Source organism: Streptomyces sp. NPDC026538 (genome assembly GCF_055567535.1).
In genome coordinates this window covers 1,309,013-1,398,465 of the sequence record NZ_JBVHQG010000002.1, presented here as the reverse complement: position 1 = coordinate 1,398,465, position 89,453 = coordinate 1,309,013, and the positions used below count along the sequence as shown (strand labels likewise).

Annotated in this window: 71 protein-coding genes, 1 tRNA gene, 1 rRNA gene and 2 pseudogenes (1 of these 75 cut by a window edge); 44 read left to right on the top strand and 31 right to left on the bottom strand. The window is 71.4% G+C overall.

The genetic code is table 11. The annotated features are described in order from the left end of the window. From rrf to ACZ4N4_RS13105, 3 genes are all read left to right on the top strand, one after another. Positions 1-95 (top strand): 5S ribosomal RNA (gene rrf / locus ACZ4N4_RS13115); the annotation flags it as partial. Positions 96-209: 114 nt separating this feature from the next. Continuing rightward, complete coding sequence (locus tag ACZ4N4_RS13110; RefSeq protein ID WP_360495831.1) at positions 210-872, top strand: DegT/DnrJ/EryC1/StrS family aminotransferase; 663 nt, start codon at positions 210-212, stop codon at positions 870-872. A gap of 75 nt (positions 873-947) precedes the next feature. After that, positions 948-1,020, top strand: a tRNA-Thr gene (locus tag ACZ4N4_RS13105). Positions 1,021-1,082: 62 nt separating this feature from the next. Here the strand turns inward: ACZ4N4_RS13105 and ACZ4N4_RS13100 are convergent. Then, positions 1,083-3,839: a SpoIIE family protein phosphatase gene (locus ACZ4N4_RS13100; RefSeq protein ID WP_467587620.1), complete on the bottom strand. Its 2,757-nt coding sequence runs from the start codon at positions 3,837-3,839 to the stop codon at positions 1,083-1,085. 428 nt (positions 3,840-4,267) lie between these two features. Between ACZ4N4_RS13100 and ACZ4N4_RS13095 the strand changes: the two genes are divergently transcribed. From ACZ4N4_RS13095 to ACZ4N4_RS13055, 9 genes are all read left to right on the top strand, one after another. After that, a complete protein-coding gene (locus ACZ4N4_RS13095) occupies positions 4,268-9,727 on the top strand; it encodes a HAMP domain-containing protein (RefSeq protein ID WP_467587617.1) in 5,460 nt (1,819 codons plus the stop codon). Positions 9,728-10,001: 274 nt separating this feature from the next. Beyond that, a complete protein-coding gene (locus ACZ4N4_RS13090; protein WP_453565617.1) occupies positions 10,002-10,682 on the top strand; it encodes a response regulator in 681 nt (226 codons plus the stop codon). A 124-nt stretch (positions 10,683-10,806) separates the two neighbouring features. Further along, the gene (locus ACZ4N4_RS13085) at positions 10,807-13,575 is read left to right on the top strand and encodes a DNA translocase FtsK (RefSeq protein ID WP_467587614.1); all 2,769 of its coding nucleotides are present in this window, start codon (positions 10,807-10,809) and stop codon (positions 13,573-13,575) included. Positions 13,576-13,851: 276 nt separating this feature from the next. Continuing rightward, complete coding sequence (locus tag ACZ4N4_RS13080; protein WP_453565621.1) at positions 13,852-14,694, top strand: helix-turn-helix domain-containing protein; 843 nt, start codon at positions 13,852-13,854, stop codon at positions 14,692-14,694. Between the two features lie 92 nt (positions 14,695-14,786). After that, positions 14,787-16,259 (top strand): 30S ribosomal protein S12 methylthiotransferase RimO, encoded by a 1,473-nt coding sequence (gene rimO, locus ACZ4N4_RS13075; protein WP_453565623.1) that lies wholly within the window; start codon positions 14,787-14,789, stop codon positions 16,257-16,259. Further along, positions 16,256-17,161, top strand: coding sequence for a CDP-diacylglycerol--glycerol-3-phosphate 3-phosphatidyltransferase (gene pgsA / locus ACZ4N4_RS13070; protein WP_467587611.1), 906 nt, complete (start codon positions 16,256-16,258; stop codon positions 17,159-17,161). The genes rimO and pgsA overlap by 4 nt, the downstream gene beginning before the upstream one ends. Continuing rightward, positions 17,158-17,703, top strand: coding sequence for a CinA family protein (locus ACZ4N4_RS13065; RefSeq protein ID WP_450767159.1), 546 nt, complete (start codon positions 17,158-17,160; stop codon positions 17,701-17,703). The genes pgsA and ACZ4N4_RS13065 overlap by 4 nt, the downstream gene beginning before the upstream one ends. Positions 17,704-17,812: 109 nt before the next feature. Continuing rightward, positions 17,813-18,187 carry a helix-turn-helix domain-containing protein gene (locus ACZ4N4_RS13060; protein WP_132894382.1) on the top strand — a complete coding sequence of 125 codons (375 nt, stop codon included), beginning with the start codon at positions 17,813-17,815 and terminating at the stop codon, positions 18,185-18,187. Positions 18,188-18,392: 205 nt separating this feature from the next. Then, positions 18,393-18,863: a Dps family protein gene (locus tag ACZ4N4_RS13055; protein ID WP_453565629.1), complete on the top strand. Its 471-nt coding sequence runs from the start codon at positions 18,393-18,395 to the stop codon at positions 18,861-18,863. Positions 18,864-19,190: 327 nt separating this feature from the next. Here ACZ4N4_RS13055 and ACZ4N4_RS13050 read toward each other — a convergent pair whose 3' ends face one another. The 3 genes from ACZ4N4_RS13050 to ACZ4N4_RS13040 form a co-directional block, all read right to left on the bottom strand. Then, complete coding sequence (locus ACZ4N4_RS13050; RefSeq protein WP_453565631.1) at positions 19,191-19,955, bottom strand: SDR family NAD(P)-dependent oxidoreductase; 765 nt, start codon at positions 19,953-19,955, stop codon at positions 19,191-19,193. 32 nt (positions 19,956-19,987) lie between these two features. Next, on the bottom strand, positions 19,988-20,830 hold the full coding sequence (locus ACZ4N4_RS13045) for an Fpg/Nei family DNA glycosylase (RefSeq protein ID WP_453565633.1): 843 nt from the start codon (positions 20,828-20,830) through the stop codon (positions 19,988-19,990). Positions 20,831-20,924: 94 nt separating this feature from the next. Continuing rightward, positions 20,925-25,913, bottom strand: coding sequence for an ATP-dependent helicase (locus ACZ4N4_RS13040; RefSeq protein WP_467587606.1), 4,989 nt, complete (start codon positions 25,911-25,913; stop codon positions 20,925-20,927). 177 nt (positions 25,914-26,090) lie between these two features. On the opposite strand from ACZ4N4_RS13040, the gene ACZ4N4_RS13035 reads away from it, so the two are divergent. The 3 genes from ACZ4N4_RS13035 to ACZ4N4_RS13025 are packed head-to-tail and all read left to right on the top strand — an operon-like array spanning position 26,091 to position 28,169. Next, complete coding sequence (locus ACZ4N4_RS13035; RefSeq protein ID WP_467587603.1) at positions 26,091-27,107, top strand: AraC family transcriptional regulator; 1,017 nt, start codon at positions 26,091-26,093, stop codon at positions 27,105-27,107. 10 nt (positions 27,108-27,117) lie between these two features. Beyond that, complete coding sequence (locus ACZ4N4_RS13030) at positions 27,118-27,864, top strand: AzlC family ABC transporter permease (protein WP_467587600.1); 747 nt, start codon at positions 27,118-27,120, stop codon at positions 27,862-27,864. Next, positions 27,861-28,169 carry an AzlD domain-containing protein gene (locus tag ACZ4N4_RS13025; protein WP_453565639.1) on the top strand — a complete coding sequence of 103 codons (309 nt, stop codon included), beginning with the start codon at positions 27,861-27,863 and terminating at the stop codon, positions 28,167-28,169. Before ACZ4N4_RS13030 ends, ACZ4N4_RS13025 begins: the two co-directional genes overlap by 4 nt. Positions 28,170-28,208: 39 nt before the next feature. Here ACZ4N4_RS13025 and ACZ4N4_RS13020 read toward each other — a convergent pair whose 3' ends face one another. Next, positions 28,209-29,153: a hypothetical protein gene (locus ACZ4N4_RS13020; RefSeq protein WP_453565640.1), complete on the bottom strand. Its 945-nt coding sequence runs from the start codon at positions 29,151-29,153 to the stop codon at positions 28,209-28,211. Between the two features lie 80 nt (positions 29,154-29,233). Here ACZ4N4_RS13020 and ACZ4N4_RS13015 point away from each other — a divergent pair, with 80 nt between their 5' ends. Then, the gene (locus tag ACZ4N4_RS13015; protein ID WP_362576501.1) at positions 29,234-29,428 is read left to right on the top strand and encodes a DUF3046 domain-containing protein; all 195 of its coding nucleotides are present in this window, start codon (positions 29,234-29,236) and stop codon (positions 29,426-29,428) included. A 60-nt stretch (positions 29,429-29,488) separates the two neighbouring features. Continuing rightward, a complete protein-coding gene (locus ACZ4N4_RS13010; protein WP_467587596.1) occupies positions 29,489-30,742 on the top strand; it encodes an AI-2E family transporter in 1,254 nt (417 codons plus the stop codon). Positions 30,743-30,846: 104 nt separating this feature from the next. Here ACZ4N4_RS13010 and ACZ4N4_RS13005 read toward each other — a convergent pair whose 3' ends face one another. The 4 genes from ACZ4N4_RS13005 to ACZ4N4_RS12990 form a co-directional block, all read right to left on the bottom strand. After that, positions 30,847-31,674, bottom strand: coding sequence for a hypothetical protein (locus tag ACZ4N4_RS13005; RefSeq protein ID WP_467587593.1), 828 nt, complete (start codon positions 31,672-31,674; stop codon positions 30,847-30,849). A 127-nt stretch (positions 31,675-31,801) separates the two neighbouring features. Next, on the bottom strand, positions 31,802-32,962 hold the full coding sequence (locus ACZ4N4_RS13000) for an oxygenase MpaB family protein (RefSeq protein WP_453565647.1): 1,161 nt from the start codon (positions 32,960-32,962) through the stop codon (positions 31,802-31,804). 97 nt (positions 32,963-33,059) lie between these two features. After that, positions 33,060-34,112, bottom strand: a complete 1,053-nt coding sequence (locus ACZ4N4_RS12995) for a polyprenyl synthetase family protein (RefSeq protein WP_467587590.1) — start codon at positions 34,110-34,112, stop codon at positions 33,060-33,062. After that, the gene (locus ACZ4N4_RS12990) at positions 34,105-34,380 is read right to left on the bottom strand and encodes a polyprenyl synthetase (RefSeq protein ID WP_453565652.1); all 276 of its coding nucleotides are present in this window, start codon (positions 34,378-34,380) and stop codon (positions 34,105-34,107) included. The genes ACZ4N4_RS12995 and ACZ4N4_RS12990 overlap by 8 nt, the downstream gene beginning before the upstream one ends. Before the next feature lie 547 nt (positions 34,381-34,927). Between ACZ4N4_RS12990 and recA the strand changes: the two genes are divergently transcribed. From recA to ACZ4N4_RS12975, 3 genes are all read left to right on the top strand, one after another. Further along, complete coding sequence (gene recA, locus ACZ4N4_RS12985; protein WP_450767132.1) at positions 34,928-36,058, top strand: recombinase RecA; 1,131 nt, start codon at positions 34,928-34,930, stop codon at positions 36,056-36,058. A gap of 4 nt (positions 36,059-36,062) precedes the next feature. Continuing rightward, positions 36,063-36,968 carry a recombination regulator RecX gene (recX, locus tag ACZ4N4_RS12980; protein WP_467587586.1) on the top strand — a complete coding sequence of 302 codons (906 nt, stop codon included), beginning with the start codon at positions 36,063-36,065 and terminating at the stop codon, positions 36,966-36,968. A 164-nt stretch (positions 36,969-37,132) separates the two neighbouring features. Next, positions 37,133-39,661, top strand: coding sequence for an ABC transporter permease (locus tag ACZ4N4_RS12975; protein WP_467587584.1), 2,529 nt, complete (start codon positions 37,133-37,135; stop codon positions 39,659-39,661). Between the two features lie 12 nt (positions 39,662-39,673). Here the strand turns inward: ACZ4N4_RS12975 and ACZ4N4_RS12970 are convergent, their stop codons facing one another. The 8 genes from ACZ4N4_RS12970 to ACZ4N4_RS12935 all read right to left on the bottom strand — a co-directional run bounded on the left by ACZ4N4_RS12970 (position 39,674) and on the right by ACZ4N4_RS12935 (position 46,114). Next, complete coding sequence (locus ACZ4N4_RS12970) at positions 39,674-40,093, bottom strand: rhodanese-like domain-containing protein (RefSeq protein ID WP_453565657.1); 420 nt, start codon at positions 40,091-40,093, stop codon at positions 39,674-39,676. Beyond that, the gene (locus tag ACZ4N4_RS12965) at positions 40,090-40,644 is read right to left on the bottom strand and encodes a cupin domain-containing protein (protein WP_453565659.1); all 555 of its coding nucleotides are present in this window, start codon (positions 40,642-40,644) and stop codon (positions 40,090-40,092) included. The genes ACZ4N4_RS12970 and ACZ4N4_RS12965 overlap by 4 nt, the downstream gene beginning before the upstream one ends. Positions 40,645-40,719: 75 nt before the next feature. Further along, positions 40,720-40,791, bottom strand: coding sequence for a putative leader peptide (locus ACZ4N4_RS12960; RefSeq protein ID WP_311737274.1), 72 nt, complete (start codon positions 40,789-40,791; stop codon positions 40,720-40,722). Between the two features lie 78 nt (positions 40,792-40,869). Then, the gene (locus tag ACZ4N4_RS12955) at positions 40,870-42,492 is read right to left on the bottom strand and encodes an FAD-dependent monooxygenase (protein ID WP_467587579.1); all 1,623 of its coding nucleotides are present in this window, start codon (positions 42,490-42,492) and stop codon (positions 40,870-40,872) included. A 235-nt stretch (positions 42,493-42,727) separates the two neighbouring features. Further along, complete coding sequence (locus ACZ4N4_RS12950) at positions 42,728-43,630, bottom strand: amino acid ABC transporter permease (RefSeq protein ID WP_453565662.1); 903 nt, start codon at positions 43,628-43,630, stop codon at positions 42,728-42,730. Continuing rightward, positions 43,627-44,292, bottom strand: coding sequence for an amino acid ABC transporter permease (locus ACZ4N4_RS12945; protein ID WP_453566610.1), 666 nt, complete (start codon positions 44,290-44,292; stop codon positions 43,627-43,629). Before ACZ4N4_RS12945 ends, ACZ4N4_RS12950 begins: the two co-directional genes overlap by 4 nt. A 149-nt stretch (positions 44,293-44,441) precedes the next feature. Then, the gene (locus ACZ4N4_RS12940) at positions 44,442-45,278 is read right to left on the bottom strand and encodes a glutamate ABC transporter substrate-binding protein (RefSeq protein ID WP_453565665.1); all 837 of its coding nucleotides are present in this window, start codon (positions 45,276-45,278) and stop codon (positions 44,442-44,444) included. A 59-nt stretch (positions 45,279-45,337) separates the two neighbouring features. Further along, the gene (locus ACZ4N4_RS12935) at positions 45,338-46,114 is read right to left on the bottom strand and encodes an amino acid ABC transporter ATP-binding protein (RefSeq protein ID WP_453565667.1); all 777 of its coding nucleotides are present in this window, start codon (positions 46,112-46,114) and stop codon (positions 45,338-45,340) included. A 319-nt stretch (positions 46,115-46,433) separates the two neighbouring features. Here ACZ4N4_RS12935 and ACZ4N4_RS12930 point away from each other — a divergent pair, with 319 nt between their 5' ends. Continuing rightward, positions 46,434-47,120: a response regulator transcription factor gene (locus ACZ4N4_RS12930; protein WP_453565669.1), complete on the top strand. Its 687-nt coding sequence runs from the start codon at positions 46,434-46,436 to the stop codon at positions 47,118-47,120. Between the two features lie 9 nt (positions 47,121-47,129). Next, a complete protein-coding gene (locus ACZ4N4_RS12925) occupies positions 47,130-48,527 on the top strand; it encodes a sensor histidine kinase (RefSeq protein ID WP_467587575.1) in 1,398 nt (465 codons plus the stop codon). A gap of 56 nt (positions 48,528-48,583) precedes the next feature. On the opposite strand, the gene ACZ4N4_RS12920 is transcribed toward ACZ4N4_RS12925, so the two are convergent. Then, positions 48,584-49,582: a TAXI family TRAP transporter solute-binding subunit gene (locus tag ACZ4N4_RS12920; RefSeq protein ID WP_453565673.1), complete on the bottom strand. Its 999-nt coding sequence runs from the start codon at positions 49,580-49,582 to the stop codon at positions 48,584-48,586. A 96-nt stretch (positions 49,583-49,678) separates the two neighbouring features. Between ACZ4N4_RS12920 and ACZ4N4_RS12915 the strand changes: the two genes are divergently transcribed. Then, positions 49,679-50,113 (top strand): pyrophosphohydrolase domain-containing protein, encoded by a 435-nt coding sequence (locus ACZ4N4_RS12915; RefSeq protein ID WP_450767112.1) that lies wholly within the window; start codon positions 49,679-49,681, stop codon positions 50,111-50,113. A gap of 7 nt (positions 50,114-50,120) precedes the next feature. Here ACZ4N4_RS12915 and ACZ4N4_RS12910 read toward each other — a convergent pair whose 3' ends face one another. The 3 genes from ACZ4N4_RS12910 to ACZ4N4_RS12900 all read right to left on the bottom strand — a co-directional run bounded on the left by ACZ4N4_RS12910 (position 50,121) and on the right by ACZ4N4_RS12900 (position 52,721). Next, positions 50,121-51,527: a hypothetical protein gene (locus ACZ4N4_RS12910; protein ID WP_467587571.1), complete on the bottom strand. Its 1,407-nt coding sequence runs from the start codon at positions 51,525-51,527 to the stop codon at positions 50,121-50,123. Between the two features lie 222 nt (positions 51,528-51,749). Further along, positions 51,750-52,106, bottom strand: coding sequence for a DUF6204 family protein (locus ACZ4N4_RS12905; protein WP_453565681.1), 357 nt, complete (start codon positions 52,104-52,106; stop codon positions 51,750-51,752). Between the two features lie 42 nt (positions 52,107-52,148). After that, positions 52,149-52,721 carry a histidine phosphatase family protein gene (locus tag ACZ4N4_RS12900; RefSeq protein ID WP_467587568.1) on the bottom strand — a complete coding sequence of 191 codons (573 nt, stop codon included), beginning with the start codon at positions 52,719-52,721 and terminating at the stop codon, positions 52,149-52,151. Positions 52,722-53,015: 294 nt separating this feature from the next. Here ACZ4N4_RS12900 and ACZ4N4_RS12895 point away from each other — a divergent pair, with 294 nt between their 5' ends. Next, entirely contained in the window at positions 53,016-53,879 is an 864-nt protein-coding gene (locus ACZ4N4_RS12895) for an isocitrate lyase/PEP mutase family protein (RefSeq protein WP_467587566.1), read from the top strand. Between the two features lie 157 nt (positions 53,880-54,036). On the opposite strand, the pseudogene ACZ4N4_RS12890 reads toward ACZ4N4_RS12895, so the two are convergent. Then, positions 54,037-54,201 (bottom strand): annotated as a pseudogene (locus tag ACZ4N4_RS12890) (pyridine nucleotide-disulfide oxidoreductase); the annotation flags it as partial. Between the two features lie 375 nt (positions 54,202-54,576). Between ACZ4N4_RS12890 and ACZ4N4_RS12885 the strand changes: the two are divergent. Continuing rightward, the gene (locus ACZ4N4_RS12885) at positions 54,577-55,329 is read left to right on the top strand and encodes an SDR family NAD(P)-dependent oxidoreductase (protein ID WP_467587564.1); all 753 of its coding nucleotides are present in this window, start codon (positions 54,577-54,579) and stop codon (positions 55,327-55,329) included. Positions 55,330-55,596: 267 nt separating this feature from the next. Here ACZ4N4_RS12885 and ACZ4N4_RS12880 read toward each other — a convergent pair whose 3' ends face one another. Both ACZ4N4_RS12880 and ACZ4N4_RS12875 read right to left on the bottom strand, forming a co-directional pair. Next, a complete protein-coding gene (locus tag ACZ4N4_RS12880; protein WP_467587561.1) occupies positions 55,597-56,286 on the bottom strand; it encodes a LysR family substrate-binding domain-containing protein in 690 nt (229 codons plus the stop codon). 33 nt (positions 56,287-56,319) lie between these two features. Beyond that, positions 56,320-56,532 (bottom strand): LysR family transcriptional regulator, encoded by a 213-nt coding sequence (locus ACZ4N4_RS12875; protein ID WP_467587559.1) that lies wholly within the window; start codon positions 56,530-56,532, stop codon positions 56,320-56,322. 176 nt (positions 56,533-56,708) lie between these two features. Here ACZ4N4_RS12875 and ACZ4N4_RS12870 point away from each other — a divergent pair, with 176 nt between their 5' ends. Both ACZ4N4_RS12870 and ACZ4N4_RS12865 read left to right on the top strand, forming a co-directional pair. Continuing rightward, positions 56,709-57,482 carry a VIT1/CCC1 transporter family protein gene (locus tag ACZ4N4_RS12870; protein WP_467587557.1) on the top strand — a complete coding sequence of 258 codons (774 nt, stop codon included), beginning with the start codon at positions 56,709-56,711 and terminating at the stop codon, positions 57,480-57,482. An 83-nt stretch (positions 57,483-57,565) separates the two neighbouring features. Then, positions 57,566-58,492, top strand: coding sequence for an NAD(P)-dependent oxidoreductase (locus tag ACZ4N4_RS12865; RefSeq protein ID WP_467587555.1), 927 nt, complete (start codon positions 57,566-57,568; stop codon positions 58,490-58,492). Between the two features lie 331 nt (positions 58,493-58,823). Here the strand turns inward: ACZ4N4_RS12865 and ACZ4N4_RS12860 are convergent. Beyond that, positions 58,824-58,955: pseudogene (locus ACZ4N4_RS12860) on the bottom strand (SDR family oxidoreductase); the annotation flags it as partial. A 268-nt stretch (positions 58,956-59,223) separates the two neighbouring features. Between ACZ4N4_RS12860 and miaB the strand changes: the two are divergent. Both miaB and ACZ4N4_RS12850 read left to right on the top strand, forming a co-directional pair. Continuing rightward, positions 59,224-60,753 (top strand): tRNA (N6-isopentenyl adenosine(37)-C2)-methylthiotransferase MiaB, encoded by a 1,530-nt coding sequence (miaB, locus tag ACZ4N4_RS12855; RefSeq protein WP_467587553.1) that lies wholly within the window; start codon positions 59,224-59,226, stop codon positions 60,751-60,753. Between the two features lie 91 nt (positions 60,754-60,844). After that, complete coding sequence (locus ACZ4N4_RS12850) at positions 60,845-61,552, top strand: class III extradiol dioxygenase subunit B-like domain-containing protein (RefSeq protein WP_467587551.1); 708 nt, start codon at positions 60,845-60,847, stop codon at positions 61,550-61,552. A gap of 111 nt (positions 61,553-61,663) precedes the next feature. Here the strand turns inward: ACZ4N4_RS12850 and ACZ4N4_RS12845 are convergent, their stop codons facing one another. Together ACZ4N4_RS12845 and ACZ4N4_RS12840 are read right to left on the bottom strand one after the other, a co-directional pair. After that, a complete protein-coding gene (locus ACZ4N4_RS12845) occupies positions 61,664-61,936 on the bottom strand; it encodes an antitoxin (protein ID WP_453565701.1) in 273 nt (90 codons plus the stop codon). Between the two features lie 33 nt (positions 61,937-61,969). Next, positions 61,970-62,284 (bottom strand): hypothetical protein, encoded by a 315-nt coding sequence (locus ACZ4N4_RS12840; RefSeq protein WP_467587549.1) that lies wholly within the window; start codon positions 62,282-62,284, stop codon positions 61,970-61,972. A gap of 179 nt (positions 62,285-62,463) precedes the next feature. On the opposite strand from ACZ4N4_RS12840, the gene miaA reads away from it, so the two are divergent. From miaA to hflX, 6 genes are all read left to right on the top strand, one after another. After that, a complete protein-coding gene (gene miaA / locus ACZ4N4_RS12835; protein WP_467587546.1) occupies positions 62,464-63,402 on the top strand; it encodes a tRNA (adenosine(37)-N6)-dimethylallyltransferase MiaA in 939 nt (312 codons plus the stop codon). Between the two features lie 106 nt (positions 63,403-63,508). Continuing rightward, positions 63,509-64,015: a hypothetical protein gene (locus ACZ4N4_RS12830; protein WP_453384107.1), complete on the top strand. Its 507-nt coding sequence runs from the start codon at positions 63,509-63,511 to the stop codon at positions 64,013-64,015. A gap of 145 nt (positions 64,016-64,160) precedes the next feature. Beyond that, complete coding sequence (gene dapF, locus ACZ4N4_RS12825; protein WP_467587543.1) at positions 64,161-65,024, top strand: diaminopimelate epimerase; 864 nt, start codon at positions 64,161-64,163, stop codon at positions 65,022-65,024. A gap of 295 nt (positions 65,025-65,319) precedes the next feature. Beyond that, a complete protein-coding gene (locus ACZ4N4_RS12820) occupies positions 65,320-67,437 on the top strand; it encodes a RelA/SpoT family protein (RefSeq protein WP_467587540.1) in 2,118 nt (705 codons plus the stop codon). 68 nt (positions 67,438-67,505) lie between these two features. After that, entirely contained in the window at positions 67,506-68,987 is a 1,482-nt protein-coding gene (locus ACZ4N4_RS12815) for a M1 family metallopeptidase (RefSeq protein WP_467587538.1), read from the top strand. A gap of 157 nt (positions 68,988-69,144) precedes the next feature. Beyond that, on the top strand, positions 69,145-70,638 hold the full coding sequence (gene hflX, locus ACZ4N4_RS12810; RefSeq protein ID WP_467587535.1) for a GTPase HflX: 1,494 nt from the start codon (positions 69,145-69,147) through the stop codon (positions 70,636-70,638). A gap of 167 nt (positions 70,639-70,805) precedes the next feature. Here the strand turns inward: hflX and ACZ4N4_RS12805 are convergent, their stop codons facing one another. Then, on the bottom strand, positions 70,806-72,023 hold the full coding sequence (locus ACZ4N4_RS12805; RefSeq protein ID WP_467587533.1) for a trypsin-like serine peptidase: 1,218 nt from the start codon (positions 72,021-72,023) through the stop codon (positions 70,806-70,808). Positions 72,024-72,443: 420 nt separating this feature from the next. On the opposite strand from ACZ4N4_RS12805, the gene ACZ4N4_RS12800 reads away from it, so the two are divergent. The 4 genes from ACZ4N4_RS12800 to ACZ4N4_RS12785 all read left to right on the top strand — a co-directional run bounded on the left by ACZ4N4_RS12800 (position 72,444) and on the right by ACZ4N4_RS12785 (position 80,259). Then, the gene (locus ACZ4N4_RS12800) at positions 72,444-73,994 is read left to right on the top strand and encodes a diaminobutyrate--2-oxoglutarate transaminase family protein (protein WP_467587531.1); all 1,551 of its coding nucleotides are present in this window, start codon (positions 72,444-72,446) and stop codon (positions 73,992-73,994) included. A 404-nt stretch (positions 73,995-74,398) separates the two neighbouring features. Next, complete coding sequence (locus ACZ4N4_RS12795) at positions 74,399-76,705, top strand: IucA/IucC family protein (protein ID WP_467587529.1); 2,307 nt, start codon at positions 74,399-74,401, stop codon at positions 76,703-76,705. Between the two features lie 590 nt (positions 76,706-77,295). Next, positions 77,296-78,021, top strand: a complete 726-nt coding sequence (locus ACZ4N4_RS12790; protein ID WP_467587725.1) for a GNAT family N-acetyltransferase — start codon at positions 77,296-77,298, stop codon at positions 78,019-78,021. A 261-nt stretch (positions 78,022-78,282) separates the two neighbouring features. Continuing rightward, a complete protein-coding gene (locus ACZ4N4_RS12785; RefSeq protein WP_450767067.1) occupies positions 78,283-80,259 on the top strand; it encodes an ATP-dependent DNA helicase in 1,977 nt (658 codons plus the stop codon). A gap of 151 nt (positions 80,260-80,410) precedes the next feature. On the opposite strand, the gene lexA is transcribed toward ACZ4N4_RS12785, so the two are convergent. Next, the gene (lexA, locus tag ACZ4N4_RS12780) at positions 80,411-81,190 is read right to left on the bottom strand and encodes a transcriptional repressor LexA (RefSeq protein WP_453565727.1); all 780 of its coding nucleotides are present in this window, start codon (positions 81,188-81,190) and stop codon (positions 80,411-80,413) included. 504 nt (positions 81,191-81,694) lie between these two features. On the opposite strand from lexA, the gene nrdR reads away from it, so the two are divergent. Then, positions 81,695-82,246: a transcriptional regulator NrdR gene (nrdR, locus tag ACZ4N4_RS12775; protein ID WP_450767065.1), complete on the top strand. Its 552-nt coding sequence runs from the start codon at positions 81,695-81,697 to the stop codon at positions 82,244-82,246. A gap of 164 nt (positions 82,247-82,410) precedes the next feature. Next, a complete protein-coding gene (locus tag ACZ4N4_RS12770; protein WP_467587525.1) occupies positions 82,411-85,305 on the top strand; it encodes a vitamin B12-dependent ribonucleotide reductase in 2,895 nt (964 codons plus the stop codon). Positions 85,306-85,380: 75 nt separating this feature from the next. Here the strand turns inward: ACZ4N4_RS12770 and ACZ4N4_RS12765 are convergent, their stop codons facing one another. Continuing rightward, positions 85,381-85,944 carry a TerD family protein gene (locus ACZ4N4_RS12765; RefSeq protein WP_453565736.1) on the bottom strand — a complete coding sequence of 188 codons (564 nt, stop codon included), beginning with the start codon at positions 85,942-85,944 and terminating at the stop codon, positions 85,381-85,383. Positions 85,945-86,066: 122 nt separating this feature from the next. Here ACZ4N4_RS12765 and ACZ4N4_RS12760 point away from each other — a divergent pair, with 122 nt between their 5' ends. From ACZ4N4_RS12760 to ACZ4N4_RS12750, 3 genes are all read left to right on the top strand, one after another. Next, positions 86,067-86,672 (top strand): YdbC family protein, encoded by a 606-nt coding sequence (locus ACZ4N4_RS12760; protein WP_362579437.1) that lies wholly within the window; start codon positions 86,067-86,069, stop codon positions 86,670-86,672. An 86-nt stretch (positions 86,673-86,758) separates the two neighbouring features. Beyond that, a complete protein-coding gene (locus ACZ4N4_RS12755) occupies positions 86,759-87,418 on the top strand; it encodes a histidine phosphatase family protein (protein WP_453565738.1) in 660 nt (219 codons plus the stop codon). Between the two features lie 10 nt (positions 87,419-87,428). Continuing rightward, positions 87,429-88,370 carry an ADP-ribosylglycohydrolase family protein gene (locus tag ACZ4N4_RS12750; protein ID WP_467587521.1) on the top strand — a complete coding sequence of 314 codons (942 nt, stop codon included), beginning with the start codon at positions 87,429-87,431 and terminating at the stop codon, positions 88,368-88,370. A gap of 516 nt (positions 88,371-88,886) precedes the next feature. On the opposite strand, the gene ACZ4N4_RS12745 is transcribed toward ACZ4N4_RS12750, so the two are convergent. Beyond that, on the bottom strand, positions 88,887-89,453 hold the 3' portion of the coding sequence (locus ACZ4N4_RS12745; RefSeq protein ID WP_467587518.1) for an MFS transporter. Its footprint extends 981 nt past the window's final position; the window shows 567 of its 1,548 coding nt (coding positions 982-1,548); the start codon falls outside the window, past its right edge; the stop codon is at positions 88,887-88,889.

Below are 89,453 nucleotides of genomic sequence, written 5' to 3'. Positions count from 1 at the left end.
AAACGCCCGGTTACATTCCGAACCCGGAAGCTAAGCCTTACAGCGCCGATGGTACTGCAGGGGGGACCCTGTGGGAGAGTAGGACACCGCCGAACAATCATTCAAAGGGCTGGACCCGGAACTTCCGTTCCGGGTCCAGCCCTTTTTTGGTTTGCGTAACGCGAAGTTCACGTTGCGCGCCGAGCATCGCTGCCATGGGTACTGCTGCAATGCTCAGGGCCGCCGGCGTCGGAGTCGGCGACGAGGTCATCGTGCCGGCCTTCGGGAACGCGGAAGTCGCCGAGGCCGTGACACTCGCCGGCGCACTTCCGGTGTTCGCCGACATAGATCCGGTGAGCTACTGCCTCGACGTCTCGGCGGTGGAAGCGGCGGTAACTGCCCGGTCCGCGGCCGTGGTTGTCGTACACCGATTCGGACGGTGGGCCGACATCCGGGGGTTGCACGCGCTGGGGCAGCGGCACGGCCTGCTGGTCCTGGAGCAGGGCGAGTCCGAGGCGCCGTACGACGAGATCGCGCAGCGGCGGCAGCGGGCCGCCTACCTCGATGCGAAGCTGCGTGGCGTGCGGACGCCGGACGGCGGCGACGGGCACACCTACCAGCAGTACGTCGTGCGGGTGCCGGGGAACGGCCGGCCCGACCGGGACGCCTTCGCGCGGGCCCTGCGGGGCAAGGGAGTTGACTGCCGGGTGCCGGTGAAGACGCCCGTGCACCGGTTGCCGGAATTCCGGCGTTGTGTCTCGCTGCCGGAGACCGAGCTGGCGGCCGACGGGACGCTGGCGCTGCCCGTGGACGCCTCGTTGACGAAGCGGGAGATGCAGCGGATCGTCTCCGCCTGCAACGCTCTCGGCGGACTGCTCCAGCCGGCCTTCTGAACGAGTTGGGAACTCGGCTCTGTTCGGGGTATGATCTATTCCGTTGCGGCGGGGGAAACTCCGAAAAGGCAACAGGCCCCTATAGCTCAGTCGGCAGAGCGTCTCCATGGTAAGGAGAAGGTCAACGGTTCGATTCCGTTTGGGGGCTCCGGCAAGAAAAGTCCCGCCCTTTCGGGCGGGACTTTTTTGTGTCCTCTTCCGCCCCCGCCCTCAGTCCTTCTGAAGGCCGGGGACCCGCATCGCGAGAATCGCCATGTCGTCCGACGGGGCGTCGGACGCGAAGCGCTCCACCGCGCGCATGATGCGTGCGGCGACCGCGCCCGCCGTCAGGCCCGTGCAGGTCGTGAGGACGTCCGCGAGACCGTCGTCGCCGAGCATGCGGGTGCCTTCCCGGCGTTCCGTCACGCCGTCCGTGACGCACAGGAGGACATCACCCGGGTCGAGGGTGACCGTCTGCTCGTAGAGTTCCAGGTCCTCGATGACGCCGAGCAGCGGCTGGGGTTCGGCGGCGGCCTCCACCGTGCCGTCCTGGCGCAGGCGCAACGGCAGCGGATGGCCGGCGCACACCACCTTCATCTCCGCGCTGCCGTCCTCCTGCGGGCGCATCTCGCCGTACAGGAGGGTCAGGAAGCGGCTGCGGGAGCCCTCGTCCAGGATGGCCGAGTTGAGGCGCTCCAGGACCGCGGGGCCGCTGAGACCCTCCCGGGCCAGGAGCCGGAGCGCGTGCCGCGCCAGGCCCGTCACGGCCGCCGCGTTGGGACCCGTACCGCAGACGTCGCCGATGGCGAAGCCGTACGTGCCGTCGGAGATGGGGAAGACGTCGTAGAAGTCGCCGCCGACCTCGTTGCCCTCGCCGGCCGCGCGGTAGATGACCTCGACCTCGACGCCCTCGATGTGCGGGGTGCCCGGGGGCAGGAGGCTGCGCTGGAGGGCCTGGCTGATGGCCGTGCGCTCCGAGTACAGGCGGGCGTTGTCCAGGGCGAGGGCGGCCCGGCGGGACAGGTCCTCGGCCAGTTCCAGGATTTCCTGACGGAAGTGTTCGTCGGTGGGCTTGCCCAGGGTGAGCATGCCGATGACGCGGTTGCGGGCCACCAGGGGGAGGACGACGGTCTCCCCGCCCACGGCGGAGGCGGTGGCGAGCGTCGGGCCGATGGCGGAGGAGACCTGGCGGGCGGGGCCGCCGGTCAGGCCCAGGCTGCGCATGGAGCTGCGCAGGGCGGCCTGGTGGGCGTGCTCACCGGGGGCCGCCCAGACGCGGGCGCCCGGGGTGGGAACCGGGTCCGGCGGGGGCACCTTGGAGAGCAACGACTTGATGCCGTCGATGAGTTCCTCGTCCTCATGCAGGACGTACGACAGGTAGGGCTCGGAGGCCTGGTCGGCGATCGTGTAGACCGCGCACCAGGTGGCGAGCGTAGGGACCGTCATCTGTGCCATCAGGGCGAGGGTCTGGTCGCGGTCCAGGGTGCCGGCGAGCAGGTCGGAGGCCTCGACGAGGAAACTGAGCGAGCCGCGGCGCAGCCGCTCCAGTTCGCCCAGGCGGGCCGACTCGACGGCGAGGGCGATGCGGTCGGCCGCGAACTGCAGGCGCAGCGCCTCCTCGTTGGAGTATCTGCTCGGGGCCTCCGCGGCGACGCCCAGAGAGCCCGTCAGCCGTCCCTCGACCTTCAGCGGGACCGTGACGACCGAGCGCATGCCGGTGCCGCCCAGCAGGGGGACCGCGCCGGGAACGGCCGTCAGATCCTCGTGGACGGCCGGCATACGGGCCGAGCCGTAGCGGCCGGGGCCGGCTTCGACGGGCACGCGCGCGAAGCGCTGACGGGCGGACGGCAGCCCTGTCGAGGCGCGGACCTCCAACTCGGTCTCGTCGTCGGTCGCCAGGAGCAGGAACGCGGAGTCGCCGTCGAGCATGTCGCGGGCGCGCTCGACCGTGCGCTGGAGGAGGCCGTCGAGGTCGTCGGGGGCCGGCGAGCCGATGAACACCTCGAAGGGGTCGGTGCTCTGGCCGTCGGGGGCGCCGCCGCCGTCGGAGGCGGGCAGGCGCAACGGTGTCTGCAGGACGGCGCGTTCGTGGTCGCGCACCAGCAGGCAGACGGTGGAGGGCTCGCCGCCGGTGTCCCGGACCCTCAGGTGCGAGGCGTAGACCGGAGTGACACGGCCGTCGGCGCCCCGGATGCCGTAGCTGCCCTCCCAACGGGAGAGCTGCAGGGCCTCGGCGACGCCGGTGCCGGTGCCGGGGGTGTGCGGCCAGGCGGCGAGGTCGGTCAGCGGCTTGCCGGTGACCTCGGCGGCGGTGTGGCCGAAGAGTTCCTCGGCGTCCTCGTTCCAGGCCGTGACGGAGCCCTTGCGGTCGATCTGGACGACCGCGACCCGGACCCGGCCGTCCGCGAGGGGCAGCAGGTCGGCCGGGAGGGACGGGCCGGCCGCGCGCGTGCCCACCGGACGCTCGGGGAGATCGATCTGGAACCAGACGTTCTTGTACGTAGGCGTGTACTCGACACCCCAGCGGGCGGCGAGGGCCGCGCAGAGCTGAAGGCCGCGGCCGCCCTCGCGGTCGGGGCTGCCCATGTTGACGGCGGAACCCTGGAGCGGGACCTCGCGTTCCGGGTAGCGGTCGGCGACCTCGATGCGCACCCCGTCGTCCGCGCGCAGGCACAGGACGTCGGCGTGGGTGCCCGCGTGCACCACCGCGTTGGTCACCAGTTCGCTGGTGAGGACCACGGCGTCGTCGACGACGTCCGCGAAGCCCCAGCCCTGGAGCGTGTCGCGGACGAAGGCGCGGGCGGTCGCGACCGATCGCCCGACGGGCTCGAAGCTGGCGGCCGCGCGCGCGGTGATCACAGAACTCCTCGACCGGTTCTCGACATGCGGGCTTCCCTGGCCGGCCGGCTCGTACCGCTGCTGCGGCATCCGCTCGCCCGTGGGCCGTGGCTCCGGGGTGTGTCCCCCGGGGATCACTCCGGTGGTCATGGTCTGCGGCCGCCCCTCCGAATGCCCGCTCGTTCTCGTGCCACCGCCCAGGCCGAACAAATCGGCGCGGCTGGACAGCCGCATGCAAGGTTACTTACCTTCGCCGTCCGAGCGGATGCCGGTCGCCAGTGTTTACGCCCCAGGGTGTGCGGACGATGTGCGAAGCTGCCGAACTGTTATGGCCTGGTTCGGACAGGGTGAAACACTGGGCAAGCTTCTGATGAAGGTACGGGCAGGCTGAGTGCGTTGCGTGTACGGCGGGCAGCAGCCCCTGGTGTGGCCGGATCCGATCTGGCAGAAATACGCAGTAGTAACGGGTACGCGGCAGTAACGGATACGCCGGGGTAGGCGGTACGCCGACTACGGCGGCATCCGAGCACAGTGGTACGGGCACAGTGGTAACGGTCGACCCCTGCGGGAGGGACACAGTGGAGTCTGGCGCAGCGGCGCGGGGCACTAAGGCGCGCGCGAAAGGCGGACCGTCCCTGAGCAGGCAGCGGGGCGGTGACGGGACCACGGCGGTGGACACGGCCGCCCTGAACCGGCTGCTGGTGGCTCTCGAGGCGATGCGCGACGGGAACTTCCGCAAGCGGCTCACGGTGTCCGGTGACGGCGTGATGTCGGAGATCGCGGCGGTCTTCAACGAGGTCGCCGACCGTAATCTCCACCTCACGGGTGAGCTTTCACGGGTGCGGCGGGTCGTCGGACGTGAGGGAAAACTCACGGAACGGCTGGAGACGGGTGCCTGTGAAGGCTCCTGGGCGACCGCCGTGGACAACTCCAACGCCCTTGTCGACGACCTCGTGCGGCCGGTCTCCGAGGTGGGCCGGGTCCTGACGGCGGTGGCCGAGGGTGACCTGTCGCCGCGGATGGATCTGCGGTCGCCGTCGGTGGACGGGGCCGGGCACCCGCTGCGCGGTGAGTTCCTGAAGGTCGGCCGGACCGTCAACAACCTGGTGGACCAGTTGTCGACGTTCACCGACGAGGTCACGCGGGTGGCCAGCGAGGTGGGTACCGAGGGCAAGCTGGGCGGGCAGGCCCGGGTGCGTGGTATGTCCGGTTCGTGGCGGGATCTCACGGACTCGGTCAACACGATGGCGTACCGGCTGACGGCCCAGGTGCGGGACATCGCGCTGGTGACGACCGCGGTCGCCAAGGGTGATCTGTCCCGGAAGGTCACGGTTCAGGTGGCCGGCGAGATGCTGGAGCTGAAGGAAACCGTCAACACGATGGTGGACCAGCTGTCGGCCTTCTCCTCCGAGGTGACCCGAGTCGCCCGTGAGGTGGGCACGGACGGCATCCTGGGCGGCCAGGCGCACGTGCCCGGGGTCGCCGGCACGTGGAAGGAACTCACCGACTCCGTCAACACCATGGCGGGCAATCTGACCGCCCAGGTGCGCGGGATCTCCGAGGTGACCACCGCGGTCGCCAGCGGTGACCTGTCGCGCAAGGTGACCGTCCCGGCCCGCGGTGAGGTCGCGCAGCTCGCCGAGACGATCAACCAGATGACCGAGACGCTGCGGATCTTCGCGGACGAGGTCACGCGCGTGGCCAACGAGGTCGGTGCCGAGGGGCAGCTCGGCGGGCAGGCGAACGTGCCGGGCGCGGCGGGCACCTGGAAGGACCTGACGGACTCCGTCAACACGGTCTTCCGGAACCTGACCACGCAGGTGCGGGACATCGCCGCGGTGACCACGGCGGTGGCCAACGGTGACCTGTCGCAGAAGGTCACCGTGGACGTGGCCGGCGAGATGCTGGAGCTGAAGAACACCGTCAATGGCATGGTCGACCAGCTGTCGTCGTTCGGTGCCGAGGTCACCCGCGTGGCCCGGGAGATCGGTGTCGAGGGTGAACTGGGCGGCCAGGCCCAGGTGGCCGGGGCCGCCGGCACCTGGAAGGACCTGACCGACTCCGTCAACACCGCTTTCCGCAACCTCACCGGCCAGGTGCGCAACATCGCCCAGGTGACGACGGCGGTGGCCAACGGCGACCTCTCGCAGAAGGTCACGGTCGACGTCTCCGGTGAGATGCTCCAGCTGAAGAACACCGTGAACACGATGGTGGACCAGCTCTCCAGCTTCGCCGACCAGGTGACGCGGATGGCGAGGGACGTGGGCACGGAGGGCCGCCTCGGCGGTCAGGCCCGCGTGGACGGCGTCTCGGGCACCTGGAAGGAGCTCACGGACTCCGTCAACTTCATGGCCGGCAACCTCACCTCGCAGGTACGGCAGATCGCCCAGGTGACGACGGCGGTGGCGCGGGGCGACCTGTCCCAGAAGATCGACGTCGACGCGCGCGGCGAGATCCTCGAGCTCAAGAGCACGATCAACACGATGGTCGATCAGCTCTCCGCCTTCGCCGACCAGGTCACCAAGGTGGCCCGCGAGGTGGGTACGGAGGGCCGGCTCGGCGGTCAGGCACAGGTGCCCGGTGTGGCCGGGGTGTGGCGGGACCTGACGGACTCGGTGAACGGCATGGCCGGCAACCTCACCGCCCAGGTGCGCAACATCGCCCAGGTGGCGACCGCGGTGGCCCGGGGTGACCTCTCCCAGAAGATCACCGTGGACGCGCGCGGTGAGATCCAGGAACTGAAGAACACCCTGAACACGATGGTCGACCAGCTGTCGTCGTTCGCCCAGGAGGTCACGCGCGTGGCGCGCGAGGTGGGCACCGAGGGCATCCTGGGCGGCCAGGCCGAGGTGCAGGGGGTGGCGGGCACCTGGAAGGACCTCACCCAGTCCGTGAACTTCATGGCGAACAACCTGACCATCCAGGTCCGCAACATCGCCGAGGTCACGACGGCGGTCGCCAAGGGCGACCTGTCGAAGAAGATCACCGTTGACGCGAAGGGCGAGATCCTCGAACTCGTCACGACGGTCAACACGATGGTCGACCAGCTGTCCAGCTTCGCCGAGCAGGTGACCCGGGTGGCCCGTGAGGTGGGCACCGAGGGCATCCTGGGCGGTCAGGCGCACGTGCCGGGTGTCACGGGCATCTGGAAGGACCTCAGCAACAACGTGAACCTGATGGCCAACAACCTGACCATGCAGGTGCGGAACATCTCCCAGGTGTCGGCGGCGGTCGCCAACGGCGACCTGACCCGGCAGGTGACCATCGAGGCGAGCGGTGAGGTGGCCCAGCTCGCCGACACCATCAACACGATGGTCAAGACGCTGAGTTCGTTCGCCGACCAGGTCACCAAGGTGGCCCGTGAGGTGGGCACGGACGGCATTCTGGGCGGTCAGGCGCACGTGCCGGGTGTGGCGGGTACGTGGAAGGACCTCACCGAATCGGTGAACGGGATGGCGTCCAACCTGACCGGCCAGGTGCGCAACATCGCGATGGTCACCACGGCCATCGCCAAGGGCGACCTGACCAAGAAGATCGACATCGACGCCCGCGGCGAGATCCTCGAACTCAAGACGACCATCAACACGATGGTCGACCAGCTGTCCAGCTTCGCCGAGGAGGTCACCCGGGTGGCCCGCGAGGTGGGCACCGAGGGGCAGCTGGGCGGTCAGGCACGCGTGCGTGACGTCGACGGCACCTGGCGGGACCTCACCGAGTCGGTGAACGAGATGGCCGGGAACCTGACCCGGCAGGTGCGTGCCATCGCGCGCGTGGCGACCGCGGTGACCCGCGGCGACCTGAACCTGAAGATCGACGTGGACGCCTCCGGCGAGATCCAGGAACTCCAGGACTACATCAACAAGATGATCGCCAACCTGCGCGACACCACGGTCGCCAACCAGGAGCAGGACTGGCTCAAGGGCAACCTGGCGCGTATCTCGGCGCTGATGCAGGGCCGCCGCGACCTGGCGGACGTGGCCTCGCTGATCATGAGCGAGCTGACGCCGGTGGTCACCGCGCAGCACGGCGCGTTCTTCCTGGCGATGCCCCTGGTCGACGGCAAGGACCTGAGCGCGGAGACCGAGGAGGCCTACGAGCTGCGCATGCAGGGGTCGTACGGCTACTCGATGGGCTCCATGCCGACGTCGTTCCGGCCCGGTGAGGCGCTGATCGGCACGGCCGCCCAGGAGAAGCGCACGATCCTGGTGGAGAAGGCGCCCACCGGCTACCTGAAGATCTCCTCCGGGCTCGGGGAGGCCCCGCCGGCGCAGGTGATCGTGCTTCCGGTGCTGTTCGAGGGCAATGTCCTCGGGGTGATCGAGCTGGCGTCCTTCACGCCGTTCACGCAGATCCAGAAGGACTTCCTCAACCAGATCGCCGAGATGATCGCGACCAGCGTCAACACCATCTCCGTCAACACCAAGACCGAGGTGCTGCTGAAGCAGTCGCAGGAGCTGACCGAGCAGCTGCGGGAGCGGTCGGCGGAGCTGGAGAACCGGCAGAAGGCCCTTCAGGCGTCCAATGCCGAACTGGAGGAGAAGGCCGAGCTGCTGGCCCAGCAGAACCGCGACATCGAGGTGAAGAACACCGAGATCGAGGAGGCCAGGCAGGTCCTGGAGGAGCGTGCCGAGCAACTCGCCGTCTCCATGCGCTACAAGAGCGAGTTCCTCGCCAACATGTCGCACGAGCTGCGCACCCCGCTCAACTCGCTGCTGATCCTGGCCAAGCTGCTCGCCGACAACGCCGAGGGCAACCTCTCCCCGAAGCAGGTGGAGTTCGCCGAGACCATCCACGGCGCGGGATCCGACCTGCTTCAGCTGATCAACGACATCCTCGACCTGTCGAAGGTCGAGGCGGGCAAGATGGACGTCTCCCCGACGCGTATCGCGCTGGTCCAGCTGGTGGACTACGTGGAGGCCACCTTCCGGCCGCTGACCGCGGAGAAGGGCCTCGACCTGTCGGTACGGGTCTCCCCGGAGCTGCCCGCCACCCTGCACACCGACGAACAGCGGCTCCTTCAGGTGCTGCGCAACCTGCTGTCCAACGCGGTGAAGTTCACCGACTCCGGCTCGGTGGAGCTGGTGATCCGGCCGGCGAGCGGCGATGTGCCGGTGGGGATCAGGGAGCAGCTCCTGGAGGCCGGCTCGCTCAGCGATCCGGACGCGCCGCTGATCGCGTTCTCGGTCACCGACACCGGGATCGGCATCGCGGCCAGCAAGATGCGGGTCATCTTCGAGGCGTTCAAGCAGGCCGACGGCACGACCAGCCGCAAGTACGGCGGTACGGGGCTCGGTCTGTCGATCTCGCGGGAGATCGCGCAGCTGCTGGGCGGTGAGATCCACGCGCAGAGCGAACCGGGCCGTGGCTCGACGTTCACGCTGTACCTGCCGCTGCACCCCAGCGAACTGCCGCCGCAGGGCTACCAGCAGTCCGTGCCGGCGCTGGAGGCCGGGGACCTGGTCGCGTCGCAGAACCACGGCTCGGAGCTGTCCGGTGTGGAGATCGAGACGCCGGCCGAGGTGAAGTCGTACCAGGAGACCCAGAACGGCGCCGCGGCGCTCTTCCGGCGCCGCCGCCGGGCCACCCCGCAGATCGCCGAGTCGTGGCCGGTGCTGGCCGAGCAGGAGGCGATGGCTCCGGCGCCGCGCCGGGGCGTACGGTTCACCGGGGAGAAGGTGCTGATCGTCGACGACGACATCCGCAACGTCTTCGCGCTCACCAGCGTCCTGGAGCAGCACGGCCTGTCGGTGCTGTACGCCGAGAACGGCCGCGAGGGCATCGAGGTCCTGGAGCAGCACGACGATGTCGCGGTCGTTCTGATGGACATCATGATGCCCGAGATGGACGGCTATGCGACGACCACGGCGATCCGTCGGATGCCGCAGTTCGCCGGGCTGCCGATCATCGCGCTGACCGCCAAGGCGATGAAGGGCGACCGCGAGAAGGCGATCGAGTCCGGAGCTTCCGACTATGTCACCAAGCCGGTCGACCCCGATCACCTGCTGGCGGTGATGGAGAAGTGGATGCGCGAGGAGTGACCGGAACGGGCGGGTGTGATGTGAACGTTTCGGGAACCTTCCGTGTGCACGGGGAGTTGCTGACTCAGGGTTGTCGAACCCGTGTAGAAGTGCGGGATTGGGGGAACCTTCTGGTCCCCGGCTGCGTTTCTGCTACGTGCACAGTGACATCGCGGTGACAGGGTGTGGCGACAGGCGGGGTGCGGCTACCATGACCGGCACAAGGACGGGCGGCGAAAGGGAGTCGTCCCCTGGGGCGGCGCCCGGTGCACATCCGGGGCGAGGAGGGCGGGCCATGGTGCAGAAGGCCAAGATCCTCCTGGTCGATGACCGGCCGGAGAATCTGCTGGCGCTGGAGGCCATCCTCTCTGCGCTCGATCAGACACTGGTGCGGGCATCGTCCGGGGAGGAAGCACTCAAGGCACTGCTCACGGACGACTTCGCGGTCATTCTGCTGGACGTCCAGATGCCGGGCATGGACGGTTTCGAAACCGCGGCGCACATCAAGCGGCGGGAGCGGACCCGGGACATCCCGATCATCTTCCTCACCGCCATCAACCACGGCCCGCACCACACCTTCCGGGGTTACGCGGCCGGCGCGGTGGACTACATCTCCAAGCCGTTCGACCCGTGGGTGCTGCGCGCCAAGGTCTCGGTGTTCGTCGAGCTGTACATGAAGAACTGCCAGCTCCGTGAGCAGGCGGCGCTGCTTCGCCTGCAGTTGGAGGGCGGCGGCAAGGGTACGGTCGCCGGCAAGGAGTCCGCGGGGCTGCTCGCCGAGCTCTCCGCGCGGCTGGCGGCCGTCGAGGAGCAGGCCGAGGCGCTGTCCAAGCAGCTGGACGACGAGTCCGCGGACGCGGCGGCGGTGGCCACGGCCGCCCATCTGGAGCGCAAACTCACCGGCCTGCGCCGGGCGCTGGACGCTCTCGAACCGGGTACCGGCGGCGGCGCTCCACCGCTTCCCTCGCAGAACTGACCACGGCGGCGGCCACAGTTGCCCATGAGAGTGCGTCAGTTCCGGGCCCCCACCAGGGCGACACGAACGGGTGAAGCAGTGGGCACACGTGTCCCCTGTCGCATCCCCCGGTAACCTCACACCCATGGCCTCACGTCCCTCGGCAGCCAAGAAGCAGCCCCCCAAGAAGGCCGCTCCCTCGAAGGCGCCGGCGAAAAGGGCCGCCGCGAAGAAAGCCCCGGCCAAGAAGGCGCCCGCCAAGAGGGCCGCCGCGAAGAAGGCCGCGCCGGCGCCCAGGCCGGCGCCCAGCCCGACCGGGGGCGTCTACCGCCTGGTGCGCGCCCTCTGGCTCGGCCTCGCGCACGCCGTCGGCGCCGTCTTCCGCGGCATAGGACAGGGAGCCAAGAACCTGGACCCGGCCCACCGCAAGGACGGCGTCGCGCTGCTCCTGCTGGGTATCGCCCTGATCGTCGCCGCCGGCACCTGGGCCGACCTGCGCGGCCCGGTCGGCGACCTGGTGGAGATCCTGGTCACCGGCGCCTTCGGCCGCCTCGACCTGCTGGTGCCGATACTGCTCGCGGTGATCGCCGTACGGTTCATGCGCCACCCCGAGCAGCCGGAGGCCAACGGCCGGATCGTGATCGGCCTGTCCGCGCTCGTCATCGGCGTGCTCGGCCAGGTCCACATCGCCTGCGGCTCGCCCGCGCGCAGCGACGGCATGCAGGGCATAAGGGACGCCGGCGGCCTCATCGGCTGGGCGGCGGCGACCCCCCTGACGTACACCATGACCGAGGTCCTCGCCGTACCGCTGCTGGCGCTGCTCACGGTCTTCGGGCTGCTCGTCGTCACCGCGACCCCGGTGAACGCCATCCCGCAGCGGCTGCGCGCGCTCGGCATCCGCCTCGGGCTGCTGCACGACCCCGAACCCGGCGAGTACGGCGAGTACGGCGAGCCCACCGACGACGAGCGCTACGACGAGCAGTGGCGCGAGGCGCTGCCCGCGCGCTCGCGCAGGCGCTCCGGCGCCCCCCAGGACTACGACCCGGACGTCGCCGAGCAGGAGGCCCTCGCCAAGCGCCGGGGCCGCCCGCGGCGCTCCGCCGTGCCGCAGCCCGAGATGGGCCGTCGGATGGACGCCGTGGACGTCGCCGCGGCGGCCGCCGCCGCGCTCGACGGGGCGGTCATGCACGGAATGCCGCCCTCTCCGCTCGTCGCCGACCTCACCCAGGGCGTCAGTGTCGGCGACCGCGAGGACACCACGCCCACCCCCGTGCCGGCCCCCAGCCCGAGTCCGAGCTCCAGCCCGACTCCGGTCCCGGCCGCGCGGCCCAAGCAGGAGAAACTCAAGGTCGAACCGGTCGTCGCCGACCTGACCAAACCGGCCCCCGAGAAGCCCCGCGACCTGCCGCCACGCGCCGAGCAGCTCCAGCTCTCCGGCGACATCACCTACTCGCTGCCCTCCCTGGACCTGCTCACCCGGGGCGGCCCGGGCAAGTCGCGCAGCGAGGCCAACGACAAGGTCGTCGCCTCGCTCTCCAACGTCTTCTCCGAGTTCAAGGTCGACGCGCGTGTCACCGGCTTCACCCGCGGCCCGACGGTCACCCGGTACGAGATCGAGCTCGGCCCCGCCGTCAAGGTCGAGCGGATCACCGCCCTCACCAAGAACATCGCGTACGCCGTCGCCAGCCCGGACGTGCGGATCATCAGCCCGATCCCCGGCAAGTCCGCGGTCGGCATCGAGATCCCCAACACCGACCGGGAGATGGTCAACCTCGGTGACGTGCTGCGGCTCGCCGAGTCCGCCGAGGACGACGACCCGATGCTGGTCGCCTTCGGCAAGGACGTCGAGGGCGGCTACGTCATGCACTCGCTGGCGAAGATGCCGCACATGCTCGTCGCCGGCGCCACCGGCTCCGGCAAGTCGTCCTGCATCAACTGCCTGATCACCTCGGTCATGATGCGGGCGACCCCGGAGGACGTCCGGATGGTCCTGGTCGACCCCAAGCGGGTCGAGCTGACCGCCTACGAGGGCATCCCACACCTGATCACGCCGATCATCACCAACCCGAAGCGGGCCGCCGAGGCGCTGCAGTGGGTCGTACGCGAGATGGACCTGCGCTACGACGACCTGGCGGCGTTCGGCTACCGGCACATCGACGACTTCAACCAGGCCATCCGTGACGGCAAGCTGAAGACGCCGGAGGGCAGCGAGCGGGAGCTCAAGACCTATCCGTATCTCCTGGTGATCGTCGACGAGCTCGCCGACCTGATGATGGTCGCGCCCCGGGACGTCGAGGACTCGATCGTGCGCATCACGCAGCTGGCGCGGGCGGCCGGCATCCACCTGGTGCTCGCCACCCAGCGCCCGTCGGTCGACGTGGTCACCGGCCTCATCAAGGCGAACGTGCCCTCCCGGCTCGCCTTCGCCACCTCCTCGCTCGCCGACAGCCGCGTCATCCTCGACCAGCCCGGCGCCGAGAAACTCATCGGCAAGGGCGATGGGCTCTTCCTGCCGATGGGGGCGAACAAGCCGACCCGTATGCAGGGCGCGTTCGTCACCGAAGAAGAGGTCGCGGTGATCGTCCAGCACTGCAAGGACCAGATGGCGCCGGTCTTCCGGGACGACGTCACCGTGGGCACCAAGCAGAAGAAGGAGATCGACGAGGACATCGGCGACGACCTCGACCTGCTGTGCCAGGCCGCCGAGCTGGTCGTCTCCACGCAGTTCGGCTCCACCTCCATGCTCCAGCGCAAGCTGCGGGTGGGCTTCGCCAAGGCGGGCCGGCTCATGGACCTCATGGAGTCGCGCGGGGTGGTCGGGCCCAGCGAAGGGTCCAAGGCGCGCGACGTTCTGGTGAAACCCGATGAGCTGGACGGAGTGCTTGCTGTGATCCGTGGGGAGTCTGAGGGGTAGGTCTGTTTAAGGGCTTCGGGCGCCTGTAGGCCGGGTGGAGGCATGTCGTGATCCACCCGTTAGAGACCGTCGGGCAACCGTTTCCCTTTGACGTACGTCAAGTTGAGCGAGAGGAAAGGTATGTACCCCACCCTGGGGCGCACGCCTGACCCGTCATCGGGATGCCGGGCCATACCGATGGCGTACAAAGTCCCACCGCCCGGTTGCCCCACCCTTTCGTACCCCCCATAGACTGAACTTCCAGCACAGGTGGCTACACGCTCGAAAGGCGCCCCCGTGTCCATCGGCAGCAACTCCCCTGAAGACGAGCGTCCGTTCCCAGACGTGTCCGAGGAAAACCGCCCCTCCGTAGGCCGAGCCCTCAAGCAGGCCCGCATCGCCGCCGGGCTGACCGTCGACGAGATCAGCGGGAGCACCCGGGTCCGCATCGCCATCGTGCACGCCATCGAGGCCGACGACTTCGCCCCCTGCGGCGGCGACGTCTACGCCCGCGGGCACATCAGGACCCTCGCCAAGGCCGTCGGCCTCGACCCCGAACCGCTGCTGGCGCAGTTCGCGGCCGAACACGGTGGTGGGCGGCCCGCGCCGACGCCCGCCGCCCCGCTGTTCGAGGCGGAACGTATCCGCCCCGAGCGCCGAGGACCCAACTGGACGGCGGCCATGGTCGCCGCGATCGTCGTCGTGATCGGATTCGTCGGCTTCACCGCCTTCAAGGGCGGCGGCGGTGACGACGCCAAGCAGTCGGTCGCCGAGGGAGCCACCCCGACGACCAGCAAACCGGCCTCGCCGACCCCGAAGGAAAGCAAGCCCGGCAAGACCCCGGAGCCCTCCGACAGCGCGATCGCCGCCGCACCCCAGGACAAGGTCACCGTCCAGGTCAGCGCGGTGGACGGACGCAGCTGGATCTCGGCCAAGGACCACAACGGCCGGATGCTGTTCGACGGGCTTTTGAAGAAGGGCGAGTCCAAGACCTTCCAGGACAGTTCCAAGATCAACCTGATCCTCGGTGACGCCGGGGCCATCCAGCTCTACGTCAACGGCAAGAAGATCGAGGACCAGTTCCGGCCCGGAGCCGTGGAGCGCCTGACCTACACCAAGGGCGACCCGGAAGTCGGATAATCGTTCGGATCGAGCACGTACCCAAGGGGTTGGCCATGATCGGCCAGCCCCTTCGACGTGGGCTGTCGGTGGGACGAAGTAGTCTTGAGCCCATGCCTGAACGCCGTACCGTCGCACTAGTCACTCTCGGCTGCGCCCGTAACGAGGTGGACTCGGAGGAGCTCGCAGGCCGTTTGGAGGCGGACGGCTGGCAGCTCGTCGAGGACGCCGAGAACGCGGATGTCGCCGTGGTCAACACCTGTGGATTCGTCGAGGCCGCCAAGAAGGACTCCGTCGACGCCCTCCTCGAGGCCAACGATCTCAAGGGGCACGGCAGAACCCAGGCCGTCGTGGCGGTGGGCTGCATGGCCGAGCGGTACGGCAAGGAACTCGCCGAGGCGCTGCCCGAGGCGGACGGCGTGCTCGGCTTCGACGACTACGCCGACATCTCCGACCGCCTCCAGACCATCCTCAACGGCGGCATCCACGCCTCGCACACCCCGCGTGACCGGCGCAAGCTGCTTCCCATCAGCCCGGCCGAGCGGCAGGACTCGGCCGCCTCGGTGGCACTGCCCGGGCACGGCCCGTCCGACCTCCCGGAGGGCCTTGCGCCCGCCTCCGGCCCGCGCGCACCCCTGCGCCGCCGGCTGGACGGCGCCCCGGTCGCCTCGGTCAAGCTCGCCTCCGGCTGCGACCGGCGCTGCTCCTTCTGCGCCATCCCCTCCTTCCGCGGCTCCTTCATCTCACGCCGCCCCAGCGACGTGCTGAACGAGACCCGCTGGCTGGCCGAGCAGGGTGTGAAGGAGGTCATGCTGGTCTCCGAGAACAACACCTCCTACGGCAAGGACCTCGGCGACATCCGCCTTCTCGAGTCCCTGCTGCCGGAGCTGGCCGAGGTCGACGGCATCGAGCGGGTGCGCGTCAGCTACCTCCAGCCGGCCGAGATGCGCCCCGGCCTGATCGACGTCCTCACCTCCACTCCGAACGTCGTCCCGTACTTCGACCTGTCCTTCCAGCACTCCGCCCCCGGCGTGCTGCGGGCCATGCGCCGCTTCGGCGACACCGACCGCTTCCTGGAACTGCTCGACACCATCAGGTCCAAGGCACCGCAGGCCGGCGTCCGCTCCAACTTCATCGTCGGCTTCCCCGGCGAGTCCGCGTCCGACCTGGCCGAGCTGGAGCGTTTCCTGAACGGCGCGCGGCTCGACGCGATCGGCGTCTTCGGGTACTCCGACGAGGAGGGCACCGAGGCCGCCACGTACGAGAACAAGCTGGACGAGGACCTTGTCGCCGAGCGGCTCGCGCGGGTCTCCCGGCTCGCCGAGGAACTCGTCTCGCAGCGGGCCGAGGAGCGCGTCGGCGAGACCGTGCACGTCCTCGTGGAATCCGTCGACGACGAGGACGGCGTCTTTGGCCGGGCGGCCCACCAGGCGCCGGAGACGGACGGGCAGGTGCTGCTCACGAGCGGCGCAGGACTGCGCGTCGGCCGTATCGTCGAGGCGAAGGTGGTCGGTACCGAGGGTGTCGACCTGGTTGCCGAGCCGCTGCAGGGCTCGCCCGCGTGGAGTGAGGAGGCCGGCAGATGACCGGAGTCCCGGCGTCCGCCGCGGGCGGCTCCTCCGGCGCACAGGGCGCCGTCCCGGGCTCCGCCGCCACCTCCGGTGCCGCTCCGGATCTCTCCGCTCCTGATCTCTCCGGTCCGCAGAACGCCGGTGTCGAGAATGCCGGTCCGCGGAACGCCGGTGTCGGGGGCGCCGGTGTCGAGAACGTCGGTGACACGGGTTCCTCGGGCGCCGAGCACGTTGGTGCCCCGAGCGTCGGCGTCGAGGGGTCCGATTCCGGTTCCCGTGACGGCGAGCGGCCCGTGCGGGGCGGGAAGATCGCCGCCGCCGCCGTCAACCAGGCCAGCCTGTGGAACGTCGCCAATCTGCTGACCATGCTCCGGCTGGTCCTGGTCCCCGGCTTCGTCGCCCTGATGCTGGCCGGCGGCGGATACGACCCGGCCTGGCGCTCGCTAGCCTGGGCCGCCTTCGCCATCGCCATGATCACCGACCTGTTCGACGGCCATCTGGCGCGCACCTACGACCTGGTCACCGACTTCGGGAAGATCGCCGACCCCATCGCCGACAAGGCGATCATGGGGGCGGCGCTGATCTGTCTCTCCTCGCTCGGCGATCTGCCCTGGTGGGTGACGGTCGTAATCCTCGGCCGGGAACTCGGGATCACCCTGCTGCGTTTCCTGGTCATCCGCTACGGCGTGATCCCGGCCAGCCGCGGCGGCAAGCTCAAGACCCTCACCCAGGGCGTGGCCGTGGGGATGTACGTGCTGGCACTGACGGGGTGGCTGGCAACGCTGAGGTTCTGGGTGATGGCCGCGGCCGTCGTGCTGACGGTCCTGACGGGCCTCGACTATGTGAGACAGGCCATTGTGCTGCGGCGGCAGGGAATCGCCGAGCGCGCAGCGGCGTTGGAGGAGACGGAAGCGTGAATTCCACGGCCGCCGAACTGGTGCGACTACTGACGGTGAGGGGCCAGACCCTGGCTGTCGCCGAGTCGCTGACCGGCGGCCTGGTAGCGGCGGAGATCACCACGGTCCCTGGGGCGTCCAAGGCGTTCCGGGGTTCGGTCACCGCCTACGCCACCGAGCTCAAGCACGACGTGCTGGGTGTGGACGCCACTCTGCTGGCCCAGCAGGGCGCGGTGGATCCGCAGGTCGCGGCCCAGATGGCGGCCGGAGTGCGACAGGCGCTGGGCGCCGACTGGGGCCTTGCGACCACCGGGGTCGCCGGCCCCGAACCGCAGGACGGCCGTCCGGTCGGCACGGTTTTCGTCGCCGTCGACGGCCCCTTCGCAGCAGGTTCCGGTTCTGCCGCTGGCGGAAAAGTGGAGGCCCTGCGGTTGAACGGCGACCGTGCGGAAATTCGTAGAGAGAGTGTACGGAGCGTGCTCGCACTGCTTCTGAGGGAGCTTGCGAGCGAACAGACCGGGAATGAGCGGACACAGGATACGGAACAGAACGGGGGGTTTTGATGTTTGCAGCCCTGAGTGAACACGACATCGCTCCCCGCACGGCCGCGGCGCAAGGCGGTACGGTGGGGCGTGAAGGATGCGGCTACGCGGTCCGAGGAGGGAGCCACCGATGATTCTGCTCCGTCGCCTGCTGGGTGACGTGCTGCGTCGGCAGCGCCAGCGCCAGGGCCGTACTCTGCGCGAAGTCTCCTCGTCCGCCCGAGTCTCACTCGGCTATCTCTCCGAGGTGGAGCGGGGGCAGAAGGAGGCTTCCTCCGAGCTGCTCTCCGCCATCTGCGACGCGCTGGACGTACGGATGTCCGAGCTCATGCGAGAAGTGAGCGACGAACTCGCCCTCGCCGAGCTGGCCCAGTCCGCTCAGGCCACCGAGTCCGTGCCCACGCCGGTTCGCCCGATGCTGGGTACCGTGTCGGTGACCGGTGTGCCACCGGAACGGGTCACCATCAAGGCGCCCGCCGAGGCAGTGGACGTGGTCGCCGCGTGACGCCTGCGCGGGCGTAACCCGACGCGGCGCCGACCCGGCGTCGAAGAAGTGTACGTGGCCCCGGCCGGGGCCTCTCCAGGCAGGCCTGGGGAGGCGTGGCCGGGGCCTTCGTATGCCCGGGGACGGTGTGCGTCCATTTGCCGGTGTCCGGTGGTGCGGTCATGGTGGGAGGGACCGACAGGGGGCGCAACGACCGGAGAGACGCATGTACGTCGTGAAGAGCCCGCTGTCCGACGCGGATCTGAAGACCGTCGCCGAGGCGCTCCAAGGCGCCCTCGTCGATCTCGTGGACCTGGCGCTGATCGCCAAGCAGATCCACTGGAACGTGGTCGGCCCCCGCTTCCGGACCGTCCACCTCCAGCTCGACGAGGTCGTCGCCACGGCCCGGACGCACTCCGACACGGTCGCCGAGCGGGCTTCGGCGCTGGGCGTCTCGCCGGACGGACGTGCGGTCACGGTGGCCGCCGGCAGCGGCATCGCCACGGCCCCCGGGGGCTGGGTCAAGGACTCGGACGCCGTGGGTGCCCTGGTGGACGCGCTGGGCGCGGTGATCACCCGGATGCGGCAGCGGGTCATGGCCACCGCGGAGCCGGATCCGGTCTCCCAGGACATCTTCATCGGGATCACGGCGGATCTGGAGAAACATCACTGGATGTTCCAGGCGGAGAACGCGTAGCTGTGGCCGGCCTCGGCCGACGGCCGTTGCATCGGTGAGCCCTCGGTGCGCCTCCCCGGTGGACCGGGCGGCGTTCTAGCGTCCGGCTGGAGGTGGCGGCCATGGTGGGACGGATAGTGCGCTGGGGGGTTGCCCTGGGATTCGCGGCGTTGTGGTGGTGGGCCGTGCTGCGGATCACCTTCGCCGACGGCGCCGGAGCCCTGGAGGGGACCGTGGCCGCCGGCGGATGGGGACTGAGCCTGCTGCCGGTGAACTGCGTGCCGAGGAACCGGGCGGCGGGAGCCATGGGCCCCGGGCGGTGGCGGGCCGCGTGGCGGACGCAGAGCGCTACCAGGGCATCGCGACCCCTCCGTTCGGGCGCAGGATCTGGCCCGTAGTGAACGAGGAGGCGTCGGATGCCAGATAGAGCACGGCATGGGCGACGTCCGCCGCCTCGCCGACCCGGCCCAGGGGCGACAGCCGGGCCATCCACGCCTCCGTCTGCCGCTGCTCCTCGCCGTCGTCGCGCTCGGTCATGGGGGTGCGGGTCCAGCCCGGGGCGACCGCGTTGACGCGGATGCCCTGCCGTCCGACCTCGTTCGCGAGCGTCCTGGTCAGCTGGACCACGGCCGCCTTGGCGGCGCCGTAGCAGAGCAGGCCGGGGCCCCCGGTGTCGATCGCACCGGAGGCCATGGTGATGATGCTGCCCCCGGTCCGCCGGTCGAGCATCAACCGCGCCGCCTCCTGGCAGGAGTGCAGGACGCCCTTGAAGTTGACGTCCAGCACCCGGTCGAGGTCCTCGTCCGTGGTCTCCAGCACCGTGCTGCGGTGCATGATCCCGGCGATCGCCGCCATGACGTCCAGCCGCTCGCAGGACCGGACGGCCTGTTCGAGCTGCGTCCGGTCGGTGACGTCGACGGTGTGGGTGTGGGCGGTGCCGCCGCCGTCCTTGATCAGCGTGGCCGTCTCGTGCAGACCCTCCGCGTTCCGGTCGGCACAGTGCACGGTCGCACCCGCCTCGGCGAGCAGCACGGCGGAGGCCCGGCCGATACCGCCGGCAGCCCCGGTGACGAATGCGGTGCGTCCGGTGAGGTCGTACGCCTTGAGGGACATGAAGGGACGGTACGAGCGTTTCTGACGGGTCGTCAATTGGTTGGGCGGGGGCGGCTTCTCGAGGTGCGGTGGGCGCCCGGGGCGGGAGCGGGACCGGTCTGGCACGCGGGGCACCAGTAGGTGGGGCGCTCGCGGGAGCCGTCGCCCTGGTCGGCCACCCGGATCGGGGTGTGGCAGCGCAGACAGGGGCGGGGCGCACGGCCGTAGACGAACAGGTCCTGGTCGCGCAGGCCCGTGGTACGGCGGACCGGGCGCTCGCGGTTGGCCTCCAGCAGCCGCTTGGCGAGGTCGGGGAGTTTCGCGGCGCGGTCGGCGGGGAGCGCGCCGACCGGGAGCCAGGGAGTCGCGCCGATCAGGAAGCAGAGCTCGCTCTTGTAGACGTTGCCGATGCCGGCGAGGTTGCGCTGGTCGAGCAGGGCCTCGCCGAGCTGGCGGGCCGGGTCGGCGAGCAGGTTGGCGAGGGCGCGGTCGGGGTTCCAGTCGGGGCCCAGCAGGTCGGGACCGAGGTGGCCGACCGCGCGTTCCTCCTCGCCGGTGCGCAGGAACTCCAGGACCTGGAGGCGGTAGCCGACGGCCGTGCGGTCGGCGGCGCCGAGGATGGCCCTGATCTGGTGGGCGGGACCGCCCTTCCAGCGTTCACCGCCCCCGTAGACCTTCCACGCGCCCTCCATCCGCAGATGCGTGTGCAGGGTCAGATCGCCCTCGAAGCGGGTGAGCAGATGCTTGCCGCGTGGGGTGGTGCCGAGGACGGTACGGCCGGTGAGGTCGACGGTGGCGTACCTGGGCACCCGGAAGTCGCTGCGGGTCAGCACCTGACCGGCGAGCGCGTCGTGCAGGCGCCGCGCGGCCTGCCAGACCGTGTCACCTTCGGGCATGGGTCAAGGGTGACACGGGGGCGTGGAGGGTGGACCGGGAGCGGCGAGGGCGCAGGCGGCGCACCGGAGGCGCGGTGTTCATGTTCCTGCTGGTTCACGCCCGTAGGCGCAGGCCGCGCGGGGTCGCGATGAAGCCCGCTCCTTCCAGCAGGGTGCCCAGCGGCGAGGTCAGGGCCGTGGCGCCGTTGACGCGCTCCACCGTCACCGTGCCGAGGGTGCCGGCACGGGCGGCGGCCGCAAGGGCCTCGGCGGCCGTACGCAGGCGGGGGTCGTCGCCGGCGTCCGTATCCGGGGCGGAGGGCCAGGCCAGCAGGGTCTTGCCGCCGCGCTCCATGTACAGGGTCAGCTCGCCGTCCACCAGGACGACCAGTGAGCCCGCCTTGCGGCCCGGCTTGTGCCCGGCGCCGGTCGGCGGCTCGGGCCAGCCCAGAGCGGCGCCGTAGGCGTTGGCGGGGTCGGCGGCGGCGAGGACCACGGCTCTGGGGTCGGGGGCGGCGGGCGTACGGGTGTGGCGGTTGCCGTAGCTGTAGGGGTTCGCGGGGCTGCCGCCGCGGGGGCCGCCGTAGCCGGGGGCGGCGAAGGGGTCGGCGGGGGCGAGGTCCTTGGGGGAGACGTAGTCCCCGGGGACGGTGGGAGGCTCGGGGGGCCAGCTGAAGTCGTCGTCCAGGCTCTGGAAGTCGGCCTCGTCGATGGGGCCGAGGGGGGTCTCGATGCCGAAGCCGGCGGGGGTGCCAGGGCCGCCGGCTCCGAAGCCGGCGGGAGGGACCGGGCCGCCGTTCGCGAAGCCCGTGGGAGTGGCCAGGGCGTGGTTTCCGAAGGCGGTGCCCAGGGGCGCCTCCCCGCGCTCGCGTGCGTTGGACACCGCGCGCAGCCGGTCCACCGCGCCGTCCATCGCGAACTGGGCCGCGCCGAGCCCCTCGACGACGTAACCCCGGCGGGCCTGCCCGCTCTCCTCGAACGCCGAAAGGATGCGGTACACCGCCGAGAAGCCGCCCTCGACCCCCTCCGCCGCGACCGCTCCCCGAGTGACCACACCGTGCCGGTCGAGCAGGGTGCGGGCCAGGGCATGGGCGCGCACGGTGGTGTCCGGCTCGCGCTGCGGGAGCAGGGACCAGCGGCCGGCGACGGTCGGCGGGCCGGTACGGGAGGCGGTGCGGGCGGCGGCCGTCAGGGAGCCGTAGCGGCCACGTGGGACGGCGCGCTTGGCGCGATGGGCCGTGGCGCCCGCGGTACGGCCCGAGCCCAGCAGGGAGCGCATCGGGGCCAGCGTGTCGTTGGTGAGCCGGCCGTACCAGGCCAGGTCCCAGACGGCGTCGGCCAGTTGGGGGTCGGTGGCGTCGGGGTGGGTGGTGGCGCGGACCTGGTCGGCGATCTGACGGAAGAACAGGCCGTAGCCGCCGGAGAGAGTGTCCAGGACGGACTGGTGGAGGGCCGTCAGCTCCAGGGGGTGCGGCGGTGGCAGGAGCAGGGGGGCCGCGTCCGCCAGATACAGGCAGACCCAGCCGTCCTTGCCCGGCAACGCGCCCGCGCCGGCCCACACGATCTCTCCGGCGGCGGTGAGTTCGTCGAGCATCGAGGGCGTGTAGCCGGCCACCCGGGACGGCAGGACCAGCTTTTCCAGGGCCGACGCCGGTACCGAGGCGCCCTGCAACTGCTCGACGGCGCGCACCAGTCCGTCGATGCCGCGCAGCCCGTGCCCCTTGCCGATGTGCTGCCACTGCGGCAGGAACTGTGCGAGCGCGGCCGGTGCCACCGGCTCCAGTTCGTGCCGGAGCGCGGCCAGGGAGCGGCGGCGCAGCCTGCGCAGCACGGCCGCGTCGCACCACTCCTGGCCGATGCCTGCCGGATGGAACTCGCCCTGCACCACCCGGCCGCCCGCGGCCAGCCGCTGCAACGCGCCCTCCGTCACCGCCACTCCGAGCCCGAACCGGGCCGCCGCCGTGGCCGACGTGAACGGGCCGTGCGTGCGGGCGTACCGGGCGAGGAGGTCGCCGAGCGGGTCCTTCACCGGTTCGGTGAACGCCTCGGGGACACCGACCGGCAGGGCGGTGCCGAGGGCGTCGCGCAGCCGGCCCGCGTCCTCGATCGCCGCCCAGTGGTCGGTGCCGGAGATCCGGACCCTGATCGCCCGGCGGGCACCCGCCAGCTCCTTGGCCCAGTGCGGCTCGGCCCCCCGCTCGGCCAACTCGGCGTCCGTGAGCGGCCCGAGCAGCCGCAGCACGTCGGCGACGCCTTCCGGGTCCTTGATCCGGCGGTCCTCGGTCAGCCACTGGAGCTCGCGCTCCAGCTCCGTCAGCACGTCCGCGTCGAGCAGCTCGCGCAGCTCCGCCTGGCCCAGCAGCTCGGCCAGCAGCCGGGAGTCCAGGGAGAGTGCGGCCGCGCGGCGCTCGGCGAGCGGGGAGTCACCCTCGTACAGGAACTGGGCGACGTATCCGAAGAGGAGGGAACGGGCGAACGGGGACGGCTCCGGGGTGGTGACCTCGACCAGGCGCACCTTGCGGGATTCGAGGTCGCCCATCAGCTCGACGAGCCCGGGAACGTCGAAGACGTCCTGGAGGCACTCGCGGACCGCCTCCAGGACGATCGGGAAGGACCCGAACTCGCTGGCCACCTGGAGCAGTTGGGCGGCGCGCTGGCGCTGCTGCCACAGTGGGGTGCGCTTGCCCGGGCTGCGGCGGGGCAGCAACAGCGCGCGGGCCGCGCACTCGCGGAACCGGGAGGCGAACAGGGCCGAGCCGCCCACCTGGTCGGTGACGATCTGGTTGACCTCGCCCTTGTCGAAGGCGACGTCCGCCGCGCCGACGGGCGCCTGCTCGGCGTCGTATTCCGTGCCCGACTTCGTGGGGGCCCGGTCGAGCAGGTCCAGGCCCATCAGATCGGCGTCGGGCAGCCGCAGCACGATGCCGTCGTCGGCGTGCATGACCTGCGCGTCCATGCCGTACCGCTCGGACAGCCGGGCACCGAGGGCCAGTGCCCACGGGGCGTGCACCTGGGCGCCGAAGGGGGAGTGGACGACGACCCGCCAGTCGCCCAGTTCGTCGCGGAAGCGCTCCACGACGATCGTCCGGTCGTCGGGGACGTGGCCGCAGGCCTCGCGCTGTTCGTCCAGGTACGACAGCACGTTGTCCGCCGCCCAGGCGTCCAGGCCCGCCGCGAGCAGGCGCAGCCGGGCGTCGTCCTTGGAGAGCGAGCCGACCTCGCGCAGGAACGCGCCCACCGCGCGGCCCAGTTCCAGCGGGCGGCCCAGCTGGTCGCCCTTCCAGAAGGGCAGCCGGCCCGGCACCCCGGGGGCCGGGGAGACCAGGACGCGGTCCCGCGTGATGTCCTCGATGCGCCACGAACTGGTGCCCAGGGTGAAGACATCACCCACCCGGGACTCGTACACCATCTCCTCGTCCAGCTCGCCGACCCGGCCGCCGCCCTTCTTGGGGTCGGCTCCGGCCAGGAAGACCCCGAAGAGGCCGCGGTCGGGAATGGTGCCGCCGGAGGTGACGGCGAGCCGCTGGGCGCCGGGGCGGCCGGTGACCGTGCCCGCGACCCGGTCCCAGACCACGCGCGGGCGCAACTCCGCGAAGGCGTCGGACGGATAGCGGCCCGCGAGCATGTCCAGGACCGCGGTGAACGCCGACTCCGGGAGCGAGGCGAACGGAGCAGCCCGGCGGACCATGGCGAGCAGGTCGTCGAACTGCCAGGTGTCCAGCGCGGTCATCGCGACCAGCTGCTGTGCCAGCACGTCGAGGGGGTTGGCCGGCACCCTCAGGGACTCGATGGAGCCGGTGCGCATCCGCTCGGTGACCACGGCCGCCTGCACCAGGTCACCCCGGTACTTGGGGAAGACCACACCGGTGGAGACCGCGCCGACCTGGTGTCCCGCGCGGCCGACGCGCTGCAGGCCGGAGGCCACCGAGGGCGGCGACTCGACCTGGACGACCAGGTCCACCGCACCCATGTCGATGCCCAGTTCAAGGCTGGAAGTGGCCACCACGGCGGGCAGCCGGCCGGCCTTCAGGTCCTCCTCGACCAGGGCGCGCTGTTCCTTGGAGACCGAGCCGTGGTGCGCGCGGGCGAGGACCGGCGGGGCGCCCTGGGCCGCGCCCGAGCCGCCCATCAGCTCGGCGGGGGAGTGGTGCTCGTCCAGCGGCTCGCCGGTCATGCGCTCGTAGGCGATCTCGTTGAGCCGGTTGCACAGCCGCTCCGCCAGCCGGCGCGAGTTGGCGAAGACGATGGTCGAGCGGTGGGCCTGCACCAGGTCGGCGATCCGCTCCTCCACATGCGGCCAGATCGACGGCCGGTCCCCGCCCTCCTTGGCGTCGGTGGCCGGGGAGCCGCCCAGTTCGCCCATGTCCTCCACGGGTACGACCACGGAGAGGTCGAACTCCTTGCCGGAGGGTGGCTGGACGATCTCCACCTTGCGGCGCGGCGAGAGATAACGGGCCACCTCGTCGACCGGGCGGACGGTGGCCGACAGGCCGATGCGGCGGGCCGGCTTCGGCAGCAGCTCGTCCAGCCGCTCCAGGGAGAGCGCGAGATGCGCGCCGCGCTTGGTGCCCGCGACCGCGTGCACCTCGTCCAGGATCACCGTCTCGATGCCGGTCAGCGCGTCGCGCGTGGCCGACGTCAGCATCAGGAACAGAGACTCCGGGGTGGTGATCAGGATGTCCGGCGGGCGGGTGGACAGGGCGCGGCGCTCGGCGGGCGGGGTGTCACCGGAGCGGATGCCGACCCTGACCTCCGGCTCGGGCAGGCCGAGGCGCACGGACTCCTGGCGGATGCCGGTCAGCGGACTGCGCAGGTTCCGCTCGACGTCGACCGCGAGGGCCTTGAGCGGAGACACGTACAGCACCCGGCAGCGCTTCCTCGGGTCGGCCGGGGGCGGGGCCGAGGCCAGCTGGTCCAGGGCGGCGAGGAAGGCGGCCAGCGTCTTGCCGGAGCCGGTCGGGGCGACCACCAGCACGTCCGAGCCCGCTCCGATGGCCTGCCACGCGCCCGCCTGGGCCGCGGTGGGCGCGGAAAACGCCCCCGTGAACCAGCCGCGGGTCGCGGGGGAGAAGCCGTCGAGGGCCCGGTGTGCGGATTTTGCCATGCGTCCATCCTGCACCCGGCCACTGACAACCGGGTCTGACCTGCGGACATGCGGGAGGTGGGGAACGGGGAAGAGGAGTGCGGGGTGGCAACCGAGCCAGGCGGCCCGGCGCGAAGCGGGAGCCGGGGATGCGGGGTGCGGGCGGTCGGGTGGTGCGGGGCGGTCGACAATGGGCGTATGACGGGATCGGACGAGCGGGCGCGGCACTGGCGGTACGAGGCGCTGCCCGATGTCGATCTGCTGCGTGCCCGGTACGTCCGGAAGACGTTTGTCCGGCACACCCACGAGCACTTCGTGATCGCCGGGATCGCGGACGGGGTCGAGGTCTTCCGGCACCGGGGTTCCGACGTGACCGTCGGCGCCGGGGCGCTCGCGCTCGTCAACCCCGACACCGCGCACACCGGCCGGGCCGGGGTCCCCGAGGGCTGGCGATACGGGGCGGTCTACCCGTCCCCGGAACTGGTGGCAACGATCGCCGCGGAGACCACCGCGATCCGGGGCACCCCCGGCTTCGTCAGCCCGATGCTCGACGACCCGTACTCCGTCGCCCTGGTGCACCGGGTGCTGCGCGCCGCCGACGAGAGCAACGCGCTCGCCGCCGACACGCTGCTGCGGGTGGCGGTGACCCGGCTGCTGCGGTCGAACGGCGGTCCGCTGCCGCAGCGGCAGGTCCGCACCGCCGGCGCCCTGCTCGCCGCACGCGCGCGTGCCGTGCTGGAGGAGCGGATGGCCGAGCCGCCGACCCTGGAGCGGCTCGCCACCGACCTCGGCACCAGCCCCTTCGCGCTGCTGCGGGCGTTCCGCGACGCCTACGGCATGCCGCCGCACACCTGGCTGACCGACGCCCGGGTGCGCCGCGCCCGGCTGCTGCTGGACGCGGGCACGGCACCCGCCGAGGCGGCCGTCGCCGTGGGCTTCACCGACCAGCCGCACCTCAACCGGCACTTCGCCCGGATCGTCGGCGTCCCGCCGGGCGCCTACCAGCGTGAGCGCGGATCCGGAGTGGACTCGCGGGGGCGGGGTTCCGGAGTGGACTCGCGGGGGCGGGGTTCCGGAGTGGACTCGCGCGGGCGGGGTCCCGGACCGGACGAGTGCGGGCGGGGTGCCGGAGCGGACTCGCGGGGGCGGGGTTCCCGCGGTGCGCGCCCGAGCGGGCGCAAGAACGTACAAGACGCGCGGGCCGGCGGTACGTAGCGTCCTGGGCGTGGCACAGCAGACAGCACTCGCAGACATACGTGACGAAGGCGAGCCGAAACCGGACTCAGCCGTCGTCCGGGACGCCCTCGGGGTCGGCGTCGCCGTGGGACTCTCCGGGTTCGCCTTCGGGGTGACCTCGGCCGGCAGCGGGCTCGGCCTGCTCCAGACCTGCGCACTCAGCCTCCTGGTGTTCACCGGCGCCTCCCAGTTCGCCCTGGTCGGGGCGCTCGCGGCCGGCGGCAACCCGCTCACCGCGGCGGCCGGCGCCTTCTTCCTGGGCGTGCGCAACGCGTTCTACGGGCTGCGTCTGTCGCAGGTGCTGGCCCTCCCGCGCGCGCTACGGCCGCTGGCCGCCCAGTGGGTGATCGACGAGACCACCGCGGTGACGCTCGCGCAGCCGACACGGCGCGCCGCGCGGATCGGCTTCACCGTCACCGGACTCAGCCTGTACGTGCTGTGGAACCTCACCACCCTGCTCGGCGCACTCGGCGCCAAGGCCGTCGGCGACACCGGCGCCTGGGGCCTGGACGCGGCCGGACCCGCCGTCTTCCTGGCACTGCTCGCCCCCATGCTGAAGACCACGACCGACCGCGCGGTCGCCGCTCTCGCGGTGCTGCTGGGGCTCGGCCTGCTGCCCGTGCTGCCCGCCGGGGTTCCGGTCCTGGCGGCCGCGCTGGCGGCACCGGCCGTCCTGTACGTCTCCGGCCGCCGGTCCGGTCGTACCCGCGACGACGCTTCTGAGGAGACCCGATGAACATCTGGATCGCGATCGCCGCGACCGTCCTCGGCTGCTACGCCGTCAAGCTCGCCGGCCTGCTGGTGCCCGCGGGCGTCCTGGAGCGGCCGGTGGTGCGACGACTGGCCGCCCTGCTGCCGGTGGCCCTGCTCGCCGCCCTCACGGCCCAGCAGACGTTCGCCGACGGGCACACGCTCGTGCTGGACGCCCGGGCCGCGGGGCTCGGGGCGGCCGCCGTGGCACTGATGCTGCGCGCGCCCTTCCTGGTCGTCGTCGGCGTGGCCGTGCTGGTGACCGCGGGGGTGCGGGCCATCGCGGGCTGAGCGGGGCCGGGGCCGGGAGGGGAGCGGCTGAGAGAAGGGTCACCCCACGAAGTGGCCGTACGCCCTGAGCGTGCGCAACGCCTCGATCGTCACCCTCGGGCGGGCCTCCAGGGCGGTGGTCGGCGCCCACTGGAGCCAGCCGATCGGCCAGCCGCCGTCCTCCTGCTGCCGGGCGGCGAGGTGGTCCAGCGAGCGGGCCATCTCCTCGTCGGTGAACCACGCGCGCGCGAGCGAGTGCGGGGACTTCGCGAAGTCGTGCGGGAAGTGGTGCTCACCCGGGGCGTAGCCGGGCGCCACCGGGTACGCGTCCAGGCGCTCCGGGTCCAGCGCGGCCAGCCGGTGCTCGCGCACCAGGCGGCCCAGCCGGTCGGCGGCCGCCTCCGCCCGGGCGCGGTCGGGTACCGCGTCCAGGAAGGCGACGGCGGCCTCGACCTCGTAGGGATGCGACTTGTCCAGGGACTCCACGGCCTCCCAGCAGAAGTCGGTGGCCCGGAACAGCCAGGCGTGCCACACCTCGTTGCGGTGCAGCAGACCCACCACAGGCCCGGTGGCGAGCAGCTCGCTGGGCGGATCGTCGGTGATCGGGATGAACGGGGCCGCCGGATAGCCGCGCTGGCTCGGATGGATCGCCGGCAGCGCCCCGTCCGCGGTGGAGACGGACGTCAGATAGCGGCACACCCGCTCCACCCGCTGCCCGCCGCAGCGCCCGATGGCGTCCAGGACGGCCAGCGCGTGCCCGGTGTGCAGCGGCTGGCTCACCGGACCGCGCAGGTCGGGTTCCAGCGCATGGCCGTACCCGCCGTCCTCATTGCGGTAGGCGTCCAGCGCCGTCTCCACGGGATCGGGGCTGCCGTTCAGGAAGTGGTACGCGAAGAGGCGCTGCTCCAGCACGCGCGCGGTGAGCCACATGAACTGTTCGGCGCGGAAGAGCGGGGAGTGCGCCGGGGGCGTAGGGGGGAGTGGGGAAGCTCCGGTTTCGGCCATGCGTCAGACCGTAGGACGGAAAGCGGTCTCGGCAGGCGGTCCCGGGCAGGGCCCACTCTCAGGGGCGGGATACTGGTGTCATGCGGTTGACGGTCTTCTGGCAGCGGATGGCGGAACACTTCGGTTCCGGGTACGCCGACACCTTCGCACGCGATCATGTGATGACGGAGCTCGGCGGACTCACGGTGCACGAGGCGCTGGACGCCGGCTGGGAGGCCAAGGAAGTGTGGCGCGTGGTCTGCACGGTCATGAACGTTCCCGGGGAGAAGCGCTGAACGTGCACAAAGATCGGATACCGGCCGCAGGTTGTCAGTGGCGTCGGCGAGACTTGCACCGTGGCACCCACTGACGACGACGGGCGGACCGCCCAGGACGCATCCCCGGTCGACACGACACCGCCCGCCGGACCCCCGGCCACCGGCGTCGCGCCGCGTGCTGCCCGCATGCCGCGCTGGCTGCCGCGCGCCATGGTGCTGGCGCTCGCCCTCGTCGCCGCCTTCCAGCTGGGCAGCTGGGCCTTCCACCAGCTCACCGGTCTGCTGATCAACATCCTCATCGCGTTCTTCCTGGCGCTCGCCATCGAGCCCGCGGTGAGCTGGATGGCCTCCCGAGGCATGCGCCGCGGGTTCGCGACCTTCCTGGTCTTCCTCGGCCTGGCCATCGCCGTGGCGGGGTTCGTCACGCTGCTCGGCTCGATGCTGGCCGGCCAGATCATCAAGATCGTCGAAGACTTCCCGGACTACCTGGACTCGGTCATCAACTGGGTCAACCACACCTTCCACACCGACGTGAAGCGGGTCGACGTCCAGGAGGGGCTGCTGCACTCCGACTGGCTGCGCAAGTACGCGCAGAACAGCGCGGCCGGTGTGCTCGACGTCTCCGGGCAGGTGCTCGGCGGCCTCTTCCAGCTGCTGACGATCACCCTGTTCGCCTTCTACTTCGCCGCCGACGGCCCCCGGCTGCGCCGCACCCTGTGCTCCGTCCTGCCGCCCGCCCGCCAGGCCGAGGTGCTGCGGGCCTGGGAGATCGCCGTGGACAAGACCGGCGGCTATCTGTACTCGCGCGGTGTGATGGCGCTGATCTCCGGCATCGCCCACTACATCCTGCTGGAGGCCCTGGGCGTGCCGTACGCGCCCGTGCTCGGTGTCTGGGTGGGCCTGGTCTCGCAGTTCATCCCCACCATCGGCACCTATCTCGCGGGCGCGCTGCCGATGCTGATCGCGTTCACCGTCAACCCTCTGTACGCGGTGTGGGTGCTGGTGTTCGTCGTGATCTACCAGCAGTTCGAGAACTACATGCTCCAGCCCAAGCTGACCTCCAAGTCCGTCGACATCCACCCGGCGGTCGCCTTCGGCTCGGTCATCGCGGGCACCGCGCTGCTCGGCGCGGTCGGCGCGCTGATCGCCATCCCGGCGGTCGCCACCCTCCAGGCGTTCCTGGGCGCCTATGTGAAGCGGTACGACGTCACGGACGACCCGCGGGTGCACGGCCACCGCCGGCGTGGCGCGGGCGGCCCCGGGCTGCTCACGCGCGCGCGGCGCACGATATGGCAGCGGCCGGCCGAGGACTCCGGGGAGGGCCCGGCCTGAGGGCCGCCGCGATCGGTGACGGGCACCGGGATCGGTAGCGGTCGCCGGGTCCGTGAGGGCCGTCGTGATCAGTACGGTCGCCGGATCGGTGGCCGCCGTCGCGATCAGTAGGTGACCACCGCCCACACCCCGGCGGCGGCCACGGCGGCCGCGTAGCAGCCCACCGCCGTGGCCACGATCCGCCACCGGACCTGTTCGCTCCAGGAGGTGCGGGACAGCAGCCAGGCCAGTGCGGGCAGCACCAGCACCGCGTGCAGGCTGACCCCGTGCAGCGGCTTGAGCGGGGCCGTCGACTCGTACGCCGCCTCCTGGTGCCCGGTCCGGACGAGCACCACCCCGCGCGCGATCATCGCGGCCCCCGACGCCAGCGCCACGAGCAGGACCGCGAACCCGGAGCGCACGGCGAGCGCCATGCCCACGGGACCGGCCGGCCGCCGCCGGAACGACACCACGGCGAAGACGGTGAGCAGCACCACCAGGACCCCGCCGCCCACCGCGAGCGTCATCGACACCGCCGTGTCGAACGGCGTCTCCATGTCGAGGTGCGAGGGCACCCGGCGCCACGCCTGCAGGGTGATCCCGCCGACCTCCACCACACAGTCGGCGGCGAACACCAGGAGCAGCACGGTCCGCAGCCGCTCCCCGATCCTCAGATACGAGGTGACCCAGGTGACCGCGATCAGCGTCAGCCCGAAGGACAGCCCGAAGGTGACCGGCTTGCGCCAGGAGACCGGGCCGTACCACGGGCCGCCGTCGACCGCGAACACCACCAGATGCACCACACCGGAGAGGACGAGGAACACCCCGGTCGCATGGCAGAGACGCTCGGCGGGGCGGGCCCGGCGCAGGCGGCTCGCCGGTGGATTCCGGAGCGGACCCGCCAGCGAGGGCGCAGTCTCCGCGGAGGACGGACTTTCCAGGGGTGAGGGCATACGACCACCCTCCCGGGGGCGGCCCGCGCGGTCGTCGTCCGGCCGAAGACACCCGTCGTACGCCGTCGGAAGTAGGCGTGGACAGCAGGTGTGGGCGGGTAGGTCTGGGCGGTAGGCGTGCGGACGGTCAGGAGACCGTGGCGGCCGGCGGGGTCCACCGCCGGGTGCGGGGCACCGCGCCCGAGACGCCGTAGTCCTTCCTGAGGTGTTCGGGGACGGCGTAGTGCATGACGCGGCCACGGGTGAGGGAGGACAGTTCGAAGACGGTGGTGAGATGGCCGAGGCGGTCCAGGGCCCAGGCACCCAGCGGGGAGCGGTCCTCGATGGTCTCCAGCACGCCCAGGAGGTGCGGTACGGCCTTGACGACGGTGTCCCACGGGGTGCGCGGCACCTCCAGCCAGTCCGCGCAGGTGTCGCCGACGAGGTGGCGGACGAGGGCCGGGACGATCGGGTCGAAGAAGGTGCCGGGGACGACCTCCTCGTAGAGCTCGATGAGCTGCCGGGTCAGGTGGGCGCCCTCTTCGGAGGGGCCCATGTACCGGATCATGTACAGGTCGAGGAAGCGGCGGGCCTCGTCGAGGGTCTTGGGAACGGCCTCCTGGTCGACGCCGAGCATGGCGCCCACCACCCGCCACGCGTAGTAGTACGCCTCCGCGCCCTCCGTGGACAGATGGATGCCCAGCCGGTGCAGGCTGTCGAGGACCAGCAGCGAGAAGAACATCTGCCCGCCGATCATGTCCTCCTGGCAGATCGGCGTCCCCAGCGCCTCGGTGTCCCAGCGGTTCTCGCGCTTGAGGTGGTGCCGGATCGAGGCGTGCAGCAGGCGCACCTTCTGGGCGGCCGGGACGAAGCGGCCGCCGGCCTCGAAGGCGTCGGGCTGCATCAGGTAGACGGTGAACTGGCCGGTCTCCGCCATGCGCTTGGAGGGATAGCTGAGCCCGTGCGTGGCCGACAGCAGCTTCGCCACGCGCGGGACGACGTAACAGGCGGGCATGGAGGCGAAGGAGAGCGCGGTCGCGATGTGCACGTTGTTGTCGATGAAGAACAGCCGGGCCTTCTCCATCTCGCCCCAGTCCACCCACGACGGCGGGACCCGGGTGGCCTCCAGGTACTCCCGCGCGACGTCTGGCAGCCCGTCGGGCAGGGGAGCGCCGGCGGTGGACACATAGCGCATCAGGGTGTTGAACGTGCCCGCCTCCCCGCGCTCGAAGAGTGCGGCGACCGTGGCGTCGGCCAGTTCGTCACCGGCGTACCGCAGGGCGTCCAACGATGCCTCGGTGTGGGTCACGCAGGGCTCCTTGTCTTCGCGGGTCTCTTCGTGCGTGTCTTCGCGGGGTGTCTTCATGGGGTGTCTTCATGGGCTTGTCCGTGCCACCGGGTGGGTGTCAGGACAGGCGGACCGCCGCCGAGTGGGCCAGCGCGGTCAGGGCGCCGGCGGCGGCGGTCGGCACGTCCAGTGAGTGAAGGGCGTCCAGCGCTTCCACGACCCGCGCGCCGATCATGTGCTCGATCCGGTCGGGTGCCCCGAGCCGGCGCATCACCTCGCGGACCGCGTCCAGGCCCTCCGCACCCAGATCACGCTTGCCGAGCAACGCGCCGAGCCGCTCCCGGTCGTCGTCACGGGCGAGTCGCCAGGTCTCCGCGAGCAGCGCGGTGGGCCGGTGGCCGCGCACGTCGTCGGCGTTGGCCTTGCCGGTGTGCTCCGGTTCCCCGAACAGGCCGAGCAGGTCGTCGCGGAGCTGGAACGCCTCGCCCAGCGGCAGCCCGTACGCGGAGTACCCCGCCCGCAGCCGCTCGCCGGCCCCGGCCAAGGCGCCGCCGATCAGCAGCGGCTGCTCGACGGTGTACTTGGCGGTCTTGTAGCGGATCACCTTCAGCGAGGCCGTCGTGTCCGGACCGGTGCCGGTGCGCAGGATCTCCAGGCACTCGCCCGCGATCAGCTCCCGGGCCAGCAGCGACCACAGGGGGCGGCCCCGGGCCAGATAGGCGGCGGGCAGACCGCAGGTCGCGAACAGCTGCCCGGCCAGCGACATCAGCAGATCGCCCACGAGCATCGCCAGCGACCGCGCCGTGCCGTCGGCACACGGGTGAGCCGGTACGGCGGCACGCAGGGCGACATGTGCCGTGGGGCGCCCGTGCCGCAGCGGGCTGTCGTCGATGAGGTCGTCGTGCACGACGGCGGCGGCGTGCACCAGCTCCATGGAGGCCGCCGCCCGCACCAGCGCGTCGCTGTCCGGCTGCCCCACCGCACGCCAGCCCCAGTAGCAGAACGCCGCCCGCAGTCGTTTGCCGTCCGCGACCGCCGCCTCCAGCTGTTCGGCCACCGGGCCCAGGAGCGGATCGATCGCCGCGAACAGGTCGGCCTCCTGGGCGACGAACCGGCGCAGTACCTCGTCGACGCGGGCCTTGAAGGCGGTCGGATCCCACCGGTCAGCCATGGCCGGCGGTCCGCCGGGCGAGGGCGTGCCGGGCGAGGGTCTCCAGATGGGCCGGGGGCACGGTCGCGTACCGGTCCAGGACCAGACGTCCGCGCGCGGTGAGGTCGTGCTCGGCCTCCGCGACCAGTGCGCCGGCGTCCGAGCGGCGCAGCAGCCCCCGCACCGTGCCGACGGCGGTGCCCAGCGTGCTCACCGCCAGCTCGGCCAGCCCCGCCGCCAGCAGTACGGCCTGCTCGTCCAGGCCGCGTCGTCCCGTCTCACGTGTCATGCGCTCTCCCACCCACGGCACACAGGGGCGCCGCCTGCCGGCCGCCTCTTCGAGGATCGCGGCACGGCGGGAGCGGTCATGCGGAAACTCACGATCGGGTGAACGCCTTGCCGGGTGGTGTGGATCGCCGTGCCGCGGTTCCGCTTCCGGCTGCCGCCCCCGGCGCGCCGCACGCTCCCATCCGCGTGCCGCGTACGCCCGGTTCCCCGGCGTCGCCCGTCCCCGCCCCGCGCGCCCCTCCCCGGGTCTCGCGCGCCCGTCACTGCCCGACGCACCGCCCGGAGTCCGTGGGTGAGCGGTGGGTGAGCACCCTGCGGGGAAGTGGCGGGAGTACCGCGTGGTGCGCTTGACACGAAAATCGAACATCCATTCTTATGGAGGCTCCGGCGAGGTTCCCGACAGGGACTCCAGTGGCGGTTCGACACGGTTTGGGCGGATAGGTCCCCGAGTTGTCCACAGGCCGGACGGGCGTCGGGGCGCATTGTCAGTGGCAGGCGTTAGCGTCTTTGACGTGAAGCGATCGACTCAAGCAAACCGGGTGGAACCCATGGCAGGTACCGACCGCGAGAAGGCTCTCGAAGCCGCACTCGCACAGATTGAACGGCAGTTCGGCAAGGGCGCGGTCATGCGCATGGGCGACCGGACGAAGGAGCCCATCGAGGTCATCTCGACCGGGTCGACCGCGCTCGACGTCGCCCTCGGTGTCGGCGGCCTGCCGCGCGGCCGGGTCGTGGAGATCTACGGACCGGAGTCCTCCGGTAAGACGACCCTGACCCTGCACGCCGTGGCCAACGCGCAGAAGGCCGGCGGCCAGGTCGCGTTCGTGGACGCGGAGCACGCCCTCGACCCCGAGTACGCGCAAAAGCTCGGCGTCGACATCGACAACCTGATCCTCTCCCAGCCCGACAACGGCGAGCAGGCCCTGGAGATCGTGGACATGCTGGTCCGCTCCGGCGCCCTCGACCTCATCGTCATCGACTCCGTCGCCGCGCTCGTCCCGCGCGCGGAGATCGAGGGCGAGATGGGAGACAGCCACGTCGGCCTCCAGGCCCGGCTGATGAGCCAGGCGCTGCGGAAGATCACCAGCGCGCTCAACCAGTCCAAGACCACCGCGATCTTCATCAACCAGCTCCGCGAGAAGATCGGCGTGATGTTCGGCTCCCCGGAGACCACGACCGGTGGCCGGGCGCTGAAGTTCTACGCCTCGGTGCGACTCGACATCCGCCGCATCGAGACCCTGAAGGACGGCACGGACGCGGTCGGCAACCGCACCCGCGTCAAGGTCGTCAAGAACAAGGTCGCGCCGCCCTTCAAGCAGGCCGAGTTCGACATCCTCTACGGCCAGGGCATCAGCCGCGAGGGCGGTCTGATCGACATGGGCGTGGAGAACGGCTTCGTCCGCAAGGCCGGCGCCTGGTACACGTACGAGGGCGACCAGCTCGGCCAGGGCAAGGAGAACGCGCGCAACTTCCTCAAGGACAACCCCGACCTGGCCAACGAGATCGAGAAGAAGATCAAGGAGAAGCTGGGCGTCGGCGTCCGCCCGCAGGAGCCCGCCGCCGAGCCCGGCACGGACGCGGCGGTCACCACCGCGGCCCCGGCCGACGCCGCGAAGACGGTGCCCGCCCCGGCCGCCGCCAAGGTCACCAAGCCCAAGGCCGCCACCGCCAAGAGCTGACACCGTGACACGACGAACCGACTGGGCCGACCACGAGTACACGTCCCCCGGTGCCCCCCGGGGGAGGGGCACCGGGGACGGTTCCGGGGCCTACGGCACGGGCGGCGACGGATACGGGGGCGACAGCGAGGGACACCCGGTGGCAGGTCGGCGCCGGGACGGGGGCGCGACACGGGGGAGCGATGGCTCATACGGGCGTGACGGCTCGTACGAGGACGACGGCCCGCCCGACTCGTACAGCACGTACGAGAACGGCACGCACGAAGGCCCGGACGGGCCCCGCGGACACGGATCACCCGGCCGTGGCTCGCGGCGGCCCGGGACGCGCCGCCGGCGTGGCTCCGGGGGGCCGTCAGGTGAGGACGGGGGTTCCTCCTCCTTGTCGAGGGCCGAGCAGGGGGAGTCTCCGGCGGACCCGGCTGAGCGGGCGCGGGCGATCTGTCTGCGCCTGCTCACCGGGACCCCGCGCACCCGGAAACAGCTCGCGGACGCCCTGCGCAAGCGGGAGATCCCGGACGATGTCGCCGAGGAGGTGCTGTCGCGGTTCGAGGAGGTCGGGCTGATCAACGACGGCGCGTTCGCGGACGCGTGGGTGGAGTCCCGGCACCACGGCCGGGGGCTGGCCCGCCGCGCGCTCGCCCGGGAACTGCGGACCAAGGGCGTCGAATCGACCCTCATCGACGAGGCCGTCGCCCAGCTCGACTCCGAGCAGGAGGAGGAGACGGCCCGCGAACTCGTCGCCCGGAAGCTCCGCTCCACCCGGGGCCTCGACCGGGACAAACGCCTTCGCCGCCTCGCCGGCATGCTCGCCCGCAAGGGATACCCCGAGGGCATGGCCCTCAGGGTCGTCCGGCGAGCCCTGGAGGAAGAGGGCGAGGACACGGACTTCCTCGAGGGCGGGGACTTCTGACGGGCGGACAGGTCTGACGGGCAGACGGGCCTGACGAGCAGGCAGGTCTGACCGGCGGCCAGGTCTGAGGACTCCGGCCTGTACGCGGGGTGGGGTTATCCCCATCCCAAGACACCGGACCACCGCAGTGCCCGGGGACCCGTACGTGAACAACCGTGTACGCCATGATGCTGCGTTACGCCCTCAGGACCGTCCGCGCCCGCAAGGCCGGGTTTCTCGGCGCCTTCCTCGCCCTGCTGTGTGCGGCGGCGCTGATCTCCGCGTGCGGCACTCTCCTCGACACCGGTCTGGCCGGCACGATCCGGACCGAACGTTATGCGGCGACGCCTGTCGTGGTCTCCGGCGACCAGTACGTCCACCGCACCACCGTCAAACACAAGAAGGGCAAGACCAAGGTCAAGCACAAGGCGAAACCCATCGCCGAACGCGCCTGGCTGTCGGCGGACCTGGCGGCAGGGCTCGCCCAGGCACCCGGCGTCTCCCGTGTCGTGCCCGAACTGACCTTCCTCGCCGAGCCGTCGACCCCGGCTGGCACCGGTGGCCGTACCGCCTACGGGCACGCCTGGGAGTCCGCCGCACTCACCCCGTACCGGCTGGTCGCCGGCACCGCGCCCAGGGCCGCCACCGACCTGGTCGTCGACCGCGACTTCGCCGCACGCGCCCGGCTGCGCCCCGGTGACCCTCTCACCGTGCAGTCGACGCAGGCCCCGCGCGTCTACCGGATCACCGGAATCGCCGCCCCCGCCACCGAAGTACGCCATCAGACGTCCCTCTTCTTCTCCACCGCCGAGGCCCAACGGCTGGCCGCACACCCCGGGCAGGTCACCGCGTTCGGCGTACTGCCCGCCCCCGGCACCGACGCCGAGCAGTTGAAGCGGACGGTGACGCGGGCACTGCACGGCACCACCGCCCAGGTCTCCACCGGGAATGACCGTGGCCCCGTCGAGTTCCTGGACGCGGCCGCCGCCAGGGTCCGGCTGGTCAGCATGGGCGGCGCCATGGGCGGCACCGCGCTGCTCGTGGCGATCCTGGTGGTGGTCGGCACCTTCGGGCTCACCGTCCAGCAGCGCCACCGCGAGCTCGCCCTGCTGCGGGCCATCGCGGCCACCCCCGGCCAGATCCGCCGGCTGCTCGGCCGCGAGGCACTGATCGTCGGCGCGGCCGCCGGCACCGTCGGCGCACTCCTCGGGCTTCCGCTCGGCGCCTGGCTGCACACCAGGTTCGTCGCCCTGGGCGCCGTACCGGCCACCCTTCAGCACACCACCGGCGTCTTCCCGCCGCTAGCCGCGCTCGCCGCGACCCTGACCGGCGCCTGGGCCGCCGCCCGTATCGCCTCCCGGCGCATCACCCGGATCCGGCCGACCGAGGCGCTGGCCGAGTCCCGGATCGAACCCGCCCGGCCCGCCCGGGGGCGGATCGCCGCCGGTCTGCTGCTGCTCGCCGGCGGAGTCGTGCTCGTCGTCCTGCTCACCTCCCTGCGCACCGAACCCGCATCGACTCCCGTCACCTTCCTCGCCGTCGTGGTCCTCTCCACCTCCGTCGCCCTGCTCGGCCCGCTGCTGGTCAAAGCGGCCGCGCTGCTGCTCGCCGGACCGCTGCGCCTCACCGGTCACGGCGGCCGGCTCGCCACCGCCAACCTGCGCGGCAACGCCGCCCGAATGGCCTCCGTCGTCACCCCTCTCACCCTGCTCATCGGCATGACCTGCACCGTGCTGTTCGTCCAGTCCACCCTCGGCGACGCCGCCCGCGCCCAGGCCCGCGCAGGGGTCACCGCCGACTGGGTCGTCGCCGCCCGGGGACCGGGCGTCCCGGCCGAAGCCGCACAGCGGTTGCGTACCCACCACGACGCCGTCACCGAAGTGGTCCGCACGACCGTCCGCGTCGGACTCGACAAGTACCCGGCTCAGGGCGTCACCCCCGAGGGCCTCACCCGCACCTGGGACCCCGAGGTCACCGCAGGCTCCCTCGGCCGCCTCACCGACCGCACCGTCGCCGTCAGCGAACTGGCCGCCGACCAGCACCACCTGACGCCCGGCAGCACTCTGAGACTCACCCTCGGCGACGGCACGCCCGCCACGCTCACCGTCGCCGCCGTCTACGCCCGGGGTCTGGGCTTCGGCGATCTCACCTTCGCCCACGACCTCGTCTCGCACCACGTGGACAACCCACTCGCCTCCTCCGTCCTCGTCAGCACGGCCCGTACACAGACACAACTCGCGACTACGCTCCGTGAGTTCCCGGGTGTGCGGATTCTTTCGCCGACCGCCGCCGACTCTCTCCAGGCCGACCGGCAACAGGACAACGCCGAGGTCAACTACCTGGCCATGGGGCTGGTCCTGGCCTTCACCGCCATCGCCGTCGTCAACACGCTCGCCATGTCGGTCGCCGCACGTGTCCGGGAGTTCGCGCTGCTCAGGCTGGCCGGGGCAACCCGCCGTCAGGTGCTCCGGATGCTGCGGACCGAGGTGCTGTCGGTGCTGGTACTGGCCACAGCCCTCGGCAGCGGCATCGCGCTCGCGGTACTGACCGCGTTCAGCGTGGGCATGACGGGCCGGGCCGCACCGACGGTCACGCCGTTGCTGTACGTGACCGTCCTCGCGACCGCCGCGCTGCTCGCGCTGGTGGCCGCCGCCCTTCCCGGCCGGGTGGCGCTGCGGGTGCCGGCGGTGACGGTGGCGACGGCGAAGGACTAGAGGGCCGAAGGACTAGAGGTCGCCGTCGTTGTCAGGGCTGACCGGCAGTCCCGCTGACTTCCAGGCCTGGAAGCCGCCGACCAGGTCTGTCGCGCGGTGCAGGCCCAGCTGGTGCAGGGAGGCGGCGGCCAGGCTGGAGGCGTAGCCCTCGTTGCAGATCACGACTATCCGGAGGTCGTGGCCGGTGGCCTCGGGGGTCTTGTGGCTGCCCTGGGGGTCCAGGCGCCACTCCAGCTCGTTGCGTTCTATGACGAGGGCGCCCGGGATCACCCCGTCCCGCTCGCGCAGCGCCGCGTACCGGATGTCGACCAGCAGGGCGTCTCCGGCCTGCGCCGCCTCGTACGCCTCGTGCGCCGCCACGCGCTGGTAGTCGGCCCGCACCCGCTCCAGCAACTCGTCGATGCCCACGGGGTGCTGTCCGGCGCCGCTCACTGCCAGTCCTCCGGGCGCTCGACCTGCTCCAGGCGCAGCACCGGTCCGCTGCGGCTGTAGCGACGGATCCGCGGCAGCGGCGGGTAGTAGGCGTGGACGGAGATCGCGTGGTGCTCGGTGGACTCGTTGAGCACCTCGTGGACGTGGTCACGGCCGAAGGAGCGGCCCTTTCCGGCGGGCAGCCGACGCTCGCGGTCGACGTCCTCGGAGAGCTCCAGGGTCTTCCAGCCGTCGGTGGGCAGCCGGGTGGCGAGCGAGTACTCCTTCAGCTCACCGGTGGCGGTGAGGAAGGCGCCGACCGACTCGGCGTGGTCGTGCCAGCCGGTGCCGGAGCCGGGCGGCCAGCCGATCAGCCAGGCCTCGCTGCCGCCGGGGCCGTCGAGCCGTACCCAGGTGCGGCCCTGCGGGTCGAGCGGGAGCGAGGAGATCAGCTCGGTGTCGGCGGCCGTACGCCGGACGAAGTCGAGGAGGTCCGCCTGGGTGGGCGCGACGCCGGACGCGGAGGCGGACGGGGAAACGGGGGAGGACGGGGTGGAGAGAGAGGCAGACACGTGCACCGTTCCTGATGAAGATTCGCCGAAGGGGGCGCGGACGGCGCCCCGGAGAAGGAAGGAGAAAAAGCGAATTCAGCAGGACGGAAGACACACGCAGCCCGCATAGCGGACCAGGTCAACATGGACCTTCCGCCACAGGCGCACAGTGGTGTCGTTCACGTTGCGGAGTAGACCATGCCGGTGCGGGCGGGTCAACTCACTGTCACTATGTGGACCGCGCGCTCACCGCGCGCCGGATCCGGCCTGTGCCGCCGCCTCCGCCTCCGTGGTCTCGGGGTTCTTGCCGCCCAGCGTCGCCTCGGCGGCCGCGTACAGATCGGCCGGGCGGACCCCGTTGAGGGCGGTGACCAGATGGCCGTCGGGGCGCACGAGAAGCACCGAATGCGCTGGTGCGCCCGGGTAGGCCTCGGCGACCAGCAGCTCGGCGGGGTGCGGCAGCGCGGTCACGGCCGCGGCCAGCCGGGGCATGATCCCGGCGGAGACCCAGTGCTTGCGGTCCCACACCCCCGTACCGGGCGCGATGAGGACGACGAGCAGCGCGCCGCGGCCGAGCCGTGAGCGCAGCTGTACGAAGGTGCCGTCCTCCGCGGTGACCCGGACGTCGGTGACCGGCGCCCCGGGCGGGGTGTCGACCGGGATCTCGTGCTCCAGGTGCCTTGGCGCGAGCGGTGAGTCGGCGTACGCCCCTGGCGCACCGAGCGGGCCGTGCCCCAGGTGACCGTCGGTGAGGAGCGCGTCGTGCCCCCGGGCCGTGCCGGGCACGATCCCGCGCAGCCCGCCACCGCCGCGCAGCACCGGCAGCACCTGGTCGGCGGCGCGCAGCCGGGCGGCGACCACCGCCCGCCGCTCGGTCTGGTAGCTGTCAAGCAGCGCCTCGTGCGGACCGTGGTGCCAGGCAGGGGCCAGCTTCCAGGCGAGATTGTCCACGTCCCGCAGGCCCTCCTCCAGCCCGTGCGTGCCGAACGCGCCGAGGAGGTGCGCCGCGTCCCCGGCGACGAACACCCGGCCCACCCGCCACCGCCGGGCGAGACGGTGGTGGACGGTGTGCACACCGGTGTCGAGCAGGTCGTACGGCGTTGTGGTGCCGTCCGTCCAGGCCGCCAGGGTCTCGCGGATCCGGTTCACCAGGAGCTCGGGGGTGACCAGGTCCTTGCCGGGCGGCAGCAGCCAGTCCAGGCGCCAGGCGCCGTCCGGGAGGGGGCGGGCGGTCACCTCCCCGGCCGAGGGCCCGGACATCCGCCACGGCGGGGTCCGATGGAGCAACGCCTGACCGGGCCACGGAAGTTCCGTGCGCAGCGCGGCGACCGCGTGCCGCTCCACCGCCGTACGGCCCGGGAAGCGGATGTCCAGGAGCTTGCGCACGGTCGAGCGGGGGCCGTCGCAGCCCACCAGGTAACTGCCGCGCCACCAGGTGCCCTTGGGGCCACGGGTGTGCGCGGTGACACCGGAGCGCTCCTGCTCCACGGCGTCCAGCCGGCTCTCCGTGGCGACCCTGACCAGCGGCTGGTCGGCGATCGCGGCGCGCAGGGCGTTGGTGAGCGTGTGCTGGGCGATGTGCAGCGGGGACGGTTCACCGGCCTCGTCGAAGACGACCTCGCGCATCACCTGCTTGCGGCGCATCGAGCGCCATCCGGTCCAGCGGGTGCCCAGCTCGTCCAGCGGGGCGCCGGACAGCCGCGTCAGCAGGGCGGCGGTGTCCTCGCGCAGCACCACCGTGCGCGCCGGGCGCGGTTCGTCCTTGCCCGGCCCCTCGTCCAGGACGACGGACGGCACCTCCTGACGGGCCAGCGCCAGCGCGAGCGTCAGCCCGACGGGCCCCGCTCCGACAATGATCACCGGGTCCACGGCGCGGCGCCCCCTGCCCGTACGCAAGTCCCGACGGACACGGATGAACAGGTTGGTTGAGCAGGGTGCACGATCACAGAACGTATGCAACAGACTGGGCGCCACCCGGTCAAGCGGCGCACCCGGGGACACGTCAGCATGGCGGGCGCGCGGGCCGGCCGACGGCCCGGAAAACGGCGGAGGCAGCGATCGTACGACCGCTGCCTCCGTGGGCGTCGCCCGGGTTGACTCCGTGTCAGGCGGAAGCTCCCGTGGCGAACCCGCCGCCGACCTCGGCCACGTTCAGGTCGTTGACCTCCTCGGCCCCCAGGACCGCGCCGGTGCCGCGCTTGCTGCGCCGCAGCCGGCGCTCCAGCCAGGAGGCGAACGTGGTGAGGACCAGGTTCAACAGGATGAAGATGATCGCCACGACGATGAAGCTGGGGATGACGTTGGCGTAGTTGGCGGCCAGCGTGCCGCGGGCGTTGAGCAGATCGGTGAACTGGAGCATCACACCGCCCAGCGCGGTGTCCTTCACGATCACCACCAGCTGGCTGACGATGGCCGGCAGCATCACGGTGACCGCCTGCGGCAGCAGGATGCCGGTCATGGTCTGTCCCTTGCGCAGACCGACCGCGTACGCCGCCTCCGTCTGCCCCTTCGGCAGGGCCAGGACACCGGCCCTCACGACCTCGGCGAGCACCGAGGCGTTGTAGAGCACCAGGCCGGTGACGACCGCGTACAGCGGCCGTTCGTCGCTGCCGACGTCGGTGGAGCGGACGTAGAACTCCATGGCGAACAGCATCAGCAGCAGGACCGGGATGGCGCGGAAGAACTCCACGACGGCCCCGGCCGGGACACGTATCCACGCGTGGTCGGACATCCGGGCTATGCCGAAGACCGCGCCCAGCGGAAGGGCGATGACCATGGCGAGGGCCGCGGCCTTGAGGGTGTTGCCGAGGCCCGGCAGCAGATACGTGGTCCACGCCTCTGAGGTGGTGAACGGCTGCCACAGGGCCCACTTCAGCTGGCCCTTGTCGTCCATCTTCTGCCACACCCACCACAGCAGGAGGGCGAGCAGCAGGACGAAGACGACGGAGAGGAGGACGTTGCGCCGTTTGGCGCGGGGCCCGGGGGCGTCGTACAGAACCGAGCTCATCGCTTCACCGCCAGGCGCTTGGCGAGCCAGCCGAGGAACAGGCCGGTCGGGAGGGTCAGGACCACGAAGCCGAAGGCGAAGACCGCGCCGATGGCCACCGTCTGGGCCTCGTTCTCGATCATCGTCTTCATCAGGGCGGCGGCCTCGGCCACGCTGATCGCCGCCGCCACGGTGGTGTTCTTGGTCAGGGCGATCAGGACGTTGGCCAGCGGGCCGATCACCGCGCGGAAGGCCTGCGGCAGCACGATCAGCCGCAGCGTCTGCGAGAAGTTCAGCCCGATCGCGCGGGCCGCCTCGGCCTGTCCGACGGGCACCGTGTTGATGCCGGAGCGGATCGCCTCGCAGACGAAGGCCGCGGTGTAGGCGATGAGACCGAGTACGGCCAGCCGGAAGCCCTGGACCGCGAAGTCGTCGGCGCCCAGGGTGACGCCGAAGATGTCGGCGAGACCGAGCGAGGTGAAGATGATGATGACCGTCAGGGGGATGTTCCGGACGATGTTGACGTAGGCCGTGCCGAACCCCCGCATCAGCGGGACCGGGCTGACCCGCATCGCGACCAGCAGGGTGCCCCAGACCAGGGAGCCCACGGCGGAGAAGACGGCCAGTTTCACCGTCGTCCAGAACGCCCCTAGGACGTCGTAGCCTTGAAGAAAGTCGAACACGATTTCCCGCGCTTCCGGGTGTGTGGCGTAGGTGGAGGGCATGGCGCGCCGCCGCCAGGGGAAGCGGCGGCGGCGGCGCGCCCGAGGAACCGTGCGACCTGCCGGATCCCTGCGTCGGCCGGGATCCGCGGGGCGCGCGGAACCGCGCCTTACTTGACGATCACGCCGATCTTCGGGGCGGGCTCGTTCTTGTACTCGGCCGGGCCGAAGTTGGCGTCGACCGCCTTCTTCCAGGAGCCGTCGCTGACCATCTTCTCGAGCGCCTTGTTGATCTTGTCGAGGGTGGCGGAGTCGCCCTTCTTGACGCCGACGCCGTAGTTCTCGTTGCTCAGCTTCAGACCCGCGAGCTTGAACTGACCCTTGTACTTGTCCTGCGCGGCGAAGCCCGCGAGGATCGAGTCGTCCGTGGTCACGGCGTCGACGGACCCGCTCTGGAGGCCGGCGATGCACTCCGAGTAGGTGCTGACCTCCTTGAGGTTGGCCTTCGGGGCGATCGTGTCGTGGAGGTTCTGCGCCGAGGTCGAACCGGTCACGGAACACAGCTTCTTGCCGTTGAGGTCCGTGCCCTTGGCGATCGTCGAGTCCTTCTTGACCAGCAGGTCCTGGTGGGCCAGCAGGTACGGGCCGGCGAAGTCCACCTTCTGCTTGCGCTCGTCGGTGATCGAGTAGGTGGCCGCGATGAACTTCACGTCACCACGTGCCAGGGCGTTCTCGCGGTCGGCGCTCTTGGTCTGCACGAACTCGATCTGGTTCGGCTTGTAACCGAGCTGTCCGGCGACGTACGTGGCCACGTCCACGTCGAAGCCCGAGAAGGAGCCGTCCGGCTCCTGGAGGCCGAGGCCGGGCTGGTCGTACTTGATGCCGACCTTGATCTTGCCGCCGCCCGACGAGCTGTCGTCGCCCTTGTCGCTGCCGCCGCACGCCGTGGCGGACAGGGCGAGCGCGAGCACGGCGGCCGAGGCGGCGGTGACCTTGCGGAGCTGCATGATGAACATCCCTCGTTTTGGTGAAGACGTCTGGGAAAGGAAGCGGGTCCCGCCGCGCCTCAGTGGTGCAGGATCTTCGACAGGAAGTCCTTGGCCCGGTCGCTGCGCGGGTTGCTGAAGAACTGGTCGGGCGTGGCCTCTTCGACGATCCGGCCGTCCGCCATGAAGACAACCCGGTTCGCGGCCGACCGCGCGAAGCCCATCTCGTGGGTGACGACGATCATGGTCATGCCGTCCCGGGCCAGCTGCTGCATGACCTCCAGGACCTCGTTGATCATCTCGGGGTCGAGGGCCGACGTCGGCTCGTCGAAGAGCATGACCTTCGGGTCCATCGCCAGCGCCCGCGCGATCGCCACGCGCTGCTGCTGGCCGCCCGAGAGCTGCGCGGGGTACTTGTCGGCCTGGGTGCCCACCCCCACCCGGTCGAGCAGGGCACGGGCCTTCTCCTCGGCCTGTTTCTTGTCCGTCCTGCGGACCTTCACCTGACCCAGCATCACGTTCTCGAGCACCGTCTTGTGCGCGAAGAGATTGAAGGACTGGAAGACCATGCCGACGTCGGCGCGCAGCCGGGCCAGCTCCTTGCCCTCCTGGGGCAGCGGCTTGCCGTCGATCGTGATCGTTCCGGAGTCGATGGTCTCCAGACGGTTGACGGTGCGGCACAGAGTCGACTTACCGGACCCGGAGGGCCCGATCACCACGACGACCTCGCCGCGGGCGATCGTCAGGTCGATATCCTGGAGCACGTGCAACGCGCCGAAGTGCTTGTTGACGCTCTTCAGGACGACCAGTTCGCCGGTCGCGGCCACATCTTCCTTGGCCACCGATACTTCGGTCATCGCTATCGGGCTCCGTCCTCCTCGGTTGCGGAGGAATGTAGTTACCGCGCATGACCAGCGTCATTACATCTGAGGGAGATCTGAGCATCACGATCCGATAGCATTCGGGCACATGTCGTAGCAGCCGTGACCTCTGTGCGTATCGGCCGGGTAACGGAACCTGCGCGCCGCCGGAACGGGCTTGACGCCATCGTCGTCCATCAGCGTGACTGCCATCGTGCACGCGCGCGTGCGCGCGTTTTCTACAAGGCACAGGTTCTCCGCAGGCAAGCCGAGAACGAACCAGGACGAAACGAACGTTGAACCGGAGGGGGCCGGGATGAGACTGCTGCTCGTGGAGGACGACAACCACGTCGCCGCCGCACTCTCCGCGGTCCTGGCCCGGCACGGCTTCTCCGTCACCCACGCCCGCAGCGGCGAGGAGGCCCTCCAGGCGCTCGTCCCCGAGGGCGCCGGCTACGACGTCGTCCTGCTCGACCTCGGACTGCCCGACCAGGACGGCTACGAGGTCTGCGGCAAGATCCGCAAGCGCACCAGCACCCCGGTCATCATGGTCACCGCCCGCGCCGACGTCCGCTCCCGCATCCACGGCCTCAACCTGGGCGCGGACGACTACGTGGTGAAGCCGTACGACACCGGGGAGCTGCTCGCCCGGATTCACGCCGTCAGCCGGCGTACCCACCACGAGGACGGTCCGGCCGACGGCGACGACACGCTCAGGCTCGGCTCCGTCCACATAGAACTGCCCACCCGCCAGGTCAGCGTGGACGGCAAGGTCGTCCAGCTCACCCGCAAGGAGTTCGACCTGCTGGCGCTGCTCGCTCAGCGGCCCGGCGTGGTCTTCCGCCGGGAACAGATCATCAGCGAGGTCTGGCGCACCAGCTGGGAGGGGACCGGCCGCACCCTGGAGGTGCATGTCGCCTCCCTGCGCGCGAAGCTGCGCATGCCCGCGCTCATCGAGACCGTACGCGGCGTGGGCTACCGGCTCGTCGCCCCGGCCGCGTAGCGGGGACGGGTGCGCACACGTCTGCTTCCGCTGCTCATCGTCCTGCTGGCGGCCGTCCTGCTCGCGCTCGGCATCCCCCTCGCGGTCAGCGTGGCCGCCGCCCAGCAGCAGAAGGTCGTCGTGGACCGGATCGACGACACCGCGCGGTTCGCGGCCCTCGCCCAGTTCGTCACCGGCACACCCACCAGCGCGCGTCCCATGCGCACGGACGACCGGCAGGAGACCCTCCACCGCGAACTCATCAGCTACTACGAGGTGTACGGCATTCGCGCGGGCGTCTTCTACCGCAACGCGTCCTCCATGGCCAACGCGCCCGACGACTGGGTGCTGCCGCAGACGGGCGAGGTACGCGACGCCTACGCCGAGGCGCTGCTCAGCCGGCGCAGCCATGACCCGCGGCAGGTGTGGCCCTGGCAGCGCACCCGGCTCGTGGTGGCCTCGCCGGTGATCCGCGACGGTGACGTCGTCGCCGTGGTGGTCACCGACTCGCCCACCGGGCCGATGCGTTCACGGACCCTGCGCGGCTGGCTGTTCATCGGTGCCGGCGAGTTCGCCGCGATGCTGCTCGCCGTCGGCGCGGCGCTACGGCTGACCGGGTGGGTGCTGCGGCCCGTACGGGTACTCGACGCCACCACCCACGAGATCGCCAGCGGCCGGCTCAAGTCCCGGGTCGCGGCGGCCGGCGGTCCGCCGGAACTCAGACGGCTGGCCCGGGCGTTCAACGAGATGGCGGACAACGTCGAGGACGTGCTGGAACAGCAGCGTGCGTTCGTCGCCGACGCCTCCCACCAGCTGCGCAACCCGCTGGCCGCACTGCTGCTGCGCATCGAACTGCTCGCCCTCGAACTCCCCGAGGGCAACGAGGAGATCGCCTCGGTCCGCACCGAGGGCAAGCGGCTCGCCCAGGTGCTGGACGACCTGCTCGACCTGGCGCTGGCCGAACACGCCGAGGCGGACCTGATGCTGACGGACATCGGGCGGCTGGCGGCGGAGCGGGTCGCGGCGTGGGCACCGGCCGCGGCGGCGAAGGGGGTCCGGCTGAGCGGGGAGTGCCCGGCGACCACCGGATGGGCCGACCCGATCACGCTGTCCAGCGCGCTGGACGCGGTGATCGACAACGCGGTGAAGTTCACACCGAAGGGGGGTTCGGTGGAGGTGGACGTCGCGGCCGACGGTGGCGTGTCGAAGGTCGTGGTGACCGACACGGGGCCGGGGCTGACCGCTGAGGAACTCGCGCGCGTGGGGGACCGGTTCTGGCGGAGCGGTCGGCATCAGAACGTGCAGGGGTCGGGGCTGGGGCTGTCGATCACGCGGGCGCTGCTGGCGGCGGGGGGCGGCTCGTTGTCGTACGAGCACCGTGAGCCGCGGGGGCTGCGGGTGACCGTTTCGGTGCCGCGGAGCGGGTGAGGAGCGCGGTGGGCGTGGGTGCGGGTGCGGGGCGGTCGGGGTTGATCAAGGGGGCTTCAAGGCTTCACCGAGCGGTAGTACCGTCGTGCGCCCTCCTGCAGGGGTAGCGGGTCCGTGTAGATCGCCGTGCGGAGGTCCACCAGCTGGGCCGAGTGGACGTGGGCGCCGATGTCGTCCCGGCTCTTGATGACCGTGCGGGTCACCCACTCGGTGAGACGCGGGTCCATGTCCTTGCGGGTCATGAGGAGGTTGGAGACCGCGATCGTCGCCACCGGCGTGCCCTGCTGCACCGACGGATACGCCGACTCGGGCATGTTGGTCGCCCGGTAGTAGAGCGCGGCCTCGCTCTCGGAGTGCAGCTTGGAGACGAGGCCGCCGTCTATCGGGACGAACGTGAAGCTGTACTTCCGCGCGAGGTCCCGCAGCCCCTTGGTCGGCAGTCCGCCCGACCAGAAGAACGCGTCGATCTTGCCCTTCCGCAGCCGTTCCGGACCGGTGTCGATGCCGTCGGCCACCGGGGTGATGTCCTTCCCGGGGTCGATCCCGGCGGCCCTGAGCACCCGGTTGGCGATCAGCCGGACACCCGAGTTGGGCAGTCCTATCGCCACCCGCTTGTGCCGCAGCTGCGCGACGCTGGTGATGCCCGAGTCACGCCCCACCACGAGCTGGACGTAGTCGTCGTAGAGCCGCGCCACCCCGCGCATCCGGTCGGCGCCCCGGCCGCCGTTCAGTTCGTACGTCTCCACCGCGTCGGCCGCCGCGATGGTGAAGTCGGCCTGACCGGTCGCCACCCGCCGGACGTTCTCGTACGACCCCGCGCTCTGGACCAGCTTCACCTTCAGCCCCGGCATGTCCCGGCCCAGCTCGGTGCGCAGCCGTACGCCGTACTCCTGGTAGACCCCGCTCAGCGTCCCCGTGCTGAAGGTGATCGTCCCGGTCGGCGGGTTCTCGCCCAGCGGCAGCAGCCACCACAGCAGCAGGCCGAACGCGACGACACCCGCGGCCGAGCCCTGGAGAGCGCGGCGCCTGCCGATACGGGGGAACACCTTTGACATGCGCGCGATCCTGCCAGCCGGTCCCGCTCCTGACCAGGGCCGGGGGGCACGGCGGCGGGACCCGGGCTGTCAGTGGCGGCCGCTAGAGTCGTTCGCATGACCAGCTCCTCGACCAGTTCCCCGACCGGCCCCTCGCCCGCCCGCCTCGTCAGAGAGTTCCATCACGCCTTCGGTCTGGACGCCCGCACCACGCCGACGGAGGTGTCCCCCGAGCTGGCCGCGCACCGCGGGGAGCTGCTCGCCGAGGAGGCCGCGGAGGTCGCCGAGGTGGCCGTCGCCGGGCCCCTGGACCGGCTCGCGCACGAACTGGCGGACGTGGTCTACGTGGCGTACGGCACCGCGCTGGTGCACGGCATCGACCTCGACGCGGTGATCGCCGAGATCCACCGGTCCAACATGAGCAAGCTGGGGCCCGACGGGCAGGTCGCCCGCCGGGCCGACGGCAAGGTGCTGAAGGGCGAGCACTACCGGGCGCCGGACGTCTCGGCCGAGCTGCGCCGGCAGGGCTGGATATCCGGCGGCGAGGCCTGACCGGGGCTCAGAGCGAGCCGCCCGCCAGCTTCCACTCGCGGTGCAGGGCGCCCAGCGGGACGCTCCGCTGCAGCACCGGCGTACCGAAGATCGACAGCTGGAGGCGCAGGGTGCCGGAGAGGTCGACACCGCCGTACAGGCTCCAGGCGCCCCGGGCATCGACACCCGGGGTCGCGGAGTCGGCGGTGACCGTGCCGGAGGCCTCGCCGCGCAGATAGGGGGCCAGGTCGGCGGTGACGCCCACGGCGCCGTAGAGGCCGACCGAGGCTTCGGCGCCCAGCGCGGTCTTGACGCTGCCGGCGGTGGTCACCGAGGTCCGCACCGGCGTGCTCGTCATGTCGGAGCTGCTCACCGGCGTCCAGCCCTGGGCTGTGCCGAAGGTGCCGCCCGCCCTGAAGTCGCCCTTGAGGCTCTGCTCCACATCGACGGTGATCCTGCCGTCGCCGGTGATCTGGAGGTAGCACGTCAGGTCGAGGTTGACCACGACGGGGACCGGGCCGACCTGGAGGACGGGGTCGGCGTGCAGTTTGGCGAAGGGGACGCGCAGCGGGGTGGCGGTGGCCGCCGCGGCCCGGCCCCTGACCGCCCAGCCCGAGTTCCAGTCGCCGGACACGCCGAGGTAGGCGGTGCCGGGCGCGCTGCCGGTGCCCGCGCCGCCGTAGGCGAAGTCGACCTGCGGGGCGACCTGGACGAAGCCGGACACCGAGGCGGAAGCGGAGGCCGGAGCGCCCGCGGCGGTCGGGATCTCGGCGCTGACGTCCAGCCGGAGGCTGCCGAGCGGCACGGTGGCGCCCTCCGGGCCGACGTGCACATCACCCGACTTGGCCCAGGACACCTTGACGTCGGGCAGCAGCTTGTCCACGTCGAAGGCGTCCGGATCGACCGGCACGGTGCCCTTCGCGGTGTCATCGCCCAGCAGGGCGTCGAGCGTGGCGGGCTCGGTCTGCACCTCGGTGCCCTCGTCGGTCTCGCCGATCACCTTGGTGACCTTGGCGAGCAGTCCGTCCGGGGCGCCGGGCGCGGGTGCGCTGGCGATCACGTCACCGACGGCGGCCGGCCCGGTCGCGGCGGACGGCGAGGGCGACGCCGAGGCGCTGGGGGAGACGGTCGGTGACGCCGGACTCCCCTTGGCCCGCTTGGACATGACGGCTCGTCGGGTCTTGCTGTCGTACGAGCTGACGGTGAGCGTGGTGCGGTGCGCCGGGCGGCCCGAACCCGCCGAACCGGCGGCCGCGGTCGCGGGCGCGGCGGGCGCGGCGGCGACGGCGAGTGACCGGCCGTCCGTGCGGGCGGCTGCGGTGGTGTCGTCGGAGACCCGGGCGGTCTCGGCGGCGCGGTCCCCGGTGGAGCTCTGGTGCGGGGGTGCGGAGCAGCCGGCGGAGAGAAGGAGGGCGGTCACGGCGAAGGCGGGCATGAGGGCATGCCCGGGCCTCGTGCGTCTGCGCAAGGTCAGTCCTGGGAGTGGGGGGTGACGAAGAGGCACCGACGGTGGCTACCGGCGGGTAGAACCGGCCGGTAACTCGGTGTGGCCCCGAGCATGCCACGCCCGCGGACACCTGGCCTCCACAATCCGGCCACAGCCCAACGTGACCTGAACCACGGCGACTTCAGGCCGCCGTGGCCGCTTCCCGGGGGGTCAGCCCTGCTGCGCGGCGGCCCGGCGCTGCCGCTTGCCGAGGGGTGCCTGCGAGAGGTCCTCCGCCTTGGACCGGAGGTTCTTGTAGCCGTAGCCGCGCTCGGCGAGCCACGCCCTGGCCGCCTCCTCGGCGCGTTCGGTCGCCGCCAGGATGTCCTCCTCTTCCTCCCCCGCGTCCAGGAAGCGGAAGGTGAAGGCGGCCCGCGCGGCGATGTCGTAACTGAGATGGCCCTCGGGAGTGAAGGCCGCGCGCAACACGTCGTGGTCGGCGGCCCGGGACAGCAGCTCGGCGCGCTGCTCGGCGCCGAGACCGTCGAAGACACCGCGGACGGTGATACGGAAGGTGCGGGTGGTCATGGCGCGACCCTAGGCAGGGCGGGGCGCGCCGTTCCAGCGGATTTACCGCACCTCGCCGGAGACTCCCTGCCCGCCGACCTGGCCGAGCCGCAGGTTCCAGCGGCCGGGGCCGCCCGTCACCTCCGTCGCCGCCAGCGGCGGGACGTCCACGCGCCAGAACGCCGTCTCGGGCGCCCCGAGCGCGTGCAGCACCACGGCCCGAACCACCTCAGGCTCCACCACCGCGATCGTCCGGCCGGTGGTACGGCCCGTCGTCTCCAGCCACTCGGTGACCCGCGCGCAGAACCCCCGGACCGATTCGCCCCCGTGCGGCGCGGCCCCCGGGTCGGACAGCCAGGGGACCAGCGCCTCGGGCTCCGCGGCGCTGACCTCCTCCAGCGACCGGCCCCGCCAGCGGCCCACGTCCAGGCCCGACAGCCCGGGCTCCGCCGAGGCGTCGAGGCCCAGCGCGGTCGCCGTCTCACGACAGCGCACGCTGGGAGAGCTGACCGCCCGGCCGGCGGGCAGGGACAGCGCCACCGCCTCCGGGTTCTCGATGGAGTCACCGTCGTCGAAGCGGGCCCGCCGCAGCGAGGGTGTGATCGCCGGGGCTATGAGAATGACTCGGCAGGTCACGGGGCGGTTCCTCCTGGGGCGTCCATCGGGTGCGGGTGCCGGACGGCCACGACAGTACGCGGTCCGGGGGTACGCGGTCCGGCGCCAGCCTGTGGACGGTCCAGCGCATCGTCGAGTTCACGCGGGCCACGGCGGCCGCCGACGAGAAGGGTGGCGGCGCGGCCCGCGGCGGGGCGATCATCGTGCTCAGCCCGGCCGAACACGCTCACCGACATCGGCCCTCTGGACCTCGCCACGCGCTGGCCACGGCGAGGGGGAGCCTCGTTGTCAGTGCCGGCTGACAGGCTGGGCATCGTGGACACTCAACGTCGGGAACTGGCCGCACGCTTCGTCGAGTTGCACCGGGAGGGCTGCTTCCTGCTCCCCAACGCCTGGGACGCGGGAAGCGCCCGTGTCCTGGAGTCGGCCGGTTTCCCGGCCGTGGCCACCACCAGTGCGGGCGTGGCCTTCTCCCTGGGCCGCCCGGACCACGACTACGTCGACACATCGTCGGACGGCGACCGGGTCGACCGTGCGACCATGGTCCGCCGCATCGGCGAGATCGCCGCCGAGGTGCGGATCCCGGTGAGCGCGGACCTGGAGGACGGGTTCGGCGAGGCGCCCGAAACCGTGGCCGAGACGATCTCGCTGACCCTCGCGACCGGAGCCGCCGGCGGCAACATCGAGGACTTCACCGGCGACCGCTCCCGGCCGCTCTACGAGCCGGAACTGTCGGCGGACCGCATCCGTGCCGCCCGGGAAGCCGTCGACATGGCCGGTGAGCCGTTCGTCCTGGTCGGCCGCACCGACGTGCTGCTCACCGGAGGACCGCTCGACGAGGCCGTCCGGCGGGCCAACGCCTATCTGGCGGCGGGCGCGGACTGCGCGTTCGTGCCGGGTGCGGCCGACGCGGAGACCATCGGCACGCTGGTGCGTGGGATCGACGGCCCGCTGAACGTGGTGATGGGCCTGACCGGCAATGCCCTGTCACTGGCCGACCTGCGCGACCTCGGGGTACGCCGGGTCACGGTGGGCGGCAGCATCGCCCGGGCGATGTACGCGCAGCTGCTCGCCACGGCGAAGGAGCTGGCGGACCGGGGCACCTTCTCCTACGCCGAGCACCAGATCCCGCAGACGGACCTGAACGAACTCTTCCGGAGGATGCCGGGGAGGGGCTGAGCCGTCTTGACGGACGCCCGACGTGGGCCGGGCCGTTTTGGTGGGCGCCGGAGGTGGGCTGGGCCGTTTTGGTGGGCGGGGTCCGGTCGGCGCAGGGCGGTCACGCGGACGCCGGTCCGCACGTCCGCGCCCGCCTCGGTCGGCCCCTGCGCGACCAGGCCCAGGAGGAGCACTCGCCGCCGACGAGTTCCCACTCCAGGACGGCCGGCACCGATAGACCGGCGGCCCGGGCGCGGTCGGCGATGTTCTGCCCGACCGGTCCGGCGACCAGGACGATAAGATCGTAAGTACCGTTTGTGCCGATTTGTTGTGGCGCGCTCATCGCTGCCTCACATGACGATCGGTGCCGGTCCGAGCCGCTGGGTCACCACCCGCGACGCGGTGACTCCCCGTGCCGTGCGGGTCATGTAACCGCTGAACGCGCGGAGATCGCCCTGCGGCCATAGGCCTGACGAAGACCCTTCATAAGCGCAACCTCGGGCTGCCCGGCCACCCTGACCGGCGCAAACGCGGTACGGCCAGGACGGTGACCGCCGGCACGGCAGGCCGGTCCGCGCGCTTATGGAGGCCATCGGATCCGCCGATGGCCGGACCGGAATCCGCGGTGCGTCCGGGTGCTTGAGGACTCCCGTCACCTCATGGACGAGGTGACGGGACGACCGGTTCGCCCCCCACTTTTCACACCTGAGGACCTCTCATGGGAACTGTTGATCTGACCGGACGCGTAGCCCTTCTGACCGGCGCCACCAGCGGTATCGGCGCCGCGACCGCGACCCTGTTCGCCGAACGGGGCGCCCATGTGCTGGTCGCGGGACGGGACGCGGAGCGCGGTGACAAGGTGGTCGCGGCCATCCGGGAGCGTGGCGGCAAAGCCGACTTCCTGGCGGCCGAGCTGAGGGACGCCGACTCGGTGCGGCAGCTGGCCAGGCGGGCCACCGAACTGGGCGGCGGCCGCGTGGACATCCTCGTCAACAACGCCGGAATCTTCCCGTTCGGTGCGACGGCCGAGACGCCGTCCAGCGACGTGGACGCCGTCTACGACCTGAATGTGAAGGCGCCGTTCTACCTGGTGGCCGAGCTGGCACCGGGCATGGCCGAGCGCGGGCAGGGTGCGATCGTCAACGTCAGCACGGTGGTCGCCGAGTTCGGCCTCGCGGGCATGGCGCTGTACGGGTCGAGCAAGGCCGCGGTCAACCTGCTGACCAAGGCCTGGGCTGCCGAATTCGGCCCGCGGGGCGTACGGGTGAACGCCGTGGAGCCCGGCCCGACCCGCACCGAGGGCACGGCCGGCATGGGCGACGACCTGGACGCCCTGGCCGCACTGGCGCCCGCCGGCCGGGCCGGCGAGGCTCGGGAGATCGCCGAGGCGATCGCCTACCTGGCGAGCGACGCGGCGAGCTTCGTACACGGCGCGATCCTGCCGGTCGACGGCGGCCGCACGGCCGTCTGACACCCGAAGGCGCCGGCCCATGCCGGCGGGCGCCCCCGGCTCTGTCGGCTGACGCGCCGACGGGCCGAGCAACGTCGGCTGCGGTTCGGCGGCGCCCCGAAGGGGCGTGGGGCTGTGCCCGTGTGCGGATCCGCCGGGTGGGCGCGACCAGCCACGACGGCCACGACGCCACCGCAGCCGAACGACGGCCCATCGCGGCACCTACGGCGGAGCGCGTTCGGCCGGCCGCGGTTTCAGCGCCGCAGACTCAGTCCCGCACCGCCCGGTTCAGTCCCGCACCGCCCGGTCCAGGGCCGCGACGAAGCGACCCAGGTCGCGGCGGCGGGAGCTGGACGGCCATACCGCCCAGGTGCGCCGCACCAGCGGGTGGCCGATCAGCGGTGACCAGGTCACGTGGTCGGGCAACGGCTGCTGCCAGCCCGGCGGAGCCAGCGCGAAGGCCTGCCCGGAGGCGACCGCGGCCAGCTTCACGTCGCCGATCAGGGCCTGCCCCTCGGGCGCCTTCGGACCGAGGTCGAGGCCGTGCCCGCGCAGGATCGCGGTCAGCTCGTCGTACCAGGCGGGGCTTCCGGCCCGCGGGAACCCGACCCACTGCAGGGAACCGAGCGCGTCGAGCGGGATGCCGTCGGGACCGGCCAGCTCGGCGGCCTGTTCGACGGCGATCAGCACACCGAGCGTCTCCCGTACGAGGAGCAGCGCGTCGAACTCCGGCCCCGACGGCCGTTCCCGGAGGAAGCCGAGGTCGAGTTCGTCGGCGCGCAGCGCGGTCAGCTGCTCCGCCGTGGACAGATGCCGAGCCTGCACCCGCGTCTGCGGATGGGCCTCGGCCAGTTCGGCGAGCGCCGGGTCGAGCAGCCCGGACGGCAGCTCCAGGGGGATCCCGACGCGCAGTGCACCGCCGCCCGGACCGGCGTACCCGGCCATCACCCGCAGTGCCTGATCGTGCCGGGCGAGCACCGCCCGTGCCTCGCCGGCCAGCGCGTTCCCCGCCTAGCTGGTCCGCACCCCGCTGTGCCCGCGCAGCAGCAACCGAACACCCAGCTGCCGCTCCAGCCCGCTGATCGTCTGAGACAGGGCGGGCTGACTCACATGCAGCCGCCGCGCGGCAGCGGACAGGCCGCCCTCCTCCACCACCGCCACGAACGCTCGCAGCTCCCGCAACTCCATGCCGCCCATGCCATCACGCCCGCCGACCGGAGTCACGGCCTTACATGATTCTCACGATCCATATCTTTTATGGCGATAACACTTATCTCCGACTATCTATCCCAAACGGGAAACAGCCCCACTTCCCATGCGTTGGTATCTGTGACGGCGAATAACCGGGAGGACGGTAATCGCCGCCGGTGGAAACCGCCATCGAGGATCGGAGCGCTGTCATGTCGCTGACGTCATCCGAACGGACGTATGCCGCTCGCCCGGGCATCGTGAACGACGAGACCAGGAACCCCGCCGAGCGCGGCGAGCGGACACGGCACGGCGACCGCTCGGGTGCCCTGCGTGCCGCGGTGTTCGGCGTCAACGACGGCTTGGTCTCCAACACGGCCCTGGTGATGGGCTTCGCCGGTTCCGGCGTCTCCGGTACGGCTGTCCTGTTCGCCGGAGTCGCGGGGCTGCTGGCCGGTGCCTTCTCCATGGCGGCCGGCGAATACATCTCCATGCGCAGCCAACGCGAGGCCTACGAGCGGGAGATGGCGGTCGCCGCCGACCGGCTGCGCGCGGCCCCGGGCGCGCAGGAGGCGGAACTCACGCAGGTCTACCGGGACAAGGGGCTGGACGCGGAGGACGCCCGGCATGTCGCGACGACCATCATGCGGGACCCCGACACGGCCCTGAACACCATGGTCCGCGAGGGACTCGGGCTGGACCCGGACGAGTTGGGTTCGCCGTGGTCGGCGGCGTTCTCCAGCCTCGCCTCGTTCGCCGTCGGTGCCCTGGCCGCCGTCCTGCCCTTCCTCTTCCTTTCGGGAACGGCGGCGCTGTTCCTCGCCGTGGTTCTGGCGGGCAGCGCCCTGTTCGCCGTCGGCGGCGCGATCGGCCTGCTCAACGGCCGGTCCCCGCTGCGCTGCGGGGCCCGCCAGCTCTTCGTGGGCGCCCTCGCCGCCGCGGCCGTCTTCGGGATCGGGCACGTGATCGGCGCCAGAGTCGGCTGATCTCTGCCGCCGGTCCCCACCGACTGCCACTTGATCACGACGGCGGCCACCCCGGTCGCCGGATCTTCCCCGGAGAGTGTGCGATGACCGAACGAACAGAACGAACCGAACGAACAGAACGAACAGGGCAGACAGGGACAGGAAGGACCCGCGTCGCCCTCCTCGGTACCGGTGTCATGGGCGCGCCCATCGCGCGCACTCTGCTGCGCGCCGGGTTCGACGTGACGGTGTGGAACCGCACCCGGCAGAAGGCCGAGGCGCTCGCCGGACTGGGCGCGCGGGTCGCCGGCACCCCGGCCGGGGCGGCCGCGGAGGCCGGGTTCCTGATCACCATGCTCACCGACGGCGACGCCGTGGAGAGCGCGATGACCGGGGCCGACGGCGCCCTCACCGCGCTCGGGCCGGACGCGGTCTGGATCCAGATGAGCACGGTCGGCGTGCACGCCACCCGGCGGCTGGCGGAACTCGCCGAGGGGGCGGAGTTCGTCGACGCCCCGGTCTCCGGGAGCTCCGAGCCCGCGGAACGGGGCGAACTGCTCGTCCTCGCCTCCGGGAACCCGGCGCTGCGCCCCCGCGTACAGCCGCTGTTCGACGCGCTGGGCCGCCGGACGCTGTGGCTGGACCGCCTCGGCGACGGCAGCCGTTTCAAGCTCGTACTGAACAACTGGCTCGCGGTCCTGGTCGAAGGCATGGCCGAGACCATCAGCCTGACCAGCGTGCTCGGGCTGGAACCCGGTCTGGTGCTCGGCACCCTCACCGAGAGCCCGCTGGGATCCGCGTATGCGACGGCCAAGGGCCGTGCCATGGTCGAGCACGACTTCGCCCCGGGTTTCCCGCTGCACCACGCCGGCAAGGACGCGGCCCTCGCCCTGGCGGCCGCCGATCAGCGAGGGCTCGAACTGCCGCTCACCGAAGCGCTGCTGAAGCGCTGGGACGAGGCGATCGCGTCCGGCCATGCCGCGGACGACGTGGCCTCGGCCATCACCGCGGCCGGACCGGCCCTGCCCTGAGCGCCGAAGACCCGCTCGGAGGTGGCCGGAAGGGAGATCGGCGCTGCCCGCCGAGTCCCACATCCGTGCCAGCCCCTGAAGATCCGCCACCGGGTGGGTGATCCACTGGCCGGTGCACAGCCCGGGAAAGTCACCGACGAAGGCGCCTGCCTTCCCTGGCAGGTATGGCCGGGCGATGCCGGCCTCGGCGTCACGTCGGGTGTCCCACCAGGCGATGACGACGCGCACGGGGCCGCCAGCTGCAGAGTGTCCGGCGTGCGTGTGGTCACGGTGTCCCCGTTGACACTCGTGCGTGGTGTTGGTCCCGTCCGGGAGGACTGGTCGCCGGTCGGAGCCGGGAACCGCCGGTGGCGTCGATGACCTGCCCGCTCACCCAGCGGCCGTCGTCGGAGGCGAGGAAGGCGACCACGTCGGCGACGTCCTCGGGGCGGCCCCGAACAACTCCGCCTGCTGCGTGGGATCGCGCTCGGCGGCCGGCGCGGCGGCTTCCTGCCGGCGCGTGGCCACGCCCTGCCGTCGGTGGCCGCCGCAGGCGCGGCACTGACCGGCGCGGCCCTGCTCCTCGCCCTCGCCGCCGCCGCGGAGCGGACCCGGCTTCCGAACCGGCGGTCCGGGAGACGACGGCCCCACACCCGTCCCGCCTTCGCACGGCCCCCGATGACCCCGTTCCCGCGCCGGCTGCGGGGACCGGCCCGCGACGAGGTGCTCTCGGCACCGCCTACCCTTGAGCCATGACCATCAGCAGCGACCGGAGCCCGGCAGTGGACATTCGTTCATCGAAAACGTACGAAATCCGCACCTACGGGTGCCAGATGAACGTCCACGACTCCGAGCGATTGTCCGGGCTGCTGGAGGAGGCGGGCTATGTCCGCGCCCCCGAGGGCGCCGACGGCGACGCGGATGTCGTCGTCTTCAACACCTGCGCCGTCCGGGAGAACGCCGACAACCGCCTCTACGGCAACCTCGGCCGCCTCGCCCCGATGAAGACGAAGCGCCCCGGCATGCAGATCGCGGTCGGTGGCTGCCTCGCGCAGAAGGACCGCGACACCATCGTGAAGAGGGCCCCCTGGGTGGACGTCGTCTTCGGCACCCACAACATCGGCAAGCTGCCGGTCCTCCTGGAGCGCGCCCGGGTGCAGGAGGAGGCACAGGTCGAGATCGCCGAGTCGCTGGAGGCGTTCCCCTCCACGCTGCCGACCCGGCGCGAGAGCGCGTACGCGGCCTGGGTGTCGATCTCCGTCGGCTGCAACAACACCTGCACCTTCTGCATCGTGCCCGCCCTGCGCGGCAAGGAGAAGGACCGGCGCACCGGCGACATCCTGGCCGAGATCGAGGCCCTGGTCGGCGAGGGCGTCTCCGAGATCACCCTGCTCGGCCAGAACGTCAACGCATACGGCTCCGACATCGGCGACCGCGAGGCCTTCAGCAAGCTGCTGCGCGCCTGCGGGAGCATCGAGGGCCTGGAGCGGGTCCGGTTCACTTCCCCGCACCCCCGTGACTTCACCGACGACGTGATCGCCGCCATGGCCGAGACCCCGAACGTGATGCCGCAGCTGCACATGCCGCTGCAGTCCGGTTCGGACACCGTGCTCAAGGCCATGCGCCGCTCGTACCGGCAGGACCGCTACCTCGGGATCATCGAGAAGGTCCGGGCCGCCATCCCGCACGCCGCGATCACGACAGACATCATCGTGGGCTTCCCCGGCGAGACCGAGGAGGACTTCGAGCAGACCATGCACGTGGTCCGCGAGGCCCGCTTCACCCAGGCCTTCACCTTCCAGTACTCCAAGCGGCCCGGCACCCCGGCCGCCACCATGGAGGACCAGATCCCCAAGGAGGTCGTCCAGGCGCGCTACGAGCGTCTCGTCGCCCTCCAGGAGGAGATCTCCTGGGACGAGAACAAGAAGCAGGTCGGCCGCACCCTGGAGCTGATGGTCGCCGAGGGCGAGGGCCGCAAGGACGGCGCCACCCACCGCCTCTCCGGCCGCGCCCCCGACAACCGGCTGGTCCACTTCACCAAGCCCGACCAGGAGGTCCGCCCCGGCGACGTCGTCACCGTCGAGATCACTTACGCCGCTCCGCACCACCTCCTCGCCGAGGGCGCCGTCCTGGACGTGCGCCGGACCCGCGCGGGCGACGCCTGGGAGAAGCGCAACGCCGCCGAGGCGGCCAAGCCGGCGGGTGTGCTGCTCGGGCTGCCGAAGATCGGCGTGCCGGAGCCGCTGCCGGTGGCCGCGGGGAGCGGCTGCGGCTGCGACTGACGGGGACAGTCTCACCGTGCCGGTCCTCGCATCGGCCGACCCGGGTGATGTGCCGCGACCTCGGGCGGCCGTCGCCGCTACCCTGCCGATCATGCTTGTCGCCGCAGCAGTCTGCCCCTGCCCGCCACTCCTCGTCCCCGAGGTCGCCGCGGGTGCCGCCCCCGAAATGGACACTGCCCGTGCCGCCTGCGCCGACGCGCTGGGCGTGCTCGCCGCCGCGCGGCCCGACCTGCTGGTGGTGGTCGGGCCCGCCGAGCAGTCCGCGCGGGGCGCGTTCCCGCAGGGCAGCCGGGGTTCCTTCCGCGGCTTCGGCGTCGACGTCGACGTACGGCTCGGAAGTGGCGAGGCCGGTGAGCGGGAGCTGCCGGCCTCACTCGCCGTCGGCGCCTGGCTGCTGGAGCGCACCGGCTGGGCCGACGCGCCCATCGAAGGGCTGGGCGTGGGCGAGCCGCTGGAGGCCGAGCGGTGCGTCCGTACCGGCTGGGAGATCGCCGGCCGGGCCGCGCGGGTGGCGATGCTGGTCATGGGCGACGCCAGCGCCTGCCGCACCCTCAAGGCGCCCGGCTACCTGGACGAACGGGCGGCCCCCTTCGACGCCGAGGCGGCCCGCGCGCTCGGCACCGCCGACCTCGCGGCGATCAAGGCCCTCGACGTGGAGCTCGCCTACCAGCTCAAGGCCTCGGGCCGGGCCCCCTGGCAGGTCCTGGCCGGCGCGGCCGAGGACGCGGGCCTCGCCGGGGCGCTGCTCCACGACGAGGCGCCGTACGGCGTGGGCTACCTCGTGGCGACCTGGTCCTGACCTGGTCCCGCCCTGAGCCGGCCCGTCCAAGCCTGGACGCTTCGTGAAACGGCGGACGGCCGGGAGTCTGGTGACTCTCGGCCGTCCGCCGATCTGCGTGGTCCGCCCGGCTCAGGGAGCCGGTGGCCGGTCCTCCGGCCGGGTCGGGGCGGTGGGGTCGGTCGCGTCCGGGTGCACAAACCGGTCCATGGCGTCCTTGGCCCTGCCCGTACCCGTCTGGATCTTGTCGCTGTACTTACCCTTGGTCTTCTCGTCGACGACCCGCGCGGCCTTGTCGATGCCGTGCTGGAGTTTGTCGATCTTGTCCTCGTGCTGGTGCGCGAGATCAGAGACCCGGTCCTTGGCCGGGGCGAGCTTGGCCTTCAAATTGTCCAAAAGACCCATGGCTACCTTCCCTATGGCTTCCCTCGCGGGCCGCTATGTGCGGGCGCCCTCGCCGACCTCGTTGTCGGCGGCCTCCTTGGCGGACTGCTGCTGGGGGATCTCGGTGCTCTCGGCGCCGGTCACCGCGACGGGCTCCGGTTCCGTCCGTGCCTCCACGCTTCCGTCGCCGTCCTCGCCCGGCCCCTTCGCCACCGAGGCCCCGGCCGTCTCCTCCGCCGCGTTCTCCGCCGCGTTCTCCGCTGCGTCCTCCGCGGCGGACGCGTCCGGCTCGGAGGCGGCCGGTGCCTCGGTGTGCGGCTCCTCCGTGGTCTTCGGCTTCTTCCCGAGGAATCGTGCAAAAACGCCCATATCCACTCCATACGTTACTCGCGCGAGCGAAATCCCGCGTGACCCGGTGCGTCCGTTTGCGCCACCCCGGTCACCGCCTCTCGCCGGCGGCGGGAATCTCGCAACGGGCAACGAAGCCGGACACGGACCGTCACGTAACTCGTTCGAGACGCGCCGCCGAGGTTTGCGAGACTGGTGCGGTGAGCAGCGCACCCCCCGCCCCCCGTGTCATCGCCGTCGTCGGCCCCACCGCGGCCGGAAAGTCCGACCTCGGCGTCTTCCTGGCCCAACGGCTCGGCGGTGAGGTCGTCAACGCCGACTCCATGCAGCTGTACCAGGGGATGGACATCGGCACCGCCAAGCTGACGCCCGAGGAGCGCGCCGGGGTCCCGCACCACCTGCTCGACATCTGGGACGTGACCGTCACGGCCTCCGTCGCCGAGTACCAGCGGCTCGCCCGCGCCCGTATCGACGCCCTCCTCGCCGAGGGCCGCTGGCCGATCCTGGTCGGCGGTTCCGGGCTCTACATCCGCGGCGCCGTCGACAACCTGGAGTTCCCCGGCACCGACCCCGAGGTCAGGGCACGTCTGGAGGAGGAACTCGCGCTGCGCGGCTCCGGCGCCCTGCACGCCCGGCTGTGCGCCGCCGACCCTGAGGCCGGCCGCGCCATCCTGCCCAGCAACGGGCGCCGTATCGTCCGGGCCCTGGAGGTGATCGAGATCACCGGTCAGCCGTTCACCGCCAACCTCCCGGGCCACGACTCGGTCTACGACACCGTCCAGATCGGCGTCGACGTGGCCCGCCCCGAGCTCGACGAGCGCATCGCGCTGCGGGTGGACCGGATGTGGGAGGCCGGGCTCGTGGACGAGGTGCGCGCCCTGGAGGCGCACGGACTGCGCGAGGGCCGTACTGCGTCGCGCGCACTCGGCTACCAGCAGGTCCTCGCGGCGCTCGCCGGGGAGTGCACGGAAGCGGAAGCGCGGACCGAGACCGTCCGTGCCACCAAGCGCTTCGCGCGCCGTCAGGATTCATGGTTCAGGCGCGACCCCCGGGTGCACTGGTTGAGTGGGGCCTCTGCGGACCGTGAGGAACTTCCGCGGCTGGCCCTGGCGTTGCTCGAACGACCGGTCACAGCCTGATCACGTCATGGCATCGGGATGCGCCACCGGTCATCGAGGCCTCCGGCGCCGTGCCATCATCGAGCTTCGATCGCAAGTGGAGTCCTAGTTGGGAGGGCGCGTGGCGATGGAGGCCGGCCCTCGCGACACCGCACAAGACACCGAGCACGTCGCCGTGGCACCGGGTGATCCGGACGAGGGCGAGGACCGACTGACGCCGGACGGTCCGGACGACACGGTGGGTGGCGGGGTGACCGCCGACGGCCCCGAGCCGGAGGAGATGTTCACCAGCGGCCCCGAGGTCGAGGTCGAGCTCCGCCCGCAGCGCCGTCTGCGCCTGTGGCAGCTGGCCCCGATCGTGGGCCTGGCCGCGGTGGGCTCCCTGATGTTCGCCTTCCCGCTGGCCTTCGACTTCGGCGACAGCGGCGCGGTGATCGCGATGCTGGGCCTGCTGATCTGCTCCTGCGCGGCAGGCTGGGGCATGATGGCGGCCCGCCGGGTGGGCTACACCCTGCCGGGCTTCCCCGCGAGGGGCTCGGACCGCAGGCCCGACTGGCGTGTGGTGCTCGGATACGTGGTCCTGGTGGCGCTCGTGGTCGTCCTGGCTGTCTGGCGAGTGGCGCGACTGCGCTGACAGACGGCCCACCCGGAAGCGCCCTGACTGAAGCGTCCGTAGGGGGCGCGGGTCCGTATCGACATGCTGCTCTGCCGCGCGGGCGCGGTCCGCCCCCACCGGCCCGCGCCCGAAGCACGACGCACCCCTCCCGTACCCTCGAAGAATGAGCATCCCCTTCCTCAAGGGCCACGGCACCGAGAACGACTTCGTGATCGTCCCGGACCCCGACAACGCCCTGGACCTCACCCCGGCCGCCGTGGCCGCCCTGTGCGACCGCAGGGCGGGCATCGGCGCCGACGGCGTGCTGCACGTCGTCCGGTCCGCCGCGCACCCCGAGGCCAAGGGGATGGCCACCGACGCGGAGTGGTTCATGGACTACCGCAACGGCGACGGCTCGATCGCCGAGATGTGCGGCAACGGCGTCCGCGTCTTCGCCCGCTACCTCCAGCACGCCGGTCACGTCACGGAGGGCGACCTCGCCGTCGCCACCCGCGGCGGTGTGAAGACCGTCCACATCGCCAAGGACGGCGACGTCACCGTCGGCATGGGCCGCGCCCGCCTCCCCGAGAGCGACGTCACGGTGAGCGTCGGCGACCGCACCTGGCCCGCCCGGAACGTGAACATGGGCAACCCGCACGCCGTCGCCTTCGTCGAGGACCTCGCGCACGCCGGCGACCTCTACACCCCGCCTCCCTTCAGCCCGCCCTCGGCCTACCCCGAAGGGGTCAACGTCGAGTTCGTCGTCGACCGCGGCCTCGGCCACGTCGCGATGCGCGTGCACGAGCGCGGCTCCGGCGAGACCCGCTCCTGTGGCACCGGCGCCTGCGCCGTCGCCGTGGCCGCCGCCCGCCGCGACGGCGCCGACCCCGCCGTCACCGGAACCCCGGCGACATACACCGTGGACGTGCCCGGCGGACGCCTCGTCATCACCGAACGACCCGACGGCGAGATCGAGATGACCGGCCCCGCCGTGATCGTGGCCGAGGGCGAGATCGACGCCGAATGGCTGGAAAACGCCGCGCGCTGACCCGGCCGGACGTCATGAACCGTGGTCCGGGGCGTCCCACAACACCCGGATCCACGGCCGACGTTGCTCCCGGTAGCGAAAAACGTCGGCCACCCCCCGAACAGGTGGCGCAAAATCGTAAACCTCCAAGTCGTCGCTCGAATGGGTGATCCGTTTCACGCTCGGCGAGAGGCGGTCAGTCGGGCGTGTTGGGCTCGGTAGCATCAAGCACCGGCACGGACGGGGGAACGTCACCAATCCCTGAGCCATGTATGCCCTGGGGCCCCGTCCGCCGGTCCACGAGCCGGAGGTGCCCATGAGTGCGGAGGCCACGAACCCTGCGACGCCCGGACCTGTAGTGCCCACAGCGGCCCGCAGGAAGGCCCGTCCCCGGATCGACCTGCGTCGGCTCGGCCGGGCCGCACTCCTCGGCAACGCGGCGCGCGGCAAGCTGCCCGACGCCATCGGCCATGTCGCCGAGGCGCACCGTGCCCACTACCCCGACGCCGACCTCGAACCCCTGCGCCGCGCCTACGTCCTGGCCGAGTCCTCGCACCGCGGCCAGATGCGCAAGAGCGGCGAGCCGTACATCACCCACCCCCTCGCGGTCACCCTGATCCTCGCCGAACTCGGCGCCGAGACCACGACCCTGACGGCCTCTCTGCTCCACGACACCGTCGAGGACACCGACGTGACCCTCGACCAGGTGCGGGAACAGTTCGGCGAGGAGGTCCGTTACCTGGTCGACGGAGTGACGAAACTCGAGAAGGTCGACTACGGGGCCGCCGCCGAACCCGAGACGTTCCGGAAGATGCTCGTCGCCACCGGCAGCGACGTCCGGGTGATGTCGATCAAGCTCGCCGACCGTCTGCACAACATGCGCACCCTCGGCGTGATGCGCCCCGAGAAGCAGGAGCGCATCGCCAAGGTCACCCGTGACGTCCTCATCCCGCTCGCCGAACGGCTCGGCGTGCAGGCCCTGAAGACCGAGCTGGAGGACCTGGTCTTCGCCATCCTGCACCCCGAGGAGTACGCGCGCACAAGGGAGTTGATCGCCGAGAACGCGGCCCGCGCGGACGACCCCCTCGCCGATATCTCCGACGAGGTGCGCGGGGTGCTGCGCGAGGCCGACATCCCCGCCGAAGTCCTCATCCGGCCACGCCACTTCGTCTCCGTGCACCGCGTCAGCCGCAAACGCGGCGAACTGCGCGGCGCCGACTTCGGCCGGCTGCTGGTGCTGGTCAACGAGGACGCGGACTGTTACGCCGTACTCGGCGAACTGCACACCTGTCTGACCCCGGTCGTCTCGGAGTTCAAGGACTTCATCGCCGTACCGAAGTTCAACCTGTACCAGTCGCTGCACACCGCGGTGGCCCGCGCCGACGGGCAGGTCGCCGAAGTCCTCATCCGCACCCACCAGATGCACAAGGTCGCCGAGGCCGGTGTCGTCGCCCTCGGCAACCCCTACGCCCCGGCCGCCGACGCACCCGTCTCCGACGCCCCGGCCGACGGCGAGCGCGCCGACCCGACCCGGCCCGGCTGGCTCTCCCGCCTCCTCGACTGGCAGAAGGCCGCGCCGGACACCGACACCTTCTGGTCCACCCTCCGCGAGGACCTCGCCCAGGACCGCGAGATCACCGTCTTCCGCCCCGACGGCGGCACCCTCGGCCTGCCCGAGGGCGCCACCTGCGTCGACGCCGCCTACGCCCAGTACGGCGAGGACGCGCACGCCTGCATCGGCGCCCGGGTCAACGGCCGCCTCGCCACCCTCAGCACCGTCCTCAAGGACGGCGACACCGTCCAGCTGCTGATGGGCCAGGACCCGGCCTCCGAACCCTCCCGGGAGTGGCTGGAGCACGCCCACACACCCGCCGCGCGCATCGCCATCCAGCGCTGGCTCGCCACCCACCCGGACAGCACCGAAGAGCCCCACGCGCCCGTGGACGTACCCACGCGCCCGATCCCGGAGCCCCAGGCCGCCACGCCCCGCACCGCCAGCGCCGTGGTCGTCGACCGGCCCGACGCGACCGTACGGCTGGCCGGCTGCTGCACCCCCGTACCGCCCGACGAGGTCACCGGCTTCGCGGTCCGCGGGGGAGTGGTCACCGTGCACCGCGTGGCCTGCGCCGCGGTGGCGCACATGAAGGGCACCGGGCGCCCCGAGACCGCGGTGAGCTGGGGCGACAGCACAGCCTGCCGGGTCACCCTGGTCGCCGAATCGTTCGGCCGCCCGCATCTGCTCGCCGACCTCACCGAGGCGATGGCCCAGGAGGGCGCCGAGATCGTCTCGGCGACCGTGGAACCCCCCACCCAGCAGCGGGTCCGCCACACCTACACCGTCGAACTCCCCGACGCGGCCCACCTGCCCGCCCTCATGCGCGCGATGCGCAACGTGGCCGGGGTGTACGACGTCGACCGAGCGCAACACCAGTAGGTACCCGTTCGAGTGGATCGGGCGCGCGGCATCGCCGTGGGCCGGCAGCGCGCTGGTAGCGGTGGTTCATGTCGCTCACCCTCCGCGCCCGTCGGCCCCGGCGCCGGCACACCGCCCTGCTCGCCTCCGCCGTCTCCGTCGCCCTGCTCGGCGCGAGCGCCCCGCCGGCGCCGCTGGGCGTCGGCGACCGGCTCTTCCCGTACCTCGGCAACCCGGGGTACGACGTGGCGTCGTACGACCTCTCCTTCACCTATCCCGGCAGCAACGACAAGCCGCTCCAGGCCGTCACCACCATCGACGCCTGGGCCACCACCGACCTGGACTCGGTCAACCTGGACTTCGCGCATGGCAAAGTCGAGTCCGTCGAGGTCGACGGCCGGGCCGCCGCCTTCGACAGCGCCGGTGAGGATCTGGTCGTCACCCCGGACCAGCCGCTGCGGCGGGGCAGCTGGACGCGGATCACCGTGAAGCACACCAGCGACCCGCAGGCCGCCAAGGGCCAGGACGGCGGCTGGGTGCGGACCACCGACGGGCTCGCCATGGCCAACCAGGCCGACGCCGCCCACCTGGTCTTCCCGTGCAACGACCACCCGTCCGACAAGGCGATCTTCACCTTCCACATCACCGCCCCGAACGACTACACCGTCGTCGCCAACGGCCTCCCCACCGAGTCCTCCCGGGTCGGCCGGCAGACCACCTGGACCTACCGCACCGAGCACCCCATGGCCACCGAACTGGCCCAGGTCTCCATCGGCCGCTCCGCCGTACTGCACCGCACCGGCCCGCACGGCCTGCCCGTCCGGGACGTCGTCCCGAGCGCCGCCGCCAAGACCCTCGAACCCTGGCTGGCCAAGACCCCGGACCAGATCGCGTGGCTGGAGAGCAAGGTCGGGACGTACCCCTTCGAGACCTACGGCGTGCTCATGGCGCAGGCGTCCACCGGCTTCGAGCTGGAGACCCAGACCCTCTCCCTCTTCGAGAAGAACCTGTTCACCGAGACCGCGTACCCCAAGTGGTACATCGAGTCGATCATGGTGCACGAGCTGTCCCACCAGTGGTTCGGCGACAGCGTCAGCCCGCGCGTCTGGTCGGACGTCTGGCTGAACGAGGGCCACGCCACCTGGTACGAGGAGCTGTACGCGGAGGAGAAGGGCCACCAGCCCATGATCAACCGCATGAAGGCCGCCTACGGCGCCTCCGACCGCTGGCGGGCCGCCGGCGGACCGCCAGCCCTGCCCAAGGCGCCCGACCCCGGCCAGAAGATCAGCATCTTCCGCCCCAACATCTACGACGGCGCCGCGCTCGCCCTCTACGCCCTGCGCCAGGAGATCGGCAAGCCCGCCTTCGAGCGCCTGGAGCGGATCTGGGTACAGCGCCACAAGGACGCCACCGCCACCACCGCCGACTACGTGAAGCTGGCCTCGTCGATCGCGAACCGCGACCTCACCGGCTTCTTCGACGCCTGGCTGTACGGCGAGAAGACCCCGCCGATGCCCGGCCACCCGGACTGGAAGCAGGTCCCGGCCCCGGCCAGGCACTCCAAGAAGTGACGGCGGGGCGGCCCCGGAATAACACGGTGCCGGGACGGTGCGTACCGTGCGACCATCATGGAGTCGGCGCGGTACGGGTCGCGGGGAATCTCCCGGGGTACTCGTACGTTGAGAAAATGAACGCCGATTTCGGCATCCCCATCGACGTAAGGACCCAATGACCTCCTCTTCTTCCCCTTCCCAGGACACCAGGCGCCTCGCGCAGGACTACCCCGAAGGTCTTCGGGCCGATGCCCTGATGGAAGAGGACGTCGCCTGGAGCCACGAGATCGACGGAGAGCGGGACGGCGACCAGTTCGACCGCTCCGAGCGCGCGGCCCTGCGCCGCGTGGCGGGCCTCTCCACCGAGCTCGAGGACGTCACCGAGGTCGAGTACCGACAGCTCCGCCTGGAGCGGGTCGTGCTGGTCGGGGTGTGGACCACCGGCACCGTGCAGGACGCGGACAACTCCCTCGCGGAGCTGGCCGCCCTCGCCGAGACGGCGGGCGCCCTGGTGCTCGACGGTGTCATCCAGCGCCGCGACAAGCCCGACGCGGCCACCTACATCGGCTCCGGCAAGGCTCTGGAGCTGCGCGACATCGTCGTCGAAACGGGCGCGGACACCGTCATCTGCGACGGTGAGCTGAGCCCGGGCCAGCTGATCCAGCTGGAGGACGTCGTCAAGGTCAAGGTCATCGACCGGACCGCCCTGATCCTGGACATCTTCGCCCAGCACGCCAAGTCCCGAGAGGGCAAGGCGCAGGTCGCGCTCGCACAGATGCAGTACATGCTGCCGCGCCTGCGCGGCTGGGGTCAGTCGCTGTCCCGGCAGATGGGCGGCGGCTCGGGCGGCGGCCTCGCCACCCGTGGTCCCGGTGAGACCAAGATCGAGACGGACCGGCGGCGGATCCGCGAGAAGATGGCGAAGATGCGCCGGGAGATCGCGGAGATGAAGACCGGCCGCGACATCAAGCGCCAGGAGCGCAAGCGTCACAAGGTGCCGTCCGTCGCCATCGCGGGCTACACCAACGCCGGCAAGTCCTCCCTGCTCAACCGCCTCACGGGCGCCGGCGTCCTGGTCGAGAACGCCCTGTTCGCGACCCTGGACCCGACGGTCCGCCGCGCGGAGACCCCGAGCGGCCGCCTCTACACGCTGGCCGACACCGTCGGCTTCGTGCGCCATCTGCCCCACCACCTGGTCGAGGCGTTCCGCTCCACCATGGAGGAGGTCGGCGACGCCGACCTGATCCTGCACGTGGTCGACGGCTCGCACCCGGTGCCGGAGGAGCAGCTGGCCGCCGTGCGCGAGGTGATCAGGGACGTCGGTGCCACCGACGTGCCCGAGATCGTGGTGATCAACAAGGCGGACGCGGCCGACCCGCTGGTCCTCCAGCGGCTGCTGCGCAACGAGAAGCGGTCCATCGCGGTCTCGGCCCGCACCGGCCGGGGCATCCAGGAGCTGCTCACCCTGATCGACGACGAGCTGCCCCGCCCGTCCGTCGAGATCGAGGCGCTCGTCCCTTACACCCACGGCAAGCTGGTCGCCCGCGCTCACAACGAGGGCGAGGTCCTCTCCGAGGAACACACCGCCGAGGGCACCCTGCTCAAGGTCCGGGTCCACGAGGAACTGGCAGCGGAACTGACACCGTACGTTCCGACTCCGGCTGCGTGACGACTGATCGGTGAAGGGCCCGCCCCTTTCAAGGGGGCGGGCCCTTCATGCTTTGTCGGGGGCGCGAGGCTGAATCGACATGCGGCTCCGCCGCGTGGGCGCCACCGGTCACCGACGGCCGTGTCAGCCGACAACGCGGCAGCGCCCGCGGGGAGACGGCTGCCCCTCTACCGTCCCGCGAAGTCCTTGCTGACCCCCTCGTACACACCCTTGGCCACAGCACCGAACCGTGGCCCGGCCAGCCACCCCGAGCTCACCGGCCCGATCGACGTGTTGGACACCAGCGCCGGCTTGCCGTCCGCCCCCGTCTCCACCCAGCCGCCACCCGATGCCCCACCGGTCATCGTGCAGCCGATCCGGTACATCGTCGGCGCCGACGCGTCGACCGACAGCCGCCCCGGCTTGTCCGCGCACTGGAACAGCAACGACCCGTCGTACGGCTTCGCCGCCGGATACCCGGTGGCCGTGATGCTCGAGACCTTCGGCACGGCCGGTCCGTCGAAGTTCACCGGAAGCGCCGAACCGACCGTCTCCTCCAGGGACTTGCCGCCACTGCCCTGCTCCGGTGTCACATGGATCACCGCGTAGTCGTACGACGCGCCGTCGCCGCCCGTCTCCCCGCCCTGGTCGATCCACTGCTGCGAGGTCTGCGCCCCGTCACCCCACCAGACGCCGTACGGCGCGACCTGGGAGCGCGTCGCCTGCGTGAGCGCCGTGCCCGTCAGTCCCTGGTCGTTGTACGACGGCACGAACGCGATGTTCCGGTACCAGCCGCCGTTCTTGCCGGCGTGCACGCAATGACCCGCCGTCCACACCAGGTTGGACTTGCCCGGGTGAGCCGGGTCCTCGACGACCGTCGCCGAGCAGACCATCGTGCCCTCGGGGGAGTCGAAGAACACCTTCCCGGCGGTGGCCGCGTTGGCGTGGTACGTCGGCCGCACGGCCTTTGCCTCGACCGGGCCCGGCGTCGGGTCGGTCACCCCCTGGTCACCGGAGAGGTCGTTGTCGTCGACGCCCTTGTTCTCGTCCGGGTCGTTGGCGTCCCGCATCCGGTTCGGGTTCCACAGGCCCTTGATGATGGGGTTGACGAAGTCGTTGGCCTCGCGCAGCCAGTCGTCCCTGTCCCAGTTCTTCCAGGCGCCGTTCTTCCACTTGTCGATGTCGATCCCGTGCTCTTTGAGCTTGTTCTTGATGTCGTCCGGGATCTTGATCTTGCCGTCGCCGGTGTCGGCCGTGGCGGACACCGGCGACGGGCCGCCCGCGTTGTCGTCGCCGGAGCTGTCGCAGGCGGTGGCGGTCAGCGCCAGCGCCGAAGCGAGGGCGACGGCCGCCAGCGCCCGGGGCGCGCCCCTTCGAAGGGTGAACGACGGCCGGATGGATCGCATGCTGGTGACTCCCCCTGTTGGTAAGGAACTTGAGCGTCACACTATGCGGTCGCTGTGCGGGGCCGCCCATGGAAGGGCAACGGTTTCGCTACGGGCGGTCCGGTGCGGCCGTCCCCGCACTCCCGTCACTCGGACCCGCCTGACCTCGTCAAACCGCGCTGACCCGGACGGGTCCGTTCCCGTTGGGTTCCGGCCGGGGGACGAGTGTGCGGCCGCCGGTACCGGACGCCGCTCGGCAGGTATCACGGTGTGACAGACGGTGGGCCGGTGTCGGTGTCCGTCGGTCTCGTGAAGGCAAGGATCTTGAGGCAACCCGTAACCCGTCGGCCGGTCCGGGGTTGGTAGCGGTGGGGGTCCCGCTGCCTGTGCCCGGTGCCCGCCGATCAACTCGCCTCTGGACAGCGGGGAGGACAGCGAGCCGTGGCCGTGACGGAGTCGGTGACCGGGGACACGTTCGGGGGAGCGCGCGCGGCGTACGAGGGGATCCTGAGACGCCAGTCGGCGCGCGAGTCGCGGGCGCGGACCTACGCGCGTGCCCTCCCCATCGTGCCGGTGCGGGCCCGTGGGCTGACCATCGAGGGCGCCGACGGCCGCCGCTACCTGGACTGTCTCTCCGGCGCCGGCACCCTCGCGCTCGGCCACAACCACCCGGTCGTACTGGAGGCGATCCGCAAAGTCCTGGACTCGGGCGCCCCCCTCTCCGTGCTCGACCTGGCGACCCCCGTCAAGGACGCCTTCATCACCGAGCTGTTCCGCACCCTGCCGCCCGGCCTCGCCGACCGCGCCCGCGTCCAGTTCTGCGGGCCCGCCGGGACGGACGCCGTCGAAGCCGCCTTCAAACTCGTCCGGGCCGCGACCGGCCGCACCGGCATCCTCGCCTTCACCGGCGCGTACCACGGCATGACCAGCGGCGCGCTGGCCGCCTCCGGCGGGGCCTGCGACGTACGGGTCGCCCGGCTGCCCTACCCCCAGGACTATCGCTGCCCGTTCGGCGTCGGCGGCCCGGGGGGCGCCGAACTCGCCGCCCGCTGGACCGAGTCCCTCCTCGACGACCCCAAGTCCGGCGTCCCGCTGCCCGCCGGGATGATCCTCGAACCCGTCCAGGGCGAGGGCGGGGTGATCCCGGCGCCCGACGACTGGCTCCGGCGGATGCGGCAGCTCACCGCCGACCGCTCCATCCCCCTCATCGCGGACGAGATCCAGACCGGGGTGGGCAGGACCGGAGCCTTCTGGGCCGTCGAGCACAGCGGGGTCACCCCCGAGGTGATGGTCCTGTCCAAGGCCATCGGCGGCAGCCTCCCCCTCGCCGTCGTCGTCTACCGCGACGACCTCGACGTCTGGGAACCCGGCGCCCACGCCGGCACGTTCCGAGGCAACCAACTCGCCATGGCCGCCGGCACGGCCACCCTCGCCCACGTCCGGGAGAACGGCCTCGCCGAACGCGCGGGCCTGCTCGGCTCCCGCATGCTCGCCCAGCTGCGGGGCCTCCAGGAGGAGTTCGCGTGCGTGGGCGACGTGCGGGGGCGGGGGTTGATGATCGGGTTGGAACTGGTGGATCCGGAGGGGGAGCAGGGCCCGGGAGCCGCGCAGGACGGGTGGGCGTGGGCCACGGGGGAGGGCGAGGGATACGCGGAGACCCCGCAGGACGGTGAGATCCGGGGATCCGGTAAGCCGGGCGGCGGTGCGGTGAGCGGGTGGAACGGTGCGGGCCGTCGCCGCCCGCACCCGGCCGCTCCCGAACTGGCCTCCGCCGTGCAGCGCGCATGCCTGGAACGCGGGCTGATCGTCGAGCTCGGCGGCCGCCACGCCGGTGTCGTGCGACTCCTGCCGCCGCTGACCATCACCGACGAACAGGCCGCCGCCGTCCTGGACCGCCTCGCCGACGCCGTGGCGGCGGTGGCCCGCGACCCGGCCGCCCACGGTGTACGGCCGCCCCGCCGACGGGGCGGCGGTAAGGAGCCGGCCGGCTAGCCCACCCATCCGGAACGGGCCGACCGGCCACCGTGCCCGAGGCGACCGAGCCGAAGGGACCGCCCGCAGCGAACCCGCTCGCCGGACCAGCCGGAAGGCGCCCGCCCACAGGATCGCGGCCGACGGGCCGGCGCCCCGGCGCTGCCGGACCGGCGCAAGCAGGCCGGCCGCCCGGCGCCGCCGCACCGAAGCAGTCGCCCGGCGCCGCACCGAAGCAGTCGCCCGGTGGACCCGAACCGAACCACCCGGCCCGACCGGGCCGCGCATGAGACCCCACATCGTCCGCACCTCTCTCGTAAGGACAGCCAGCACCCGACTCACGCCCCGGACAGCCGAGTTCGCCGCACACGACGGCCGCCGGCCACCGGCCGACCCCGCACCACCCGAGCCCCTGAGGAACCCCCTTGAACGCCACCCCCACCCCCGACGACCACGGAGACCAAGGCCCACAGGGACGCCCCGTTCCGCTCGCCGAGTCGGTTCCCCAGCAACGCGGCCGCACCTTCCCGCCCGAGCGGTCCCGCGATGACACCGGGGACCTTCTGGAACACCCCGACCCGCACATCGCCGCCCAGGCCGCCGCCGTGGAGAACCTGCTGCGCTGCTGGGCACGCGAGACGAACCTCCCCGCGCCCGACACCGGCACCCTCCGCATCCCGCTGCCCGCCAGCGGTACGGCCCTGATCACCCCGGTCCGCCACTGGTCCCCCACCGGCTGGCACCGCTTCGGCCCACCCCGCCTGGCCGGCACCCCCGAGACCGCCCCGCCCGTCGACGCGCTCACCCTCGCGGCCCTGCTCAGCCGGGAGACGGCGGCAGCAGCAGGGGGCACGGCGGTCCAACCGGAGGGCGGCCGCGGTCAGGTCGGATGTGGCCCCGGTCCGGGCGGTGGCAGCCCTGGGCCGGTCGGTGGTGGCCCCGGTCCGGGCGGTGGCAGCCCTGGCCCGGGCGGTGGCAGCCCTGGTCACGTCGGTGGCATCCCTGGTCAGGCCGGTGGCAGCCCTGGTCACGTCGGTGGCATCCCTGGTCAGGCCGGTGGCAGTCCTGGTCAGGTCGGTGGTGGCCCCGGTCCGGGCGGTGACAGCCCCGGTCCGGTCGATGGCAGGTCCGGTCCGGTCGATGGCATCGTCGCCCAAGCCAACGGCAGCCCCCTCCACCTCAACGGCAGCCCTCTCCATCCCGACGGCGGCTCCCCCCGCGCCGAAGGCGCCCCCCGCGCCGAAGGCGCCCCCCGCACCCAGGCCGTCCCCGACGCCGGCGACCTCGTGGCCCGGGTCGCCGACTCCCTGCGCCGCACGGTCACCTTCATCGCGGACCGGCGTGCCCACCCCGCCGACGGCCCCGACCGTTTTCTCGGCGCCGAACAGGCCCTCCTCCTCGGGCATCCCCTGCACCCGACCCCGAAGAGCCGCGAGGGCCTGACCGACTCCGAAGCCCGGCTCTACTCACCGGAGTTGCGCGGCTCCTTCCCGCTGCACTGGATGGCAGTCGCCTCCTCCCTCCTCGCCACCGACTCGGCCTGGACCGAGCGCGGCCGCCCGGTCCCCGCGCCGCACCTCATGGAAAGACTGGCCGGCACGGCCCTGCCCCTGCCCGACGGCTATGGCGCCGCCCTGCCCCTGCACCCCTGGCAGGCCCGTGAGGTCCGCCACCGCGAGACGACCGCCGCCCTGCTCGACGCCGGACTCCTGCGCGACCTGGGCCCTCTCGGCGTCCCCTGGCATCCCACCTCCTCCGTACGAACCGTGCACCGCACCGGCGCCCCCGCCATGCTCAAGCTGTCGCTGGGCCTGCGCATCACCAACTCCCGCCGGGAGAACCTCCGCAAGGAACTCCACCGCGGCGTCGAGATGCACCGCCTGCTGCGCACCGGCCTCGCCAAGCAGTGGCAGGCCGCCCACCCCGCCTTCGACATCGTGCGCGACCCCGCCTGGCTGGCCGTGGACGGCCAGGACGGCCGACCCGTGCCCGGACTCGACGTGATGATCCGGCACAACCCGTTCACCCCCGACGACGACGTGTCCTGCCTTGCCGGATTGACCGCACCCCTCCCCCTGGACGCCCCAGCGGCGAACGGCGCTCCCCGGCCGTACCGGTCCCGGCTCGCCCGGGTGGTCGCCCGGCTGGCCGAACGCACCGGCCGCCCGGTCGGCGCCGTCAGCGCCGAGTGGTTCCTGCGCTACCTGGAGCAGGTCGTCCGCCCGGTGCTCTGGCTCGACGGCGAGGCCGGCATCGCCCTGGAGGCACACCAGCAGAACACCCTGCTCCTACTGGACGCCGACGGCTGGCCCGCCGGCGGACGCTACCGTGACAACCAGGGCTACTACTTCCGTGAGTCCCGGCGGGCGGAACTCGACGCCCGGTTGCCCGGAGTCGGCGAGCACAGCGACACCTTCGTCTCCGACGAGGTCACCGACGAACGCTTCGCCTACTACCTCGGCATCAACAACGTGTTCGGTCTGATCGGCGCGTTCGGCTCCCAACAGCTGGCCGACGAGTGCCTTCTGCTCGCGGCCTTCCGCCGGTTCCTCACCGACGCGGCCTCCGGAACCGCCCGGATGCGCACCTCCCTGCCCGGCCGCCTGCTCGATTCACCCGTCCTGCGCTGCAAGGCCAACCTGCTGACCCGGCTGCACGGCCTCGACGAACTCGTCGGCCCGGTCGACACCCAGTCCGTCTACGTCACCATCGCCAACCCCCTCCACTCCTGACCGTCCCGCCGCGCTGACCACGCCGACTACTGCCCACCACCCCGGCCTTCACCTGCCGCCGACCACTGACTCCACCCGCCGCCTTCATCCACCACCTTTCGTCCACCGATCTCCATCCACCTCACCGACCGAGGAACATGACCCACCTCGTCTCCTGAGAGGAGCGCACCATGCCTCCCACCGACGCGAGCGCCGACGCAGGCCCCGTACCGGTCCACCCCGTCCACCCCGGCCGCTCAGGTCCCGCCGAGGACACCCGGGACTGCGAGGACACCTTGGACCTCCGCCTGCCCGCCGATCTCCTCGCCCTCTTCGCCGGGAAGACGACCGGCCCCGATCTCGGTACGACGAGCCACACCGCCGAGGGCGGGACACCCGGCTCCGACAACGGCGGTGGAGGACTGCCCGCACCGGCCGCCCCGGACGGCACTCGCGCCGCCGCCCCGACCACCGAGTCACCGGCCCCCGCACTCGACCCCGACCGAGCCCCTGCACTGGTTCATGACCGATCCTCGACACTCGGACCCGACCGAGCCGCCACGCTCGACGACGAGCGATCCGCCGCGCTCAGTCGCGATCGACAGACCCCAATCGGTCATGAACAACCGACCCTGCCGGGCCACGACCGACCGACCCCGCACGCCGACGTCCGACCGACCCCGCATGCCGACGTCCGGTGGACTCCGCATGCTCAGGCCCGACCGACCCCGCTCCACCAAGACCCCCTCGGCCCACTGGACACGCTCGACCTGCTCGATCAGCTGGCCGGCTGGGGCCCCACCGAGACCCCCGTCGGCACCTTCCACCTCGTGCCGGTCCACATCGAACGCGACCTGCCGATCATCAGCCGCTGGATGAACGACCCCGCCGTGGCCGCGTTCTGGCAGCTGGCCGGCTCACGGGCGCAGACAGAGGATCATCTGCGTGGCCAGCTCGCGGGAGACGGACGCAGCGTGCCCTGCTTGGGCAGTCTCGACGGCACCCCGATGAGCTACTGGGAGATCTACCGGGCCGACCTGGACCCGCTCGCCCGCCACTATCCGGCCCGCCCGCACGACACCGGAGTCCACCTCCTCATCGGCGATGCCGCCGACCGGGGGCGCGGACTGGGGTCCGCCCTGCTCAGAGCCGTGGCCGATCTCGTACTTGATCACCGCCCCGCCTGTGCGCGCGTCGTCGCGGAGCCCGATCTTCGCAACACCCCCTCCGTGGCCGCCTTCCTCGGCGCGGGCTTCCGCTACGCCGCCGAGATCGACCTGCCTGCCAAACGGGCCGCCCTCATGATCCGAGACCGGTCCCTACGTCATCTGATGTAGCGCTGAGTGATGGCGCGGACACATGTAGTACGAAGCGGGCGCCGATCAAGTTCCCGGCCACCCGGAAGAATTCGGAACAACCCGCTACCCGGCCACCCGGGAGGAGACGACACGGGCAAACCCCCTGGCCTGCCCTTCCCTTGGTGGCCCCTTCATAACTCCTCCTCAGCCCACCTGCCCAGGAGCACCTCGCGTGATCCCGCCCCTCGTCCTCGCCTTGATCGCCCGATTGTCAGTGCCGGGCCGTAGGGTGGTCGCGCTATGACGAAGCCCTCCCTCCCTGAACTCCTGCATGCCGCTGTCACAGCTGTCGGCGGTACGGAGCGCCCCGGCCAGGTGACCATGGCCGAATCGGTCGCCGAAGCGATCGACGACGGATCCCATCTGCTGGTCCAGGCCGGCACCGGCACCGGAAAGTCGCTCGGCTATCTGGTGCCCGCGCTGGCCCACGGCGAGCGGGTCGTCGTGGCGACGGCGACCCTCGCCCTGCAGAGACAGCTCGTGGAGCGGGACCTGCCGCGCACCGTCGACGCCCTCCACCCGCTGCTGCGCCGCCGCCCGGAGTTCGCGATGCTCAAGGGCCGGTCGAACTACCTGTGTCTGCACCGGCTGCACGAGGGCGTGCCGCAGGACGAGGAGGAGGGCCTCTTCGACCAGTTCGAGGCGGCTGCGCCGACCAGCAAGCTCGGCCAGGACCTGTTGCGGCTGCGGGACTGGGCGGACGAGACCGAGACCGGCGACCGGGACGGCCTCACCCCGGGCGTCTCCGACAAGGCATGGGCCCAGGTCTCGGTCTCCTCCCGGGAGTGCCTGGGTGCGTCCAAGTGCGCCTACGGCGCCGAGTGCTTCGCCGAGACGGCCCGTGAGCGCGCCAAGCTCGCGGACGTCGTCGTCACCAACCACGCGCTGCTGGCGATCGATGCCATCGAAGGCGCCCCGGTGCTCCCGCAGCATGAGGTGCTGATCGTGGACGAGGCGCACGAACTGGTCTCACGGGTCACCGGCGTCGCCACCGGCGAACTCACCCCGGGCCAGGTCAACCGAGCGGTGCGGCGGGCAGCCAAGCTGATCGACGAGAAGGCCGCCGACCAGCTCCAGACCGCCGCCGAGGGCTTCGAGCGGCTGATGGAGCTTGCCCTGCCGGGCCGCCTCGAGGAGATCCCGGAAGATCTCGGCTACGCCCTGGCGGCCCTCAGGGACGCCGCCCGCACCGTGATCTCCGCGATCGGCACGACCCGTGACAAGTCCGTCCAGGACGAGGACGCGGTCCGCAAGCAGGCCCTGGCCTCGGTGGAGACCGTGCACGACGTGGCCGAGCGGATCGTGAACGGCTCCGAGTGGGACGTCGTCTGGTACGAACGCCACGACCGTTTCGGCGCCTCGGTGCGGGTCGCCCCGATGTCCGTCTCGGGCCTGCTCAGGGAGAAGCTCTTCGCGGACCGTTCGGTCACTCTCACGTCGGCGACCCTCAAACTCGGCGGCGACTTCAACGGCGTCGGCGCATCCCTGGGCCTCGCCCCCGAGGGCACCGAGGGCGACGACCTCCCGCAGTGGAAGGGCGTCGACGTCGGTTCCCCCTTCGACTATCCGAAGCAGGGCATCCTCTACGTCGCCAAGCACCTGTCGCGCCCCGCGCGGGACGGTGACCGCGCCGACATGCTCGACGAACTGACCGAGCTGATCCAGGCCGCCGGAGGCCGCACCCTCGGCCTCTTCTCCTCGATGCGGGGCGCCCAGCAGGCCGCCGAGGAGCTGCGCGTCCGGATCCCCGAGTTCCCGATACTGCTGCAGGGTGAGGAGACCCTCGGCGAGCTGATCAAGAACTTCGCGGCGGACCCCCGGACCTGTCTCTTCGGCACGCTGTCGCTGTGGCAGGGCGTCGACGTCCCGGGCCCCAGCTGCCAGCTGGTCGTCATGGACAAGATCCCGTTCCCGCGCCCGGACGACCCGCTGATGAGTGCCCGGCAGAAGGCCGTCGAGGACGCCGGCGGCAACGGCTTCATGGCGGTCGCCGCCACCCACGCCGCGCTCCTGATGGCCCAGGGCGCGGGCCGGCTGGTCCGCGCGTCGGGGGACCGGGGCGTGGTCGCCGTACTCGATCAGCGGCTGGCCACCGCGCGGTACGGCGGCTACCTGAAGTCGTCACTGCCCGACTTCTGGTACACCACGGACCGTAACCAGGTCCGGAAGTCGTTGGCGGCCATCGACGCGACGGCTCGGCAGGCGGAGGCGAAGTGATCGCGGGTTAGCCTGACCCGGCGCCGGGTCAGGCTAACCCGCGATCCGAAGAGGCGGTCGCCGGGGTCCGGACAGTACAAGACCCCGGAACCGGCGCAGGGGTCCCGGGGTCCGATCGGAGGGCGGGCGGGATGACCGCCCGCCGCAGGCGTCACACGCGACGCAGTACCGCGACGACCTTGCCCAGGATGGTCGCGTCGTCGCCGGGGATCGGCTCGTAGGCCGAGTTGTGGGGGAGGAGCCACACATGCCCGTCCTCGCGCTTGAAGCGCTTGACGGTGGCTTCGCCGTCGAGCATGGCGGCGACGATGTCGCCGTTCTCGGCGACCGGCTGGCGGCGGACGGTGACCCAGTCGCCGTCACAGATCGCGGCCTCGATCATGGAGTCACCGACGACCTTGAGCACGAACAGCTCGCCGTCGCCGACCAGCTGCCGAGGGAGGGGAAAGACGTCCTCGACCGATTCCTCGGCGAGGATCGGCCCACCGGCGGCGATCCGACCGACCAGCGGGACGTACGACGCGGCGGGCTTGCCGGCGGTGTCCGTGGGCTGCACGCTGACGGCCTGGTCGGAGCCGCGTACCTCGTACGCGCGCGGGCGGTGCGGGTCGCGGCGCAGGAAGCCCTTGCGCTCCAGTGCCATCAGCTGGTGCGCCACCGAGGACGTGCTGGACAGGCCTACGGCCTGGCCGATCTCTCGCATCGACGGCGGGTAGCCCCGCCGCTGCACCGAGTCCCTGATCACCTCGATCACTCGGCGCTGCCGGTCGGTGAGGCCCGAGCTGTCCGCCCGGATGCCTGGAGGTCGGCCCGGTAGGGAGCGCTTGTGCGCCTCGGGATTCACGGCTTCGTTCATGGCATGCACCGGGTCGAGTCGGCCCTGGGAGCGGTCCTGGGCGGTGATGATGGCACTGTCTGCGGTCGTGGTCACGTCGGCCCCTCTCGATGGTCTCCCTGCTGGACAACGGTAGTTGCTTTCGAAAGGTTGCGCCAAACACACGTTCGAGTGAAAAAACGCGGTTCACCGTACGCGATCACGGGTCTGGGTGTATGGCTCACGCGGTACCCAGCGGACAAAAGGTCCCATCGTTGTACTCTTCACCGCCGGGCTGATGGCCGTGTGGGTGTACCCAGTCTGCCATCCGGACCCCGGCCGACCGGGGCGACCGCCCCCATCTGCGCCGGAGCCGCACGTGACCTCCGTGCGGCGCCCACGGTATCTCCGTATCCGCCGTAGCGGTACGTGTGCGACACGCGCAACCTGGCGATGTATCAGCCAATCACCACATCTAGTGGTTGGATTGCTACAGCAGCCCACAAGTTGTGGTCCCCCGGGTCTCCGGTGGCTCTGAGATCGCCTATGCTTGGGGCTGCTTCGTGGGGCCCGGGTGGTCCAGCGAGGCCATTGAGTCTGCTGTGAGGAGGGTTGGAGATCATGCACTGCCCCTTCTGCAGGCACCCCGACAGCCGCGTGGTCGACAGTCGTACGACCGACGACGGCACGTCGATCCGCAGGCGCCGCCAGTGCCCTGACTGCTCCCGTCGTTTCACGACCGTGGAGACGTGCTCGCTCATGGTGGTGAAGCGGTCCGGAGTCACCGAGCCATTCAGCCGTACCAAGGTCATCAACGGCGTGCGCAAGGCGTGCCAGGGACGACCTGTCACCGAGGACGCACTCGCCCAGCTCGGCCAGCGGGTCGAGGAGGCGGTGCGGGCCACCGGAAGTGCCGAGCTGACCACCCACGACGTGGGGCTGGCCATACTCGGCCCGTTGCAGGAGCTCGACCTCGTCGCCTACCTGCGATTCGCCTCCGTCTACCGGGCTTTCGACTCGCTCGAGGACTTCGAGGCCGCGATCGCGGAGCTCAGGCAGGCGGCGCAGGACCCCGTCGCGGACGACGAAGACGCGGGAGCGGGGAGCCAGGAGGACGATCACGGGCCGGGCGGTACCACCAGGGCGCCCGAACCCGTCCATCTCGCCGGCTGACGGGCGGACCGGAACCGGGGGGAGGACCCGAATCCGGTTGTCGGACGGCGATCCAGGACTTGTCGCGGGTGGCAGCTGACGGTGCCCGCGGCGTCAGTACAGAACAGCGTGTCACGGGAACATCGTGGCATTTCAGGGCGTTTTTGCCCGTAGAGGGAGGCGGCATGACAGAGACGGCGAGCGGTCCGGCACGGAGTTCCCGCGCGAAGGGCACCAAGGCCACCAAGGGGCTGCGTATCGAGCGCATCCACACCACCCCCGGCGTACACCCGTACGACGAGGTGAGCTGGGAGCGCCGTGACGTCGTCATGACCAACTGGCGCGACGGCTCGGTCAATTTCGAGCAGCGTGGCGTCGAGTTCCCCGACTTCTGGTCGGTGAACGCGGTCAACATCGTCACCAGCAAGTACTTCCGGGGTGCCGTCGGCACCCCGCAGCGCGAGACCGGCCTCAAGCAGCTGATCGACCGCATCGTGAAGACGTACCGGAAGGCCGGCGAGGACCACAAGTACTTCGCCTCGCCCGCCGACGCGGAGATCTTCGAGCACGAGCTGGCATACGCCCTCCTGCACCAGGTCTTCAGCTTCAACAGCCCCGTGTGGTTCAACGTGGGCACGCCGCAGCCCCAGCAGGTCTCCGCCTGCTTCATCCTGTCCGTCGACGACTCCATGGAGTCGATCCTCGACTGGTACAAGGAAGAGGGCATGATCTTCAAGGGCGGCTCCGGTGCCGGCCTGAACCTCTCCCGGATCCGCTCCTCCAAGGAGCTGCTCTCCTCCGGTGGCAACGCCTCCGGCCCGGTCTCCTTCATGCGCGGTGCCGACGCCTCGGCCGGCACCATCAAGTCGGGTGGCGCCACGCGTCGCGCCGCCAAGATGGTCATCCTCGACGTCGACCACCCGGACATCGAGGACTTCATCGAGACCAAGGTCAAGGAAGAGGAGAAGATCCGCGCCCTGCGGGACGCGGGCTTCGACATGGACCTGGGCGGCGACGACATCACGTCCGTCCAGTACCAGAACGCCAACAACTCCGTCCGCGTGAACGACGAGTTCATGAAGGCGGTCGAGCAGGGCGGCCAGTTCGGCCTGCGCGCCCGGATGACCGGTGAGGTCATCGAGGAGGTCCGGGCCAAGGACCTGTTCCGCAAGATGGCCGAGGCCGCCTGGGCCTGCGCCGACCCGGGCATCCAGTACGACGACACGATCAACCACTGGCACACCTGCCCGGAGTCCGGCCGGATCAACGGCTCGAACCCCTGCAGCGAGTACATGCACCTGGACAACACGTCCTGCAACCTCGCCTCGCTGAACCTGATGAAGTTCCTGAAGGACGACGGCCTGGGCCACCAGTCCTTCGAGGTCGAGCGCTTCGCGAAGGTCGTCGAGCTGGTCATCACCGCGATGGACATCTCCATCTGCTTCGCGGACTTCCCGACCCAGAAGATCGGCGAGAACACCCGCGCCTTCCGCCAGCTCGGCATCGGCTACGCCAACCTCGGCGCCCTGCTGATGGCGACCGGCCACGCCTACGACTCCGACGGCGGCCGCGCGCTGGCCGGTGCCATCACCTCCCTGATGACCGGCACGGCGTACAAGCGCTCCGCCGAGCTGGCCGCGGTCGTCGGCCCGTACGACGGCTACGCCCGCAACGCCGACGCCCACAACCGCGTCATGAAGCAGCACGCCGACGCCAACACCGTGGCCGACCGCATGGACGACCTGGACACCCCGGTGTGGGCCGCCGCCACGGAGGCCTGGCAGGACGTGGTCCGCCTCGGTGAGAAGAACGGTTTCCGTAACTCCCAGGCGTCCGTCCTCGCCCCCACCGGCACCATCGGTCTCGCGATGTCCTGCGACACCACCGGTGTCGAGCCCGACCTGGCGCTCGTGAAGTTCAAGAAGCTGGTCGGCGGCGGCTCGATGCAGATCGTCAACGGCACGGTCCCGCAGGCCCTGCGCCGCCTGGGTTACCAGGAGGAGCAGATCGAGGCGATCGTCGCCCACATCGCCGAGAACGGCAATGTGATCGACGCCCCCGGCCTCAAGCACGAGCACTACGAGGTCTTCGACTGCGCCATGGGCGAGCGCGCCATCTCCCCGATGGGCCACGTCCGCATGATGGCCGCGATCCAGCCGTGGATCTCCGGCGCCATCTCCAAGACGGTCAACATGCCGGAGACGGCGACCGTCGAGGAGGTCGAGGAGATCTACTACGAGGCCTGGAAGCTCGGCGTCAAGGCGCTCGCGATCTACCGCGACAACTGCAAGGTCGGCCAGCCGCTCTCCGCCAAGACCAAGGAGAAGGAGAAGGCCGAGGTCACCGAGAAGGCCGAGGCGACCATCCGCGAGACGGTCGAGAAGGTCATCGAGTACCGCCCGGTCCGCAAGCGCCTCCCGAAGGGTCGTCCCGGCATCACCACGTCCTTCACCGTCGGTGGCGCCGAGGGATACATGACGGCCAACTCCTACCCGGACGACGGCCTGGGCGAGGTCTTCCTGAAGATGTCCAAGCAGGGTTCGACCCTCGCGGGCATGATGGACGCCTTCTCCATCGCGGTCTCCGTCGGCCTCCAGTACGGCGTGCCGCTGGAGACCTACGTATCGAAGTTCACCAACATGCGCTTCGAGCCGGCCGGAATGACGGACGACCCGGACGTGCGGATGGCGCAGTCGATCGTCGACTACATCTTCCGCCGGCTGGCGCTGGACTTCCTGCCGTTCGAGACGCGTTCCGCGCTCGGCATCCACTCCGCTCCGGAGCGCCAGCGTCACCTGGAGACCGGTTCGTACGAGCCGTCCGACGACGAGGTCGACGTCGAGGGGCTGGCCCAGTCGGCGCCGCGCGCCCAGGAGCTGAAGGCCGTCGCCTCCCCGAAGGCCGAGGCCGCGGTGGCCAAGCCCGCCCCTAAGCAGGCCCACACCAGCGCCGAGCTGGTGGAGATGCAGCTGGGCATCCAGGCCGACGCCCCGCTCTGCTTCTCCTGCGGTACGAAGATGCAGCGGGCCGGTTCCTGCTACATCTGCGAGGGCTGCGGCTCGACCAGCGGCTGCAGCTGACGAGTTGACATGAAGTGAAGTAAGGGGCGTCGGCCACGGCCGACGCCCCTTACCGCTGCTCCTGGTTGCTCGCCGTCACGGCCGGCCGAGGCCGCCCATCGCACGGGTGAAGACCACGGGGTCGTCCTCGAAGCCGTGCAAGCCGGGCCGGAAACTCCAGTCACCGGACCCGTCGCGCACGAACTCCGCGACCGCGGCCGCGGTCGCCCCGAGGACCGAGCCGAAGTCGTCCTCGGCCAGCACGTTGTAGCCCTCCCGGACGCGCACCTCCGGGTTCAAGACGTTCACGAACGTCCGGTGCGCTGACCGCTGTTGGATGACGACGCCCACCACCACGCGCGTGTACCGGCCGTCGAGTCGGTCGAGTTCGAGCTTCATCACCTCGTCCCAGCCGAAGCCCTTGCCGTCCTGGCTGTCGCGGTTGAGGAAGATCGTGCCATCGGGCGAGCGGCTGTCGAAGTGCACCAGATAGGCCGCGGTCCCGTACGGGTCGCCCGCCGTGTAGGTACCGGCGATGATGTCGAGATCCGTGGGCGGCTGCCCGGCCGGGCTGGGATCCCACTTGAGCGCGACCTCGACCTTGCTCATCGCCTTGCTGAAACCGCTCATCACGCGTCCCCTTCCCCCCTTGAGGTCCACTGCCCCAACTGATGGGCTGCCAAGGCTCTTTGTCCATCGTGCCACGCGCGCGGGGGCGCATGCGCGGGTGATCTCCGCCGGAGCGTGACCGACGCCACGTCCCATGGCCTTACGATGGCGCGGTGCTGGTCAAGTGGATTCGCTGCACCGTGGTGGACCGCCGCGGGTTCGAGCGGGGGCAGCGGAAATGGGCGGGGCTTCTGGGGGAGCCGGGATTTCGCGGACAGGGCGGGGGCTGGAGTCGGCAGCGAGCCGGAGTGGCGCACACCTTCGCCTTCTGGGAGAGCCGTGCCTTCTACGACTCCTTCATGGCGCGCTCGCACGACCGTCTGGCCGCGTCCCAGTCCGGCACGTACAAGGACCAGCAGGTCAAGTTGTTCGAGTACCGGTTCGATGTGAAGACCGGCTTCGAACCGCGGTTCACGGACTCCGACCTGGTCCGGGTGGCCCTCTGCCGGGTGCACGAGGAGCGGGTCGAGCACTTCACGCTGATGCAGGAGAAGGTCTGGAACCCGGCGATGGCCGGCTCGCCCGGCATGATCCGCGGCATGTTCGCGGAGGCCCCGGCGCACGAGTTCATGATCCTCTCGATGTGGCGGTCGGCTGCGGAACACGGCAAGTACCGCACCGAGCGGGTGGAGCGTCTGGCGCTGCGCGCCCAGACGGAGGCCGACATCGCGGCCCTCACGGGCGACATCGTGGAGCTCGAACCGAGCTGGATCGTTTGAATCTCCAACCCCTGATTTGTGTGACCTATGCTGTATGGAGCCCATCCGAGTGCTCGATTTCCCGCCACTCGATCTAGGGTTTTGGCATGGCACGACCACGGCGCATCGTCCTTGTCCGGCACGGCGAGTCAACCGGCAATGTCGACGACTCCGTGTACGAGCGGGCACCCGACCACTCACTGGCCCTGACCGAGCGGGGCTGGCGGCAGGCCGAGGAGACCGGAAAACGCATCCGGGAGATCTTCGGCCAGGAGCCCGTCAGCGTGTACGTCTCCCCGTACCGCCGTACGCACGAGACCCTGCGAGCCTTCCATCTCGATCCGGACCTCATACGCGTACGCGAGGAGCCCCGGCTGCGTGAGCAGGACTGGGGGAACTGGCAGGACCGCGACGACGTACGGCTGCAGAAGACGTACCGGGACGCGTACGGACACTTCTTCTTCCGCTTCCCCCAGGGCGAGTCCGGGGCCGACGTGTACGACCGGGTCGGCGGCTTCCTGGAGAGCCTGTTCCGCAGCTTCGAGGCGCCGGACCATCCGCCCAACGTGCTCCTGGTGACCCACGGCCTGGCGATGCGGCTGTTCTGCATGCGCTGGTTCCACTGGACGGTCGCGGAGTTCGAGTCGCTGTCCAACCCCGGGAACGCCGAGATGCGGATGCTCGTTCTCGGGGACGACGGCAAGTACACGCTCGACCGGCCGTTCGGCCGCTGGCGGGACCCGGAGTCCCACTGGATGAGCGGCTAGGCTGGCCGAGATGACCGTTTCCTCCGACACTCCGAACGCCGGGCGCCTGGACCGCGCCCTGGCCAGCCTGCGCGGACTCGCCACCGGCGACGCGCTGGGCTCACAGTTCTTCGTTCCGGTGAACTACCCGCTGCTGCAGCGGCGCGAGCTGCCGCCGGGCCCCTGGCAGTGGACCGACGACACGGAGATGGCCTGTTCCGTCGTCGCCGTACTCGCCGCTCACCACCGCATCGACCAGGACGCGCTGGCCCACTCGTTCGCCGCGCACCACGACTTCGACCGGGGCTACGGCCCCGCCGTCAACCGGCTGCTCCGCCTTGTCAGGGAAGGTGGCGAGTGGCGCGAACTGGCTGCCGCACTCTTCAACGGGCGGGGCTCGTGGGGCAACGGCGCGGCGATGCGGATCGCGCCACTGGGCGCCTGGTACGCGGACGATCCGGAGCAGGCCACCCACCAGGCCGAGATCTCGGCCTACCCCACGCACCAGCACCGCGAGGCGGTGGTCGGGGCCATGGCGGTCGCCGCCGCAGCGGCACTGGCGGCGGCGCCCGGCGGCCCGCCGAGTCCCGAGGCGCTCCTCGACGGGGTCGTCGCGCTCGTCCCCAGGAGCGCCGTCGGCCAGGGCCTGCGGCGCGCCCGCGACATGCTCGACTACGACGACGAGGGCACCGTGGCGGCCGTCCTGGGCTGCGGACGGCGTACGAGCGCCCACGACACCGTCCCCTTCGCCCTCTGGTCGGCGGCACGTGCCCTCGGCGACTACGAGACGGCCTTCTGGGCGACCGCCCAGGTGGGCGGCGATGTGGACACCACCTGCGCCATCGTCGGCGGCGTGCTCGCGGCCGGAGCGGCGGGAGCACCCCCGGCCGCATGGACGGAGCGGACGGAGCCGCTGCCGGAGTGGGTGCCGACGGGGACGGGGACCACGGTCGGCGGCAGACCGTCGGCGTAGGAAGGCCGCGGTCGGCGGTTGGCTGTCGGCGTAGGAAGGGCGGCGGTCGGCGGTTGGCTGCCGGCGTACGAAGGTCGCTGTCGGTGGGTGGCCGTCGGGATGCGAAGACTGTCCGGTCGGGGCATTCGTGGTCGGTGGGGGCCTCGGGCCTGCAGGTTGCGGGGCGCGGTGGCCCGGCCGACTCGGCGGCGCGGCGGCCTTGTTTGTTCCCGGAACAGTGGTGGGCCCCATGCCCTGGGGTTGCCGGCTCCGGGCACGCCCGAAACTCTGCGTGGTCGACGGGAACTCTCCGTGACCATCGGGCGTTTTCCCGGCAACCGCTCCCCGCTCCGTCCGGGTGCGGACGGCGAAGAAGGCGGCGGAGTCGGGGGGACGGTGTTGGGGGTGTGGATCGGAGTCTCTGTTCCGGTGGTGATCGCGGTTCTGTCGGTGGTGCGGATGGCCGGACCTCTGCCTCTGCCGTCTGTCCCACGGCGGCGGTCCGGCCATCCGCGGCTTCGCGCGGATCCGGTGGGGTCAGCCCAGCCCGGGGCCGGCCGTGCCTGCGAGGGCTTCGAGGTCGCTCTTGCGGACCTTGATCACCAGCCAGGCGGTGAGCAGGCCGAGCGCGGCCATGACGGCGGCGGGGACGAACGCGGTCGAGATCCCGTGCGCAAGCACCTCGTGTGCCCAGGGCGCGGGCAGCTGGTGGGACTTGGCGAACTCCGCCTTCTGCTCCGGCGAGCCGCCGGCGAGGAACTTCGGCAGCTGCTTCTTCGCCTCGTCCTTGCTGGCCGAGCCGAAGACCGTGGTCAGGATCGACAGGCCCAGCGAACCGCCCACCTGCTGCATGGCGTTCAGCAGGCCGGAGGCCGCTCCGGCCTCATGCTGGGCGACTCCGGAGACCGCGGTGACGGTCGCGGTCACGAAGTTCAGGCCCATGCCGAAGCCGAAGATGAGCATGGGCCCGAGGATCCCGCCGAGATACGAGCTGTCGGGCTTGATGAACGTCTGCCAGGTGAGGCCGACGACCACGAGGGCGGAGCCGGTCATCATGAACGGCTTCGGGCCGAGGGCGGGCAGGAACCGCTGCGAGAGTCCGGC

Excerpts from the sequence above, each read along its gene's own strand:
- ACZ4N4_RS13110 (WP_360495831.1), top strand. The coding sequence starts at position 210 with ATGCTCAGGGCCGCCGGCGTCGGAGTCGGCGACGAGGTCATCGTGCCG.
- ACZ4N4_RS13100 (WP_467587620.1), bottom strand. The coding sequence starts at position 3,839 with ATGACCACCGGAGTGATCCCCGGGGGACACACCCCGGAGCCACGGCCC.
- ACZ4N4_RS13090 (WP_453565617.1), top strand. The coding sequence starts at position 10,002 with ATGGTGCAGAAGGCCAAGATCCTCCTGGTCGATGACCGGCCGGAGAAT.
- ACZ4N4_RS13085 (WP_467587614.1), top strand. The coding sequence starts at position 10,807 with ATGGCCTCACGTCCCTCGGCAGCCAAGAAGCAGCCCCCCAAGAAGGCC.
- rimO (WP_453565623.1), top strand. The coding sequence starts at position 14,787 with ATGCCTGAACGCCGTACCGTCGCACTAGTCACTCTCGGCTGCGCCCGT.
- pgsA (WP_467587611.1), top strand. The coding sequence starts at position 16,256 with ATGACCGGAGTCCCGGCGTCCGCCGCGGGCGGCTCCTCCGGCGCACAG.
- ACZ4N4_RS13060 (WP_132894382.1), top strand. The coding sequence starts at position 17,813 with ATGATTCTGCTCCGTCGCCTGCTGGGTGACGTGCTGCGTCGGCAGCGC.
- ACZ4N4_RS13055 (WP_453565629.1), top strand. The coding sequence starts at position 18,393 with ATGTACGTCGTGAAGAGCCCGCTGTCCGACGCGGATCTGAAGACCGTC.
- ACZ4N4_RS13050 (WP_453565631.1), bottom strand. The coding sequence starts at position 19,955 with ATGTCCCTCAAGGCGTACGACCTCACCGGACGCACCGCATTCGTCACC.
- ACZ4N4_RS13045 (WP_453565633.1), bottom strand. The coding sequence starts at position 20,830 with ATGCCCGAAGGTGACACGGTCTGGCAGGCCGCGCGGCGCCTGCACGAC.
- ACZ4N4_RS13040 (WP_467587606.1), bottom strand. The coding sequence starts at position 25,913 with ATGGCAAAATCCGCACACCGGGCCCTCGACGGCTTCTCCCCCGCGACC.
- ACZ4N4_RS13035 (WP_467587603.1), top strand. The coding sequence starts at position 26,091 with ATGACGGGATCGGACGAGCGGGCGCGGCACTGGCGGTACGAGGCGCTG.
- ACZ4N4_RS13025 (WP_453565639.1), top strand. The coding sequence starts at position 27,861 with ATGAACATCTGGATCGCGATCGCCGCGACCGTCCTCGGCTGCTACGCC.
- ACZ4N4_RS13020 (WP_453565640.1), bottom strand. The coding sequence starts at position 29,153 with ATGGCCGAAACCGGAGCTTCCCCACTCCCCCCTACGCCCCCGGCGCAC.
- ACZ4N4_RS13015 (WP_362576501.1), top strand. The coding sequence starts at position 29,234 with ATGCGGTTGACGGTCTTCTGGCAGCGGATGGCGGAACACTTCGGTTCC.
- ACZ4N4_RS13005 (WP_467587593.1), bottom strand. The coding sequence starts at position 31,674 with ATGCCCTCACCCCTGGAAAGTCCGTCCTCCGCGGAGACTGCGCCCTCG.
- ACZ4N4_RS12995 (WP_467587590.1), bottom strand. The coding sequence starts at position 34,112 with ATGGCTGACCGGTGGGATCCGACCGCCTTCAAGGCCCGCGTCGACGAG.
- ACZ4N4_RS12990 (WP_453565652.1), bottom strand. The coding sequence starts at position 34,380 with ATGACACGTGAGACGGGACGACGCGGCCTGGACGAGCAGGCCGTACTG.
- recA (WP_450767132.1), top strand. The coding sequence starts at position 34,928 with ATGGCAGGTACCGACCGCGAGAAGGCTCTCGAAGCCGCACTCGCACAG.
- ACZ4N4_RS12975 (WP_467587584.1), top strand. The coding sequence starts at position 37,133 with ATGATGCTGCGTTACGCCCTCAGGACCGTCCGCGCCCGCAAGGCCGGG.
- ACZ4N4_RS12950 (WP_453565662.1), bottom strand. The coding sequence starts at position 43,630 with ATGAGCTCGGTTCTGTACGACGCCCCCGGGCCCCGCGCCAAACGGCGC.
- ACZ4N4_RS12940 (WP_453565665.1), bottom strand. The coding sequence starts at position 45,278 with ATGCAGCTCCGCAAGGTCACCGCCGCCTCGGCCGCCGTGCTCGCGCTC.
- ACZ4N4_RS12935 (WP_453565667.1), bottom strand. The coding sequence starts at position 46,114 with ATGACCGAAGTATCGGTGGCCAAGGAAGATGTGGCCGCGACCGGCGAA.
- ACZ4N4_RS12930 (WP_453565669.1), top strand. The coding sequence starts at position 46,434 with ATGAGACTGCTGCTCGTGGAGGACGACAACCACGTCGCCGCCGCACTC.
- ACZ4N4_RS12920 (WP_453565673.1), bottom strand. The coding sequence starts at position 49,582 with ATGTCAAAGGTGTTCCCCCGTATCGGCAGGCGCCGCGCTCTCCAGGGC.
- ACZ4N4_RS12915 (WP_450767112.1), top strand. The coding sequence starts at position 49,679 with ATGACCAGCTCCTCGACCAGTTCCCCGACCGGCCCCTCGCCCGCCCGC.
- ACZ4N4_RS12910 (WP_467587571.1), bottom strand. The coding sequence starts at position 51,527 with ATGCCCGCCTTCGCCGTGACCGCCCTCCTTCTCTCCGCCGGCTGCTCC.
- ACZ4N4_RS12905 (WP_453565681.1), bottom strand. The coding sequence starts at position 52,106 with ATGACCACCCGCACCTTCCGTATCACCGTCCGCGGTGTCTTCGACGGT.
- ACZ4N4_RS12885 (WP_467587564.1), top strand. The coding sequence starts at position 54,577 with ATGGGAACTGTTGATCTGACCGGACGCGTAGCCCTTCTGACCGGCGCC.
- ACZ4N4_RS12870 (WP_467587557.1), top strand. The coding sequence starts at position 56,709 with ATGTCGCTGACGTCATCCGAACGGACGTATGCCGCTCGCCCGGGCATC.
- ACZ4N4_RS12865 (WP_467587555.1), top strand. The coding sequence starts at position 57,566 with ATGACCGAACGAACAGAACGAACCGAACGAACAGAACGAACAGGGCAG.
- miaB (WP_467587553.1), top strand. The coding sequence starts at position 59,224 with ATGACCATCAGCAGCGACCGGAGCCCGGCAGTGGACATTCGTTCATCG.
- ACZ4N4_RS12850 (WP_467587551.1), top strand. The coding sequence starts at position 60,845 with ATGCTTGTCGCCGCAGCAGTCTGCCCCTGCCCGCCACTCCTCGTCCCC.
- ACZ4N4_RS12845 (WP_453565701.1), bottom strand. The coding sequence starts at position 61,936 with ATGGGTCTTTTGGACAATTTGAAGGCCAAGCTCGCCCCGGCCAAGGAC.
- ACZ4N4_RS12840 (WP_467587549.1), bottom strand. The coding sequence starts at position 62,284 with ATGGGCGTTTTTGCACGATTCCTCGGGAAGAAGCCGAAGACCACGGAG.
- ACZ4N4_RS12830 (WP_453384107.1), top strand. The coding sequence starts at position 63,509 with ATGGAGGCCGGCCCTCGCGACACCGCACAAGACACCGAGCACGTCGCC.
- dapF (WP_467587543.1), top strand. The coding sequence starts at position 64,161 with ATGAGCATCCCCTTCCTCAAGGGCCACGGCACCGAGAACGACTTCGTG.
- ACZ4N4_RS12820 (WP_467587540.1), top strand. The coding sequence starts at position 65,320 with ATGAGTGCGGAGGCCACGAACCCTGCGACGCCCGGACCTGTAGTGCCC.
- ACZ4N4_RS12815 (WP_467587538.1), top strand. The coding sequence starts at position 67,506 with ATGTCGCTCACCCTCCGCGCCCGTCGGCCCCGGCGCCGGCACACCGCC.
- hflX (WP_467587535.1), top strand. The coding sequence starts at position 69,145 with ATGACCTCCTCTTCTTCCCCTTCCCAGGACACCAGGCGCCTCGCGCAG.
- ACZ4N4_RS12805 (WP_467587533.1), bottom strand. The coding sequence starts at position 72,023 with ATGCGATCCATCCGGCCGTCGTTCACCCTTCGAAGGGGCGCGCCCCGG.
- ACZ4N4_RS12785 (WP_450767067.1), top strand. The coding sequence starts at position 78,283 with ATGACGAAGCCCTCCCTCCCTGAACTCCTGCATGCCGCTGTCACAGCT.
- nrdR (WP_450767065.1), top strand. The coding sequence starts at position 81,695 with ATGCACTGCCCCTTCTGCAGGCACCCCGACAGCCGCGTGGTCGACAGT.
- ACZ4N4_RS12770 (WP_467587525.1), top strand. The coding sequence starts at position 82,411 with ATGACAGAGACGGCGAGCGGTCCGGCACGGAGTTCCCGCGCGAAGGGC.
- ACZ4N4_RS12755 (WP_453565738.1), top strand. The coding sequence starts at position 86,759 with ATGGCACGACCACGGCGCATCGTCCTTGTCCGGCACGGCGAGTCAACC.
- ACZ4N4_RS12750 (WP_467587521.1), top strand. The coding sequence starts at position 87,429 with ATGACCGTTTCCTCCGACACTCCGAACGCCGGGCGCCTGGACCGCGCC.